Source organism: Nonomuraea sp. NPDC050790, from assembly GCF_044456745.1.
Taxonomy (GTDB): domain Bacteria; phylum Actinomycetota; class Actinomycetes; order Streptosporangiales; family Streptosporangiaceae; genus Nonomuraea.
In genome coordinates this window covers 167128-282470 of the sequence record NZ_JBITGF010000010.1, presented here as the reverse complement: position 1 = coordinate 282470, position 115343 = coordinate 167128, and the positions used below count along the sequence as shown (strand labels likewise).

Sequence of the window (115343 nt, the reverse complement as noted above, 5' to 3'; positions counted from 1 at the left end):
GGACCCACGGGCGATGCGCTGGTGGAAGGTCAGGTCGTTGTCGACCAGCTCCTCGATCGTGGGCTCCTTGGGCAGCGAACGCAGTACCTCGCCCAGCTCCACGATGTCGGCGTCGCTCATCTGGACCGCGGCCATGGCTGTGGCGGCGGGTTCCAGGATGCGGCGAACCTCGAAGAACTGGATGACGGTGTCGTCGCGGTGCAGGTCGAGTACGAACGACATCGTGTCCAGCAGGAGCCGGGGCTCCAGGCTGGTGACGTAGGTGCCGTCGCCCTGCCGTACGTCCAGGACGTTGATGAGCGCCAGCGCGCGTACGGCCTCGCGCAGCGAGTTGCGGGACAGGCCCAGTCGTTCGGCGAGATCGGCCTCCTTGGGGAGCCGGTCGCCGGGGGCGAGCTCGCCCGAGAGGATCATCTGCTTGATCTTGTCGATCGCAGCGTCGGTGACCGCCACGCTTCTCTCCCTAGACATCGGATGTCTACGAGTCTAGGGCCTGGAAGCGTACGGGATCGACCCCGGACACGCGGCGGATCTCGCCGCGCGCCTCCAGGGTGCGAAGGTGGGCGGCGGCTTCTCCGGCCGCCAGTCCTCGGAGCATAGGGGACAGGTCATCCCATGCTCGGTTCCACGTCATCATCGCGGCGATCTCCCAGATGGTCAGCGGCTCGCCGATGCTGGTCAGCAGTGTGGCGAGCGTGTGGAGTCTCTCCTCGTGATGGTGGCGGATCTCGGCGGCGCGTGCCGCCACATCCGGAAATATCCACTCATGCGCGGGCAGGCCGGAGAGGTGTCCATATCCGGCCACTTTCTCCAGGGACTCCAGGAAGTCGCGCAGGGGATCCACGTCGTCGCGGTCATACGGATATATACCGACATGTGGAGTTATGCCCGGCAGGACGTGATCGCCGGTGAACAGCCGGTCGTCGAGCCGGAGGCATAGATGTCCGGGTGTGTGCCCGGGGGTGTGGATCGCCCGCAACTCGCGCCCCGGCAGATCGACCAGTTCGCCGTCCCGCAACGTCCGATCCGGCTGCGCGGGCGGAACCGGCCGCTCCGCCGCCGTCGTGCTGACGTCGAGCCCCTCGGCCCCCGCCCGCCGCAACATCTCGGCCTGGAAATCCCGATGCTCGTCGTCGGCCAGGCCGCGCATGAGCGTGACGATGGCCGCGTCCGCCTCATGCATGGCGATCCAGGCCCCGGACACCTCCCGCACCTGCCCGGCCAGCCCCGCATGATCCGGATGAAAGTGGGTCACAACGACGCCATAGACCTCCGCGACATCGATCCCCAACACCCCGAACCCGCCCCGGAGCGCCTCCCACGCGTCCGGATGGTTCCACCCCGCATCCACCAGCACCGGCCCACGCGGCGACTCGATCGCGTAGACCAGCGTGTAGCCGAGCGGATTGCCGGGAATCGGCACCGGCACGCTCCACACCCCGCCGCCCAGATCCTGCGGCTTCTGACTGCTGTACGACCGGCGTCCCGCCTTCACCCGACGCCACCCCGAAGCCTCGTCACCACGCGGTGGCGGCTGCCCCGACACGCGTCAACGCACCGAGCCAACGAACTCCCTCTCGCCACCCAGGACCTCTGCCCCCCACCTCGCGCCTCCGCCACCCTCTCGCCCCGGCCTCGCGCCTCCGTCACCCTCTCGCCCCGGCCTCGCGCCTCCGCCACACGGCCGCGGCGTCGGGTTCCCCTGGTCCGGTCCTCGCGTTGCCGGCGCGCCGTCTGGCCATCTCGTCGGTAGCCCGGGGCCCGGGCACTGCGTTGGCTGCCCGGAGCTTGTTCGTCCAGCCATGCCATCAGCGGTTGGACGGATGAGGGCTGGTTGTCGTGGTTGTGCCTTGGAGGCTGTGCTGTCACGTGAGGCGCTCTAGGACGGTGGCTGTGGCCAGGGCGCCTCCGGCGCACATGCTGACCAGGGCGGTGGTGGAGTCGGAGCGTTCGAGTTCGTGCAGGGCGGTGGTGATGAGGCGGGCGCCGGTCGCGCCCACGGGGTGGCCCAGGGCGATGGCGCCGCCGTTGACGTTGACGCGGTCGAAGTCGGGTTCGTGCACGCTTGCCCAGGACAGGACGACCGAGGCGAAGGCCTCGTTGACCTCGAAACGGCCGATGTCGTTCATCGTCATCCCCGTGCTGGCCAGCACCTTGGCCGTGGCGTCCACCGGCCCGTCCAGGTGATAGTACGGCTCCGCCCCGACCAGCGTCTGGGCCAGGATCCTGGCGCGGGGACGCAGGCCGTACCTCTGAGCGGCCTTTTCGCTCATCAGCAGGACGGCGGCGGCGCCGTCGGAGATCTGGGACGACGTGCCCGCGGTGTGGAGCGCGCCGGGCACGACCGGCTTGAGCGTGGCCAGGCCGTCGGCGGTGGTCTCGCGTAAGCCCTGGTCCTTGGTGACGCCCTGGACCGGGACGATCTCCCTGTCGAACCGGCCGTCGGCCCACGCCTTGGCCGCGAGTTGCTGGGAACGGGCGCCGAACCAGTCGAGGCGCTCGCGGGTGAGGTTGCGGCGGGCGGCGATGCGTTCGGCCGCGGTGAACTGGTCCGGCAGGTCGATCGACCAGTCGTCGGGACGCGGCCGCGCGGGCTGGACGTTGCTGCCCAGCGGCGCCCGGCTCATCACCTCGACCCCGCACGCCACGCCCACCTCGATGACGCCCGCCTGGATCAACGCCGCGACCAGGTGTACCGCCTGCTGCGACGAACCGCACTGCGCGTCGATCGTGGTCACGCCGGTTCGGTGCGGCAGCCCCGCGTAGAGCCAGGAGTAGCGGCCTACGTGACCGCCCTGTTCGCCCGCCTGGGTGACGCAACCGGCGAAGACCTGCTCGACGCTTGCCGGGTCGATGTCCGCCTTCTTAATGAGGCCGGTGAGGGCTGCGGCTAGAACTTGTTGCGGCTTGAGCTCGGAGAGCCAGCCGTTGCGCTTGCCGATGGGAGTCCTTACGGCTTCTACGATCACGGGTGTGCCCACAGCGCCTCCAGAACGATGCTCTGGAGGCGAATGTAACGCGTTCTAGTTTCTGCCCGCAATGCGCTCGGCTCGCCGCTTCTCTTCTCCCTTCCGGTCGACGCCTTCTCTGGCTCGCCATCAAGGTCTTCGCTCAGCCTCGGCCCGCAGGCAGTGGCTGAGCCCTCACGGGCAAGCGCTCCTGGTAGGGATCCTCGGCACCGGCTGGCCCTGGACCCGGGTTGATTCCGAGTTGGTCGGAGGGTCAGGCGGGCAGGGTGGCGGGGAGGCCGAAGGTGTCGAAGAGTTTGAGGTCGAAGAACTGGCACACGTGGGTGACTCCGGCCCGAGAGAGGGTGAGGACCGGGAGGCCGAAGGCGTGGTAGAGCCCGTCCTCGCCCAGCAGGTACATGCCGAACGCCGGTTGCCCGTTGGCGCGGCAGGGCACCAGCTTGAGGTCGCCGGGACGCTTGGCCGGGCAGTGGGTGGCGATGAGCTGGCCGATGTTCTCCGCGCCCTGGAACCACCCGGGGAACGGCGGCATCTCGAAGACCGCGTCCTGCGTGAACAGCTTGACGATCGCGTCCACGTCATAGCTCTCGAACGCCTGCATGTACCGGTCGAGCAACTCCCGCTGCTCCCGCTCGTCAGGCTCGCCCAGTTGGTCCTCAGCCGGTGAGACCTCGGCCAACTGCGCCCGTGCGCGCTGCAGGATGCTGTTGACCGCCGCGGTGGACGTGTCGAGCAGATCGGCCACCTCGGCCGCCCGCCACTGGAGCACGTCACGCAGGATGAGCACCGCACGCTGGCGGGCGGGCAGGTACTGCAGGGCCGCCACCAGGGCCAGCCGGATGCTCTCCCGCGAGGTCACCACGGTCGCCGGGTCCCGCCCGTCGGCCCCGACCGCCTCGTCGGGCACGGGCTCCAGCCACTCCAGCTCCATCGTCTCGCTCAGCGGCGCGTCACCTCTTGCGCTCGGCGCCCCGAGCCCGGTCGGCATCGGCCGTCTGCCCTGTTTGTCGAGCGCGGTCAGGCAGCGGGTGGTGGCGATCTTGTAGAGCCAGGTGCGTACGGACGAGCGGCCCTCGAACTTGTCGTAGGCCCGCCAGGCACGCACGTAGGTCTCCTGGACCGTGTCCTCGGCGTCGTGAACCGAGCCGAGCATGCGATAGCAGTGCGCCAGCAGTTCCCGCCGGAATGGGTCGGCCTGCTGAACGAAGTCATCGCTGACTGTCATGTTCCCTGTTTAGCCGATGCCTGTGACAAAAACGTGTCCGTGGAGCGATGAGCCGCGAACGTGGCCGGGGTCAACCTCTGTGCCGACGCTTCCGATCGGCCCAGGACGGGGCGGGTCCGGGCTCGGACTCGCCCTTCTGGCGCGTGCAGAGGCAGGAACGAGGGGCCCTGCCCTGCACGCGCCCTATGAAGGGAAGAGCGCCGGCCGGGCCTAAGGCGTGAGGACGATTTTGCCGGTGGTGCGGCCGGTTTCGCCGAGTTCGTGGGCTTTGGTGGCTTCTTCGAGGGGGAGGACGGCGGCGATCTTGGCGCGTAGGCGACCTGCCGCGGCCAGGGCGGCGATGGACTTCATGGCGGCGTGGTCCGGTTCGACCAGCATCGCGGCGGACCGGATGCCGCGTGCTGACGCCTCCTCGGCCAGATCCGGGTCGAGTTCGGACAGGACCAGGGACACGATCGTGCCGCCCTCGCGCAGGGTGCGCAGGGAGCGGGAGCCGTACTCGCCGCCCATGGTGTCGAGGACCATGTCCACGTCCCTGACCACCTCGGCGAAGTCGGTGGTGCGGTAGTCGATCAGTTCGTCGGCGCCCAGGGTGCGGAGGAAGTCGTGCTTGGCGGCGCTGGCCGTACCGATGACGTGGGCGCCGCGCGCCTTGGCGATCTGCACGGCGAGATGTCCCACGCCGCCCGCGGCGGCGTGCACGAGCACCCGCTGGCCGCCCCTGACGCCCGCGGTGTCCACCAGCGCCTGCCACGCGGTGAGCGCCGCGAGTGGCAGCGCGCCTGCCTGGATGTGGTCGATCTCGCTGGGTTTGCGGGCAAAGGTACGGGCTGGCGCGGAAACGTACTCGGCATAGGCGCCGTGTGCCTGCGGATACCGGAGCATGCCGAACACCTCGTCGCCCGGCCGGTACAACGTCGTCCCCGGCCCGATCGCCTCGACGACGCCCGAGACGTCCCAGCCGAGGGTGAAGGGAGGGACGCCGATGAGCCCGCCGTTGGCGCGATGCTTCCAGTCGGTGGGGTTGACCCCGGCCGCCCGTACCCGCACCAGCACCTCGGTCGGCCCCGGCTCCGGCCTGGCGACCTCGGCCAACCTGAGCACGTCCGGCCCGCCAAGCACGTCCTGCGTGATCGCCCGCATCATCATCCGGCCAGTCTCGCAGCTCCGACGGCGATGGTCCTGCTGTTGGCCGGCAGGCGCGCGGGAAGCTGGGGGTTGGACGGTGTCTGACGGGCGCCCTTCGCCGGTGGCCCGATGGGGCAGTGGCGCACCGGTGGCCCGATGGGGCGGGGGCGCACCGGTGGTCCGGTGGGGTGGCGACCCGGTGGGTTAGTGGCGAGTGGTGCCGGTAGCCCGGCGGGGCAGTGGCGTGTTGGGCCGGTGGAGCGGTGGCCTGTTCTGCTGGTGGGGGTGTCTCGGTGGGCTGGTGGACCGTGGGTCGGGTCCTGGAGGTCCTGGGGCTTCGGGGGCCGTGGGTTGGGGCGGAGTTGGAGTCCCGGGGGTTAGTCGGTGTCGGTTAGGAGGAGTTGGGCGCCGCGCAGGAGTTCGGAGCGGAGTTCGGGGTCCGGGACGGGCATGGACAGGACCATCGGGTCGGCTACGGCGGCCAGGGCCTGGGCTGCGCGGATGCTGCGGCGGCGGGTCGGGGTGGGGCCCGCCAGGAGGGCGTTCGCCCGGTCCATCCAGGTGACCACGCGGGTGGCCAGGTGTTCTTCCTCGGCGTAGACGGTGGTGTCGCGCAGGAGCAACGTGAGTACGCGGCGGTGCCCGACCATCGTGTCGACGCAGCGTTCCAGGAAGGTGTCCGGGTGTTCGAGGGCGGCGTCGAGGTTGTCGAGGAGGGGAGCCAGGAGTTGCTGGATGATCTCCGACTTGGAACGGAAATAGTGGTACAGGGTGGGCTTTGTTAGGCCGACCTGTTCGGCGACCTCGCGCATGGAGGTGGTCCGGTAGCCGCGTGTGGTGAACAGTTCCAGGGCTGCGGCCAGGATCCGTTCCTTGGTGTCACTCTGGATCACCACATCACCCTACCGTCCGGTCGGTAGTCTTCCGGGGCCGCTGGTCCACGCTGGGCACGGTGGGTGGTCAAGGTGGGCCGTTGCGGCGGGTAGCACGTCCGACGTGAGAGGCGACCCCCACGATCGGCGGTCACCCACGGCGGCGGGTGGGGGTGGGGCGGCTTGCCGTAACGGATGGGTGGGGTTGAGGGCGCGGTGCGCGCGGGGACGACGCGCGGATGGGTTGAGGGCGCGGGGGACGACGCGCGGGTGGGTTGAGGGCGCGGCGCAACATCGGGGCGCGGCGCAAAGGCGGCAACGAGGGGTAAAGCCTGCGGCGGGGCTACAGGTCGGAGACCAGGCGGGCGGCGGCTATTTCGATGCGGCGTTGGATTTGGTCGTAGGTGCGGCGGCCGCGGAGCATTTCGAGGAGTTCGTGGACCCACACGCTCGACAGTGAGCCCGCCAGCGCCAACTGTTCCTCGCTGGCTTCCTCGCGGGTCAGGCCGCCCGCCGACACCCTCAGGAGCAGGCCGGTCATCCTGTCGCCGAACGGGGTTTCGACCTCGGCCATGATCAGGGAGCGGATCAGGGCGTCGGCCAGTTCCGGCTCGCGCATGAGGCCGCGGGTGGCGCGCATCAGGACGTCGACCGCGCGGCCCGCGGGGGTGCCGGCGCCGGGTGGGCGGCGTTCGATGCTGGTTTCGAGCAGGTCGATCTCCTCGCCCACCACCGCCACCACAAGGTCCATTTTGGAGGGGAAGTACCGGTAGAGGGTGCCGAGGGCCACGCCGGCGCGTTCGGCGACGGTGCGCATCTGCATCGCTTCCACGCCGCCGCGCGACGCCAGTGCGGCGGCTGCCTGGACGATGCGCTTGCGGCGCTGGTGCTGGCTGCGGGTGCGCACGCCGGATCCGCTGGTGCTGGGCTGGCTCCCCGTGGGGGTCTCGGAGTCGGCGACGGTCGCCGGCGGGGTGCGCATAAGAACACGTTATCTGATTTCTCCGTAACTCGGCTTGTTACTCGTGAGTCACAAAGAAGGGGCATAGCCGCATGTCCATCCGGTTATGAGGAAAAGTCGTGTTCTGGGAGCAAGGGTCGTGGCTGGACAGATATTAGAATCTGTTCTAGTTTTGCGGGCAGTTGGTGACCGAGCGCTTGGTGGAGGCCGGATGACCGCGGACACGTTCGCCGCCCTGCTCGCGGCCCGCGCCGACGACGACCGGCCCTCGCTCCACTACGCCGACCGGGTCTGGTCGTGGCGCGAGCACATCGCGCTCTGCCACGCCTATGCGGGGTGGTTACGCGGGAGCGGTCACGTGGGCGTCCTGCTGGACAACGTGCCGGACATGGTGTTCCTGGTGGGCGCCGCGGCGCTGGGCGGGCCGGTGGTGGTCGCGCTCAACCCCACGCGGTCGGCGGCCGAGCTGGTGCGCGACGCGCGCGCCGCCGACGTCGAGCTGATCGTGTACGACGGCGTCCACGCCGAGGCCGCGCGGACGATATCGGAACACCTGGGCATCCGACGCCTCCCCCTCCCCGAACCCCAATCCACCACCGAACTCGCCGCACCTCAACAAGCCGACCCGCCCAGCGCGGGGCCGCATCCAGCCGGACCTGCCGCTGAGCCGGAAACCGCCGGACCCCTCACCGCGGGGCTTCAGACGGCGGGAGTTCAAGCAGCGGGGGTTCACGCAGCGGAGTCTCAAGTAGCGGGGTCTCAAGTAGCGGGGTCTCAAGCGGCGGGGCTTCAGGTGGTGGATTCTCAAGCAGCGGGACCTCAGGTGGCGGGGCTTCAGGCGGCGGGGTCTCAAGCGGCGGGGTCTCAAACCGCTGAGCTCCCGGCCGCGACCGATTTCCCGGCGAACCCGGGCGATCTGGTGATGCTCGTCTTCACCTCCGGAACCTCCTCGGGACGCCCCAGAGCCGTCCGTATCACCCAGCGCAAGCTCGCCGTCCCCGGCCTCTCCCTGGCCCGCATGCTCACCCATGAGGACGTCGTCTACTGCGCGATGCCCCTGTTCCACTCCGGCGCGATCATGGCCGCCTACGCCCCGGCCGTCGCCTCGGGCGCGGCGCTCGTGCTCAGGAAGCGGTTTTCGGCCTCCGGCGTACTCCCGGATGTCCGTAAACATGGCTGCACGTATCTCCACTACGTCGGTAAGGCCCTCTCCTACGTCCTGGCCACCCCGGAGCGCCCCGACGACGCCGACAACCCGCTCAAACTCGCCTTCGGCAACGAGGGCAGCGCCACCGCCACCCGCCGCTTCGGCGAGCGGTTCGGGTGTTTCGTCATCGACGCGTTCGGATCCACCGAGACCGCCGTCTCGATCACGCCGGACCCCTCGGGCCCGCCCGGCTGCCTGGGCCGCCTGCCCGACGGCGTGGAGATCCGCGACCCGGCCACCGGAGACCGCTGCCCGCCGGCGATCGTCGAGCACGGCCGCCTCCTGAACGCCGAGCAGGCGGTCGGGGAACTGGTCAACGTCCAGGGGCTCGGACTGTTCGACGGCTACTACAACGACCCGGAGGCCGACGCCGAGCGGATCAGGAACGGGGCCTTCTGGTCGGGCGACCTGGCATATGCGGACAAAGACGGATACGTCTTCTTCGCCGGGAGGGGCACGGAACGCCTGCGCGTGGACGGTGAGAACCTGGCCGTCGCCCCCATCGAGGCGGTCGTCCGCGAGGCGCCGGGGATCGTGGAGGCGGCCGTGTATCCGGTTCCCGACGCGGCCGCCGGCGACCAGGTGATGCTGGCCCTGGTGCCGGACGAAGGCTTCGAGGTGGCGGCGTTCGCGGAGTTCCTGGCCGCGCGGGCTGATCTTGGGGCGAAGGCCGTACCCCGATATATCCGTGTTTGTCGGGAACTGCCGCAGACCCCCTCCCACAAGGTCATCAAACGCGTCCTCGCGCGCGAGGCGTGGCACGGCACCACCGACCCCGTCCACGTCAGAACGGCGGCCGGATACCGCCCGCTGACCGGCGACGACATCGTGGAGATCGAGACCGAGTTCGCCCGGCACGGGCGGCAGCACCTCTTGGAGAGCTAGTGGATTTCGCATTGGACGAAACGCAGCAGGAGCTGCGCAAACTTGCCGCGGACCTGCTGGCCAGGCAGGCCGGTGAGGAACAACTCAGGGAGGCCGGCCTGCTCGGCGTCTGCCTGCCGGAGGACACGGGCGGGGCGGGCCTCGGCGGCGTCGAGATGGCCGTCGTGCTGCGCGAGGTGGGTGCGCGCGAGCTGCCGGCCCTGCCCGTCCTGACCAGCTCGCTGGCCGTCAGCCGGTACGGCACGCGCGAGCAGCAGGCACGCGTAGGCCAGGCCAGGGTGAGCACGCTGGCGCTGAAGGAGGCGGGCAGGGCGCTGGCCGACCCGCCGCAGACCCGGGCCCACTACTCCGGCGGCTGGACGCTGACCGGCCGCAAGTGCGCGGTGCCGTACGGGGCGGTGGCGGACGTGGCGCTGGTCTCGGCGGCGGAGGGGCTGTTCCTGGCCCGGCCCGGGCAGGTGGTGCCGGAGTTCGCCTCGACCGGTGAGCCGCTGGCCACGATGGTGTTCGACGGGACGCCGGCGGAGAAGGTCTGCGACCACGCCGAGGGCGCCCGCCTGATCTACATGGCCGCGGTCGCCGCGCAGGCGAGCGGCGTCCTGGCGGGGGCGCTGGAGCTGACCACCGAGTACATCAAGACCAGGAAGCAGTTCGGCCGGGCGCTGGCCGAGTTCCAGGCGGTGACGATGCAGATCGCCGACGTCTACGTGGCCTCCCGGGCGCTGGACGTGGCGATGTGGTCGGCCGTCTGGGGGCTGGAGCCCCGGGACGTGGCCGTGGCCGCGTACCACGTGAGCGAGGCGTTCAAGGCGCTGTTCACCTGCCAGCACCTGCACGGCGGGCTCGGCCTCGACGTGACCTACCCCCTGCACAAGAGCTTCGCGCACGCCAAGCACCTGTCCCACCTGCTCGGCGGCGCCGACGCCCAGCTCGACCTGATCGGAGCGCTCGCCTGATGCTGATCGACCTCACCACCGAGCAGAAGCGGCTGCGGGAGGAACTGCGCGAGTACTTCCGCGCCTGCCTCACCGGCGAGGACCGCAAGAAGATCGCCGAGGACCCGTTCGGCGAGGCGTACATGGACCACTGCCGGCGTCTCGGGCGTGACGGAAAGCTCGGGCTGGGCTGGCCCAAGGAGTACGGCGGCGCCGGCTACGGACCACTCGAACAGCAGATCTTCGCCAACGAGATCGCGCGGGCCGGCGTGCCGTACCCGATCATCACGGTGCAGACGGTCGGGCCGACGCTGATGCAGTACGGCACGCCCGCGCAGAAGGAGCTCTTCCTGCCGCGCATCCTCGCGGGGGAGTGCCACTTCGCGATCGGCTACAGCGAGCCGGAGGCGGGCACGGACCTCGCCTCGCTGCGCACGACCGCGGTGCTCGACGGCGACCACTATGTCGTGAACGGGCAGAAGGTCTTCACCTCCGGCGCCCACTACGCGCAGTACGTCTGGCTCGCGGCGCGGACGAACCCCGAGGCCAAGAAGCACAAAGGCATCACCATGATGATCGCCGGAACGGACGACCCCGGCTTCTCCTGGACGCCGATCGTGACCATGGACGGCCGCCACCACACGAACGCGACCTACTACCAGGACGTGCGCGTGCCGGTGGACATGGTCGTCGGCGAGGTGGACAAGGGCTGGGACCTCATCGTCAACCAGCTCAACCACGAGCGGGTCACGCTCGGACCGGCGGGCAACCTCGCCCAGACCTACGACCGCTTCCTGGCGTGGGCGCGCAGGACGGGCAACGACGAGCATCCCGACGTACGGCGCGCGCTCGGCCGCGTCTATGCCTACTTCCGCACCAACGAGCTGCTGAACTGGCAGGTCGCGGCGAACATGGACCTCGGCTGGCTGGGTGCGCCGGACGCGTCGGCCACCAAGATCTACGGGTCGGAGCGCATGCAGGAGATCGGCCGGATCGTGGGCGACATCCTGGCGCGGTTCGGGGATCCGGCTGACCCGGAAACGGCCGAGCTGCTCAACCGGGTGGACCACGGCGTGAAGGGGGCCGTGGTGCTGACGTTCGGCGGCGGGGTGAACGAGGTGCAGCGGGAGCTGATCGCCATGCTCGGGCTGAGCCTGCCGAGGCCGCCGCGATGACCGATCTGCACGAGCTGGCACGCAGGCAGGTGGCCATGGGCGAGATGCGCGGTCTGCCCGCGGCCGATCCGGTCAACGAACCCATGATCCGGCACTGGCTCGACGCCATGGGCGACCAGAACCCGCTTTATCTCGACAAAGGGGTGGCGCCTCCGGCCATGGCGCAGGTGTGGACCATGGGCGGGGTCCGGCGCGACGCCCGGGACCGCTCGCCGGTCGACGACATGCTGGCCGAACTGGACGCCCAGGGATACACCGGGGTGGTGGCCACCAACTGCGAGCAGACCTACCACCGGTACGCGCGGCTGGGCGACGTGCTGACTCCGGCCACACGTTTTTCCGGGCTTACCGGGCCGAAGAAAACGGCGCTCGGGGAGGGATATTTCGCCACCTGGAATGTCATCTGGTACGACCAGTTCGACGAGCCGGTGGCGGAGATGTTGTTCCGGGTGCTGAAATTCCGGCCAAAGGTCAAGGAGGTGCGGGAGCCGTACCCGCTGAAACCCGCCGTGAACCGGGACACGCGCTTCTTCTGGGACGGTGTGAAACTCGGCGAACTGCGCATCCAGAGCTGCGCCGACTGCGGGGAACTACGGCATCCACCTGGGCCGATCTGCCCCGCCTGCCGGTCGGCGAACCGGGGGCACGTCGTCGCGCGGGGGGAGGGGATCGTCTACAGCTACGTCGTTCATCACAACCCGCCCGTTCCCGGACGCGAGACCCCGTTTGTGGTTGCGGTGGTGGAACTTCCGGAGGGCGTGAGGATTGTGGGGAACATAGTGGACTGTCCGGTGGACGCCGTGGGTATCGGTATGACGGTGCGGGCAACGTTTCGCGCAATGGATGACGAACTGATCCTTCCGATGTGGACGCCACAGGAGTCATGATGCGGACGCTGACCGGAGAGCAGATCGAAATCGGCATGGTCCTGCCGGAACTGTCCATCAGCGTCACGCCCACGCTCGTGGTCTCGACGGCGATCGCCACGATGGACTTCACGCCGGTCCACCACGATGTGGAGATCGCCCGCGCGCAGGGGTCGAAGGACATCTTCCTCAACATTCTGACCACCATGGGGCTGGTCGAACGGTATGTCACCGACTGGGCGGGTCCTGAGGCGGTGATCCGGCGGATCAACGTGAAGCTCGGGGTTCCGGCTTACGCGGGGGACCTGCTGGCGTTCACCGGGTCGGTGATCGCGCGGTCGGGGGAGGAGTTCACGGTGGAGGTCCGCGGCAAGGTGTCCCTCGGCGATCATGCCAGCGGCTCGGTGGTGCTCTCGCTCCCGTCGTGACGCTTCTCACCGTTCTCTGGGTGAAGGCCCCGCCCACTGCCTGACCGGCCTCCCCGGCCGCTGGCGTGGGGTGAAATGTTGTGTATCTGAAGGGTTTCCGGATGAAAGCCGCTATTGCCGGGATCGGGGCCACCGAGTTCAGCAAGGACTCGGGGCGCTCGGAGTTGCAACTGGCCGCCGAGGCCGTGTTCGCCGCGCTCGACGACGCCGGGCTCTCGCCCGGGGACGTCGACGGCCTGGTGACCTACACCCAGGACACCAACCAGGAGATCGCCGTCGCGCGGGAGGTCGGGATAGGGGATCTGACGTTCTTCTCGCGGGTCCACTACGGCGGGGGCGCCGCTTGTGGCACGGTGGCGCATTCCGCCATGGCCGTGCGGACCGGCATGGCTCGTACCGTCGTGTGTTACCGGGCCTTCAACGAGCGGTCCGGGCGCAGGTTCGGTCAGCCCGACGCCCGGCTTGGCGGGGAGCCTTCCTCGCAGGGGCTGGAGATGAGCTGGCACGTGCCGTACGGGCTGATGACGCCCGCTGCCTGGGTGGCCATGTTCGCCCGGCGGTACATGCACGTCTACGGTGCGACCTCGGCGGACTTCGGCCGCGTCGCCGTCGCGATGCGGCGGCACGCGGCCACGAACCCGGCGGCCTGGTTCCACGGGCGGCCGATCACGCTGGCCGACCACCAGGCGTCGAAGTGGATCGTGGAGCCGTTGCACCTGCTGGACTGCTGCCAGGAGAGCGACGGCGCGGTGGCGCTGGTCGTGACGTCTGAGGAGCGGGCCAGGGACCTGAGGCGGTCACCGGCGGTGATCACGGCCGCGGCGCAGGGGGCCGGGTCCGGGCAGATGATGATGACCAGCTACTACCGCGATGACATGACCGGCCTTCCCGAGATGTCCGTCGTCGGCCGCAAACTCTGGGAAATTTCCGGCATGGGGCCCGCTGACATGCAGACCGCCATCCTCTACGACCACTTCACGCCGTTCGTGCTGACCCAGCTTGAGGAGCTGGGGTTCTGCGGCAAGGGCGAGGCGGCCGGATACGTGGCCGACGGGGGGATCGAACTGGACGGGCGGCTGCCGGTGAACCCGCATGGTGGGCAACTTGGGGAGGCGTACATCCACGGGATGAACGGCATCGCCGAAGCCGTCCGCCAGATCCGGGGCACCTCGGTCAACCAGGTCAAGGACGTGACGAACGTCCTGGTCACCGCCGGAACCGGCGTCCCCACCAGCGGCCTCATCCTCTCCACCCTCTGACTACCCGCCCAGAGCACGTGATCGGGCGGGTCAGGGGGAGCCGATCACCGGGACCGCGAAGAACACCAGCATGGCGATCAGCACGCAGATCACGAAGCCCGCCAGCTCCCACGCCCAGTCGCGGTGCCTGCGCTGCTTGCGCTTTCTCGCCTGCTTCCTGGCCGCCGGGCTGGAGGCGCGGGTGGGCTTCCGCCGGCCGGTGCTCCGCTTGCCGCCCACGCCCTGCCGGGAGGCCGCGAGCCGGGGCCTGCCCTGGACACGCCCGTCCCCGCCCGGCGCCTTACGCCCGTCCAACGGATCACGGCCGCCCAGCGAAGAGCGGCCGCCCAGCGAGGAGCGTCCGTCCAGGGACGAGCGTCCGTCCAGCGGATCACGGTCGGGGCGTGTCGGGTGGTCGTCCCGGGCCCAGAAATTCTCGGCCGGCTCGGTGAGCCGGTGGTCGGCGGGAGTCTCGGGGTCCCATGGGTCCTCCGGCTCGTCCGCACGGGCGGGGTCGCCGGCGGCCAGGATGTCGGAGGGCATCGGGAGCCGGTAGACGGGCTCGTTGGCCGGGCGGCGGGTTCTGGTGAACGGGCGGAACGCCGAGAACGCGTCCTCGTCGCCCTGGCCGGTGCCGGGCGTGCGGCCGGTCGGCGGGGGCGGGGAGGGGGTGTCGGTTCGGGAGCTGTGGACCAGTACGTCGCCGGGTGAGGGAAGGTCCAAAGGCGGCATGACGTCGGTCGGCGGGTCGTCGAGCACGTCCGCGGGCACCGGGGCCGACAGCAGGAACCCGGTCCTGGGCGGCAGCCCGTCCCGTACCCGGGGCCGGGGCGGCAGGCCCTCGCGCCAACCCGGTTCCTCCTCGGACGGCTCGTCCTGGACGGGGAAGGGCGCGAAGGGGTCACGAGCGGAATCGGGGGAGGTTCCGGCCGCCGGACCGCGGGTCGGCGCCGCGGTGAACGGCCCGCGCACGGACGCGTCGCCCTGCGCCTCCGGCCCGACCCGCCCGGCCAAGGGATCCGCCGAGGGCGTCCGGGTGAACGGGTCCTCCGAGGGGGTCCGGGTGAACGGGTCCGCCGAGGGGGTTCGTGACAGCGGGTCGCTGGGGGAGAACGCCGTGAAGGGACGCGCCGGTGAACCGGTGCGGCCGCCGGACGAAGGGTCGAGGGGGTCGCGCAGGCGGGGCATCGGGGCGGTGGTCGCCTCGTGGTCGGCGTGGCCCGACGGCGGGGTCAGGAGCTCCGTGGGGAAGATGCCGGTCGCGGTTCTCGGGTCCGACTCCGACAGGGGCTGCGGCCAGCGGGGCGGCGCGGGCCACAGGGGCTTGACGAAGAGGGGGGCGGCGGCAGCCGTACGGGATCCGGCGACGTGCACGCGCAGGACGGACGGCGGCGCGGGCCACGGCAGGCGGCACAGGATGTCGCGCAACGGCGCGACCGACAGGGCGCCGTAGACGTCGGCCACGTCGGCGGGGACGCGCGCGCCCGTGGAGGCCAGTGCGGTGGCGAGGGTCTGGCGGTAGCGGTGCGCGGCGCTGATGGCCAGCTCTTCCGCGGTGTCGGGCGCGACGTCGAGCACCCAGGCGAGTTCGGTCGTGGTCAGGCCGCACACCTCGCACAGCAGCAGGACTTCGCGCTGGTGGGGGCGGAGTTCGCGCAGGGTCCGCTCGACCAGGGCGGAGGCGGGGTCGTCGAGCGGGTCGACGGCGGGGGGCGCGTAGACGATGTCGCGCCGGTGGATCTCGCGGCGGGCCAGGGCGTAGAGGGCGGCGCGCGGCGGCGCTTGTGCGGGCACGCTGGAGAGCACGGCGACCAGCGCGTACCCGGCGGAGGCTGGGTCGCCGAGCTGGTCCGCGCAGTACGCGAACAGCCCGGTGGCGTGACGGTCGTAGAGCTCGGCGATCAGGTCGTTGCGGGAGCGCTGATCGGTGAGCGGTTGAGTCACTGGGCCGGATCCTCTGGTGGAAAACGGACGCTGAGGGGTGAGGGGTGCGGCGTCGGAGTTTGTGCTGGCAATCATGCCAACTCCTACCGGTGTTGCGCACTATGAGAACGGCATTTGATATGAATCATCCCAGGTCGGTGAAGCGTTTAAGGACGGGCCGATGGGACAGATGGGGTCTCATCGCCGTAGTCTGAGTGTTCGCAAGAGATCATGCGGCGGACGTGGCAGGGGGGCTACGGTCCCGCCACGAACGGAAGGTCACGCGTGATCACGTTCGACTCTGTCACCAAACGCTATCCGGACGGCACCGTCGCCGTGGACGACCTCAGCCTTGAGGCGCCCACGGGCCAGATCACCGTGTTCGTCGGGCCGTCGGGGTGCGGCAAGACCACCTCACTTCGGATGATCAACCGCATGATCGACGCGTCGGACGGTCAGATCCTGCTGGACGGCACCGCCGTGCAGACGATCGACCCGCCCACGCTGCGCAGGGGGATCGGTTACGTCATCCAGCAGGCCGGGCTGTTCCCGCACCGGAAGATCGTCGACAACGTCGCCACGGTGCCGTTCCTGCTCGGCTGGGACAAGAAGAAGGCCCGTGACCGGGCGATGGAGCTGCTGGAGGTCGTCGGGCTGGACCCGGCGATGGCGCAGCGGTACCCGTTCCAGTTGTCGGGCGGCCAGCAGCAGCGCGTCGGGGTGGCCAGGGCGCTGGCCGCCGACCCGCCGGTGCTGCTCATGGACGAGCCGTTCAGCGCGGTCGACCCGATCGTGCGCACGAGCCTTCAGGAAGAGCTGCTCAAGCTGCAGTCCGAGCTGAACAAGACCATCGTCTTCGTCACGCACGACATCGACGAGGCCATCAAGCTCGGCGACCGTGTGGCCGTGCTGCGCGTGGGCGGGCGGCTGGCGCAACTGGCCGACCCCAAGACGCTGCTGTCGGAGCCCGCCGACGACTTCGTCCGCGAGTTCCTGGGGCACGACAGGGGGATCCGGCGCCTGCAGTTCATCTCGGCGGCCGGGCTGCGGCTGCGCAACGACCTGACCGTCGCCGAGGGGTCGCTGCCCGCGAACTCGGAGGAGCCCTGGCTGCTGATCGTCGGTTCCGACCAGCGGCCGGTGGCGTGGGTGTCGCCCCGGCGGCCGGAGGAGCGGGAGCCGTACGGGACCTTCCTGCACGGCAAGGACAACATGCGTTCGGCGCTCGACGCGGCGCTGCTGTCGCCGTCGGGCTGCGCGGTGGCCGTGGACGAGGACGGGAAGGTGGTCGGCGTGGCCACCCGTGAGGCCCTCGACGAGGCGCTCGCGGAGGCCGCCGATGTCTGACGGGCCGCCGACACTCTGGGAGTGGTTCGCCCGCAACTGGGACACCGGACGGGCCGGCAGCATCAACAGCCTGCTCAGCGACCATCTGGTGATGTCGCTGGTGCCGATCGTGGTCGGGCTCGCGCTGTCGCTGCCGCTGGGGCTGGCGTGCGTGCGCTTCCGGTGGTTGTACCAGCCCACGTCCGGGCTGATGAACGTCCTCTACGCGCTGCCGTCGCTGCCGATCTTCATGCTGCTGATCTCGGTCACCGGACTGTCGCAGACCACCGTGATCATCCCGCTGACCTTCTACGCCATGGCGGTGCTGATCCCGTCGGTGGTCGACGGGCTGGGCGCGGTGCCCGACCACGTCCGCCAGTCGGCCGTGGCCATGGGCTTCACCCCGATCCGCCGGCTGGTGAAGGTGGAGCTGCCGATCGCCGCCCCGGTCGTGCTGGCGGGCCTGCGGGTCGTCGCGGTCTCCAGCATCTCGCTGGTCAGCGTCGGCGCGGTGATCGGTGAGGGCGGGCTCGGGATGTTGTTCACCCGGGCCTACCAGAATCCGTTCCTGCCGCCGGTCGTCGTGGGCATCGTGGGCATCGTGCTGCTGGCGCTGGTCGCCGACGGACTGCTGGTGCTGGCGCAGCGGCTGCTGACGCCGTGGGTGCGGGCGAGGAGGGCGTCGTGAACTGGCTGACGGACTTCTTCGGCGACCCGGCCAACTGGACCGGCCCCAGCGGCATCCCCATGCGGCTGCTGGAGCACCTGGAGTACTCGGTGCTGGCGCTGCTGCTCGCGGTGCTGATCGCGATCCCGCTCGGCCTGCTGATCGGGCACACCGGCAAGGGCGGCGTGCTCGTGGTGGTCACCGCCAACCTGGCTCGGGCGCTGCCCACGCTGGGTCTGCTCGTGCTGTTCGTGCTGTTGCTGGGCACCGGGTCGATCCTGCCGGTGATCATTCCGCTGGTGCTGCTGTCGATCCCGCCGATCCTGGTCAACACGTTCGAGGGAATCAGGGGTGTGGATCCCGAGCTGCGCGACGCCGCGTACGGGATGGGTCTGCGTGGCGGGCAGGTGCTCGGACGGGTGCTGGTCCCGGTGGCGCTGCCGCTGATCCTGCTGGGTCTGCGGCTGTCGGCCATCCAGGTGGTGGCCACCACGACCGTCGCCGCGTACACCGGTCTGGGCGGGCTCGGGCGGTTCGTCATCGACGGTTTCGCCACGAAGGACTATGCGAGCGTGGTTGGCGGTTCTGTACTGATTGTGCTGTTCGCCCTGGTGGTGCAGCTGGCGTTCACCCTCGTCCAGCGGGTGAGCGTCTCTCCGGGGGTTAGTCAGAGAGTTCGCTAGTCTCCTACTCAACCCCCCGCTAAGAAGGGAAATATTGATGAAACGCATGTTCAGCACCGCGGCGGTGCTGCTGTCGGCCGGCCTCGTGCTGGCCGCTTGCGGATCCTCCGGCTCCGGAGGCAACCCGCTCGACACCACCAGCGCCCAGCCCAGCGGCGCCGCCAGCAGTGCGGCCGGTGGCAAGGCCGTCATCGGCTCCTTCGACTTCGACGAGAGCGTCCTGCTCGGCTCCATCTACGCCCAGGCGCTGGAGGCCAAGGGCGTCCAGGTCGAGGAGAAGCCCCGCATCGGCAGCCGCGAGGTCGTCTACGACCAGGTCAAGAGCGGCGGCCTGACCATCGTGCCCGAGTACAACGGCAACCTGCTGGCCTTCATCGACCCGAAGACCACGGCCGGCACCACCGCCGACGTGGACGCGGCGCTGAAGGAGAAGCTGCCCGACACGCTGGAGATCCTCACCTCCTCGCCCGCCGAGGACAAGGACAGCCTGTCGGTCACCGAGGCGTCGGCGACCAAGGACTCCCTGAAGTCGATGGAAGACCTGGCCAAGGTGTCGAAGAACATGATCGTCGGCGGCCCGCCGGAGTTCAAGAAGCGCTGGGAGGCCCGCTTCAAGGAGGTCTACGGCCTGGAGTTCAAGGAGTGGAAGCCCACCGGCCCCACCACCGCGGATGCCATCAAGGACGGCACGATCCAGGCCGGCAACGTCTTCACGACCGACCCGAAGATCATCGCCAACAAGCTGGTTCCCCTTGAGGACCCGAAGAACATCTTCCCCGCCCAGAACGTCACCCCGCTGATCTTCAAGGCCGGCGCGAACGACACGATCAGGACCACCCTCGACGCGGTCTCCGCCAAGCTCACCACGCAGTCGCTGGTCGAGATGATGACGAAGATCTCCGTCAACAAGGACGAGCCGGCCACCGTGGCCAAGGAGTGGCTGTCGGCCAACGGGCTCGGCTGAGCTTGAGCGAGTTCACCGAGGCGATGGCCCAACTGGCCGCCGGCGTCGCGGTCGTCACGGTTCGTGACGACCGCGACGACCTCGGGGTCACGGTGTCCGCCCTGATGTCGGTCTCCGCCGACCCGCCGCTGGTGCTGGTCTCGCTGACCAGCCGCGGCTACCTGGCAGAGGTACTGCTGCGCCAGGACCTGTGGGCCGCGTCCCTGCTGTCGGCGGGGCAGGCGGCCGTGGCCAGCCGGTTCGCCACCGCGGGACGGCCTTCGGCGCGGCATCTGGTGGCCGGTGTCCCGCACCACCGCGGCCCGCGCACCTCCGCGCTGATCGTCGGGGGCGGGGTGGCCGCGCTGGAGCTGGAGACCGCCCGCGTGGTCCCGGCGGGCGACCACACGCTGTTCCTGGCGAGCGTGCTCGCCGTCGACTACGTCACCCCCTCTCTCGACCCTCTGGTACGGCTGCGCGGCCGCTACCGCCCGGTCTGACCCTGATTCCGTGATCCCGGTCCTGGCGGCCGCATGCCGTTCACCGAAAGAATTTTTATTCTTGACAGTTTTCTTTGTCCGTAGAACACTGGAGGCAAGCGACCCCCAGACAGGGAGAAGACCATGAGCAGCGTTCGTTCCCAGGACGGCACCACGATCGCCTACGACCGGGTGGGCGAGGGCCCCGCGCTGGTCATCGTGGGTGGCGGCGGCGCCACCGACCGTTCCGTCAACGCGCCGCTGGCCGAGCTGCTGGCCGACTCGTTCACGGTGTACAACTACGACCGGCGCGGCTCCGGCGAGAGCGGCGACACCGAGCCGTTCAGCGTCGAGCGCGTCTACCAGGACCTCGACGCCGTCATCCGGGAGGCGGGCGGCCAGGCGTACGTCTTCGGCTCCTCCGGCGGCGGCATCATCGGGCTGGAGGCGGTCCTGAACGGGCTGCCCATCACCAAGCTGGCCGTCTGGGAGGCCCCGTACATCGTCGACGACTCCCGCCCGCCGGTTCCCGCCGACTACCTCGACCGGCTCGTCGAGCTGCGCGCGCAGGACCGCAGGGGCGACATGGTGGAGCTCTTCCTGACCGCCGCCGTCGGGCTGCCCGTCGAGTTCGTCACCCCGATGCGCGGCATGCCGATGTGGCCGGGCATGGAGAAGGCCGCCCACACCCTGATCTACGACGCCATGGTCGTCGGCGACTTCTCCCTGGACGCCGGCCGTATGGCGGGGGTGGGGATCCCGGCCCTGATCCTCGACGGCGGCACCCTGCCGTGGGCCACCAACTCCGCCGAGGCGCTGGCCGCCGCCCTTCCCGACGGCCGTCGCGAGACGCTGGCCGGGCAGCCGCACAACGTCGACCCGGCCGCCCTCGCCCCGGCGCTGCGCGCCTTCTTCGCCTCCTGACTCAGAGTTTTTACCTGTTGTCGGAAGCAGCGGGCAGCGCGGCGAATCTGGAGGATTGCGGGCCCCCTGACCTGGGCAAATACTGATATATCCGGAAGCTTTACTCGCCGGTAGGCGTTCTCACAAAACGCACAAAGGGGGGTAACGCGTGAGCCTTCGCGCGCGCAGCTGCGTCATCGCCGGGCTGGTTTCCACGGTCCTCGGTCTGGTTCTGTGTACCGGACTGGCCGTCCAGGGGTATCGCGCCCAGGTCGACAGCGTTACGGAACAACTGGCCACCGCGGCCCGCCGGCTGGCCGTACTGGCCAGTGAGGACGCTCTGCCGAACCCGATTCCGGTGGTGAGCGGCCAGAGCGTCCAGGTGGTCGCCGACGACGGCAAGGTGCTGGCGAGCACCCCCGACCTGGCCGGGCAGCCGCCGCTGACCACCCAGCGCCCGCCCCAGGACGACTTCCGCTGGGACGGCCTCGTCCAGCACGACGGCCGCGAGCTCATCACGGTCGGCGTCACCGTCGCCCACACCGGCGACGAGGGCGTGACGGTCTACGTCGCCGCTCCGAAGCCCGGCTACCTCTACGACTGGGGCGCCCTGCTCGGACTGCTCGTCGCCGAGCTCGTGGGCACCGCCGTCGTGGTGGTGCTGACGTGGGTGCTGGTCTCGCGGGCGCTCAAGCCCGTCAAGGCGATCACCGCCGAGCTGGAGGAGATCACCGGCAGCGACCCCCACCGCCGGGTGCCGGAGACCGGCCGCCACGACGAGATCGCCGCGCTCGCCGTCACCGTGAACCAGACGCTCGACCGGCTCGACGGCGCGCTCAGCCAGCAGCGCAGCTTCGTCGCCGACGCCTCACACGAGCTGCGCAGCCCCATCACCGGGCTGCGCGCCGAGGTGGACCTGGCGCTCATGGAGACCCGCGGCGACGGCCCCGAGCACGCCGCGCTCGAAGCCGTGGACCGGGCCGCCGACCGGCTGCAGCTCCTCGTCGAGGACCTCCTGGCCGTCGCCAGGCTGGACGCCGGCATGGAACCTCGGCCCGAGCCCCTCGACCTGGCCGAACTGGCCCGCGACGAGCTGGCCAGGCGGCATCCGGCCAAGAAGCTGGTGACGGAGCTGGAGAGCGGCGTCGTCGTCGAGGGCGACCGGCTGCAGCTCGCCCGCGTGCTGGTCAACCTCCTGGACAACGCGATCAGGCACGCCGACTCCACGGTCCGGATCACGGTGCGCTCGGACACCTGCGCCGAGCAGGCCGTGCTGGAGGTCGGCGACGACGGCGCCGGGCTCGCGCCCGAGGATCGCGAGCGGGTGTTCCAGCGCTTCACCCGGCTGGCCGAGGGGCGCACCCGGGATCCGGGCGGCAGCGGGCTCGGGCTGCCAATCGCGCGGGAGATCGCGACCCGGCACGGTGGGACGCTGCGGGTCGAGGATCGCTCCACGTTCGTGCTGCGGCTGCCGCTTCTGACCCGCTCGGGGGTCTCCGCGGGCCGTCACGGCGAGCAACCCCGTCAGACTGCCTGACGACACCTCCCGACCTGCCCGCCGACGTCGGCGGGGGGTGGTGGGGCGGCTTGCCGTACATCCTCGGGAAGATGCGGATGTACGGCGGCGCGCATCCGATACGGCGCCCCGTTTGTCCGGCGCGTCTCGGACGCTGCGGCCCTCAGACGCGGCGCCCGGTTCAGGGGCTTTGACGCCTGGGTTGTGCGGTGTTCAGCGGATTTCGTACCAGGTGGGGAGGGCGAGGGGGCCCTGGGGTGGGAGGCCGAGTTCGGCCGACAGGCGGGCGAGCGGGCCCCATGCCTCCAGGCGCATGCGGGTCAGCGCCGCGGCGCGGTCCTCGCTGGAGTCGGGGCCGCGCAGGCGCTCCAGCGGGTTCAGTCGCGGGTAGGTGCGCACGGGCGCGTCGTCGGCCAGCCCGGCGCGCTTGCGGGCCAGCCCCAGCGCGTCCTCCAGCCCGCCGAGCTCGTCGACCAGACCGCCCTCGCGGGCGTCGGCGCCGGTCCAGACCCGGCCGCGGGCGAGTTCGTGGGCCCGTTCGCGGGTCAGCTTGCGCCCGTCGGCCACCTTGCCCACGAAGTCATCGTAAATCCGGTCCAGCCAGGCGTTGACCCGATCCCACTGCTCCGGGGAGAAGGCCCGGGACGTGGAGAACATCCCCGCGTTGGCCCCCTGGGAGATCAGCTCGGAGTTGACCCCGACCTTCTCCAGCAGTTCGGAAAGGACGGGCTTGCCGCCGAACACCCCGATCGACCCGGTCAGCGTCCCCGGCTGCGCGACGATGACGTCCGCCGCCATCGCGACGAAGTACCCGCCCGACGCCGCCACGTCGCCCATCGAGACGATCACCGGCTTGGTCTTGCGGGTCAGCACGACCTCCCGCCAGACCGTGTCAGAGGCCACATAAGACCCGCCGGGGCTGTCGACCCGGAACACCACGGCCTTGACGTGCTCGTCCCTGCGCGCCGCCCGCAGCGCCGCCGCGATCGTGTCCGACCCCATCGCGCCACCGCCGCCGCCGAGCGGGCTGCGACCGCTGCGGCCCATCCTGATCGGCCCGCTGCCGTGGACGAGCGCGACCGTGTCCGCCCCGGGATGAGGAAGCTTCCGTACGGCGGGCGTCTTCGCATACCGCGACACGAACAGCAGCATCGAGTCCGCGCCCGCGGCCTTCTTGACCTCCTCGTAGACCTCGTCGCGGTAGGCCAGCCGGTCGACCAGCCCGGCCTCGACCGCCTCGGCCCCGATGAACGGGCCCCGGTCGACGAGTTCGCGCACCTTCTCGACGTCCAGGCGGCGGCCGTCGGCGATCCCGGCCGCGACCTGCTCGGTCACCGACTCGGTGATTCTGGTCAGCGACTCGCGGTGCGGCTCGGTCATGTGGTCCTGGGTGAACATGTTGGCCGCGGTCTTGTACTCGTGCCGCTGCCCGCCTTCGTAGGCGATGCCCAGCTTGCCCAGGGCGTTCTTGATGAAGCGCTGCTCGATCGCGACGCCGGTGAGACCCACGTCGCCGCTGGGCTGGAGGTAGACCCGCTCGAAGGCGGAGGCGAGGTAGTAGGGGACGGTGCCGTTGCCGAACTCGCCGAACGTCTCGGAGAAGGCGACGGTCAGCTTCCCCGAGGCGCGGAAGTGGATGACGGCCTGCCGCAGCTCCTGAACCATGGCCAGGCCCAGCGGCTGCCCGCCGATCTTCACGATCAGCGCCTTGACCCGCGAGTCGTGCCTGGCCCGCTTGAGCCCGCCGAGCACGTCGGCCAGGCGCGGCTTGCGCATGGACAGCAACGCCGAGAGCGGATCCGCCGGAGGCCCTTCGGTGAGCCCCTCGGTGAGATCGAGCTCCAGCACGAGCGGGGCGGTGCGCCGCTGGCGAAGCTTGTCAACGGTTTCGAAGATCGCCTTGCCTGGGTCCATATTTCACACCCTAAGCGACATGTCCCTCTCCGGGGCGGCACCCCGGAGAGGGACGGCGATCAGGCGTTCGTTACTTGTTGACGTGCCGGTAGAGGAAGACGGCCGACTTCTTCAGCTGCGCCGTCGTCGCCTTGCCGGTCCGGTGCTTCTCGGCGACGGTGATCGCCGTCTTCAGCGTGGTCTTGCCGTGCACCTTGGCCGAGGAGTTGTAGACGCCGTGCGCGTAGTTCAGCCACGCGGCCAGCAGCTCCCGGTCGAGCAGCGCCTTGGCCGCCTTCGACTTCGGCTTCAGCACCTTGTACGCACGAGCCAGCGTGTCGGCCTTGGACACCTCGGGGAAGACCTTGCTGCCGTTCTGCGCGATCGACAGGTAGCAGATCAGCGTCTTGTCCGACAGCGAGCCCTTGTTCTTCAGCATCTCGGTGGCCCACGCCTTCGAGCTGAGCGGCTTGGTGCCCTTGCCGCGCACGCAGGTGTCGGGGACCGGCTCCGGGTTCGGGTCGATCGCGATCGGGTCCGGATCCGGCTGCGAAGGCTGGGTCTTGGTGGGCGTCGGGGTGGGGGTCGGCGTGACGGTGGCCGTGGGGGTCGGCGTGGGCGTCACGGTCGGCGTCACCGTGGGGGTGGGCGTCGGGGTCGGGGTGGGCGACTGGGTCGGCTTCGGCGGGGTGGCCTTGGCCAGGTCGATCCGCCGCGTGGTGACCCGGCTGTTCCCGGCCTGGTAGGTGATCTGCTTGCCGGTGGCGCGGAGCTTGGCCAGGATCTGGGCCGGGCCGTACGCGGGATGGGCCTGCTTCACGACCGCGAAGGCGCCCGCGACGTGCGGCGCGGCCATCGAGGTGCCGCTCATGTTGCCGTAGACGTTGTTCGGGACCGAGGAGTTGATGCCGACGCCCGGCGCGAACAGGTCCAGCAGCCTGCCGCGGTTGCTGAACCCGGCGACGGCGTCGCCGTCGTCGGTGGCGCCCACGGTGACGGCGGTGGAGATGCAGGCGGGGCTGCTGACGCCGTCCTGGAACGCGGAGTTGCCCGAGGCGATGACCGTGGCCACGCCGAGCCCCGCGAGCGCGTCGATGTTCGCCTTGATGGTGTTGGCCTGCGGGTCGGCGTCACACGCCTTGGTGTACTTCTGGTTGCCGCCCAGGCTCATGTTGACCGCGACGACGTTGTTGGCCGTGGCGACCGTCGCCAGGTACTCCAGCGCCAGCTTCTGGTCGGAGTCGAAGCTCAGGTAGCAGGGTGCGGGGATGCCGAAGCCCTCGCAGACGCTCTTGGTGACGATGCGGCTGAAGACCTGGATCGGCATGATCCTGGCCTCGGGGGCCACGCCGCTGGCCGGGGCGCCCTCGGTCTTCTTGCCCGCCGCGATGCCGGCCACGTGGCTGCCGTGGTCGCACTCGTTGACGCCATTGGCGATGCACCGCTCGGTCTCGGCGTTGGCCGCGCCGGGGCCGACCTGCTTCTCTTCCTTGTTCGGGCAGAGCGACTCGGCCTTGTACTGCGTGTTCTCGAAGTTCGTGGAGAAGCACGCGTCGCCGACCAGCCGGCCCGCGAGGAAGGGGTGGTCGCTGTCGACGCCGGTGTCGAGGACGGCGACGGTGTAGCCCTTGCCGGTCCAGCCGGCCTCGTTCGCCTTGTCCGAGCCGATCAGCTTGGTGCTGGCGTCGAGCGTGGCCGCGCGGAGCTCGTCCTTCTGGATGGACTTGATGCGCTTGTCGTCCTGCAGCGCCTTGAGCGTCGCCGCGTCCACCTCCGCGACGAAGAACTTCGACGAGGCGTCGTCCTCGATCACGTCCGTCTTCTTGGAGGCGTCCTCGGTGTCGCCCGCGACGTCCTTGACGGTGGCGCCGGGCACCAGCTCGATGATCGCGCGGACGGTCTTCGTCTTCGCTTCCTGCTTCAACTCCGCGCTGACGACCGGGTCAGCGGTGGCCGCCTGGGCAGCCGGGGCCGCCACGAGAGCGACCGAGGTCGCCGCCAGCGCGACCGCGCCGGCAAGCAGAGACCGTAGTCTCACCGTTCCTCCGAGGGGTAGGCGCCGGCCCGGACACACGGGCAGGCGTGAGGCAGTGGGACGCCGTCAACGGCGTGGCGCGCCGAAGCAGAGCTGTGGTACGAGAAAGCCCCCCAGTAGCTCATGCGCCGATTTGGCTTACGAAAGCCGGAAAAATCCCCACGTGTGATGGTCGTGAGGCATGAGCTTACTGAGGGGCTTGCGCCACGTGGGGTATCGAGACGGCTCCGTTATGCGGATATCTCGGGTTCCGGATGGTTAGCTGGCCTTTAGGGCTTTCGTGACTTTTGTAAGTTTGGCTGTCGTGGATTTGGCGCTCAGGCGGGCCTTTTCCGCGGACTGGAGCGCCTGGAGGCTGCCGGTGCCGTTCGACCAGTTCAGCCAGCCCTTCAGCAGCGCCGCGTCCAGCTTGGCCCGCGCGCCCGACGTGCCCTTCAGCACCCGGTACGCCGTTCCCAGCGTCGAGGCCCTGGTCACCTCCGGGAACACCTTGCTGGCCTTGCCCACCAGCCGCAGGTAGCAGGTGAGGGTGGCGTCCGGCATCGTGCCGCTGCTGCGGTGGATCTCCACGGCCCACTGCTTGCCGGTCAGCTTCTTGCCGGCCGTACCCCTCTTGCAGATCGTCGCGGGCGGGGTGGCCTTCACCGTCACGGTCACCGTCACGGTGGGCAGCGGGACGGGGGTGGGCTGCGGGTCGTCCGGCGCGGGATCGGGGTTGGGCTCGGGGGAGGGGCCGCTGGGGCCGGGGTCCGGGTTGCCCGGGTCTTCCGGGTTCCCCGGGTTTCCGGGGTCTCCGGGGTTCTCGGGGGTCGTGGGGGTCTGCTCGATCGGAGGGCCGGGCGTGGCGCCGGACAGCGCCGCCTGCAGGTCCAGGCGCGGCGTCGTGACGCCGTCGTAGGTGTAGGGGCGGCCGGTGGTCCTCAGCTTCTCGATCAGCTCCGGCATCGGCGCCTGCGGGTTCTGCGCCTTCAGTACGGCCAGCGCCCCCGCGACATGCGGCGCGGCCATCGAGGTGCCGCTGTAGGTGGTCATCTGGTCGTCGGGGACCGACGAGTCGATGTCCACGCCCGGCGCGAACAGGTCGAGCAGCCCACCCCGGTTGGAGAAGTCGGCGATCCTGTCGCCGTCGTCGTTGGCGCCGACGGCCACGGCCGAGGACACACAGGCCGGGTAGGACGCGCCGCCGAACGACTCGTTGCCCGCCGCGACCACCGTCGCCACGCCCTTCGCCAGCAGGTCGTCGACCTTGGGCTTGAACGCGGCGCCCTCCTCGCTGGTGTCGCAGGAGGCGGGCGTCGGCCAGCCGCCCAGGCTGAGGTTGACCGCCGCGATCGGACGGGAGGCGGCCAGGGCGCCGATGTGGTCCATGGCCAGGCGCAGCGACGACTCGTACGCCGCCAGGCAGGTCGGCTCGCCGCACACCTCAGGGTCGTTGATGCGGCTGAACACCTGGACCGCGATGATGCTCGCCCCGGGTGCCACGCCGCCGCTGCCCGCCGCGATGCCGGCCACGTGGGTGCCGTGGTCGCAGAGGTTCACGCCGCCGGCCATGCACCTGTCGATCTCGACGTCGGCCGCGCCCGCTCCGACCTGCGTCGTCGACCCGTTCGGGCACAGCGACTCCACGCCCTGGTCGACGGCGGAGAAGCAGGCTTCGTCGACGATGCGTCCCTGGAAGAACGGGTGGTCGCGGTCGATGCCGGTGTCCAGGACGGCGATCGTCTGGCCGGCGCCGGTGTGTCCCTGCGCGTGGGCCTGGTCGGCGCCGATCTGCTTGAGGCTGGAGGACAGCGTGGGCGGGTAGGCGCGGTCGCGGCGTACCGAGGTGACCCTCGGGTCCTCGGCCAACCTCGCCAGCTCTTCGGCGGTGCCGTTCACGACCACGAATGGTTGTGTCGCCGGCTGGAGCAGGACCTCCACGTCGCTCTGGGCGGCGGCGCCGGCGATCGGGGCGTTCTGGGCCGGATCGGTCAGCTCGACGATGGCGCGTACCGGGCCGGAGTCAACAGCCAGGCTCTCCTCAAGCTTGTCGGAGGCCGGCTTGTCGGGGACCGGGTCGTTGGAGACCGGTGTGTCAGAGGCCGGTTTGTCAGAGACCGGGTTGTTGGAGACCGGGGGCGGGTCGTCGGCGAAGGCGGGGGTGGCCGGGAGTACGGCGAGCAGGGCCGCTGCCGCGATCAGGCGTCGAAGTCGCACACGTCCTCCGATGGGGGATGATCTCGGAGTTTAGGGGGAATTGCCGCCCAAGCCCAGAGGCGGCCCGGAGACGGTGCGCGCAACCTGAGGCCCCCTCGCCTGGCAGGGGGCTGAGGGGGCCTCAGATTGCTGGAGGAAGCGTAGAGATGACCGGCTTGTCAGGGCAATGGGTGAAGATCCCTTTTAAGCCACCCTTGAGCTTCCGTTAAGCCACCCCACCACCGGCCCCACCCGCGTACCACTGTCACCCATCCGTCCACCCTCAACGCCCTCGACGACCCGGAACCGCCCGGGACCTGAGAAGCGGGCGGCTCCGGAGGTGGCTCGTCAGGCCTTGTCGGTCTCTGCCGCTTCGGCGGTTGGGGCCACGGGTTCGGCGGTTGGGGTCACGGTTTCGGCGGTTGGGTCTTCGGGTTCGGTGAGTGATACCCCCGCCCCTGCGGCTCCGATGGTTGAGGCTCGGGTTTCCATGGGTGCTGCCTCAACCGCTGCGGGTTCGGTGGCCGGCAGGTCGGGGCGGGCCGTGGCCGGGCCGTTGCTGTGGAGCCATACCGCGCCCAGCGGCGGGACCCGGAGCACCGTCGAGTACGGCAGGCCGTGCCGCGACTCCTCGATCGCCTCCACCGCGCCGAGGTTGCCGACCCCGCTGCCCGCGTACTCGTAGGCATCGGTGTTGACGACCTCCTCCCACCGCCCGCCGTACGGCAGGCCAAGGCGGTAGTCCTCGTGCGGCGCCCCGCTGAAGTTGACCACGCACGCCACCGCGCCCCCGTCGGCCGCGAAGCGGACGAAGGAGAACGTGTTGCCCGAGGCGTCGTCGGCGTCGATCCAGCGGAACCCCTCGGGCGAGCAGTCCTGCTCCCACAGCGGCGGCATGCGCCGGTAGACCTCGTTGAGGTCGCGCACCAGCTTCTGCACGCCCTTGTGCACGTCGAACTCCAGCACCCACCAGTCGAGCCCGCGCTCCTCCGACCACTCCGAGCCCTGGCCGAACTCGCCGCCCATGAACAGGAGCTGCTTGCCGGGATGCGCCCACATGAACGCCAGCAGCGCCCGCAACTGGGCGAAGCGCTGCCACTCGTCGCCGGGCATCTTGCCCAGCAGCGAACCCTTGCCGTGCACGACCTCGTCGTGGGAGAGGGGGAGGACGAAGTTCTCGCTGTAGGCGTACATGAGCGAGAAGGTCATCTGGTGGTGGTGGTACTGGCGGAAGACCGGCTCGTGCCTGAGGTAGGCGAGCGTGTCGTGCATCCAGCCCATGTTCCACTTGAAGCCGAAGCCGAGGCCGCCCAGGTGGACCGGCCGGGAGACTCCCGGCCAGGCGGTCGACTCCTCGGCCACGGTCGAGATGCCCGGAGCCTCCCGGTAGACGACGGCGTTCATCTCCTTCAGGAACTCCACCGCGTCGAGGTTCTCCCGGCCGCCGAACACGTTGGGCGTCCACTCGCCCTCGCGCCGCGAGTAGTCCAGGTAGAGCATCGAGGCCACCGCGTCCACGCGCAGCCCGTCGATGTGGAACTCCTGCAGCCAGTAGACCGCGTTGGCCACCAGGAAGTTGCGGACCTCGGTGCGGCCGTAGTCGAAGACGTAGGTGCCCCAGTCGGGGTGTTCGCCGCGGGCGGGGTCGGCGTGCTCGTACAGCGGGGTGCCGTCGAAGCGGGCCAGCGCCCAGTCGTCCATGGGGAAGTGCGCGGGCACCCAGTCGAGCAGGACGCCGATGCCGGCCTGGTGCAGCCGGTCCACGAGGTGCCGGAACTCGTCGGGGGTACCGAAGCGGGCGGTCGGCGCGTAGTAGGAGGTGACCTGGTACCCCCAGGAGCCGCCGAAGGGATGTTCGGCCACGGGCATGAACTCGACATGCGTGAAGCCCATCTCGCTGACATAATCCGTCAGCTGTTCGGCCAACTCGCGATAACCAAGTCCGGGTTTCCACGACCCGAGATGCACCTCGTACACGCTCATCGGCCGCTGCTGCGCCGGCTCGGCGGCGCGCTCCGCCATCCACCGGGTGTCGTCCCAGGTGTAGTGCGACTGCTCGACCACCGAGGCGGTCTGCGGCGGCGTCTCGGTCCGCCTGGCCATCGGGTCGGCCTTGTCGCGCCACACGCCGTCCGCGCCGAGGATCTGGAACTTGTAGCGCTGCCCCGGCCCCACCCCTGGCACGAACAGCTCCCACACCCCCGAGCGCCCCAGCGAGCGCATCGGGTGCCCGACGCCGTCCCAGTGGTTGAAGTCGCCGACGACCCTGACGCCGCGCGCGTTGGGAGCCCAGACGGAGAAGGCGGTGCCGTCGGTCTCGTCGTGGGTCATCACCCGCGCGCCGAGCGCCTCCCAGAGCCGCTCGTGGCGGCCCTCGCCGATCAGATGCAGGTCGATCTCGCCCAGCGTGGGCCAGTAGCGGTAGGGGTCCTTCGTCTCGTACGGCTCGCCGCCCCCATAGCGGATCCGCAAGGTGTATCCGGGCACTTTGTCCAGGCCGGGCACCATGACCTCGAACACCCCGTGCGCCACGTGCTCCATGACATGCGAGCTGCCGTCGTCGAGCACCACCTCCACCCGCTCGGCCAGCGGGCGCAGCGCGCGGAAGGTGACCCCGCCACCACCGGGGTGGGCGCCGAGGATCGAATGCGGATCATGATGTGCCCCGCCCGCGAGGCGGTCGAGCTCTGTCCTCATCGGCATGCTCCCCACAGTGCCCTAAGACGGTCGTATGGCTCAGCCCCTGCCCGTTTTCACGACGCGAATCACCGAAAGTGCGAAATCACAGCTTCACAAACCAGATGACCTGGAGCCCCCGCACTCGACATACTGGCGCACCCCCCACCCCATATGCACGAGGACCCGCCATGCTCCCGTTAGAGCCGTCCAATCCCATGAGTCCGGTCCGCGGACCGGCCACGCTCGCCGTCACCCTGCTCGCCGTCAACTCCGCGGTCGGCCTGGCCGCGGCGGGCGTCGACCTGTGGGTCGCCTCGCTCATGGAACGGGCGATCACCGATCCCGCCTCCATCACCGAGGCGGAGCTGAACAGCGCGGACGTGATCTACGCCGGGTCGGGCCTGGTGGAGTTGACCGCCTACCTGGCCGCCGTCGCCGGCTTCCTGTTCTGGCTCTTCCGCGCGCGCGACAACGCCGAGGCGCTCAGCCCCGAGCCGCACCGGCACTCGCGCAAGTGGCTGACGCTCGGCTGGGTGGTGCCGGTCGTCAACCTCTGGTTCCCCAAGCAGATCGTGGACGACATCTGGGTGGCCTCCACACCCGGCAGGGTCACGGGCGTCGGGCTGGGCCACGCCCGCCGTCCCGGCCTGGTGTGGGCCTGGTGGCTGACGTGGCTCTGCGCCTGGCTGGTCTCGAACGTGGCGCTACGGCTGCTGCTCGCCGGTGAGGAGCCGGCGGACCTCGCCCGCGCCGCCCGGTTCGACGTGTTCGGCATCGCGCTGTACTGGGTCGCCGCCGCGCTGGCCGCCGCGATCATCCTGAAGATCACGGCCATGCAGGAGGCGGGCCGTACCTCGGTCAGTGCGGGTTCTTCGCCGTCACATCCCGTGGCGTGATGCGGAAGCCCTGCCAGTGGACCGGCATCGGGTCGGCGTCCTCGTCCCTGGCGACGTGGTGGTAGCCGACGTTGACCCAGATGACCGGGTCCTTGACGCGCTCGCGGCCGGCGTACCTGTCTACTGACTTGCCGCATTTCGGGGCCACGTTGTAGGTGGCCAGGCGTTCGCAGGCGCGGTACTGGGTCACGTAGAGATCGGCTCGGGTGAACGCCTCGTCCGACGGGCCCCGGTACTGCGCGCTGTCGGAGTTGTTGATCTCCCAGCTCACCGGGTGGAGGTCGGTGTTGCGCACCTTGGGATCGACCACGCGCCACCAGCGCATCCGCTGGTTGACCGCCTTGGTCTCGCGGCGGAGCACGGTGCGCTTCAGCGCCCGCTTCTTCGTCCGGTCACCCGCGAAGTCGTACTGTTCCACGACATCGCGGGAGGCGCCCTGGATGTCGAAGTCCATCCGCCAGAACACGTTGTGGCTGTGCGACTCCTCGAAGTGCCTGCTGCCCACGCCGATCGGCCAGCCGTGCTTGGGCGCGGTCGTGGTGCCCGCCAGCGATCCCGTCGCGCCCGCGCGCGGCGTGATCGAGCCGTCGTCGCCGAAGACGAACTCGGAGATGTAGGTGTACCAGCCCACCTGGTAGGCCGACAGCACCACGAGCTCGCGCCCCTGCTTCGACCTGCGCAGCGCCGGATCGCCGAACCCGTCCTTCAGGTACGCGTGGCCGCGCGGCCTGGTCGTCACGCACACGACCTGCCTGCGCCGCTCACCACCGGGGCAGTCGGCGTCGGTGAGCGGGATCGCCGCCGAGCCCAGCGACCCGATGTCGTGGTAGCGCGGCTCGCCCGAGTCGTACGGCACGTGGATCTGCGCCAGCGCCGCGCTCCGCAGCACGCTCACCGCGGGCGAGCCCTTGGGCACGTACGTGACCCGGTTGAGCGTCAGACCCTCGATCGTACGCATCTCCCAGCACAACTGCCAGCGCGCGCCGCCGGGAAGCTCCCTGTCGATCAGGTACGGCGAGCTACACGGCCGCTCCGCGGCAGCCGTACCGGAGGCGAGGGGTGTGGCGGAGCCGGCGGCGGCAACGAAGACCGCCAGAGCGAGTTGCAGGAACAAGTCACCACTCCAGGGTGTGAATCTTCTTGGCGGACAGGTCGATGACGATGCGGCTGGTGTCGAGGTGCTTGCCGTCGGGCAGCCGGACGAACAGCCGCACGCACCGGTGGGTGGCGCACGGCCCGCCCGGCTGGGAGTAGATGAGCCCGCGCAGCCCGAGGTCGGCGGCGGAGCGCAGTTCGCGGCCGGCGGCCTTGGCGTAGGCGCGCCGTACGCCCTGGCCGAGCTTGGGGTGGGCGAGCACCAGTTCGGCGGCGCGCGTCTCCTCCTGGCGCGAGGGCGGCGGCTGCACGCCCTTGCCCCGCGTCTCCTCGACGATCTTGTTGTCGCCGAGGTCGATCGTGCGCACGATGAGCGAGTCGTCGGCGTAGTCGTAGAGGTAGGCCTCCGCGCGCCGGTCGTCCTCGGCCTTGTCGTCGTCGCGCTCGACGTAGAGCAGCTCGACGCGGCCGGCCTTCATGTGCTCCTGCGAGGGCCTGGTCGCGATCGCGCCCGCGCGGCCGATCTCGCCGGGGGTCAGCGGATCGCCGGGCGAGGGCTCCGTCCGCGCGCTCCGCGCGGCTTCCGGGGCGTTCCGCCCGTCCACCAGTACGGCCGCGCCCGCCAGCAGTGAGACACCGGTGGCCGCGGCCGCCACCACGACAACGCGCCGCATGCCGCCTCCTTTACCCTTCGTTAGTCAATGCCTACGAAGAGTAGTGGTTGGGCAGGTTGTCGCGGCCCGCAATCGCCGATATCGGATTGACCTCAAGTCGAGTTGAGCTTTTATCGTTCCTTGGCATGAACATGAAACGTGCTGGTCGTCGCGAGTGGACCGGTCTGGCGGTCCTGATCCTGCCGACACTGCTGATCTCCATTGACGTCTCCGTCCTGCACCTCGCCGTGCCCGCGTTGACCGAGGACCTGCGGCCAAGCGCCGCCCAGCTCCTGTGGATCAACGACATCTACGGCTTCCTCATCGCCGGATTCCTGATCACGATGGGGAACATCGGCGACCGGATCGGCCGCCGCAAGTTGCTGCTGATCGGTGGGGCCGCCTTCGCCGCCGCCTCCGTGCTGGCCGCCTACGCGCCCAGCGCCGAGTTGCTCATCGCCGCGCGCGCCCTGCTGGGCGTCGCCGGAGCCACCTTGATGCCCTCGACGTTGTCGCTGATCAGGAACATGTTCCACGATCCCGCCCAGCGCACCACGGCCATCAGCCTGTGGATGACCGGTTTCACCGCGGGCATGGTGTTCGGGCCGGTCGTGGGCGGGGCGTTGCTGGAGAACTTCTGGTGGGGCTCGGCGTTCCTGCTGGGCGTGCCGGTCATGGTGATCCTGCTGGTGGCGGGGCCGCTGCTGCTGCCCGAGTACCGCGCGCCGAGCAGCGGCCCCGTGGACGCCGCCAGCGTGGTGCTCTCCGTCGCCGCCGCGCTGCTGGCCATCTACGGCGTCAAGGAGATCGCCACGTACGGCCCCGCCTGGCCGGCCATCGCCGCGCTGCTGGCGGGCCTGGCCCTGGCTGCGGTCTTCATCCGCAGGCAGCGCAGGCTCGCCGATCCGCTCCTGGACATGAAGCTGTTCGCCGAGCGCAGGTTCAGCGCCGCGCTCGGGACGCTGATGCTCGTCATCCTGATCGGGCCGCCGCTGGGCCTGCTGGCCGGGCAGTACCTGCAGCTCGTCGGCGGCCTGTCCCCGCTGCAGGCCGGACTCTGGGCGCTGCCCCCCAGCGTCGCGGTGATCGTCGGCTTCCTGGTGGCGCCGGCGCTGACCAAGAAGATCCGTCCCGGGTACGTGGCCGGCGCCGGGCTGGTCGTCGGCGCCGTGGGCGTCGCCCTGCTGACCCAGGTGGACGCGGGCGGCGGCGTGGCGCTCCTGGTCGGCGGCCAGGTGCTGTTCTTCCTGGGCGCCTCGCCGCTGCTGGTCGTGGGCACGGACCTGGTCGTGGGCGCGGCGCCGCCCGAGCGCTCCGGCTCCGCGGCTGCGCTGTCGGAGACGGGCCAGGAGTTCGGTGGCGCGCTGGGGCTGGCGATCTTCGGCAGCATCGCCGCGGCCGTCTACCGGGCCAGCCTGGAGCTGCCCGGCGGCGTCTCACCCCAGGGCTCCCTGGACACGCTGGGCGGAGCGCTGTCGGCGGCCCAGGACCTGCGCGGCGAGGCGGGGGCCGCGCTGGCGAGCGCCGCCCGCGAGGCGTTCACCACCGGCCTCAACGTGGCCGCCGCGGCCGGAGCCGTGGTCCTCGTGGCCGCCGCCGTCCTCTCGGCCGTCGGCCTGCGCACGGTCCCCCCAACCGCCGCCCAGACCCCGGACCCCATCCCCACCCCCGAACCAGCCCACAACCCGGACCCCGTCCACTAGCCCAATCCCACCCACAAGCCCAGGACCCGCCCGCAAGCCGGGGACCCGCCCACAGGCGGGGACCCGCCCACAAGCCCGACCCCGCCCACAGGCGGGGGGCTCGCGCAGGAGCCCGAGCCCGTCCACGAGCCGGGGATCCACCCACAGGCCGGGGACCGTCCAGGACCCCGAGCTCGTTCACGAGATCGGGGTCAGGTGGTGCGGTAGGCCAGGTTGAGGGCTTCGGGCAGGGGGAGGGCGGCGCCGCGGGCGCGGGCCGACATGTACGGCTGCTCGCCCAGCCCAGCCAGCGCATGGGCGGCGATCCGGTCCACGTCGCCCCGCTCGCCCGGCGGCAGCGGCGCCCCGGACCCCTCGCGCAGCGCGGTCGCCTGGCCCAGCAGCACCGCCGCCTCCTCGTGGCGTCCCTGCAGGGTTCTGGCCCCGGCCACCCCCTCCAGGGACAGCGCGATGGCCCGCGGATCGCCCACGGCCCTGGCCGCCGCCAGCCCGTCCAGATGCGAGGCGACCGCGACGTCCGCGTGGACCAGCACCGCGGCGGGAGGCTCCCCGCCGAATCCCGCCCCGCCCTGGCCGGCCGCCGCGTGCCCGCGGAGTTCGGCGATGAAGCCGAGCTCGGCCAGGATCAGCGCCGCCCCTGGCTCGCCCGCCACCTCGCGCACCCAGCCGAGCCAGCGCCGCAGGTGGCGCTCGGCGTCGTCCAGCCGCCCCTGCCGCCTGGCCGACATCGCCAGCCCGATCTCCGCGTCCTCCTCCGCCGGCCGGTTGGCCTGCTCGGCCGCCCGCCGCCTGGCCCGCTCGTGGTAGTCGTCGGCCAGCGCGTAGTCGCCCTCCAGCAGCGCGAGCCGTCCGAGCCTGGAGATGATCGAGGTGACGTCGCTGCCCAGCCCGAGCTCCTCGGCCACCCGCAGCCCCTCGCGCCGCAGCTCGGCGGCCCGGGGGTAGTCGCCGACGATCTCGGCCAGCGAGCTGAGCACCTCGGTGGCCCGCGTCTGCCCCCACCGGTCCCCGGCGCGCTGGAACAGCTCCAGGCTCCGCTCGGCGTCGGCCCGCAGGTCGTCCAGGTCGCCGCGGAGCATCGCCCGCTTGGCCCGCACGCTGAGCGCCGCGGCCTCGCCCCACGTGTCGCCGATCTCCAGGAACGTCTCCAGCGCCGGCCCGATCAGCGAGTCGCTGCACACCGGGTTCTCGAACCCGAACAGCGCCATCCCCAGGAACCACCCCAGGAAGGCCCGCCGTTCAGGGTCGTCGATCTTGCCCAGCTCGGCGATGTCGACGCTGACCGGATCGCCCGCCAGCATCGCCACCCCCGCCCACCACATGCGCGTCTGCGGCTCCTCGGCCAGCGACAGCGCCGTCTCCAGCGACCTGCGCGCCTCGCCCAGCCTGCCGCGCAGCACCCAGTACCAGGCCAGCGCCCGCACCAGCCGGTGCGCCTGGTCGGCCAGCCCCATCGCGGAAGCGGTGTCGAGCGCCGCGCGCAGGTTGGCGGCCTCCGCGTCGAGCGTGTCGAGCCAGCGCTGCTGGTCACGCCCCCGCAGGTACGGCTCGGCCCGCTCGGCCAGCGCCACGTGGTGGTCGAGGTGGCGCAGCCGTACCCGATCGGACTCGCCCGCCTCCGCCAGCCGCTCGGCGGCGTAGGCGGCGACGGACTCCAGCAGCCGGAAGCGCGCCCCGCCCACCACGAGCGAGCGGTCGACCAGCCTGGCCAGCAGGTCGAGCACGTCGTGTCCTGGCTCCGCGCACACCTGCTCCGCCGCCTCCAGCGTGCACCCGTCGGCGTGTACGGCCAGCCGCCGCAGCACCAGCCGCTCCGGCTCGCTCAGCAGCTCCCAGCTCCAGTCGATCATCGCCCGGAGCGTCCGCTGCCGCGCGGGCGCGTCCCGCATGCCGGTGTTGAGCAGCCGGAACCGGTCGTCCAGCCGGTCGGCGAGCTGCCGCGGCGTGAGCGCGCGCGCCCGTGCCGCGGCCAGCTCGACGGCCAGCGGGATCCCGTCGAGGCGGGCGCAGATCTCGGCCACGGCCGCGTCGCCGGCCAGCCCGCCGCCCGCGCGCACGCTGAACAGCTCGATCGCGGCCCGGGGCCCGAGCGGCGGCACGCTCCAGGCGCTCTCGCCGCTGACCCGCAGCGTCTCCTGGCTGGTGGCCAGCACCCGCAGCTCGGGCGCTGCCTGCAGCAGCGCGCGCGTCAGCGGCGCGACCTGCTCGACCACGTGCTCGCAGTTGTCCAGGACGAGCAGGGCGCGCTTGCCGGACAGGGCGGCCGCGACCCGGTCGCCCGCGGGCTTCTCCCCGTGGTCGGGCAGCCCGAGCACCTCGCCCACGATCGCCGCCACGCAGGGGTCGTCGCGTCGCGGGCGCAGCGGGGCCAGCTCGACCAGCCAGGTGCCGTCGGGGAACGACCCGGCCGAGGCGGCGGCCGCGGCCAGCGCCAGCCGGGTCTTGCCGACGCCGCCGGGGCCGGTGAGCGTGACCAGCCGGTTGTCGGCCAGCAGCGTGCGTACCTCCGCCACCGCGTCGTCGCGGCCGATCAGGTCGGTGAGCGGCGCGGGCAGGTTGCTCTGGGCGCGCGCGGGCGCCTGGAGGGCGGGGTCCTGGCGCAGGATCCTGGCGTGGAGGTCGGCCAGCTCGGGCGAGGGGTCGAGGCCCAGGTCCTCCGCCAGGCGTTCGCGCAGGTCGGAATAGGCGGCAAGCGCCTCGCTCTGGCGGCCCTGGCGGTAGAGGGCGCGCATGTGCACCGCCCGCAGGCGCTCGCGCAGCGGGTGCTCGGACACCAGGTCGGCGACCTCGACCGGCTCGCCCAGGGACAGGCGCACCTCGGCCAGCTCCTCAAGGGCGGACAGGCGCTGCTCCTCCAGCTTGGCCGCCGCCGGGCGCACCACGTCGTGGTCGGACTGCCCGGCGAAGGCGGGGCCGCGCCAGAGGCCGAGCGCCTGGACCAGCGCGTCGGCGCGCTCCCTGGCGTCGGCGGCGGGGGCGGCCAGCAGCGCCTGGAAGCGCTCGGCGTCGACCGCCTCGGCCGGGACGTCCAGGACGTATCCGGCGGCGCGGAACTTGATCGCGTCGCGGTCGGCCAGTGTCCCGCGCAACTGGGAGACCTTCACCCGCAGCGCCGCGAGGGCGTCACGCGGGGGCCGGTCGCCCCACAGCTCCTCGACCAGCCTGTCGGCCGAGACCGGCCGCCCCCGGTGCACCAGCAACCCCGCCAGCAGCAGCCGGACCTTCGCCTCCCGCACGGTGAGCGGCTCCCCGGAGGCCGCGTACACCTCAAGGGGCCCCAGCACCCCGAACCGCATAATCCCCCCATAACTCGCCCAGAAGCCGACCATAACCCCACGCCAGCACGCTGGAGCCATGACAGAGATTTCGATCGTCGGCCTGGGCCTCATGGGCACCGCGCTCGCCGAGACCCTGATCAAGGCCGGGCATGAGGTCACCGTATGGAACCGCACCGACAAGAAAGCGGAACCCCTGGTCGCGATGGGTGCCAGACGGGCCGCGAGCCTCGCCGGGGCGGTGCGGCCCGGAGCGCTGGTGATCGTGTGCGTGCTCGACTACGACACCGTCCACGGGCTGCTCGGGCAGATGGAGCTGGCGGGCGTGACGCTGGTCAACCTGACCAGCGGGCGGCCGGAGGAGGCCCGCCGTACCGCGGAATGGGCACGCAGGCGCGGCGCGGACTACCTCGACGGCGGCGTGATGGCGGTGCCCCAGATGATCGGCGCGCCCGGCGCGCTGATCCTCTACAGCGGCTCCAGGGAGGTGTTCGAGCGCCACGCCGGGCCGCTGGGCGACCTGGCCGAGGCCCGGTTCGTGGACACCGACCCGGGGCTCGCGCCGCTGCTGGACATGGCCATGCTGACCGGCATGTACGGACAGATCGCCGGGATCATGCAGGGGTTCGCGCTGGTGCGCTCGGCCGGGCTGCCGGTGGGCGACTTCGCCTCGACGCTGCTGGTGCCGTGGCTGGGCGCGATGAGCGAACTGGCGCACCGCTGGGCGGAGGAGGTCGACGCCGGTCAGTGGGGCACCGACGTGGCGAACCTCGGTGTGAACAAGGTCGGGCTGGAGAGCATCTCGCTGGCCATGCGCGAGCAGGGCATCGAGGGCAACCTGCTGGCCCCGCTGAAGCACCTCGTGGACAAGCGCGTCGCCGACGGGCACCCCGACCACGGGCTCCAGAGCCTGGTCGAGGAGCTCCACCCGGGACGCTAGCCGAACGCGGCCAGCGGGATGGAGATCCAGGAGGGGCGGTTGCGGGCCTCGTAGACCACCTCGTAGACGGCCTTGCCCAGCTCGAAGGCGCGCAGCAGCGGCTCCTGGGCCGCGTCCAGCAGGCCGCCGCCGTTCCTGTACCCGGTCAGGAACGCCTCCCGGTTGCGCGCCGACCAGTCGGCTGCCCGGGGCTCCAGGCGTTCGGCCTCCGGGTGCCCGGCCAGCAGGTGGCGGGCGGCGTAGTCGAAGGAGCGCAGCATCCCGGCCACGTCGCGCAGCGGCGAGGACAGCGCCGTGCGCTCGCCGAGCGGCTGGCCGGGCTCGCCCTCGAAGTCCAGGATGATCCACTCGGTGGTGGTCCGCATGACCTGGCCGAGGTGGTAGTCGCCGTGCACCCGCTGGATGGGCACCTCGACGGCCACCTCGTCCAGGTCCTGAAAGGCGGCCTCGATCGGCGCCGAGTGCTCGCGCAGCACCGGAACCTCGGCCACGGCCCTGCCCAGGCGGCGGCGGAAGTCTTCAGCCATGCGCTTGATCTCGTGCGGCTCGACGGTCGAGGTCGGGAAGGCGGCGGCCAGCTCCCCGTGGATCCTGGCGGTGGCCGCCCCCAGCCGCTCGGCCTCGGCGGCGAAGTTCCCGCCCGCCTCTCCGGCCCGTACGCGCTCGCCCGACTCCGCGACCGGCTCGGGCATCGCGTACAGGTCGCGGACGCTGGCGAGGGCCAGGTCCCAGCCGTCGTTGGCGGTGGAGAGGAACTCCTGCATGATCGCGAGCGTGGTCGCGGTCCCGTCGAGCTCACCCTCGATCCACCCGTACGGCTGCGCGATGTGCGGCGCGTTCCTGGCCGCCAGGGCCTGGACGATCTCCAGTTCCGGGTTCACCCCGGGGATGAGCCGCCGGAAAAGCTTGCAGATGTACGCGTCGCCGTACACCAGAGAGGTGTTGGACTGTTCGGCACCCAGCACGATGCTGCGCAAGGAGGTGTCGACGGCGGCGCCGGGGACGTGGCGCAGGCGCAGGCCGCCGGTGGTGGCGTCGCGCGCCATGCCGTCGAGCAGCCAGCCGGTGCGGTCGGAGTCGTGGGCGGCGTCGTAGTGGTAGGCGCCGTCGATGACGCCGATCAGGGCGTGCGAGAGGCGTTCTGGGAGCTCGTCCCGGATGCCGAGCAGGAGCTGGTAGCGCTCGCGCGAGCCGTCCTGCCAGACCGCGAAGATCACGTGCTGGAGTCCCGGCTCCAGCTCGACGTCCGAGTCGACCGACACGGAGTCGATCGGGCGCCCCTTGCCGCCGAACCAGCGCTGCTGTGGTAGCCATGCGGCAAGGAGCTGCTCCAGCACGTCTTACTCCTCCTGGGCTCTGGCCGGTGGGAGAGTGAACCAGTAGAAACCATGCCCAGGAAGCGTCAAAAGATACGGAAGTTCGCCAATCGGTGGGAAAGGTACCCCGCCCATGGTCTCGACCGGTGAGACGCCGGTGAATCTGCGCAGGTCAAGCTCGACCGGCTGAGGGAAGCGCGAGAGGTTGTTGACGCACAACATGCGGTCGTCGCCCAGCTCGCGGACGAAGGCCAGCACGCTCGGGTTGGAGGAGTTCAGCTCGATGAACTCGCCCAGCCCGAAGACCGGGTGGCGCTTGCGGATCTCGATCATGCGCTTGGTCCAGTGCAGCAGCGAGCCGCCGTTCTTCTGCTGGGCCTCGACGTTGATGGCCTGGTAGCCGTAGATCGGGTCCATGATGACCGGCAGGTAGAGCCGCCCCGGGTCGCAGTCGGAGAAGCCCGCGTTGCGGTCGGGGTCCCACTGCATCGGGGTGCGCACGCCGTCGCGGTCGCCGAGCCAGATGTTGTCCCCCATGCCGATCTCGTCGCCGTAGTACAACACGGGCGAGCCGGGCAAGGACAGCAGCAACGCCGTGAACAGCTCGATCTGGTTGCGATCGTTCTCCAGCAGCGGTGCCAGGCGCCGCCGGATGCCGACGTTGGCGCGCATGCGCGGGTCCTTGGCGTACTCGGAGTACATGTAGTCGCGCTCCTCGTCCGTGACCATCTCGAGCGTCAGCTCGTCGTGGTTGCGGAGGAAGATGCCCCACTGGCAGTTCTCCGGGATCTTCGGCGTCTGGGCCAGGATCTCGGAGATCGGGTAGCGCGACTCCCGTCGTACCGCCATGAAGATGCGCGGCATCAGCGGGAAGTGGAAGGCCATGTGGCACTCGTCGCCGCCGCCCACCGGGTCGCCGAAGTACTCCACCACGTCGGAGGGCCACTGGTTGGCCTCGGCCAGCAGGACGCGGTCGGGGTAGAGGCGGTCCACCTCGGCCCGCACCCGCTTGAGGTAGGCGTGGGTCCTGGGCAGGTTCTCGCAGTTGGTGCCGTCCTCCTCGAACAGGTAGGGGATGGCGTCCATGCGGAACCCGTCGATGCCGAGGTCGAGCCAGAACCTCAGCACCTCCAGCATCGCCTCCTGCACCGCCGGGTTCTCGTAGTTGAGGTCCGGCTGGTGGTGGAAGAAGCGGTGCCAGTAGTACTGCCCGCGTACGGGGTCGTAGGTCCAGTTGGACGTCTCGGTGTCGATGAAGATGATCCGGGCGTCCTGGTACTTCTCATCGGAGTCGTTCCAGACGTAGAAGTCGCCGAACGGGCCCTCGGGGTCGTGCCGGGAGGCCTGGAACCAGGGGTGGGCGTCGCTGGTGTGGTTCATCACCAGGTCGGCGATGACGCGCATGCCGCGCTTGTGGGCCTCGTCGACCAGCTTCACGAAGTCTCCCAGGTCCCCGAACTCGGGGAGGATCTTCATGAAGTCGGCGATGTCGTAGCCGCCGTCGCGCAGTGGCGACTCGTACAACGGCAGCAGCCACAGACAGTCCACACCCAGCCACTGGAGGTAGTCCAGTCGCTGGATGAGGCCCTTGATGTCACCGGTCCCGTCTCCGTTGGAGTCGGCGAAACCCCGGATGAGCACCTCGTAGAAGACCGCGCGCTTGTACCAGTGGGGGTCGCGCGGCTTCTCCTCGTCGAAGGTGTTGGGGATTGCAGCGGAGTTCACGGTGTCTGACAAGTTGGACTCCCCGAAAGGCTTCGTTACCTGTGAGCCGCTCGCACGGTGAAGACGTGCGCCGGGTGGATATGGGGGTCGAGGCGCACGTAGTTCTGCTGCCGCCATCGGTACGACTCGCCCGACAGCTCGTCGTCCACGACGAACTCGGCGTTCCAGTCGAGTCCGAGGGCGGGCAGGTCGAGATCGACCGTCGCCTCATGGGTGTTGTGCGGATCCAGGTTGATGACCGCCAGAACGACGTCGCCCATGCCGTGCCGTCGTGTGGCCGTGTCGTAGGCGCCGGGGAGTCGCTTGGAGAAGCAGACCATGTCCGGGTGGTCAACCCTGTGGAACTGTAGATTACGCAATTCCTGAAGTGCCGGGTGAGCTCTTCGGAACAAATTCAGATGGGTGATGAAGGGGGCCAGACTGCGGCCTTCACGCTCTGCTGCCACCCAATCGCGTGGTCTGTACTGATATTTCTCACTATCGAGGTATTCCTCGCTGCCGGGCCGTACCGGGACGTTCTCCGCGAGCTCGTACCCCGAGTAGACCCCCCACGTCGGCGAGCACAGCGCGGCGAGGACCGCGCGGATCTTGAACGCGGGCACGCCCCCCTGCTGCAGGTACTCGTGCAGGATGTCCGGCGTGTTCACGAACAGGTTCGGCCGCAGGAAGTGCGAGGTCTCCGCGGCCAGCTCCGCCAGGTAGCTCTCCACGTCCTGCTTGGAGTTCTTCCAGGTGAAGTAGGTGTAGGACTGGTGATACCCGATCTTCGCCAGCGTCTGCAGCATGGCGGGCCGCGTGAACGCCTCGGCCAGGAAGATCACGTCGGGGTCGGTCGTGTGGATGTCGGCCAGCAGCCGCTCCCAGAACGCCACCGGCTTGGTGTGCGGGTTGTCCACCCGGAAGATCCGCACCCCGTGGTCCATCCAGTGCCGCAGAACCCGCCTGACCTCGGCGTAGATGCCCTCCGGGTCCTTGTCGAAGTTGAGCGGGTAGATGTCCTGGTACTTCTTGGGCGGGTTCTCGGCGTAGGCGATCGTGCCGTCGGCCCGGATCGTGAACCACTCCGGGTGCTCCTTGACCCACGGGTGGTCGGGCGCGCACTGCAGCGCGAAGTCGAGCGCCACCTCCATGCCCAGCTCGCGGGTCCGGCTGACGAATCCGTCGAAGTCCTCGATGGTGCCGAGGTCGGGGTGGATCGCGTCGTGGCCGCCGTCCTCCGAGCCGATCGCCCAGGGGGAGCCGGGGTCGTCGGACTCGGGCGTGAGCGTGTTGTTGCGGCCCTTGCGGAAGGTGTGGCCGATCGGGTGGATCGGGGGCAGGTAGACGACGTCGAAGCCCATGCGGGCGACCGCGGGCAGGCGTTTGGCGGCGGTCTGGAAGTCTCCCGACTTGCTGATGCCCGCGCCGTCCACGATCGCGCCCTCGGACCTGGGGAAGAACTCGTACCACGAGCCGTACAGGGCGCGGCGGCGGTCCACCCTGATCCGCTGCTGCTTGGAACGCGTCACCAGGTCGCGCAGCGGATGCGCGGCCAGGAGGGCGGCGGTCTCGGGCAACTGGGCGATCGACAGCCGGGCCCGGGGGTCGAGGTCCTCGTCGCGCAGGGTGGCCGAGATCGACAGCAGCGCCGCCCGGTGCCCGCAGGCGCTGTCGCCGTTGCCCCCGTTTCCGGTTCCGTTCCCGTTTTGCGTTCGGGGTGGCTTCGGCGTGTCGTCGGCCGCCCGGGCGGGGCGCAGTGGGTGGGGGCAGTCGGCCGGCCGTACGGCGCGGGCGGCGCGCTCGAACAGGCGCGCGCCCTCCTCGCACATCAGGTCGCTGTCCATCCCGCGCGGGATCTTGATCCCCGCGTCGTGCAGCCACGTGGCGATCGGGTCGCTCCACGCCTCCACGCGGAACTGCCAGTCGCCCTCGTCGGCCAGGGTGACCGGCACCGCCCAGCGATCGGTCCCCTTGCCCTGTTCCGCCATGGGTTTCAGTCGCCCGCGTTCGCCGCCGGGCGAGGTGAGCACGACCCCGGCGGCCACGGCGTCGTGTCCCTCCCGGAACACCGTGGCGGAGATCTCGAAGGTCTCACCAGCGACCGACTTCGCGGGCCACTGCCCGCATCCGACGACAGGCTGGATGTCCGTGATGGGAATTCGTCCGATCATCGCTTCCGTTCTCATGACTCGGATCCGCGTTGAGGCTGATACGTGGCAGGAACGATCCTTGCATCTCGATGCGGGAGGCGGCGGAAGCCACCCGAGTGTGTCCCCGGGACGGCCATATGGGGGAGTTGCCCCAATAGTCCCGCTTCATGCTTCTGGTCGGTAGGGGGTTTGACGCGTATGCGCATGGTGAAGGACCCAGACGTCCAGATCACCTCGTGCCCGCCCCTTCGACGCCCTAGGGTTCCCAACGTGAGAGCTATCCGCAGGTTCACCGTCCGCACCGTCCTGCCCGCGGAGCTGGCCGCACTCGGCGAGCTCGTCCACAATCTCCGCTGGTCATGGCACCCGGAGACGACGGACCTGTTCGCCGAGGTCGACCCGCAACTGTGGCGTCAGGTCGGGCACGATCCCGTCGCCCTGCTGGGCGCCGTCGACCCCGCCAGACTCCGCGAGCTGGCCGCCGACCGCCGCTTCCTGCGCCGTCTGGCCGACGCCGCCGACGATCTGCGCGAGTACATGACCGCGCCCCGGTGGTACCAGACTCTCGCCGACGCGCCGCGCGCCGTCGCCTACTTCTCTCCCGAGTACGGCATAGCCGCCGCCCTGCCCCAGTACTCCGGCGGCCTCGGCATCCTGGCCGGCGACCACCTGAAGGCCGCCAGCGACCTGGGCGTGCCCATCCTGGCCGTCGGCCTGCTCTACCGCCACGGCTACTTCACCCAGTCGCTGTCCCCCGAGGGCTGGCAACTGGAGCACTACCCCTCCCTCGACCCGGGCGGCCTGCCGCTGACCCTGCTCAAGGACGTCCGCGTCCGTGTCGGCCTGCCCGGCGGGCGTACCCTGCACGCTCAGGTCTGGGCGGCCCAGGTGGGCCGGGTGCCGCTGCTGCTGCTCGACTCCGACGTGGCCGAGAACGACACCGCCGCCCGCGACGTCACCGACCGCCTCTACGGCGGCGGCACCGACCACCGGCTCATGCAGGAGCTCCTGCTCGGCATCGGCGGCGTACGGGCCATCCGCGCCTACTGCGAGAGCACCGGCCACCCCGAGCCCGAGGTCTTCCACACCAACGAGGGCCACGCCGGCTTCCTCGGCCTGGAGCGCATCCGCGAGCTGACCGAGGCCAGGCTGAGCTTCGACGAGGCTCTGGAGGCGGTGCGCGCCGGAACCGTCTTCACCACCCACACCCCCGTCCCTGCGGGCATCGACCGCTTCCCCGTCGAGATGATCGAGCGGCAGTTCGGCGGCGACAACTCCTGGCCCACCGTCCCGGTCGACCGCATCCTGGCGCTCGGCGAGGAGGCCGAGCCCGACCGCTTCAACATGGCGATCATGGGCATGCGCCTGGCCCAGCGCGTCAACGGCGTCTCCGAGCTGCACGGCGAGGTCAGCAGGGAGATGTTCCACACCCTCTGGCCGGGCTTCGACCTCGACGAGATCCCGATCGGCTCGATCACCAACGGCGTCCACGCGCCGACCTGGGTGGGCCGCGAGCTCATGGAGCTGGCCGGCCGCGAGCTGCCGACCCTGATCGAGCGCGCGCAGGGCTGGGAGGGCGTACAGAAGATCTCCGACGCCGACATCTGGTCCATCCGCGGCATCCTGCGCCGCCGCCTGGTCGAGGGCGCCCGCGAACGGCTGCGCGCCTCCTGGCGGGCCCGCGGCTCCTCCGACGCCGAACTCGGCTGGATCGACGAGGCGCTCGACCCCGACGTGCTGACGATCGGCTTCGCCCGCCGCGTGCCGTCCTACAAGCGGCTGACACTCATGCTCTCCGACGCCGAGCGGCTCAAGTCGCTGCTGCTCGACCCGGACAAGCCCGTCCAGATCCTGATCGCGGGCAAGGCCCACCCGGCCGACGAGGGCGGCAAGAAGCTCATCCAGCAGATCGTGACCTTCGCCGACGCCGAGGACGTGCGCCACCGCATCGTCTTCCTGCCCGACTACGACATGGCGCTCGGCCAGTTGCTCGTCCAGGGCTGCGACGTCTGGCTGAACAACCCGCTGCGCCCGCTGGAGGCCAGCGGCACCTCGGGCATGAAGTCGGCGCTCAACGGCGGGCTCAACCTGTCGATCCGCGACGGCTGGTGGGACGAGTGGTACGACGGCACCAACGGCTGGGCCATCCCCACGGCCGACGGCGTCACCGACCCCGACCGCCGCGACGATCTGGAGGCGGCCGGCCTGTACGACCTGATCGAGCACCAGGTCGCCGACCGCTTCTACGACCGCTCGCCCGAGGGCCTGCCCAGGCGCTGGCTGGAGATGGTCAAGCACACCCTCGCCTCGCTGGGCCCGAAGGTGCTGGCCGGCCGCATGCTGCGCGACTACGTGGTCGGCCTGTACGCGCCCGCCGCCGCCTCCGCCCGCGCCCTGTCCGCCGACGGTTACGCCCCCGCCAAGTCGTTCGCCGCCTGGCGGCTGCGGGTGACCAGGGCCTGGCCCGGCGTCAGGGTGGAGCACGTGGAGGCGTCGGGCGTCGGCGACACGCCGGAGGTGGGCGCCGCCCTGGAGCTGCGGGCCACGATCGCGCTGGGCGACCTGGACCCCTCCGACGTCATGGTGGAGGCGGCCTACGGCAGGGTCGGCCCGCACGACGAGCTGATCCACCCCGGCTACCTGGAGCTCACACTCGACGGGCACACCAGCGACGACGGCCGCGCCCACTACACGGGCACGATCCCGCTCGACGACACCGGGGCCTTCGGCTACACGGTCCGGGTGGTGCCCTCGCATCCGCTGGCGGTGGCGCGGGCCGAGCTCGGGCTGATCGCCGTACCCGAGGAACCCGCCGGTATGACGAACGGCACACTGCGCTGACATTGGCCCCATAATCGTTTTTGTGGACGACAGTCGCGACGGCCTGCGGGCCGACACCCTGGTGGCCACGGTCCGCGGTGTGCTGCCGTCCCTGACGCCCGCCGCGCAGACCGTGGCCCGGCTGATCCTGGAGGATCCCGCGACCGTGGCGCGCAGCACGATCACCGAGCTGTCGGCCGCCTCGGGCACCAGCGAGGCCACGATCGTGCGGACCGCCCGGCTGCTCGGCTTCGCCGGGTATCCGCAGCTACGCCTGGCCCTGGCCGCCGCGGCGGCCCAGCCGGACCGGCTGGTGCCCGGCGACCTGGCACCCGACGATCCGCTGTCGGAGGTCATCCACAAGGTCGCCAGGGCCGAGTCCGAGGCGATCAACGACACCGTGGCCCAGCTCACCTCCGAACGGCTGGGCCTGGTCGTCGACGCGATCGTCGGCGCCCGCCGCGTGGACGCCTACGGGGTCGGCGCCTCCGGCCTGGTGGCCATGGACATGGCGCAGAAGCTGCTGCGCATCGGCATGTCCAGCCACGCCTTCCAGGACGCCCACCTCGCGCTGACCAGCGCCGTGCTGCTCAAGGCGGGCGACGTGGCGATCGGCATCAGCACCTCGGGGGAGACGCCCGACGTGCTGGAGCCGCTGGGCCGGGCCGGCGAGGCCGGGGCCACGACGGTCGCGATCACCAACAACCCGCGCTCGTCCATCGCGGAGCTGGCCGAGCACGTGCTGATCTCGGCCGGGCGCGAGACCGAGTTCCGTCCTGCGGCGATGGCCAGCCGGATCAGCCAGCTCGTCATGGTGGACTGCGTGTTCGTGGGCGTGGCCCAGCGCACGTTCGACTCCTCGCAGGAGGCGCTGCAGAGCACGCGGCAGGCGGTCGCCGACTTCGTCAGGAAGCGCTGACCTCGGCGGGGTTCAGGTCGAGGCGGGCCAGCTCGCGGCGGCTGCCGACGCCCAGCTTCGGATAGGCCTTGTACAGGTGGTGCTCCACCGTGCGTCTGCTCAGGAACAACTGGGCGGCTATCTCCCTGCTGCTGTGGCCTTCCTTGGCGAGCCGTACCACCTGGAGTTCCTGGGCGGTGAGGCGGTCGCGTGGGGCTGCCACGGTCGCCTCGGCCGTGGGGACGTTGTCGCCGCTGGCTCGCAGTTCGGCGCGGGCGCGGTCGGCCCAGGGGGTGGCGCGGAGGCGTTCGAAGATCTCCAAGGCTGAGCGGAGGGGGGTTCGGGCGTCGCTGCGCCTGCGGGCTCGGCGCAGCCACTCGCCGTAGAGCAGCTCGGTCCGCGCCCGCTCGAACGGCCGCCCCGGCCCTTCCCCATGCAGCCGTACGGCCCGCCGAAACAACTCCTCAACCCTCAAGGCGGTCATCCCGGAGTCGGTCACCCCTGGGGTGGTCATGCCGGAGTCGGTCAGCCCGGAGTCGGTCAGCCCTGAGTCGGTCAGCCCGGAGTCGGTCAGCCCTGAGTCGGTCAGCCCTGAGTCGGTCAGCCCTGAGTCGGTCAGCCCAGGGGTGGTCGTCCCCTGGTCCGTCGTCCCCTGGTCCGTCATCCTGGGGTCTGTCATCCCGGAGTCTGTCGTCCTGGGGTCTGTCATTCCTGGGTCGGTCGGTCTGGGGGTGGACAGGGTTGAGGGGGTTGGTCCGGCGTCGGTCAGGAGGGCTTGGCTTCTGGCGGCCACTGCCAGGGCCCAGGGTTGGCCGGTGGCCTCGGCCCAGGCGGTGTAGCGGCGCAGCGGGGTGAGGGCGCGGTCGGGGTGGCCGAGCCGTACCGCGGCCTCTACCTGGTCGGCGGCGGCGGTGACGAGGTCGAGGCCGTTCGCGCCCGGCCCGCGCCATGCGGCCTCCAGACGGGAGAGGGCGGGTTCGTAGTCGCCGAGGGCGAGGTCCAGCAGGCTCAGGGTGATGGCGGCTCCGGCCGCCTCCTCGGCGGGGGCCTGGGCGGCGAGGGCGCGGGACCGGTCGGCGTCGCCCTCGATGGCGGCGATCCGGGCGGGGACCGCCTTCAGCCAGGGGAGGTCCTGTGGCAGGCCGGTGTCCCTGACGATCTCCGCCGCCTCCGCCACGGCCATCTCGGCCTCCCGGTGCAGCCCGGCGCGTACCTGGGTCTGGGCGAGCACCCGCAGGGCCTCGGGGAGCGCGCCCACGAGCCCGCGCTCGCGGCAGCGGGCCACCTCGGCGGCGGCCAGCGCCAGGGTGGCGGCGTCGTCGCCGACGATCACGCTGGTGTACATGGCCTCGGCGGTCCTGTCCGACGGCTCGGCGAGGAACTCGGCCAGCTTGGGCAGCCCGGCCGCGTAGTCGCCGTCCATGAGCCGGGCCAGGCCGTACACCATGGGGTCGGGGCGGCCCAGCTCGCGCAGGCCCTCGGCGGCGGTGCGCACCGCGGCGGGCTCGCACGAGAACCACGCGTAGGTCGCGCCCGCGCGCAGCATCTCGGCCGCGCGGTCCGTGTCGGCCTGCCCCGCCCGTTCCATCAGCAGACGTACGGCCCGCTCCCGCTCACCCAGCTCGAACAGCGCCGCCGCGCGCACCTGAGCCAGCTCCGCCAACCCCGTCCCGTTCACGGCGAGTGCGGCCACGCCGGCGTCGTCCGGAGTCCTGGCCGGTTCTGTCGGGCCGCTCCCGTGCGTGGTCATGGCCAGGGTTTCGGCCTGTTCGGACAGTTCCGCTGCCTGGAGGGGGTGCCCGGCGCTGAGGGAGGCATCGGCGGCGCGCCCAAGGAGCGTGATCTGGTCGTCGTCGCCAGGGGACAGGCGGGCGGCCTGGCGGTAGAGGCGGGCGGCGGCCGAGTACGCGCCTCGCCCGCGGGCCCGCTCCGCGGCGGAGGCCAGCTCACCGGCGACGCCCTCGTCCGGCGCGGTGGTGGCGGCCGACAGGTGGTGGGCCCGGCAGTCGGCCGTGGGGCTGGCCTGGGCCAGCGCCCGGTGGACCTCGACCCGGCGGGCCATCGGCGCGCCCTGGTAGGCGGCGGTGGCGATCAGCGGGTGCCGGAAGGCGAGCGTGTCGTCGATCACCTGTACCAGCCCGGCCCGCTCGGCCGCCTCCAGGTCCTCCAGGCCGACGTCCAGGACCTTCCCGGCGTTGACCAGCAGCGGCAGGTCGCCCCGGCCCTCGGCGGCGGCGATGAGCATCATCCGCCGCGTACGCTCGGGCAGGTTGACGATCTGGGCGCGGAAGGAGCCGAGCACCCGGTCGGCCACGTGCAGGTGAACCGATCCCGGCGGCCTGCCCCGCTGGGCGGCGGCGAACTCGATCAGGGCCAGCGGGTTGCCCGCGGACTCGCCGATCACGTGCTCGCGCATGGCGGCGGCCAGGCCGTGCTCGGTGAGCAGCGCCGCCGCGCTGACCGGGTCGAGCCGGGAGGGCCGGACCTCGGGCAGACCGGCGGCGGCGAAGCCGTCCTCGCGGGTGGCGAACACCAGGGCCACGCCCTCGGCGGCCAGCCGTCTGGCCGCGAACAGCAGCGCCTCGGCGCTGGCCTGGTCGAGCCACTGGGCGTCGTCGACCAGGCAGAGCAGCGGCTCGTCCTCGGCCAGGTCGGCCAGCAGGCTGAGCGTCGCCAGCCCGGTCAGGAACCGGTCGGGTGCCCGCTCGCCCGGCGCGGCCCCGCCCAGCACCGCGCGCAGCACCCCGGCCTGGGGATCGGGCAGCCGTTCGAGCCGGTCGCGCAGCGGCCACACCAGCCGGGCCAGGGCGGCGGGTTCGAGGTCGGCCTCCTGCTCGATGCCGGTCACGCGCAGCACGCGTACGCCGTCGGCCTGCCGTTCGGCCCAGTCGAGGAGCGCGGTCTTGCCGATGCCGGGCTCGCCGCGCACGACCAGCGCGCCGCTGCGCCCGTCGCGGGCCCGCGCGATCAGTTCCGCGAGCCCGGACTGCTCGGTGGTCCTGCCGTAGAGCACGCGTCCTCCTAAGTACACCAGACCGGTAAACGGTACGGATTCGCCGGTGATTCCGCCGCTCGTACGTTCGTGACCTGCCTGTTGATGTATGAGGAGGTTCTGGTGAACGAGTTGTTCGAGCCGGTGACCGTGGGGAAGCTGGATCTTCCCAACCGGCTCTTCATGTCCCCGATGACCCGCAGCCGCGCCGGTGAGGGGGCGGTGCCCGGCGATCTGGCCGTGGAGTACTACGCGCAGCGCGCCGGAGCCGGGCTGATCATCACGGAGGGCACGCAGCCGTCGGTGATCGGCCAGGGCTACATGGGCACGCCGGGGCTGCACTCGAAGGAGCAGGTCGAGGGCTGGCGCCGGGTCACCGACGCCGTGCACGCCCGGGGCGGCCGGATCTTCGCCCAGTTGATGCACGCGGGCCGGGTCGGCCACCCGTGGCTGTACCCGGACGGCGCGCTGCCGCTCGGGCCGTCGGCCATCCCGTCGGGCGAACTGCTCTACACGCCGGACGGCATGCTGGAGCACCCGGCGCCCAAGGAGATGACGCTCGCCGACATCGGCGCCGTCGTGGACGACTTCGTCTCGGCCGCCCAGAACGCCATGGCCGCCGGGTTCGACGGGGTCGAGGTCCACGGGGCCAACGGCTACCTCATCCACCAGTTCCTGTGCGGCAGCGCCAACGTCCGCACCGACGCCTACGGCGGCACGCTGGCCAACCGCATCCGCCTGGCCACCGAGGTCGCCCAGGCGGTCGGCGACGCCGTCGGGCCCGAGCGGGTCGGCTTCCGCGTCTCCCCGCGCAACCCCAACAACGGCATCAGGGAGAAGGACCCCGCCGAGCTCTACCCGGCGCTGGTGCGCGCCCTTTCCGGGTACGGCCTGGCGTACCTGCACATCATGGAGTGGGACAGGGAGCTGACCAGGGTCATCAGGGCCGCGTGGCCGGGGACGCTGATCCTGAACCCGAAGGCCGAGCCCGGCACGCCGTCCGGGACCCCCGAGCAGGCGGCCGCGGCGCTGCGCGAGGGGCTGGCCGACGCCGTGACGTTGGGGGCGTACTGGCTGGCCAACCCCGATCTGCCGGACCGGGTGAGGGCGGGCGGGCCGTACAACGTGGCCGATCCCGCCACGTTCTACGGCGGGGACCACCGCGGCTACACGGACTATCCCGCCCTCACCGGATGATCAGGCCCAGGACAGCGTCACGTCACCGGCCTTGACGAACATCACGCGGTGGCCGAACTGGATCTGGTAGTAGAGGGTCTTGCCGCGGACCACCTTGTGGGTGGACGGGTCGATGGTGACCGCCCGGTAGTACTCGCCGAACTGGGCTCCGCCGAAGCTGTACTTCTCGCCCGCGGAGAAGGTGTACTGCAGCGGCGTGATCGGCTGGTACGGGATGTCGGCCGGGTAGGCCTCCTGCTCCGGGTAGGCCCTGCCGTACACGGGGACGGTCGCGAGGCCCTTCTTGGGCGTCACGACGAGACCCATGGACGGGATCGCGGTCGGGTTGGACGCCGGGTTGTGGAACCAGGCCTTCTGCCCGAGGTACCAGATGGCGGTCCATTCGCCCTGGCGGTCGGCCACGGCGTAGCGCTGGCCGGTGACGGCGCGGGCGCTGTGGTCGTAGACGCTGTAGATGGACCTTCCGGCGCCGCGCTTGCCGATGTCGTCGACAAGCGGCCCGTCGGGGCGCGGCTCCTTGCGCAGCCAGACGGTGGCGGCGCTGGTGGGCGGGCAGTCGAGCTCGGGCTGCTTGCGGTCGCAGCCGTAGAAGTACGGCTTGTTGGTCGCGAAGTCCGGCTTGATCATGACGGTGCCGGAGTTCGGGCCGCCGAAGGGGTGGAACGGCGCGCCGAGCAGCTTGAAGTAGCGGTCCCAGTCCCAGAAGGGGCCGGGGTCCTCGTGCATGCCGCGCACGGTCGTCGGCAGGGTGCCGGGCACGTTGTCGTGGCCGAGGATGTGCGCGCGGTCGAGCGGCACGCCGTGCCTGAGGGCGAGGTACCGGACCAGCTTGGCGGAGGTGCGGTACATGGCCTCGGTGTACCAGGAGCCGCGCTCGGCGAGGAAGCCCTCGTGCTCCAGGCCGATGGACTTGGCGTTGACGTACCAGTTGCCCGCCTGCCAGCCGACGTCCTTGGTCTTGATGTGCTGGGCGATGTGGCCGTCGTTGGAGCGCAGCGAGTAGTGCCAGCTCGCCGCGCGGGCCGGGTTCAGCAGCAGGTCGATGGAGGGCCGCCAGTACCCCTCCATGTCGTGGATGATGATGTAGTCGACCTTCTGGTTGAAGGGCCGGTTCGAGGTGTCGAAGTTGCCGTAGTTGCCGTTGGGTAGTTCGGCCTGCTTGGCCGGGATCCACTCGCAGGAGATCGTGGGCGGGCACTCGACGCCGTCACGGCGCGGGGGCTTGAGCCCGAGCTTGTCCAGCCACTCCTTGATCGCGCCGAGGCCCGGGATGCCGGTCAGCCTGACCTGCTGGCCGTCGTCGGTGGTGCGCTGAGCGCCCTGCTTGATCGTGGTGTAGACCTCGTCGGCGAAGAACTGGGCGGCTTCCTTCTCGGGCGCGCCGGAGTACCTGGCGACCGCGCCGTACCACTGGGCGGGGTCGTCGCTGAGCGGGGCGCCGAGCGCCTTCTGGTAGGAGGCCAGCAGCGCCGCGCCGCCGCGGATGTTGGCGGCGGCGTCGGTGCGCAGCTTCTCGTGGCTCTCGCCGGTCAGCTCGGCGGCCTTCTCCATGGTCCGCAGCGACTCGGGGATCTCGGCCGGTGCGGGCGGAGCCTCCTCGCGCGGGGGGAGGGGCCTGCTGTCGTCGCCGCGCGGGTCCTCCTCGCCCTCTTCATGGTGGTTCGAGCCGGTGTACGCGGCGGCGTCGGTCAGGTGCATGGGGCCGAATCCGGCGTCGCTGCTCGGGCGGCCGGAGTTGGCGTCCCAGCGTGACTCCAGGTATGAGACGCCGAGCAGCACGCTCTCCGGCACCTGGAACTCCTTGGCCGCCGCGGCGAACGCCTCCTGGCGGCCGGAGGGTTCGTCGGCGTGGGCCGCCGGAATGTTGAGTAACGGGAGCAAGGCGACGATCGCCAAGGCTCTGCGCATTCACTGCTCCTTGGACTGGGGGGCTTCAGGTGCAGTCAGCGTCTCAACATTTTCCTTCTCGGGCGAGAGTTTTGCGAAGGAATTTTTCACCCGTTAACGTCCCATGGGCGGACACGCGGCCCGCCCATGAGGGGAGTCGTCAGCCTTCGACCGCCGCTTCCAGGCCCTTGACGTCGATCTTGCGCATCGTGAACATGGCCTTCATCGCGCGCTCGGCCCTGACCGGGTCGGGGTCGCTGAGCAGGCGCGGCAGCGCGTTCGGGATGATCTGCCAGGACACCCCGAACTTGTCCTTGAGCCAGCCGCACTCGCCCTCCTGCCCGCCGCCCTCCAGGAGCCTGCCCCAGAGCTCGTCGACCTCCTCCTGCGTCTCGCAGTCGACGTAGAGCGACATCGCCTCGTTGAACGTGAACTGCGGGCCGCCGTTGAGCGCGAGGAAACGCTGGCCTTCGAGCTCGAACGTCACGATCATCGGCGTGACCTCGGTGATCCGGGAGTTCTTGAAGATCGAGACGTAGTGGTTCGCGGCTTCTTCCGCCTGGTTGTTGAACCAGAGGTAAGGGGTGATCTTCTGCATGACGTGCTCCTCTCGTGTGTCTGTATAGTCGCCAATCGGAAGTAGCTCCAGGTAGTGCCGCATTCACCGGTCCCGTGTGAAGGATTCACAGTGATCCGCGTGCTGATCGCAGAGGACGTCCGTATCCTCAGGGAGACCCTCACCGCCGTCCTCTCCCTGGAGGACGACCTCGAGGTGGTGGCCGCCGTGGAGCGCGGCGACCAGGTCGTCCCCGCCGCCCTGGACTCCGCCCCCGACGTGGCGGTCATCGACATCGACCTGCCCGAGCTCGACGGCCTCACCGCCGCCGCCGAGCTGAAGGAGAAGCTGCCGGCCTGCGCCACGCTGGTCCTGACCGGGCTGGCCAAGCCCGGCTACCTGCGCCGCGCGATGGCCTCGGGCGTCAGCGGATTCCTGCTCAAACACTCGCCCACCGGCGACCTCATCGACGCCATCCGCAGGGTGACCGCGGGCGAGCAGGTGGTCGACCCGCAGCTCGCCGTCGCCGCGCTGCGCAAGGTGGAAAACCCGCTGGCCGCGCGGGAGGCCGACGTGCTGCGCCTGGCCGCCACCGGGGCCGAGCCCGACGAGATCGCGGTACGGCTCTCGCTCAGCCGCGGCACGGTCCGCAACTACCTGTCGTCAGCCGTCATGAAGCTCAACGCGCGTAACCGGGTGGACGCGATCAGGATCGCCGCCGACGAGGGCTGGCTCTAGCGGCAGCACCACGGCCAGCGCGAACGTGCCGGGCGCTGACTCGATCGACAGCTCGCCGCCCAGCGCCTCGACGCGTTCGCGCAGGTTGCCGAGTCCCGAGCCTGGCTCGTGAACGACGGCGCGTACCCCGTCGTTGGCCAGGCGCAGCCCCGCCGTCTCGCCGTCCACGGCGAGCACGAGCGTGCCGTGGCGCGCGTCGCTGTGGCGCAGGACGTTCGTGACCGCCTCGCGCAGAACGGTCGCCAGCACGGCGTCCTGCGGGTCCGGCAGGCGGCGCGCGCTCACGTCCGCGCTCAGCTCGACGCCCGCGGCGGCCAGCACCGAACGGGCGGAGGCGACCTCGTCGGCGAGCGCGATCGTGCTGTAGCCGGAGGCGACCGAATCGATGTCGGACAGAACCTGGCGGGCGGCCGCCAGCCCGTCCGCCAGCTCCCGCCTGGCCGCGGCGGGATCGCGGCCCAGCAGCCGGACGGCCAGCTCCGCCTTGAGCACCACCACCGACAGGCCGTAGCCGAGCAGGTCGTGCAGGTCCCGGGCGAAGCGCAGCCGCTCGCGCGCCACCTCCACCCTGGCCAGCTCGATCCTGGCCGCCTGGATCCGGTCGGCCAGCCGCGCCATGCGCCACAGCGCGTAGACGATCAGCGCCCGCTCCACGACGTAGACCAGGCCGTAGGCGACGTCGAGCGCGTTGTCGGCCCAGCCGGTGACCGTCGCGTGGAAGTAGAGGTCGCCCAGGATCGCCGCCGCCGCGATCGGCCAGCGCACCCGCCCAGGCACCAGCGCCAGCACCGCGCCGGGCAGGTACGCCGCCACGTACCAGAGCTTCGGCCCCAGCGCCAGGCTCGGCAGGTAGGTGACCAGCACCAGCGCCGCCAGCACCCACGGCCAGTACCGGTCAGTACGCAGGCACGCGCGCAGGTGCAGCCCGACCACCAGCGCCAGCGACGCCCCGAACAACGCCAGCAGGTGCGGCGACGGCGGCGCCAGCGCCACCTGCCGCAGCTCCCTCGGCACGATCATGAGCAGGATCGTCACCACGACCAGCACCGACGCCACCCGGGTGGTCAGGTCCGCGGCCACCGGGCGGCTGCGCGCCTCCTGGCGGGTGGTGTGCGAGACCGACCTGACCTCCGTCAGGGCCAGCCGTGCCGTGTTCAGGCCCGTGTCGAGCTCGTGCCGGGCGCGCTCCTGGTCCGCTGCCTCCAGTACGGCTTCGCCGTGCCGTACCACCTGCTCCAGGCCCGCGCCGACCCGCTCGTTCAGCTCCTCGGCGAAGGTCAGCCGCTCCCTGGCCACCACCGCCGCGGCCAATCCCGCCTGGGTGCCCCGCAGGTCGGCGATCAGGTCCGTCAGGCGGACCACGCCGTACAGGGCGATGCCCACGAACGCGGTCTGGCCGAGCGCGACATACAGCGCCTCGCTCACCGCCGGCCGCACCGTCATCGTGGAGGCGAACTGGGCCGCCAGCACCAGCGCGAACCCGCCCCACTTCGGCCACGGCCGCCGGAACAGCAGGAGGACCGCGGCGGCCAGGAAACCCGTGTTGCCGTACCAGGTGGCGGGGAACAGCAGCAGGCCCGCCCCGGTCAGCGCCACCTGGACGGCCAGCGTCCACGGCCAGCCGGTGGGCCTGCGGCCGTCGGCCCGCCGTACACAATTGCGAAGGTGCAGGGCGAACAGGACGGTCAGCAGCGCGAAGGCCAGCGCCTTCATCGGCGCGGGATCCTCGGAGTAGACGACGCCGATGACCCCGCCGAAGGCGAAGCCCGCGCTGACCACGACCGCGACCAACCGGGCCAGGCGTAACGCCGGTGCGTTCATGGGGCCGCAGGGTACTCGCGGGGGCGGGCCGGTGAAAGCGCCCCTCCTCCGGTAGCGTGCCTGGCATGGGAGAGTTCGTGCGTGTCGAGGTGGCAGACCAGATCGCGACGATCAGACTCGATCGTCCCAAGATGAACGCCCTCAACGGGCAGGTGCAACAGGAGATCGGCGAGGCCGCCCGCCTGGTCGACGCCGACCCCGTGGTGCAGGCCGTGATCCTCTACGGCGGCGAGCGCGTCTTCGCCGCCGGAGCCGACATCAAAGAGATGGCCGACATGTCCTACGCCGACATGTCCGCCCACTCCCGCACCCTCCAGGACTGCTTCACCGCCGTGGCCAGGATCGGCAAGCCGGTGATCGCCGCGATCACCGGGTACGCGCTGGGCGGCGGCTGCGAGCTGGCCCTGTGCGCCGACTTCCGGGTGGCGGGGGAGAGCGCGAAGCTCGGCCAGCCCGAGATCCTGCTCGGCATCATCCCCGGGGCGGGAGGCACCCAGCGTCTGCCCAGGCTGGTGGGTCCGTCGAAGGCCAAGGACCTGATCTTCAGCGGCCGCCACGTGAGCGCGGCGGAGGCGCTGTCGATCGGGCTGGTGGACAAGGTGGTGGCCGACGACCAGGTGTACACGGCCGCACTGGAGTGGGCGTCGACGTTCGCCGCCGGCCCGACGATCGCGCTGCGCGCGGCGAAGCAGGCGGTGGACCAGGGCCTGGAGGTAGACCTGGACACGGGCCTGGAGATCGAACGCCTGCAGTTCTCCGGCCTGTTCGCCACGGAGGACGCGAAGGTGGGCATGCGAGCCTTCACGGAAAAGACCAAGCCCAAGTTCACCGGCCACTGACAAGGTCCTCCGCTGATCCGCACAGGAGCGCGCTTCGCGCGTGGGGGCGGGCTCCGGGCCGCGTCCAAGTGGGGGGCTCGGCGCCCCCCACACCCCCACAAAGGCAAGGTCCTCGCTCCGCTCGGGCAGCCTTGACGGGGGAGCCAAGCTCCCCCGCACCCCCTCGCCGGTGCCTCCCGGCCCCGGTCCCCGAGCCTTGGCCGGCGGTTCCCATCTAGAGGAACACCCGAAAAGCTGTGGGGGATTCCGCAGTCCATGTAGCGCCAAAGAAGACGTGGGTGGCCAAGATTTGAGCGGCCATGTAGTTCCCACACCGGACCGGTTCGGCAACACCGTCGGTCCGTCCGGCCAGCACGCCTGGATCGACGTCCCCGGGCGGATCGTCGGAACCTGATCACGAACAACGGCCGGTCGGCTTGAGAAGAAGTCGTTCTTGGCCATGCCGCAGTGCCGGGTCGGCTCTGGTTCTTCGCCGCGCAGCAGAGCGAGCCGCGTCCGCTGGGGGTCGCGCTTCTCGTAGTAGCGGGCGAAGTCCCCGATTCCGGCCGAGCAGCCGCCGTAACGCATGAAGTGCATCCACTCCGGCCGGTCCAGTTTCTGGATCCGGTGCGAGACATCGCGGTCCTGTCCAGGCCCGCGAGTCGTTCTGGCGTGGCCCTAACAGTCCGCGCCGGAGAATCCGCCACTCATGTGATCACCGTAGCGGATGTCTAGGATGTGCCGATGTCCCGGACGTACTGGAACACCAACGTCGCCCGCCACCCCGGCATCCTCCACAAGATGCCCGAAGCCTGCCGAGACGCGCTGGACGTCGGCTGCGGGGACGGTCTGCTGGTGGTGAAGCTGGCGGAGAAGGCCAAGCGGGTCACCGGCATCGACGTCTCACCGGAGATGATCGCCCTGGCGAGGGAGCGGGTCACACCGGGCGGGGACATCGTGCTGGTGGAGGGGGACTTCCTGGCCGCGGACCTGCCGAGGGAGGCGTACGACTTCATCTGCTCGGTGTCCACGATCCACCACATGGACTTCGAGGCCGGGCTGGTCAAGATGCGCGAGTTGCTCCGGCCAGGCGGGACGCTGGTCGTGGTCGGGCTGGCGAAGGACGTCAGCCTCGCGGACTGGCTGTTCAGGGTCCCCGGCCTCCCGGTCGTGTGGCTGGTCAAGAAGCTCCGGCGGGCGCACGGGCCGGAGGGGATGCCGGGGGCGGACGCACGGATGGGGTATCAGCAGGTCCGGAGCAGGGCGCGGGAAATTCTGCCGGGGATGCGGTACCGGCGCCATCTGCTGCGCCGCTACTCGGTGATCTGGCGGAAGCCTGCCGAATATGGGGGCTGATGCCGGTATGGTGACGGTTCATGATGCGCGTCCTGGTTCCTGTACGGCTGCGTAGGGCGGTACGTGGCTGGTTCGACTCCCGGTACATCTCGGTCGCGGATCATCGCCAGGACATCAAGGACGCCCTCTGGGAGGTCCAGACGCTCCGGCGCGAGGTCGTCACTCTCCAGGAGGAGGTCAGGCAGCTCACCTCCAGGACCGGCGACGCGCAGCGGCTGTCCAAGGAGACCGCGGACGCGCTCGACCACGTCCTGCAGAACGAGGTCCTGGTCTGGCAGGCGATCGACGGGCTCAAGGAGCGCTCGTGAGGGTCCTCTGGGACGGCGCCGCCCTGGACTTCCGCCTCGACCCCGAGGACGAGATCACCGGCCGGGCGGCCGACGATCACCCGGTCAAGCTCAGGACCACCTCGTGCGCGTTCGGCGGCGTGCCGGGCGACGCGCATCCCGACCTGTTCGCCGTGGCCGCCTGGACGGTCGTCGCCCCCTGGACGCGGCGGCGGATCATCTTCGACCGGCCCATCTCCGCCGAGGTGGCGGCGGCGCTGCACGACGGGTGGGGGATCGAGGCGGGGCCGATCGGCGGGGCCCCCAGGCGCCAGGGCCGGACCCTGGCGATCTCCTACAGCGGCGGCGCCGACTCCGTGGCAGCCGCGGCGATCTTTCCCGACGCGCCGTTCGTGCACTTCCGGAGGGTGCCCCACCCCAGGGTGCCCAACCGGTGGACCCACTACCGCTCCGACGTGCTGGCCGAGCTGGCCAGGAAGACCGGCCGCGAGCTGACCACGGTCACCTCGGACCTGGAGTTCACGCTCGCCGAGCCGCGCCCCGGCTACCCCGAGCACCACGCCGTCGCGGCGGGCGCGCTGCTGCTGGCCGACCGGATGGACCTCGGCGGGCTCGCGTTCGGCTACGAGCTCGGCTCCCGGTGGCTGGGCGGTGACCGGTATTTGCTGCGGTTCACGCCGGACAATCCCATGTGGGCGCCGCACGGGGCTTGGGGACGGTTGTTCGCCGCCGCGGGCGTGCCGATCGTGCTGCCGGTCGGCGGGGTCAGCGAGGCCGTGACGATGCGGCTGGCGCTCGGCTCCGAGCTCAGGGCCCAGGTCCGGTGGTGCCTGCGGGGGGCGGACGGGCCGTGCCGTACCTGCGGGAAGTGCCTCTACAAGGAGATCATCCAGGCCGCCGTGGAACGGCGGCCCCTCGACACGCCGCTCACGGCCGACCGCGCCGTCGTGCGCAAGTGGCTGCGCAAGCCGCCTTACGGCGGCATGGAGATGATCGAGTACGGCCTGGCCCGCATCCCCGGCGTGGAAAGTTCCATACTGGCCGGAGCGCTCGACTACTTCGACGCCACGGAAGAGTCCACGAGCTGGCTGGAGCGCTGCTACCCGCCCGCCCTGGCGGAGATCCCCGAGCCGTGGCGCGAGCCGGCGAGTGCATTCATGGCGGAGAACGTCGGGCTGATGACCCCCGGCGAGGCACGGCGCGTGGAGGAATGGGGATCGTGAAGGTCTACCTGTCGGTCGACATGGAGGGCGTGACCGGGTTGACCGACCCGGAGGAGATGCACGCGGGCAAGCGCGGGTACGAGCGCGGCTGCGAGCTCATGACCGCGGACGCCAACGCGGCGATCGAGGGCGCCTTCGCCGCCGGGGCGACGGAAGTCCTGGTCAACGACGCGCACGGCTCCACGAAGAATCTGCGGATCGACCTGCTCGACCCGCGCGCCACGCTCATCAGGGGGCCGGGCAAGTCGCAGCGGATGGCGCAGGGGCTGGACGGCTCGTTCCAGGCCGCCGCCTTCGTCGGCTACCACGCGATGGCCGGGGTGCCGCACGGCGTGCTCAACCACACCTGGATGGGCAAGGAGATCCAGAACGTCTACCTCAACGGCGAGGTCTGCGGCGAGACCAGGATCGTGGCCGCGTGCGCCGGGTTCCACGGGGTGCCGGTGGTGCTGGTCGCCGGGGACGAGGCGGTCGGCGAGGAGGCGCGCGAACTGCTCGGCGACGTCGAGACGGTCGCGGTCAAGAAGGGCATCGACAAGTTCTCCGCCGAACTGCTGCCGCCGAGCGTGGCCCAGGCCAGGATCCGCGAGGCCACGGAGCGGGCCCTGAACCGGCTGGCCGGCTTCCGGCCCTATGCGGTGGCGGCGCCGTACACGCTGGGGGTGGAGTGGAACTCCACCGCGATCGCGGCGGCCGTCGCGCTGATCCCGGGGGTGAAGGCGGCGGGGACGCGCCACACCGAGTTCACGACGGACGACTTCACGCAGATCATGGCGCTGTTCGGGCTGTTCGCGACCATCGGGGGTCAGGTGGCCTGCGGCAGCGGGCCCTACGGTTGACTTCCATCCCACGGCTGAAGCCGGGGGATTCCAGCCCTCACGGGGTGGGCTTCCTGCTTCACCGCCGGCCGCCCGCCCGGCTTGTGCCGGTGGGGTCTTACGCCAGCTCCACAGGCGTTTCATCTCTCCGCCAGCCCGGCGGCGAGAACGTTCTTGGCCGCGTTCACGTCCCGGTCATGGATCACGCCGCAGGCGCACTCCCACTCCCGGATGTTGAGCGGCAACTTGTCGTGAAGAACTCCGCAGGCCGAACACAGCTTCGAGGAAGGGAACCAGCGGTTCGCCGCCACGAAGGTGCGCCCGTACCAGGCGGCCTTGTATTCCAGCATGATCCGGAACTCCCGCCAAGTGGCGTCGGAGATGGTGCGGGCCAGGCTGTGGTTCTTGAGCAGGTTTCGGACGGCCAGGTCTTCCACGGCGATCACTTGGTTCTCGCGGACAAGCCGTGTCGTCACCTTGTGCAGGTAGTCCCTTCTGCGGTCGACAATCCGGGCGTACACGCCGGCCACCCTCAGGCGGGCTCTGGCCCGGTTCGCCGAGCCCTTCTCCTTGCGAGCGAGGGCCCTCTGCGCTTTGGCCAGCCTGCGACGGTCCCGCCACTCATGGCGCGGATTGACGATCTTCTCGCCGGTGGAGAGCGTGGCCAGAGCGATGATGCCCGCGTCCACACCTACCGACGCGTCAACCGGTGGCAGCGGTGCGATCCCCACTTCGACCAGCAGCGAGACGAACCAGCGTCCGGTCGCGTCCTTCGATACCGTCACGGTGGACGGCTCCGCACCCGCGGGAAGCGGGCGCGACCAGACGATCGCGAGCGGGGTGTCCATCTTGGCCAGTGTCAGCGTGCCGTCGCGCCAGCGGAACGCGCTGCGCGTGTACTCCGCGGACTGCCTCGACTTCTTCTTGCTCTTGAAGGTGGGGTACTTCGCGCGCTTGGCGAAGAAGTTCGTGAATGCCGTCTGGAGATGGCGGAGAGCCTGCTGGAGGGGGACGGACGACACCTCGTAGAGGAAGTCGTAGTCGCCACTTCGTTTCCACTCGGTCAGTTTGGCGGACGACTCCGCGTAGGAGGCATGACGCCCTTCGAGGGTGTAGACGCGGGTGCGCTCACGGAGGGCCATGTTGTAGACGAGGCGGACGCAGCCGAACGTCCGAGTGAGTTCGTCGACCTGTTCGGGGGTCGGGTAGAAGCGATACTTGTATGCCCGCTTCACGATCCGCGCCACGCCTCCCATTCTATCGCTCTGGCATCTGAAATTCGAGCATGTGTTCGATTTATGGTGCCGTGTCGCGTATGTTCCCCACGCCTGAGGGCGGGGGTCTCCACGCTTAGGAGATTCAGATGAACACGGTCACGCGGCGGGGGTTGCTGGTCGGGATCGGGGCGGCCGGGGGGGCGGGCGCCATGTACGCGGCGATGGGGGCGCTGGGGCTGGCGCCCGAGGAGCAGGAGAAGGCGTTCACGCCGCCCTCGCCCGGGGACTTCACGCTGCGGGGCCGGGCCGCGGCCAAGGTGGTGATCATCGGGGCGGGGGTCGCGGGGCTGACCGCCGCCTACGAGCTGGGCAAGGCGGGGTACGACTGCACGTTGCTGGAGGCGCGGCAGCAGGCCGGCGGGCGGAATCTGACGCTTCGTGGCGGTGACCGGGTGACCGAGATGAGCGGGCCCGCGCAGGATGTGCGGTTCGGGGAGGGCGTGTACTTCAACGCCGGGCCCGGCCGGATCGCGCCGTGGATGGTCACCATGGACTACTGCCGCGAGCTGGGCATCCCGATCGAGGCGTTCATCAACAACAACGCCAACGCGTTCGTCCACACGAACGGGCGGACGGTACGGGCCAAGGCCGCCCGCGCCGATATGTACGGATATATCGCGGAACTTCTCGCCAAAGCCACCAACCTCGGCCGGCTCAACCGCCAGCTCACCAAGGACGACAGGGAACGGCTCCTGGAGTTCCTGCGTCGTTTCGGCGACCTCGGCCCCACGTATGACTACAACGGCTCCGCCCGCCGCGGTTTCGTGAAATATCCGGCGGCCGAGAACGGCATCCCTCTCGACCCGCCCGGCACCGTCCACCAGGTCCTCGCCGCCGCCACCGGCCGCGCCATCACCAACGACTTCGGCTACGAGCAGGCCACGCCCATGTTCCAGCCGGTCGGCGGCATGGACGCCATCGTCAGGGCCCTGACCGCCGCCGTCGGCCCCGGCCGCATCAGGACCGGCGTCCAGGTCACCGGCATCACCACCCGCGAGAAGGACGTCCAGGTCACCTGGTCAGGCGGCGCCCTGACCGCCGACTACTGCCTCGCCACCCTCCCGCCGCACATCCTCGCCAGGATTACGCACAACCTCGGCGCCGACGTCACGGCCGCGCTGAAGCGGCCCGTCCCGGTCGCGGCGGGCAAGATCGGTCTCGAGTACGGCCGGCGCTGGTGGGAGATCGACGACCGGATCTACGGCGGCATCACCGAGACCGACCTCGACATCACCCACATCTGGTACCCCTCCCACGGCTACCACTCCCAGCGCGGCCTCGTCGTCGGCTACTACGCCAGCGACGAGCAGGCCGAGCTGTACGGCGCCCTCACCCCCGAGGACCGCCGCCGCCGCGCCCTCACCCAGGGCAAGAAGATCCACGGCGAGAAGTACCGGTCCGAGCTGCTGTCGGACGTCTCCGTCGCCTGGGAGCGCATGCCCCACATCCAGGGCGGCTGGGTGCGCTGGCCCGCCTTTGATTCGTCCTTCACTCTTCTGCAACGCCCCAGCGGAAGGGTTTACTTCGCGGGTGACTGGCTCACCCACCTGATCGCCTGGCAGGCGGGGGCCATGGAGTCCGCGCGTAACGCCGTCACGCACCTGCATCAACGAGTGCTGCAGTCTCCGTAGTGACGGCGGGCGTAAGGTCCTGAGGATGGAACAGACTTTGCACTGGCAGCCCGCGGCTACGCACACCGAGCTCCTCGCCGGCCCGGTGGCCGAGGCGGTGCGCGCGTTCGCCGACGATGACGTCCACGTGGCCGCGATCGACCCCGACCTGGCCGACACCGCCGAGTTCTGCGAGAGGTACGGCGTGGCCCTCGACGCGTCGGCCAACTGCGTGATCGTGGCCGGAAAGAGGGGCGGCGAGGTGCGGTACGCGGCGTGCATGGTGCTGGCGACCATGCGGGCCGACGTCAACGGCGTCATCCGCAGGCACCTCGACGTCCGCAAGTCCAGTTTCGCGCCGATGGCGGAGGCGGTCGAGCTGACCGGAATGGAGTACGGCGGCATCACCCCGCTCGGCCTCCCGGCGGACTGGCCTATCCTGGTTGATTCGAACGTGGCATCGCATAACAGGGTGGTCATCGGCAGTGGCGTGCGCAGGTCGAAGCTCGCCGTCTCCGGTGCCCTTCTGGCCGGGTTGAAGGGCGCGGAGGTGCTCGACCTGGCCACCGGAGCGTAGGGGCTCTGACCGTAGGGAGCGAGGAACGATGCCGGCGAAGGTCGGAGCGGACGCGACCATCAGACACTGAGACGTATTCGAGACCGTTGGATGGGAAACCGATGGGGCTGATCCGGACGTTGTATGAGTGGGAATGTGGCCCCATGGTTCATCTCGTGGGCGGGGATTAAGCCGGTATGGTGCTTCATGCCATGAACGATGACCGACTTGGCCCTTACCGGCTGCTCAGGCGGCTCGGTGAAGGCGGAATGGGTGTTGTCCACCTCGCTGTCGATCAGCATGGTCGGCAGGTGGCGGTCAAGGTCCTGCGTGCCGAGGTCGCCGGCGACGAGGTCGCCAGGCGGCGGCTCTCGCGCGAGGTCGAGACGATGCGGCGGGTGCGCAGCAAGTACATCGCCGAGGTGCTCGACGCCGACGTCACGGGTCATCGGCCCTACATCGTCACCCGGTACGTCGCCGGGCGCGCCCTCGACGAGATCGTCAGGGACGACGGCCCGATGGAACTACCGGCGCTGCTCGCGGTCGCGCACGGCGTGGCCTCGGCGCTGTCCGCGGTCCACTCCGTGGGCGTGATCCACCGCGACCTCAAGCCGGGCAACGTGCTCATCCTCGACGGCCAGCCGGTGCTGATCGACTTCGGCATCGCCCAGGCCGTGGACGCCACCAGGCTGACCCAGACCGGCATGTTCATCGGCACGCCCGGCTACCTCGCGCCCGAGATCATCGAGGGCCAGGAGGCGGGACCCGAGGTGGACGTGCACGCCTGGGCGGGCACCCTGCTCTACGCGGGCACCGGCCAGCCGCCCTTCGGCAAGGGCACGCTGGAGATGATCTTCTACAACATCACCGCGGGCAAGGCGGACGTGAGCGCGGCCCCGTCGGTGCTGCAGCCGCTGCTGAAGGCGGCCTTCCAGCGCAACCCGGCCAAGCGGCCCAAGGCGGCCGAGCTGGCGGAGCAGACCGCTCGGCTGCTGCCCAAGTCGGCCAGGACCATCCCGGACGAGATCTCGACCGTGCCCCGCACGGACCGTTCCGCGGACTCGCACGCGCCGGCCCAGCCACCGGACTTCGTCTCCCTGCTCCCCGGCGGCCCCGGGAACGGCGAGCAGAACCCGCCGAACTCCGGCCCCCAGCACCCCCCGGCCGCCAACCCGTTCCGGGGCCAGGCGCCGCACGTGTCCTCGGCCCCGCAGCACGGCCAGCCCCCGCACGCGGCCCCGTCCGGCCCGCAGCCGCTGTCGCAGCACGGCGGCTCGCCGCACAACACCCCCACGGGCCCGCCGCACAACATCCCCACGGGCCCACCCCACAACGCGCCGTCGAACCCGCAGCACAACGCGCCCCAGAACCCGCCGCACAACGCGCCGCCCAACCCGCAGCACCACCTGCCCCAGAACCAGCCGCAGAGCGGGCCGTCGAACCTGCCGCACAACCCGCCCCAGCACTCCGACCAGCACGGCAGGCCGCCCGCCTACCCGCAGAACCCCGCCCAGGGCGACCCGTGGCCCACCCGCAGGGTCACCCCGGAAGAGCTGCGTCAGATGCAGGACGGCGGCGGCGTCCCCAGCGTCCCCTGGCCCGGCCAGCAGGGCTGGAACAACAGCCACGGCTACCAGCAGCCGCGCGAGGGCGACGTGCCGACCAAGCGGGTGCGCTCCGAGGCGCCGCCGCCCTACGTCCCGGTGCAGGCGCCGCCGCAGAACCCGTACCCGCAGGATCCGGCCACGCGCCGCGAGCCGTACATCCCGGGCGTGCGTCCTGGGCAGCTCCTGCAGCGATCGCGCGCGTACGGCGTGGCCGGCGCCATGCTCCTGATCATCATGATCGTCCTGGCCGCGCTCGCCCCGGTCATGGTGGCCCTGGTGGCGCTGCCCGTGGCCCTGCTCCTGCGCGCCGCCGACCTGGCCCAGCCCGAACTGAGCGCCCGCCGCTCCACCGGCGCCGCCGCGCTCGACGTGCTGCGCGTCTTCGGCCATCCGAAGGCGCTGGTCAAGTCGGCGGGGATCACGCTGGCGCTGGTCCTGTACGCGGCGATCCTCGGCCTGCCGGTCACGCTGCTGCTCACGGTGCTGGGCCGGAGCGTGCCGGAGAACGCCCTGGCCTGGGGCGCCGCCGTCGCCATCTGGACCATCTGCGCCGGTCCCGGCGTCGAGGGACCTGGTCGTCAGATGCGCAGGACCCTCTCATCCCTCGTACCCTCGAGGACAGCGGCCATGGTGATGGCCGGGGTGTTCGCGGCGGGCGCCGCGCTGTCATTGGTGCTCGCCATCGGTACGTTCGGCACGTCGCCGAGTTTGCGCGCAGTATGGACACCAGTGAACGTCTCCGAGCTGGAAGATCAGCTGGAGAAACTGTCGAAGTCGGGGGGATGATGCAGGGAGCCAGGCGATGAACACGCAGGTTCCAGAGCGGCTCGGGCCGTACCGGCTGGTCAGGAAGATCGGCGAGGGCGGCATGGGCGTGGTCCACCTGGGCATGGACGCCGACGGCGGCCAGGTGGCCATCAAGGTGCTGCACCCGCATGTCGCCGCCGACCTCAAGGCGCGCGACCGGCTCACCCGCGAGGTCGAGACCATGCGGCGCGTGCGCAGTTCGCACGTGGCCGAGGTGCTCGACGCCGAACTCGTGGGGGGCCAGCCGTACGTCGTGACGAGGTTCGCGCCGGGCCGTACCCTGGAGGACACCGTCCTCGCCGACGGGCCGCTGCGCGACTACGAACTGGTCCGCCTGGCGCGCGGGCTCTGCCAGGCGCTCGTGGCCATCCACGCGGCCGACGTGATCCACCGCGACTTCAAGCCCTCCAACGTCATGCTCGTGGGCGGGGAGCCGCTGGTCATCGACTTCGGCATCGCGCACCTGGTCAACGCCACGCGGCTGACCCAGACCGGGATGTTCGTCGGCACGCCGGGCTACCTGGCGCCCGAGATCATCCGTGACTCCGAGATCACCCAGGCGGCCGACGTCCACGCGCTGGCCTCCACGGTCTTCTTCGCCGCCACGGGCGCGCCGCCGTTCGGCACGGGCACGTTCGAGGCCGTCTGCTTCAACATCATGGAAGGCCGCGCGCAGCTCGACAAGGCGCCGATCTGGCTGCGCGGCTGGCTGAGCCGCGCCCTCCAGGTGGACGCCCGCTCGCGGCCCGGCGCGCAGGAGCTCCTGCGGATGGCCAGGCAGCTCGACCCGACCAGGACCGCCTTCCACGAGGTGCCCACCGCGCCGCCGCCCTCGTCGGGCACGCGGGTGCTGCCCGCCGGCGACAACTACTCCGACCTGCTGCCGCCGGTCGAGTACTCCAGGCCGCAGCGGGTGGAGAAGCCGCCGCCCGCGCCGCGCAACCCCAAGCCGCCGCCGTACGTGCCCGCGCCGCTGCCGCGGACCGACCAGCGGGTGGCCGGGTACCCGGCGCCTGCCCAGGTGCGTCCCTACACGCCGCCGCCCGCGCCGCAGACGCAGCCCAGGCCGTACACGCCGCCGGGGGAGCGCAAGCGCTTCGTCGTCGGCAGCCAGTTCGTGGGCCTGCTGCTGCTCGTCGGACTGACCGCGCTGACGGTGATGGTCCCGGTCACGGTCGGCGCCGCCGCCATCGCGATCGCGGTGGTGCTGCGCGTCGGCGAGTACCTGTTCGGCGAGATGGTCAACCGGCGTAAGGCGCGCGGGGGCGGCAGCTCCGCCGACGCTTTGCTGGCGATCGTCGGCACCCCGTGGGCGCTGGTGAAGGCCGCCCTGATCACGCTCGTCCACGTGCCGCTCGCCCTGGCCTTCGGCGCCATCGTCTGGGGCATCCTGCGCTGGGGTGGCGGCATGAGCGTCGACGAGTCGGCCGCCTACGCCGCGGGGGCGTTCACGCTGGGGCTGTTCGTGCTGCCCGGCGGTGGCGCGCCGCGCAAGGCCGTGACCCGCAGCCTGACGAGCGTGCTGCGCACTCCGGGGGCCGCGCTGGTCGCCACCGTGGCCGTCGGCACCCTGACCCTGCTGGCGGTGCTGTTCGCCTTCAGCCAGAAGACCGTCTGGACTCCCTGGGAGGCGCCCTCCGAGGTCATCGACCGCCTGACGGCCCAGGCGCAGGACGGCGCCGTCAGCCTTCTCACCGGCCTGGCCGACGACCTGCTCAAGAAGACCGGACTGGGGTTCCTGTCGCCCTGGTCCTGAGTGTCCCGTCCCTGCCACCGGGGGAAAAGGATGGGTATGAGCGAGCAGCTTGGGCCGTACCGGCTGCTGTCCCGGCTCGGCGCGGGCGGCTTCGGCGAGGTACACCTCGCGCTCGACGGCGAGGGCAGGACGGTGGCGGTCAAGATCCTCCATCCGCACGTGGCCGCCGACGAGGCGGCGCTGACCAGGCTGGCGCGCGAGGTCGAGACGATGCGGCGGGTACGCGGGCGAAGGGTGGCCGAGGTCCTGGACGCCTCTTTAGACGGCGAACGGCCCTACCTGGTCACCCGGTACGTGCAGGGCAAGCCGCTGTCGGCCGTCCCGGTGCCGGTGGCCGACCTGCGGCTGCTGGCGACGGGGCTGGCGGAGGCGCTGTCGGCCATGCACGAGGCGGGCGTGACCCATCGCGACCTCAAGCCGGCCAACGTGATGATGGCCGACGGCGAGCCGGTCGTGATCGACTTCGGCATCGCCCTCGCGCTGGACTCCCTGTCGGTGACCGCCTCGGGCGCGGTGATCGGCACGCCCGGCTATCTGGCGCCTGAGCTGCTGGAGGGCCGCGAGGCGGGGATGGAGGCCGACGTGTTCTCCTTCGGCGCCACGCTGGCCTACGCCGCGACGGGGCGGCAGCCGTACGGGAAGGGTCCTGCCTCCGCGGTCGCCTACCGGGTGGTCCATCACGAGCCCGACCTCGACGGCGTGCCGGAGTGGCTGGCGCCGCTCCTGCGCGAGTGTCTCGCGCGCGAGCCCGCCGCGCGGCCGACGGCCGCGCGGATCTGCGAGGTGCTGGGCGCCGCCCCCGCCCCGCGCGTCCTGCGCAGACCTTCCTCCGGTACGGCCCAGCCGCCCGTCCTGGTCGCCGATCCGCACGCCGAGCCCACCCGCGAATGGCAGCCGGGCGGAAAGCGGAACGTGGAACTGGAACGGGCGCTGCACCGCGAGAAGGTGCGCAGGCGGTGGGTGATCGGGTCGGGGCTGTTCGTGTCGCTGCTGGCCGCGGCGGCGCGGGAGCCGCTGCCCGAGGTCTCGCTGTTCCTGCTGTCGGCGTTCGCGCTGGCGATCGTGGCCGACGCCGGGGTGGCGCTGGTCTCGCGGCGGCCGTTCAAGAACCGCAGGATGGTGGCCGACCTGGCGACGATCGCGGGGACCGGCGCGTTGTGGTTCGGGCTGAGCACGTTCTTCAGCCCGTTCACGCTGGCGTTGTTCGCCGGGACCGCGCTGGTGGCGGGTGTGGTCTTCCTCATGTCGGCCTGATCACCGGCCGACTCTGGAACAAAGTTCGGTAGGCTGGGGCCACCTGCGAGTTTGCCCTAAAGCTACTCATGGGTAACATAACGACTCAGGGGCCAGGGGTACCCGCCCACGCGGTCCGCCCCCGGTACCTGGCACTCTGGACACCGCACGAGCTTTTTACCGAGCTATCCGGCGAAAACGGGAGGTCGGCCACCGGCCATGAACATCGTCGTCTGCGTGAAGCAGGTTCCCGACACGGCGACCGAGCGCAAGCTTCGGTCCGATGACAAGACGCTCGACCGTGACGCCGTCGACGGCGTGGTGAACGAGCTTGACGAGTATGCGGTCGAGGAGGCGCTGAAACTCAAGGAGGCCCATGGCGGTGAGGTCACCGTCCTCACCATGGGCCCCGGCAAGGCCACCGAGACCATCCGCAAGGCCCTGGCCATGGGCGCCGACAAGGCGGTCCACCTGACCGACGACGCCCTGCACGGCTCGGACGCGCTCTCGACCTCCTACGCGATGGCCCAGGCGCTGAAGAAGATCGGGTTCGACCTGGTCATCCTCGGCTCCGAGTCGACGGACGCGCGTACCGGCGTGTTGCCGGCGATGCTGGCGGAGCGCCTGGGCGCGCCGCAGCTCACGCTGGCCAACAAGGTCGACGTCGAGGGCTCCTCGATCACGATCCAGCGCCTGACCGACTACGGCTACGACAAGGTCGAGGCGTCGCTGCCCGCCGTCGTCTCCGTGGTCGAGAAGATCAACGAGCCGCGTTACCCGTCCTTCAAGGGCATCATGGCGGCCAAGAAGAAGCCGGTCGAGACGCTCGGCGTGGCCGACGTCTCCGCCGACGCGGCCCAGGTCGGCCTCGGCGCCGCCTGGTCGGAGGTCGTGGACTTCGCCGCGGCCCCGCCCCGCGCGGCCGGCACGATCGTCAAGGACGAGGGCGACGGTGGCGCGAAGGCCGCCGACTTCCTCGCGTCCAAGAAGTTCATCTAAGAACGGGGGTTTTGCTGATATGTCGGAAATTCTCGTTCTGGTCGAGCACGTCGACGGCGAGGTCAAGAAGGTCACGCTCGAACTGCTGACCCTGGCCAAGTCGCTCGGCTCCCCGTCGGCCGTCTGGGCGGGCCCCGGCCTGAGCGACGCCGCCACGGCCAAGCTCGCCGAGTACGGCGCCGACAAGGTCTACAACGCCTCCGCCCAGGAGATCGTGGACTACGTCGTGGCGCCCAAGGCCGAACTGCTCGCGCAGCTCGTCGGCTCCGCGGCCCCCGCGGCCGTCCTGGTCGCCGCCACGGCCGAGGGCAAGGAGGTCGCCGGCCGGCTCGCGGTCAAGACCGATTCCGGCGTCATCACCGACGCCGTCGGCCTCGGCGACGGCTTCGTGGCCGACCAGTCGATCTTCGGCGGTGGCGTCAACGTCAAGTCGAAGGTGGCCAAGGGCACCCCGATCGTCGCCGTACGCCCCAACTCCACGGCCCCCGTGGCCGCGGCGGGCGCCGGGGCCGTCGAGGAGGTCGCGGTGGCGCTGTCCGACGGCGCCCGCGCGGCCAAGGTCGTCGACCGGGTCAAGCAGGAGAAGGGCGCGCGGCCCGAGCTGACCGAGGCCGCCATCGTGGTCTCCGGCGGGCGCGGCGTGGGCTCGGCCGACAACTTCTCGGTCATCGAGGGCCTGGCCGACGCGCTGGGCGCCGCCGTGGGCGCCTCCCGCGCCGCGACGGACGCCGGGTGGTACCCGCACCAGTTCCAGGTGGGTCAGACGGGCAAGACGGTCTCGCCGCAGCTCTACGTGGCGGCCGGCATCTCCGGTGCGATCCAGCACCGGGCGGGCATGCAGACCGCGAAGACCATCGTCGCCATCAACAAGGACCCCGAGGCGCCGATCTTCGAGCTCGCGGACTACGGCGTGGTGGGCGACCTCCACCAGGTCGTGCCGCAGCTCACCGAAGAGGTCAACAAGCGCAAGTAGGCACACGGACGGCGCCGGATCCCTGCCCGGGGTCCGGCGCCTTTCACGTGAGTGCCTGCCTCAGCCGCGTGGCCAGAAGCTCACCCTCCTCGGGACTCCACTCCAGGACGCCGTTCTCCGCCATCAGCGCGTGGTACCGCTGCCGCTCGTAGGGCACACCCGGCGGCAGCGCCGCCACGTGCCAGTGCAGGTGGGCGTTGCCCTGCCGGCTGCCGAGGAAGGCCAGGTGGTGCTCGTCCTCGTAGAAGACCTTCTCCATGTCGTAGGCGGGGTCGCCGGCCACGATCGCGCAGATGAAGCACGGGCCGCTGCGGACGCGTTCGTGGTAGGCGCCGACGTCGAAGGGGACCTTCACGAAAGGCCCGCCCGGCGGGCGCGTTCGACGGCGGCGGGCAGGACGTCGACCAGGCGGTCCACGTCCTCCAGGGTCGAGGTGTGGCCGAGGCTGAAGCGCAGCGAGCCGCGTGCGGCGGCCGCGTCGGCGCCCATGGCCAGCAGGACGTGGGAGGGCTGGGCGACCCCGGCCGAGCAGGCGGAGCCGGTCGAGCACTCCACGCCCTTGGCGTCGAGGAGCATGAGCAGCGCGTCGCCCTCGCAGCCGGGGAAGGAGAAGTGGGCGTTGCCGGGCAGCCGGTCGACGGGGTCGCCGTTGAGGACGACGTCGGGGACGGCCTGCCGTACGCGATCGATGAGGGTGTCGCGCAGGGCGGTCAGGCGGGCGTGCTCGTGCTCCTGCCCGCGTACGGCCACGCGCACCGCGGCGGCCAGCCCGGCGATGGCGGGGGCGTCGAGGGTGCCGGAGCGCACGTCGCGTTCCTGACCGCCGCCGTGGAGGACGGAGACCGGCGTCAGCCCCCTGGCCAGCAGCAGGACGCCGACGCCCATCGGGCCGCCGATCTTGTGCCCGGTCAGCGTGAGCGCGTCGGCGGTGGAGTCGGCGAAGGAGACCGGCAACTGGCCGATGGCCTGCACCGCGTCGGTGTGGAACGGGATGCCGTGCTCGTGGGCGAGCGCGGCCAGTTCCCGCACGGGCTGGACGGTGCCGACCTCGTTGTTGGCCCACATGACGCTGACCACGGCCACCCCGGACGGGTCGTCGGCGATGGCCGCGCGCAGCGCCGAGGGGTGGACGCGGCCGGCCTCGTCGACGGGCAGGAGGGTGACGCGGGCGCCCTGGCTGCGTTCGAGCCACTGGGCGGGGTCGAGCGCGGCGTGGTGCTCGACGGAGCTGAGGAGGATGCGGTCGGCGGGCCGGCGCGACCAGTAGAGGCCCTTGATGGCGAGGTTGTCGGCTTCCGTGCCGCCGGAGGTGAAGACGACCTCGCTGGGACGGGCACCGAGTGCTTCGGCGATGGTCTCGCGTGACTCCTCGACGATCCGGCGCGTCTGGCGGCCGGCGGCGTGCAGGGAGGAGGCGTTGCCCACGCGGCCGAGTTGCTCCGTCATGGCCTCGATCGCCTCGGGGAGCATGGGTGTGGTCGCCGCGTGATCAAGGTAGGCCGACGGTCTGGTCACCCGTCCAGGGTATCCCGCTTGCCACTGTACCGTCCGGACGGTACAGTAGAGGCATGCGTAGAGACGAGCTTTTGGATGCGGCGGAGGGACTCCTCTGTGACCAGGGCTCCGACGCGCTCACACTGGCCGCCGTGGCCGACCGTGCGGGAGTGAGCAAGGGCGGGCTGCTCTATCACTTCAGCACCAAGGAAGCGCTGATCAAAGCGATGGCGGAGCGCCTCATCGGCGACTTCGACGAGTTGTTGGCGGCGCAGCCGTACGACACCTATACCAAACGCTACCTGGGCGCCACGATGGCGGCGATCCGCTCCGGCCGGCTCCGACGATGGGCCGTGGTGACCGGGGCCTCCGGGAACATGTTCCTGCTCACGCCGCTGCGTGAGGCCATGAGCCGCTGGCATTCCGAGGGCATCAGGGATGAGCCCGACCCGGTCGCCGCCCAGATCGTCCGCCTGGCCTGTGAGGGCCTGTGGGACGTAGCCAGCCACGACCCGAGCCTGCATTCGGAGGAGGAGCTCGCCGCGCTTGAGCGGCGCCTGCTCGCGCTCCTCTGAGCGAAGCCCTTCCTGACAGGGGTACGGCCCGGCGGCCGTGCCCCTCTTCTTTGTGCGTGTGAAAGGAACCTGTGATGACCCGCGACCTGAGGACTGCCCGTTTCGGGGCAATCCTCACCTTTGTCCTTGCCGGCTTGATGGTGGGCACCATGACCGTGCGCATCCCCGCGCTGACCGACAAACTCGGTCTGACCGCGGGCGAGGTGGGCGGCGTACTGCTCGCCTGGGGTGTCGGCGCGCTCGTCAGCATGCAGGCGATGCGCGGCGTCATGAGCCGCGCGGGCAGCAGGGCGGTCCTGCGGGTCGGCGGTCCCCTGACCGCGCTCTCCCTGCTCGGGCTGGCCTTCGCGCCCAGCCTGCCGGTGCTGCTGGTGACCGCGGTGCTGTTCGGCATGGCGTTCGGCGCGGTCGACATCGCCATGAACGCCCAGGGCTCCGCGGTCGAGCAGGCATACGGCCGGCCGCTCATGAACAGCATGCACGCGGGATGGTGCGTCGGCGCCATCGGCGCGGGCGTGATCGGCTCCGTGTCGATCGCCTCAGGGTTGTCGCTGACCGCCAACCTGGCGCTCATCGCCCTCGTCTCGCTGCCCGTCATGGTGTTCGTGAGCCGTTCGTACCTGCCGGACGCGCCCGTCGCGGGAACGGCCGCCGAGACCGGCAAGAAGCGCCTGCCCCCGGTCGTCTACCTGCTCGGCGCCATCATGTTCTTCGCGTTCATGGTCGAGGGCACCGTCGCCGACTGGAACGGCCTGTTCATGCGCGACTCGCTCGGCGCCCCCGAGGCGCTGGCCGCGCTCGGCTACCCGATCTTCGAGGCGGGCATGCTGCTGGCCAGGCTCACCGGCGACCGCCTGCGCTCCCGCTTCGGCGTGAAGGGCCTCATGACCGCCTCCGGGCTGGCCACGGCGGGCTTCTTCGCGATCGTGCTGACCGCGGGAACGCCGGTCATGGCCCTGGCCGCGATGTTCTTCGTCGGCCTCGGCGTCGCCACGATCGCGCCGGTGACCATGTCCCTGGCGGGCACCGCCACGGACACACCCGGACCGGCGATCGCCCAGGCGGGCGCGATGGGGTACGCCGGCCTGCTGCTCGGTCCCGTGGTGATCGGGTTCCTGTCCGACGTGAGCTCGCTGCGCACCGCGCTGGGGATCGCCGTGGTGCTCGGCCTGCTGATCGCGCTGGCCGCCCGCTTCCTGCCGCGCCCGCGCCTGCTCGCTCCCGCGAGGATGCCGGAGCGGGGCGAGGAGCGCGAGCTGGCCAGGGCGAGCTAGAAGAAGCCCCGGTGCGTCAGGACAGGAACGGCGCCACCGACGCCCATGCGGGATCGGAGTCCACGTCCACCACGGGGTCGCCCTCCTGCCAGCTCACGATGAGCTCCTTGGCGTGGATGGCGGCCTCGCCGGTCGGGTCCGCGTACAGGTGGATGACCCGGTGGCCCTCGGCGCTCAGGTGGGCCGCCAGGATCGCGTCGGCGTGGAGCTTGGTCAGGCGGGCGGCCAGCCGTTCCTCGAAGTCGCGCAGCGCGGTGAGGGAGTCGCCGACCGGCAGGCCGTTCTCGTCGCGGTGGGAGTAGGGGAGCGTGATCTGGATGTGCTGGTCGAACAGCGGATGGTCGACCGGCCGCAGCGGGTACCGGGTCGTCGCCACCAGCGGCGCGCCACCCGCCGTCTGGCCCTCCAGCAGCGCCCACTGCTCCTCGTCGTAGCCGGAGGCCACGTCGTCGACCACGGCCCGCAGGTGGGCGGCGGAGACGGCGTCGATGGGCTGGGCGGTGGCCGCGGTGATCTCGCCCAGCCAGCGGGCCACGTCGTCCTCGCCGAGCAGCCAGTCGAGCGCCAGCAGCGCCGACTCCATGCGGGTCTCGTCGTCGAGCTCGCCGAAGACCGGGTGGTAGGCGGCCACGTCGATCCGCGCAGAACCGCGCGGCACGCGCAGCCCGAGCATCAGCTCCTCCAGCGCGAACTCCTTGCCGCCCACGTCCAGCGTCAGCTCCAGCGCGAGCGGATTGGCCTGCCGCGACGGATGGAACTCCCACAGCAGGTCCGCCGGGGGCGCCGCCTTGGCCCACCGGTGCGCCAGCGACCGCAGCTCGGCGTCACCGGCGGCGGTCACGACCAGCGCGTGGGCCGCGCCTCTGCCCGGCGCGATCTCGTACACGAGCCCGGGATGCACCGCCGCGACGGCCGGCTCCAGCGTCTCGGCCAGCCGCTCGGCCTCCTCGGCCGCCACCATGGCATCGAGCCGCGGCCGCGTCCGCTCCCACCACAGCCAGAAGTCCGCAATGAGATCACCGGGCATGACCGGCTCCCGCTCCTCGTCGTCCTTGCGCCCGAACAGTCGCATAGCCCGTCATTGTCGCAGAGTATTTCCCAGCCCCCGTTGCCCTGCTTTCTGTCCCGCCGCGCCTGTCACGTCGCTTTTCCGTTACGGCAAGCCACCCGCCCGCCACCCGCCGTCGCGGGTTGCCGCCGATCGTGGGGGTCGCTTCTCACGTCGGACGTGGAACTCGCCGCAACGGCCCACCTTGACCACCTCCCCGCTGCCTCGATCCCTGGGCCGGAGGGTGGGGTGGGGTGGGGTGAGCGGGTAGGCTGGGTGGGTCATGGGACTTCGTGTGCTTGCCGCCATGTCGGGCGGCGTCGACTCCGCCGTGGCCGCAGCTCGGATCGCCGAGGCCGGTCACGATGTCACCGGTGTGCATCTGGCTCTGTCGGCCAACCCGCAATCCTTCCGGACCGGCGCCAGGGGCTGTTGCACGATCGAGGACTCCCGCGACGCCCGCAGGGCCGCCGACGTGATCGGGATCCCGTTCTACATCTGGGACATGGCCGAGCGCTTCCAGCGTGACGTGGTCGAGGACTTCGTGGCCGAGTACGCCGCGGGCCGTACGCCCAACCCGTGCCTGCGCTGCAACGAGAAGATCAAGTTCGAGGCGGTGCTGGACCGGGCACTGGCGCTGGGGTTCGACGCAGTGGCCACCGGGCACCACGCGAAGCTGGCCGACGGGGTGCTGTCCAGGAGCCCTGACCTGGCCAAGGACCAGTCGTACGTGCTCGGCGTGCTCACCCGCGAGCAGCTCAGCCACGCGATCTTCCCGCTGGGCGACTCCACCAAGGCCCAGGTACGCGAGGAGGCCGCCCGCCGCGGCCTGACCGTGGCCGACAAGCCCGACAGCCACGACATCTGCTTCATCGCCGACGGGGACACCCGCGGTTTCCTGGCCAAGCGCCTCGGCTCCGAGCCCGGCCGCATCCTCGACCAGGACGGCGAGGTGGTCGGCGCCCACCAGGGCGCGCACGGCTTCACGGTGGGCCAGCGCAAGGGCCTCCACATCGACCGCCCCGCCCCCGACGGCCGCCCCCGCTACGTGCTGTCGATCGAGCCCGTCTCGAACACGGTGACGGTGGGCCCCCGAACGGCCCTGGAAGTCACCAAGATCCACTGCGTGCGCCCCGTCTGGAACGGCCCCGCCGCCACCGGCCCCATCACCGTCCAGCTCCGCGCCCACGGCGAGGTCTACGCCTGCCACTACGAGCAGACCGGCGACGACCTCCACATCACCCTGTCCCGCCCCGCCACGGGCGTAGCCGCAGGCCAGGCCGCCGTCCTCTACTCAGCCGACACCGTCCTAGGCTCCGCCACCATCGCTTCCTCCGCATAACCCACCCCTCAGCCGTTGGCAACCGAAGCCCCCAGGCGCGAAGGGGAACCGGTGTGGTGAAGGGCACCGCGGCCCCCCACACTTGCGGCACCACCGCGCATGCGGCCAGCCGGTGCTTGTGGCCAGTCCGTGCTGGCGGCCAGCCGGTGCTTGCGGCGTCAACCCGTGCTTGTGGCGCCGCGACGGCGGGATGTTGTGTGGTGGGGCCCGGCGCCCTGGCAGGTGGCCAGGGCGGGGCACGGTGGCTGGTCAACGTGGGCCGTTGCGGTGGGGACCACGTCCGACGTGAGAAGCGATCCCCACGATCGGCGGCAACCCGCGACGGCGGGTGGCGGGGGTGTGGCTTGCCGTAACGGAAAAGCGACGTGACGGGCGCGGGCAGGACAGGAAGCAGAGCAAAGTGGGCGCGGCGGGATAGAAGGGGGACGCGGTCAGGTGAGGGCGACGGGGGTGGCTAGGGGGAGGCGGCGCATGTCGGCGTTTTGCTGGTCGGATTCGAGTTTGAGCCAGTTGTCGACCAAGCTCAGACCGACCTCGCTGTACAGGGCGTCGTGCGTCGAGTACGCCCTGGCCGGGCGGATCGTGCGCAAATACTCCACCATTTCCGACAGCTTCAGCCACGGCGCCCCCGTAGGCACCAGCAACGTCCCCACCCGCACGTCGGGCACCGTCAGCGCGTCGCCCGGGTAGAACACCTCCTCCTCCACCAGGAACCCGACGTTGTTCGCGATCGGCATGTCCGGGTGGTTGGCGGCGTGCCACTCGCCATACGTACTCACCGTGAACCCGGCCGTCGTGAACGTGTCGCCGTGCTTCACCGTGTGCACCCTCATCGGCGCATCCGTCAGCTCGGCCGCGACCTCCGCGCAGGTCCAGACCTCGATGTCCGGGGAGGCGGCCTTCAGGCGCTCGGTGTCCAGGTGGTCGAAGTGGGCGTGGGTGATGAGCACGGCGTCGGCGCCGTCCAGGACCGGGTCCTTGGTGAAGACGCCGGGATCGATGATCAGGACCTTTCCGTCCTTCTCCAGTCGCACGCAGGCGTGTCCGTACTTGGTGAGCTTCATGGTCCCCACGATAACTAGGCTTGGGGCCATGACTGCGTGGGAGGCTACCGGGGTTGGTTCGCATCCGGGTGAAGATCATCTGGAGGCGCTGCGTGTGGTGTTCGGTGAGGTGCCCGGCTTGCCTTATCTGCCCGAGCTGCCGGCGCGGGGCGTGGGGGCGGACATGGTCGGGCGGACGGCCTCGCTGCTCGTCGATCTCGCCGTCGAGGTGCAGCCGTCGGGGTGGCGGCTGACCGACCGGCCAGGGCGTGATCACCAGCGGGCGGCCGACCACCTGCGCCGTGATCTCGACGGGCTGGAGGAGATCGGCCAGGGCTACCAGGGGCCGTTCAAGGTGCAGGTCTGCGGGCCCTGGACGCTGGCCGCCGCGATCGAGCTGCGCCACGGCAACCGGATGCTCTCCGACGCCGGGGCGGTGCGGGATCTGACCGACTCGCTGGCCCAGGGCGTGCGGGACCACCTTGCCGAGATCGCGAAGCGGCTGCCCGGGGTGAGCGAGGTCGTGCTGCAGCTCGACGAGCCGGCGCTGCCGGGCGTGCTGGCCGGCACGGTGCCGACCGCCTCGGGGTTCGGGCGGCTGGCGGCGGTCGAGGAGTGGCGGGTGGAGGAGTCGCTGAAGGGGTTCGACAGACCGCTGGTGCACTGCTGCGCGCCCGGCGTCCCCTTCGCCCTGCTGCGGCGGGCCGGGGTGCGCGGCGTCTCCGTGGACGCCTCGCTGCTGCGGCGGCGCGACGAGGACACGATCGGCGAGGCCGTGGAGGCCGGGCTGGCGTTCCTGCTGGGCGTGGTGCCGGGCACCGACGCGCGGCTGCCGGACATCGGGGCCGTGGCCAAGCCCGCGGTGGAGCTGTGGCGGCGGCTCGGGTTCGCGCCGGGTGAGCTGGCCGAGCGCGTCACGCTCACCCCCGCGTGCGGGCTGGCGGGCGCCTCTCCCCGGTACGCGCGGGCGGCGCTGCGCGCCTGTCACCAGGCGGCCGAGGTGCTTCGGGAGGATCCTGCAAGCGGGATGCAAGGCGCCTGACTAGCCTGAGGATCATGATTTTTCGCACCATAGCCGTGGGCGCGACCCTCCTCTTCGCGTCCGCGACGCTGGCGGCCCCGGCCATGGCGTCGGCCAACCCCGAGACCTGGAGCTGGGGCTCCATCTACTCCGCCGACCGGGCGGGCAAGGCCAAGGGCAAGGTCGTCCTCGACCGTCCCGGCTTCACCGTCTCCGGCAAGCTCTACGACCTCCCCGGCAAGAAGGGATGTTCCTGGCTGAAGTTCCGCTGGACCAAGGAGAACGGCGGCCAGGGCAGGAAGACCTACAAGAACTGCTCGGGCGCCAAGCCGCTGGCCTTCTCCCTCGGCACCGGCTACATGCTCTCCATCGAGGGCAAGGTCTGCCGCGGCACCACCACCAAGATCACCGGAAGGTGCTCCGGATGGGACGGCGTGTGGGCCCAGGGCGGCTGAGGCCCAAGCGGCTGAGGCCCGTGAGGCCCAGGGTGGCTGAGTAGGGCCCTACCCATGGCGCGATCGCGAGATTGTGCTGAACTCGATGCGTGAGAGCCGGTGACTTCGCGGGCGCCAGCGCGCTGCTGCTCGGCACGGGCACGCATCGTCCAGAATCCGACCTGCCGGACCTCCCCGCGGTCGCGCGCACACTCCAGGACCTGCGTGAGGTGTTGCTGGAGACGTGCGGGCTGGCCGACGTCCGGGTCGGGCTCGATCTGGCGAGTCCGCTGGAGCTGGGCGCCGCCGTCTCCCAGGCGGCGGCCGCCGCGGGCGGCCCGCTGATCGTGTATTACGTGGGCCACGGCCTTGTCAGCCGTCGTGGCTCGCTCCATCTGGCCGCCGGTGTCACCCGTTCCGGGCCGCTCCACCTGGAACACACGGCTCTGCCGTATGACACCGTGCGGCGCTACCTTCTCGACAACGTGGACGCGCCGGTCGCGGTCGTGCTCGACTGCTGCTTCTCCGGCCGGGCCATCGAGGGCATGTCCGCCCTCGACGAGGTGGCCGGGCTCACCGAGATCACCGGCGCGTACGTGCTGACCTCGGCGGGGCGCAGCGAGCCCTCCTTCGCCCCGGAAGGGGCCACGTACACGGCCTTCTCCGGGGCGCTGCTGCGCCTCCTGCGGGAGGGTGATCCGGGCGGCCCGCCGTACCTGACGCTGCAGCACGTCCACCGGCATCTGAGCCGCACGCTGCCCGCGGCCGGGTTCCCGCGCCCGCGCGCCCGCTCCACCGGCCGCGTGGGCGAGCTCGCGCTCGCCCGCAACCCCGCCCACGGCCTTTCCCCCGAGGGTGTACGGCTGTCGCCCGCCACCCTCCCCGAAGGCGCCCCCTACAAGGGTTTGGCCGCGTTCGGCGAGAAGGACGCGGCGTTGTTCTTCGGCCGGGACCGGCTGGTGTCCGAGCTGGTCAGGCGGCTGGCCGAGCGTGAGGCCGACCCGGCGCCGCTGATCGTCACCGGGCCTTCAGGCTCGGGCAAGTCCTCGCTGCTGCGGGCGGGACTGGTGCCGGCGCTGCGCCAGGGCGCGCTCGGCGGCCCGCGCACCGTCGCCGTGGTCAGGCCGGGCGAGGCGCTGCCCGACGACGTGGACGTGCTGGTCGTGGACCAGTTCGAGGAGGACATGGACGTCGCCGAGCGCCTGCGCGAGCGACCCGGGCTGACCGTGCTGGCGGTCCGCGCCGACTTCCTGGGTCGCTGCGCCGAGCACCCGGCCCTGCGCACCGCGCTCGAACGCGGCCAGGTCGTGGTCGGCGCGATGACCGAGGGCGAGTTACGCGCCGCCATCGAACGTCCCGCCGCGGCGGCCGGGCTGACGCTGGAACCCGGCCTGGTCGAGCTGCTCCTGCGCGACCTCGGCCAGGAGCCGGGACGGCTGCCGCTGCTGTCCCACGCGCTGCTGGCCACCTGGCAGCAGCGCCGCAGAACCGTCCTGACCGTGGCCGGATACCGCCAGACCGGCGGCATCCACGGCGCGCTCGCCGCCACCGCCGACGACGTGCTGGCCTCGCTGCCCGACCCCGGCGGCGTGAAGGCGCTGTTCCTGCGGCTGGTCCATGTGGGCGACGGCACCGACGACACCCGCCGCCGCGTCACCCGCGACCAGCTCGCCCTGGAACTGCCCGCCGCCGACACGCCTGCCGAAGAGGTGATCGCCGCCTTCGCCGCCGACGACGCCCGCCTGCTCACGCTGGACGGCGAGCACGTCACGATCACCCACGAGGCGCTGCTGACCGCCTGGCCCGCGCTGCGCGGCTGGATCGAGAACGACAGGAACGCGCTCCTGGTCGAGCAGCGCCTGGTCGAGGCGGCCCGCGCGTGGGAGGGCGACCCGGCGGGGCTGTATCAGGGGTCGCGGCTGGACCTGGCCCGCGAATGGGCGGCGGGGCGGCGGCCGGGGCCGCTGGTGGCCAGGTTCCTGGCCGCCTCGCAGGCGCTGGCCACGCGGCGGGCCAGGCTGCGGGTGGCGCTGGTGTCCGTGCTGAGCGGGCTGCTCGTGGTGTCGTTGATCGCTTCGGCGGTGGCCGTACTGAAATATCAGGACGCCGAGCGCGAGCGCCGCACCGCGGCCGCGCGGGCGAAGGTCTTCCAGGCCGACGTCGTACGGCAGGCCGACCCGCCCGCCGCCCTGAGGCTCGGCATCGAGGCGGTCAGAACAGATCCGGGAACCGTGACCGAGTCCGCCCTCGCCGCGGACGCGCTGAGCATGGCCTACCGCGCCCGCCTGACCGGCTTCACCGCCTCGGTAAACGCCGTCGCCGTCAGCCCGGACGGCGCCCGCGCGCTGACCGGCGACTTCCAGGGCGCCCTGCACCTCTGGGACCTGGACCGGCGCACCAGACTCGCCACGCTGCCCGCCACGGGCAAGGGCGCGGTCTACTCGGCCCGCTTCGGCCGGGACGGGCGGGCCGTGGTCTCCTGGCGCGAGACGCCGCCGGAGATCTGGGACCTGACGGGCGGCACGCCCCGGCTGGTGGCGGTTCTGGGTGATCCCGGCCAGTACGCGGAGTTCTACGCGGGCGGCGACCGGGTGGCCGTCGCCTCCGACCGCGGCGTGGAGCTGTGGGACGTGCGCGGCACCCCGGAGAGGCTCACCCGCTTCGGCCCCCCGGTCACCGAGCTGGCCGTCGCGGGAGAGGTGCTGGTCACGGCCGACGCGGCGGGCGCGGGGCGGGTGTGGCGCCTGGACACCGGGACCTCGCAGCCCCTGCCGGTGCCCGAGACGGAGACCAACCCCAGCCTCGGCGTCGCCTTGCGCGCCGACGGGCAGGTGGCCGTGGTGGGCGAGCGCGTCTGGGACGTCAGCGCCGAGCCCGAGCTGGTCGGCTACCTGACCGGCCACGAGGGCTTCGTCGGCGACGTGGCCTTCGCGCCGGACGGCGTCACGCTGGCCACGGCGGGCGACGACTACTCGGTCATCGTCTGGGACCTGGCCGACCCGCGCCTGCCCCAGCTCAGGACCCGGCTGGCCGGGCACACGGCGGAGGTCACCGCGGTCCAGTTCGGCCCCGGCGGCAGGCTGCTCACCGGCAGCGGCGACACCAGCGCCATCCTCTGGCGCTACGCCGACCCGCCCGGGAGGAAGGTCCTGCCCGGCTCGGCCGCCCAGATCGCGGTGGGCGGGGCGATGAGGCTGACTCACGACCGGGACGGCGCCACCCTCTGGGGCCCGTCAGGGGAGGTGGCCGCCTTCCCGGAGGCGACCGCGGTGGCACTGAGCGCGGACGGGACCACCGCCCTGGCCGGGAGCGAGTCCGGGGCGGTGCTGCGCGGACCGGGCGGCTCGCGGAACCTGGCCGAGGGCCTGCGGCTGCGCTCGGTCGCGCTCAGTCCCGACGGCCGCCTGGCCCTGATGAGCGGGCCCGGCGGGGTCGTGCTGTGGTCGGCGGCGACCGGGCGGGAGAGCCGCCTGCCGGGCAAGGACGCCTCCGTGGTCGCGCTGGGCGCCGGGTTCGGCGTCGTGGGCGGGGCCGACGGCCGCCTCGCGCTGTGGGATCTGCGCGATCCGGGACGGCCCCGCCGTACGGACACCGGTGACGGGCACTCCGGTGACGTGCGGGCGCTGGCCGTACGCGGGGAGCTGGTGGTGAGCGGCGGTGAGGACAGGAAGGCGGTGCTGTGGGAGGTGGTCGGCGGCACGCGGCTGCGCGTCGCGGGCTCGATGGGCGGGCACGGCGGCCCGGTCCACGAGGTGGCGCTCAGCCCCGACGGCCGCCTGGCCGCCACCGCCGCCCTGGACGAGACCGTCGCCGTCTGGCTCGTGCGCGACCGGCACGGACCCCGCCGCGTGCACACGTTGTCCAGGGCGGGGGAGGGGGTCGCGTTTGGGCCTGGCACGTACGCGATGCTCGCAAGTAACGTCCAAGGCGGGGTCGTTGAATGGGATTTCCGCTATTTGGCCGACGTGATCGACCAGCCGTTGATCGCGGCGTGCGCACTGACCACGTGTTAGGAAAGGGCGGGAAATGGCAGACAGCGTCACGGTGGGGCTGCCGTCGCCTTCTCACAAGGCCGACGCGTCACTGAAGATCAGCCCCAGGAGGAAAGGGCACAAGAGGTATGTCATCCGCTACACCCTGGAGGACGGCGGCCGGGGCTACGACACCCGGCTGACCATCTACTACAAGACCCAGGGCGGTGGGCGGGGCAGCCGCGAGATCTTCAATCCCGGGCCGGGCACCGACCGCGGCACGATCGTCATCAACGCCAGCAAGAAGATCACCGAGATGGGCGCCAAGGTCGAGCGGATCAATTCCCACGACACCGGGTTGCGCGGCAGCGATCCGAATGTTTTTTCCTGACCGCCTCCCTTGGATAGCGTTCTCTCTGAACGTGGAACGAGGGGAGTACGGGGATGACCGCCGAAGCGCTGGACGAGGGTCGTAAACGGCACGCGGAGCTGAGCGAACTGGTCGAGGAAGCTCGCTGGCGGTATTACGTGCTCGACGATCCGACGGTGAGCGACGCCCAGTTCGACCAGTGGTTCCGCGAGCTGCTCGACCTGGAGGAGAAGGACCCGTCGCTGCGCACGCCCGACTCGCCCACCCAGAAGGTGGGGGCGCCGCCGTCGGGCGACTTCGCCAAGGTGCAGCACGTGGCCCGGATGGAGAGCCTGGACAACGCCTTCAACGAGGCCGACATGGCCGCGTGGATCGCGCGGGCGGAGCGGCTGGCCGAGGGGGACGCGGGGCCGTACCTGTGTGAGCTGAAGATCGACGGGCTGGCGATCGCGCTGGTCTACCGGGACGGGAAGCTGGAGCGCGGCGCGACCCGCGGCGACGGCCGCACGGGCGACGACGTGACGCCCAACGTGCGCACGATCACGGGGGTGCCGCACCGGCTGCGGGGCGAGGACGTGCCGTCGCTGGTGGAGGTGCGCGGCGAGGTGTACATCCCGGTGGCCGACTTCGCCAAGCTCAACGAGCAGCTCGGCGCGGAGGGCAAGCCATTGTTCGCCAACCCGCGCAACGCGGCGGCGGGCACGCTGCGGCAGAAGGACCCGCGCATCACCGCCCAGCGCCCGCTGCGCATGATCGTGCACGGGATCGGCGTCTGGGAGGGCGCCGAGGAGCCGAAGGCGCAGTCGGACGTCTACGACCGGCTGCGCGCGTTCGGGCTGCCCGTCTCCGACCTTTACCGGGTGGTGGCGGGGTCGGCCGAGGTCAACGCCTTCATCGAGAACTACCGGGTGCACCGGCACGACCCGGCGTACGAGATCGACGGCGTCGTGGTGAAGGTCGACAACTTCCGCACCCAGCGTGAGCTGGGCTCGACCTCGCGGGCGCCGCGCTGGGCGATCGCCTACAAGTACCCGCCGGAGGAGGTCAACACCAAGCTGCTCGACATCCACGTGGGTGTCGGCAGGACCGGGCGCGTCACGCCGTTCGCGGTGATGGAGCCGATCGTGGTGGCCGGCTCGACGGTGGAGCGCGCCACCCTGCACAACGCGGCCGTGGTGAAGGCCAAGGGCGTGCTCATCGGTGACACCGTGGTGCTGCGCAAGGCCGGAGACGTCATCCCGGAGGTCGTCGGGCCGGTGCTCGCGCTGCGCGACGGCAGCGAGCGCGAGTTCGTGATGCCGACCCACTGCCCGGCCTGCGGGACCGCGCTGGCCTACGAGAAGGAGGGCGACGCGGACCTGCGCTGCCCGAACGCCAAGCACTGCCCGGCGCAGTTGCGCGAGCGGGTCTTCTTCGCCGCCCGCCGCAACGCCCTCGACATCGGCGGCCTGGGGTACGTGGCGGCGACCGCGCTCACCCAGCCGGTGGCGGAGCAGGAGCCGGTGCTGCGTACCGAGGCCGACCTGTTCGACCTCACGCTGGACAAGCTGATCCCGATCCGCTCGATCGTCCGCGACCAGGACACCGGCCTGCCCAAGATCGACGAGAAGACGGGTGAGCCCAAGGTCGTTTCGCTGTTCTCCAACGCCAACGGCGAGCCGTCGATGGCCGCGCTCAGCCTGCGCGAGCAGTTGGAGGCGGCCAAGGACAAGGAGCTGTGGCGGGTGCTGGTGGCGCTGTCGATCCGGCACGTGGGCCCGCCGACGGCGCGCGCGCTGGCCTCGGCGATGCGCTCGGTCGACGCCATCATGAACGCCTCGGTGGAGGAACTGGCGGCGGTCAGGGACATCGGGCCGAACATGGCCGCCACGATCAAGGAGTGGTTCGAGGTCGACTGGCACCGCGAGATCGTCGAGCGGTGGCGGGCGGCGGGCGTGCGCATGGAGGACGACGAGCCCGAGGTGGCGAGCGGCCCCAAGACCCTTGAGGGGCTGACGCTCGTGGTCACCGGCACGCTGGAGGGCCACACCCGCGACTCCGCCGCCCAGGAGATCGAGTCGCGCGGCGGGAAGGTGGCCGGGTCCGTCTCCAAGAAGACGGCCTTCGTGGTGGTGGGGGAGAACGCCGGGTCGAAGTACGACAAGGCGGTCTCGCTCGGCGTGCCGATCCTGGACGAGGCGGGGTTCGGTGTACTGCTGGCCGACGGGCCCGAGGCGGCGGCCGCCGTGGCGGTCCAGCCCGAGCCCTGAAAGATCCTGGAGCCCTTGGTCGCGGCGGGCATCACGCGAGGTCGGGGGCCGTATCGGGTTCTAGAAACGGGTTCTGGGTCGGTCAGAATGTGAGGTATTGTCGGAAAGGCGAAGTGACGGAACGTACGCGCTTGGTTTCGCGAAGTGGGGTTAAGGTCGTACCCTCCCATAGTGACCTAATGGGGGTTCTGTTACTCATGACTGACCCAACCGACACCCGCGACACCGGCCCGCGCATGGGCACTCCCCTGTGGGCCTTCCTCGCGGCCATCTCCGCGATCGGCGGCACCGCGCTGGTCGCGGCCATACTCAGGCTCGACCCTGTCGGCCTGGCGGAGCTCGCCCGCACCCCGCTGTTCTGGGTGCTCGCGGTGCTGGTCGTGCTGGGCGAGCTCAGGCCCGTCATGGTCTCGTCCGCGGCCTCCGTGGGCGGCACCTACCCCTCGACCATGTTCACCTTCGCGGTGCTGCTGCACTTCGGGCTGCCCGTCGCGGTGCTCATGCAGGTCGTCGGCGTGGTCATGAACGGGGTCGTCACCCGCAAGGCGTGGCACCGGGTGCTGTTCAACGTGGGTCAGTCGACGCTCGCGCTCACCGCCGCCGCCGTCGTGCTCGGCGTCTTCGGGATCGTGCCCACGCCCGAGGTGCCGTGGGTGCCGGGCGGCGCCGACCTCGTGCCGATCGCGCTGTCCGGCGTGGCGTACTTCGTCACCAGGGCCACGCTCGTCTGCGGCGCCGTCGCCCTGCACGAGCGCCGCTCGGTCGTCCGGGTCATGCGCGCCACCGCCGGGCCGCAGAGCCTCGTCTACACCGCGCTGCTCGGCCTGGCCCCCCTGGTCGTGGTCGTCATGAGCCACTCGCCCGGCCTCGTGCCCCTGTTCGTCGCCCCCCTCGCCGCCGTCTACTTCACCGCCACACTCTCCATGCGCCGCGACCACCAGGCGCTGCACGACGAGCTCACCGGCCTGCCCAACCGCAAGATGCTCATCGTCAGCACCGAGGAGGCCCTGGCCGAGGCGCGCGAAGGCGAGCGCGTGGGCCTGTTCCTCCTCGACCTCGACCGGTTCAAAGAGGTCAACGACACCATGGGCCACCCGGTCGGCGACCGGCTGCTGCAGATGGTGGCCCACCGCCTCCTCCACTCGGTACGGCCCGGCGACGTCGTGGCCAGGCTCGGCGGCGACGAGTTCGCCGTGCTGCTGCCGTCCATCCGCGACGCCCACGCCGCCCGCGAGGTGGCGGCCAGGCTGCGCGCCGCCCTCACCGAGCCGGTGCGCCTCGAAGGCATGACCTTCGACCTCGACGGATCGGTCGGCATCGCGCTCTTCCCCGACCACGCGCCCGACTTCGAGCTCCTCATGCAGCGGGCCGACGTCGCCATGTACATGGCCAAGGAGGGGCGTACCGGTGTCGAGCTCTACCAGCCCGACAAGGACCGCAACTCGCCCGAGCGTCTCCACCTGCTCGGCGACCTGCGCCGCGCCGTGGACAACCGTGAGCTGCGCCTGCACTACCAGCCCAAGGTCGGCCTCACCACCGGCGCCGTCCACGGGGTCGAGGCGCTGGTGCGCTGGCGGCACCCGGTGCACGGGACCATCCCTCCGGCCGACTTCATCCCGCTGGCCGAGCAGTCGTACCTGATGCGCCAGCTCACCGAGTTCGTCATCGAGGCGGCGCTGGAGCAGGCCGCCCGGTGGTGGCACATGGGACTCAAGGTGCAGATCTCGGTCAACGTCTCGGCCCGCGACCTGCTCGACTCGGCGCTGCCCGAGCAACTGGAGGTCGGCCTGGCCCGCTACAGCCTGCCGCCCGACGCCATCCAGTTGGAGGTCACCGAGCGCATCCTCATGGGCGACCAGGCGTACACGCACGAGACGATCAAGGCGCTGGCGGCGCTCGGCATCCCGCTCGCCCTGGACGACTTCGGCACCGGCTACTCCTCGCTCATCCGCCTCCAGCGCCTCGCCGTCGCCGAGGTCAAGATCGACTCGTCGTTCGTGCGGCGGATCACCGAGTCCGAGGACGACGAGCGGATCGTCCGCTCCATCGTCGACCTCGTCCGCTCGCTCGGGCTGCGCTCGGTGGCCGAGGGCGTCGAGTCCGACGCCGCGGCGCTGCGGCTGGCCGAGATGGGCTGCGACATGGGGCAGGGCTGGCTGTTCTGCGAGCCGATGGTGGCCGCCGACGCCACGCTCTGGCTGCGCGACCACCTCGACCCCGAACCCGCGCTCGGCTACGGCTACCGCGCCGCCGAGGTCACCAGGACCGCCTGAGCGCGGCACGCAGGTGAGAGGCCACGTTAACCGTTCGGTCCCGCTTGCCCGAGCCCCCTAGGATGACAGTGTCCAAACTCCATCCAGAAACGGGTTCAACGACTCATGTCCGCCATAACCCGCGACGAGGTCGCGCACCTGGCCCGGCTGTCCAGGATGGCGCTGTCCGACGACGAGCTCGACCACTACGCCACGCAGCTCGATGCGATCATCGAGGCTGTCGCGAAGGTCGCCGAGGTCGCCGCCGAGGACGTGCCGCCTTCGTCGCACGCGCTCCCGCTGACCAACGTCTTCCGCGCCGACGAGGTGCGACAGTCCCTGACGCCTGAGCAAGCCCTGGCCGGGGCGCCGGCCGTCGAGGACGACCGCTTCCGGGTTCCGCGCATCCTGGGGGAGGAAGCATGAGTCTCATCCACAAGACGGCCGCCGAGCTCGGCGCGCTCATCGCCTCAGGCGAGACCTCCTCCGCCGAGGTCACCGAGGCGCACCTCGACCGCATGGCCGAGGTCGAGCCCAAGGTCAAGGCGTTCCTCCACGTCGACCGCGAGGTCACGCTGGCCCAGGCACGGGCGGTCGACGCCCGGCTGGCCGCGGGGGAGAAGCTCGGGCCGCTGGCCGGGGTGCCGATCGCGCACAAGGACATCTTCTCCACCCACGACATGCCGACGACCGCCGCGTCCAAGATCCTGGAGGGGTGGCGGCCGCCGTACGACGCGACCGTGACCGCGCGGCTGCGCGCCGCCGGACTGGTCATCCTCGGCAAGACCAACCTCGACGAGTTCGCGATGGGCTCCTCCACCGAGAACTCCGCCTACGGCGACTCCCACAACCCGTGGGACCTCACCCGCACCCCCGGCGGCTCCTCCGGCGGCTCGTCGGCGGCGGTCGCGGCCTACGAGGCGCCGCTGTCCACCGGCACCGACACCGGCGGCTCCATCCGCCAGCCCGCCGCCGTCACCGGCATCGTCGGCATGAAGCCCACTTACGGCGGCTCCTCCCGCTACGGCGTCATCGCCTTCGCCAGCTCCCTCGACACGCCGGGCCCCTTCGCCCGCAACGTGCTCGACACCGCGCTGCTGCACGAGGTCTTCTCCGGCCACGACCCGATGGACTCCACCTCCATCGACGCGCCCGTACCCGCCGTCGTCGAGGCCGCCCGCCACGGCGACGTCCAGGGCATGCGCATCGGCGTGGTCAAGGAGTTCGGCGGCGAGGGCTACCAGCAGGGCGTGCTCAACCGCTTCCACGACGCCGTCGAGCTGCTGGAGTCGCTCGGCGCCAAGGTCGTCGAGGTCTCCTGCCCGACGTTCACCACCGCGCTGCCCGCCTACTACCTCATCGCGCCGTCGGAGTGCTCGTCCAACCTGGCGCGCTTCGACGCCATGCGGTACGGCCTGCGCGTAGGCGACGACGGCACCCGGAGCGCCGAGGAGGTCATGGCGCTGACCAGGGCCGCCGGCTTCGGCCCCGAGGTCAAGCGGCGCATCATGCTCGGCACCTACGCCCTGTCGAGCGGCTACTACGACGCCTACTACGGCCAGGCCCAGAAGGTCCGCACGCTCATCAGCCGCGACTTCGAGGCCGCCTACCAGCAGGTGGACGTGCTGATCTCGCCGACCACGCCGACCACCGCGTTCAAGCTCGGCGAGCGCACCGGCGACCCGATGGCGATGTACCTGGCCGACCTGTGCACGATCCCGTCCAACCTGACGGGCAACGCGGCCATCTCGGTCCCGTGCGGCCTGGCCGACGAGGACAACCTGCCGGTCGGCCTGCAGATCATGGCTCCGGTGCTGGGCGACGACCGCTGCTACCGCGTCGCCGCCGCGGTGGAGCAGGCCCTGGAAAGCCGCTGGGGCGGCCCGCTGCTGAAGGAGGCGCCCGCGCTATGAGCGTGATGGCTTTTGACGAGGCGTTGAGCCGGTTCGAGCCGGTTCTCGGTCTTGAGACCCATGTCGAGCTCGGCACCGCCTCGAAGATGTTCTGTGGCTGCAAGACCACGTTCGGCGCCGCGCCCAACACGCAGGTCTGCCCGACCTGCCTGGCCTTTCCCGGCGCGCTGCCGGTGGCCAACGCGGCGGCGATCGAGTCCACGATCCGCATCGGCCTGGCGCTCAACTGCTCCATCGCCGAGTGGTGCCGCTTCGCCCGGAAGAACTACTTCTATCCGGACATGCCGAAGAACTACCAGATCTCGCAGTACGACGAGCCGCTCTGCTTCGACGGCTACCTCGACGTCGAGGTCGACGGCGAGACCGTGCGGATCGAGATCGAGCGGGTCCACCTGGAGGAGGACACCGGCAAGTCCACCCACGTGGGCGGCGCCACCGGCCGCATCCAGGGCGCCGACTACTCGATCGTCGACTACAACCGCGCCGGCATCCCGCTGGTCGAGATCGTCACCAAGCCGATCCCGGGCACCGACCGCATGGCGCCCGAGGTGGCCAGGGCCTACGCGACCGAGCTGCGGGAGATCATGCGCTCGCTGGGCGTCTCCGACGTACGCATGGAGGAAGGGTCCATGCGCTGCGACGTGAACGTCTCGCTGATGCCGCGCGGCGCTGCCGAGTGGGGGACCCGCACCGAGACGAAGAACGTCAACTCGCTGCGCAGCGTCGAGCGGGCGGTGCGTTCCGAGATCGAGCGGCAGGCCCACATCCTGGCCGAGGGTGGCAAGATCCTCCAGGAGACCAGGCACTTCCACGAGGACACCGGCACCACCACGCCCGGCCGTTCCAAGGAAGAGGCGCAGGACTACCGCTACTTCCCCGAGCCCGACCTGGTGCCGATCGCGCCGGACGTGGCGTGGGTGGCGACGCTGAAGGCGGAGCTGCCCGAGCTGCCGCGGGTCAAGCGCAGGCGGCTGCAGGCCGAGTGGGGCGTGTCCGACCTCGACATGCAGGCCATGCACAACGCCGACGCGATCGACCTGGTCGAGGCGACGGTCGCGGCGGGCGCTCCGGCGGCCGACGCGCGCAAGTGGTGGATGGGCGAGCTGGCCCGCCGCGCGAACGAGAGCGGCACCGCCCTGGCCGACCTGTCCATCACGCCGGCCGACATCGCCCGGGTGACCGAGCTGGTGGCCTCGGGCTCGCTCAACGACAAGCTGGCCCGCCAGGTGCTGGAGGGCGTCCTGGCCGGGGAGGGCTCGCCCGACGCGGTCGTGGCCGCGCGCGGCCTGGAGATCGTCAACGACGAGGGCGAGCTGTCGGCGATCGTCGACGAGGTCCTGGCCGGCAACGCCGACGTGGCCGACAAGGTCCGCTCCGGCAAGATCGCCGCGGTGGGCGCGCTGGTCGGCGGCGTCATGAAGGCCAGCCGCGGCAAGGCCGACGCCGGCCGTGCCCGGGAGCTGATCCTGGAGAAGCTGGGCGTCTCCGAGTAGCCCGCGAGGGCCCCGTCCGTGTGGCGGGGCCCTTCTCCACCGCGGTATTCGGGTTATTCTGGATATAGAAGGTCTAGGACTATTGGCCCAGGGGGACCTAGGACCACGGCACGATGTGGCCGGCGCGGCGCCGACGTACTTTCAACGGCATGACGCGTAAAGCATTGACCATTGGGCTGGTGGCGATGGTGTCGCTCGTCGCCTTCGAGTACATGGCGGTCGCGGTCGCCATGCCCGTCGTCGCCCGGGAACTGGGCGGACTTGAGCTGTACGGCCTGGCCTTCAGCGGAGCCATGGCCGCAGGTGTGATCGGGACGGTCCTGGGCGGCCGATGGGCAGACCTTCGCGGGCCGCTGGCTCCGCTCTGGGTGGGCGCGGTGGCGTTCGCGGGCGGGCTCGGCCTGGCCGGGTTCGCGCAGAGCATGGAGATGCTGATCGCCGGACGCCTCGTGCAGGGGTTCGGTGGGGCGCTGGTCCAGGTGGCCCTGTACGTGGTGGTGGCCAGGGCCTACCCCGAGCACCTCCACCCGAAGATCTTCTCGTTGTTCGCGACGGCATGGGTGGTGCCGTCCATGGTGGGCCCGGCCATCGTCGGGGTCGTCGTGGAGACGGCCGGATGGCGCTGGGTCTTCCTGGGCGTGCCGATCCTGACCGCGGTGGCGGCGCTGGTGCTGTTCCGCGGCCTGGCGGGGCAGCCGGTCTCGGGCGGGCAGGCCGACTCCGCGCCCGGCATGCTCGGCAAGCTCGGCTGGGCCGCGGTGACCGCGGTCGGCGCCGGCCTCATGCAGTACGGCAGCAAGGGCGAGGTGCTCCTCCTCGTCGCCGGCCTGGTCGTGCTGGCCCTGGCCCTGCCGAGGCTGCTGCCCGCCGGCACGCTGCGGGCCGCCAGGGGGCTGCCGTCGGTCGTGGCCCTTCGCGGCCTGGCCACCGGCGCCTTCTTCGCCGCCGAGGTGATCATCCCGCTGATGCTGATCAGCCAGCGCGGGCTGTCGACGTTCGTGGCCGGCATCGCGCTGACCGGCGGCGCCCTGACCTGGTCGCTCGCCTCGTGGCTGCAGGGCCGGGAGGTCTTCAGCCGGATGACGAACCTGCGCGGCGGCACCGCCATGATCGCGCTGGGCATCCTGCTGATGGGCGCCGTCACCTTCGAGCCGGTGCCGATCTGGCTGGCGTACCCGTCGTGGATCATCGCCGGGTTCGGGATGGGGCTGGTGTACCCGACGCTGTCCGTGCTCACGCTCGAACTGTCGGCGCCCGGCGAGCAGGGGGCCAACTCCTCGTCGCTGCAGGTGGGCGAGGCGGTCTTCTCGGTGGTGGCGGTCGCGGTGACCAGCGCCCTGTTCACGGCGGCGGCCTCGGGCTACTGGGCGGTGTTCGCGGCGGCGCTGGCGATGGTGCTGGCCGGCCTGTGGGTGGCTCCCCGCTTCGGCGTCACCACCCCGTCCGGCCGGAGGACCGCGGTGGCGAGCGCCGCCTGACCCGCGAACCAAAAGGCCCCGCCGGTGGACAAGGCCGGCGGGGCCACGGACGTCTGTCCCCAGGAACCACACAGATGATTCCCCGTGAGGGCGCGCCTACTCGGCGGGTGACCCTGATGTGACCCTTCCGTCGCGCCGCCGTGCCAGCAGCTTCCTGAAGACCGGGGTCAGCAGGGCCAGCGCCGACAGCAGGAGCAGCACCACCGCGATCGGGCTCTTGACCAGGACGCTCACGTCGCCCGCCCCGATGGCCAGCGCGCGGCGGAGCTGGATCTCGGCCATCGGGCCCAGGATCATGCCGATGACCGCGGGCGCCACCGGCAGCCCGAAGCGGCGCATCGCCCAGCCCAGCAGGCCGAGGACGAAGAGCACGATCAGATCCACGGCCGAGGCGTTCAGGGCGTAGACGCCCAGCGCGGCGAACATCACGATCCCGGCATAAAGGTACGGCCGCGGCACATGCAGCACCTTGGCCCACAGGGGAGCCAGCGGCAGGTTGAGCACCAGCAACATCGCGTTGCCCACGAACAGGGATGCGATCATGCCCCAGACCAGGGCCGGGTTGTGGTCGAAGAGCTGGGGGCCGGGCTGCAGGCCGTACTGCTGGAAGGCGGCCAGGAGGATCGCGGCGGTCGCGGACGTGGGCAGGCCCAGGCTGAGCAGGGGGACCAGGGTGCCGGCGGCCGAGGCGTTGTTGGCCGCCTCCGGTCCCGCGACGCCCTCGATGGCGCCCTTGCCGTACTCCTCGCGGGCCACGCCGCGGGCCAGCTTCTTCTCGGCCGCGTACGACAGGAAGGTGGGGATCTCGGCGCCGCCGCCCGGCAGCGCGCCGAACGGGAAGCCCAGCGCGGTGCCGCGCAGCCACGGCTTCCAGGAGCGCGCCCAGTCGGCGCGGCCCAGGTACGCCCGGCCGACCGGGATGACCTCGGGCGGCACGTGCCGCAGCCGGGAGGCCACGTACAGGGCCTCACCCAGCGCGAACAGGCCGACCGCGACGATCACCACGTCGATGCCGTCGAACAGTTGCGGGATGCCCAGCGTGAGCCTGGCCTGCCCGGTCTGCTGGTCGATGCCGACCAGTCCGATCGCCAGGCCGAAGCCGAGCGAGGCCAGGCCGCGCACGACCGAGCGCGACAGCACCGAGGAGACCGCGGTGAAGGCCAGGATGGCCAGGGCGAAGTAGTCCTCGGGGCCGAAGGCGATCGCGAAGGCGACCACGGCCGGGGCGGCGACGACGAGCAGGCCGGTGGCCAGCGTGCCCGCGACGAACGAGCCGATGGCCGCGGTCGCCAGCGCCTGGGCGGCGCGGCCCCGCTTGGCCATCTTGTTGCCCTCCAGCGCGGTGATCATCGAGGAGGACTCGCCGGGGGTGTTGAGCAGGATGGAGGTGGTGGAGCCGCCGTACATGCCGCCGTAGTAGATGCCGGCGAACATGATGAACGCGCTGGCGGGCGGCACGGTGAAGGTGACCGGCAGCAGGAGGGCGACGGTCATGGCCGGGCCGATGCCGGGCAGGACGCCGACGAGCGTGCCCAGCGTGACGCCGACGAGCGCGTACAGCAGGTTGATCGGCGTCAGCGCGGAGGCGAAGCCGTCGAGCAGGAGCTGGAAGGAGTCCATGGCTCAGATCACGCCTTCCAGGATGCCCGCGGGCAGGTTCACGCCGAGGCCCTTGACGAAGGCGAGGTAGGTGCCGAGGCCCAGGACCACGCCGACGATCGCCGCGCGCACGCGGTGCTCGGCGCCCAGGGCCAGCGACAGGCCGAAGAACAGCAGGCTGCCCGCGATGATCCAGCCGAGCGTGTCGAGCAGCGCGGTGAAGGCGAGGAAGACGCCGCCGACCAGCCCGACCTGCTTGAGGTCGGCGGGTGCGTCGGCGTCGATGTCCTCGCTCTCCTCGGGGTCGCCGCGGCCGCCGCGCAGGACGTCGATCACGTAGAACGCGCCCACGACGGTGATGGCGCCGCCGACCAGCATGGGGAAGAACCGCGGCCCCAGGCCGACGACGGAGGTCGCCGCCTCGACGTTCAGCGTGCCGACGATCACGTAGACGCCGACGGCCAGCAGGGCCAGCGCCAACCCGAGCTCGGGTCGCCACCAGCCCCGCTTCTTGCTCTGCGTGGGCTCCATCAGGAGACGAGCCCCATCTCGGCGATGATGGACTTGACCCGGGTCTGCTCGGCGTTCAGGTACGAGGCGAACTGCTCGCCAGTCTGGAAGGAGTCGATCCAGCCGTTCTTGGCGACCGCGTCCTTCCACGCCTGCGAGGCGTGCATCTTGGTGACCAGGTCGGTGAGGGCCTTCTTGTCGGCGTCGTTCAGGCCGCCGGGGGCGACCATGCCGCGCCAGTTGGCGATCTCGACGTCGAGGCCGCCCTCCTTGATCGTGGGCGCGTCGAGGTCGGGCAGGCGCTGCGGGGAGCTGACGGCCAGGGCGCGCAGCTTGCCCGCCTTCACCTGCTCGGCGAACTCGCCGACGCCCGAGATGCCGATCGTGGCCTTGTTGCCCAGGAGCAGGTTGAGCGCCTCGCCGCCGCCGGAGTTGGCGACGTAGTTGATCTGCTTGGGGTCCACGCCCGCGGCCTTGGCCATGAGCCCGGCCAGGATGTGGTCGGTGCCGCCGGCCGAGCCGCCCGCGATCGAGACGGTCTTCGGGTCGGCCTTCCACGCCGCGACCAGGTCGGCGACGGTCTTGAGCTTGGACTCGGCGGGCACGACGATGATCTCGTACTCCTCAGTCAGCTTGGCGATCGGCGTGGTGTCCGACAGCGTGACCTTGGACTTGTTCTGCTCGATGGCGCCGACCATGACCAGGCCCATCGTCATGAGCAGGTTGCCATTGCCCTTCTCCCCGGCGAGCTGGGCCAGGCCGATGGTGCCGCCGGCGCCGGGCACGTTGTAGACCTCGACCTTGCGTGAGGGGTCGGCCTGCTTGATCGCCTGCTCGGCGGTGCGCGAGGTCTGGTCCCAGCCACCGCCGGCGTTGGCGGGCGCCATGATCTTCAGCGTGCCGCTGCCGGAGGCGCTCGTGCCGCCGCTGTTGCCGCAGGCCGACAGGGCGGCCACGGAGAGGGCCGCGAGCGCGGCGAATATGCGCAGGCGCATGATCACTCCAAGGGGGGTTCTCACGTTCGGTGAACTGCGATGGTGAGCTGTCAACCCGTCCTGGTCGAGCCTTTTCGCACTTGCCGTCTTTTTGTTCGTATTGGTCGCTACCCGGCCGTGACCTGGGCCTGTTTCCATGAGGCAGGTGAGGAGGGTCACAAACGCCTCGCTCGGCACCCAGTTGTTCGTGCTCCAGATGGTGATCGTCTTGCTCGCCGTGGGGGGTACGGCGGCCGTGTGGGCCGGGCACACGCGTACCCAGCTGAACTCGCGCTACCAGCAGCGCGCCCTGGCCATCGCCCAGTCGGTGGCGGGCATGCCGCAGGTCCGCGAGGCCTTTAACACGAAAAATCCGGAAAAGGTGTTGCAGCCGCTCGCGGTCAGCGTCCAGCAGGCCACCGGCGCCGACTACGTCGTGATCGCCAACCGCGAGCAGACCCGCTACGCGCACCCCAACGCCGCCCTGATCGGCCAGAAGCTGTCCACCGACGGCAGCGGCGTCATCGAGACCGGCCGCACCTGGGTCGGCACCGAGACCGGCACCATCGGCACCACGGTCAGGGGCAAGGCGCCCATCTTCGACGAGTACGGCACCGTGATCGGCCTGGCCTCGGTCGGCGTGCTGGAGGCCACGGTCAGCGAGCAGTTGTTCGACACGCTGCCGCCGCTGGTGTGGACGGCGCTGGCCGTGCTGTTCGCCGGGTCGGCCGCCGCCGCCCTGATCACCGCCCGCGTGCGCAGGCAGACCTTCGGCCTGGAGCCCCGCGAGATCGCCGCGCTGCTGGAGCAACGCGAGGGCGTGCTGCACGGCGTGAAGGAGGGCGTGCTCGCCCTCGACCTCACCGGCCGCGTCACGCTCGTCAACGACGCCGCCCGCGACCTGCTCGGCGAGGTGGGCGAGGACCTCACCGCGATGCCGGTCTCCGACCGCATGCGCGACGTGCTGAGCGGCGCCGACCCCGGCGAGGACCGCATCGTCCTGCACGGCGAGCGCGTGCTGGTGCTCAACCGCACCCCCGTCTCGGTGCGCGGCCAGCACCGCGGCTGGGTGGTCACCCTGCGCGACAGGACCGAGCTGGTACGGCTGGCCCGCGACCTCGACGACGCCAGCAGCGCCACCGACGCCCTCCGGGCGCAGGCACACGAGTTCGCCAACCGCATGCACACCGTGGTCGGCCTGCTCGAACTGGGCGAGCAGGAGGCGGCGGTCTCCTTCATCACCAGATCCACCCGCAGCACCTACGCCATCGGCATCCGCGAACGCGTCCAGGACCCCACCCTGGCCGCGCTCCTGCTGGCCAAGTCGGCGGAGGCGGCCGAGCGCGGGGCGACGCTGGAGCTGGCCGACGACTCAGAGGTCCCCGACGGCGCGCTCGGCGACCCGCAGGACGCCGTCCTGGTCGTGGGCAACCTGGTCGCCAACGCCATCGACGCGCTCGACGGCGCCCCCGGCACGATCGAGGTGTCGGTGCGGACCGCCGCCGACGGCCTGCACGTGCGCGTCGGCGACTCCGGCCCCGGCATCACCCCCGGCCTGGTCGAGGAGGTCTTCAGGGAGGGCTTCACCACCAAGGCCGCCCGCTCCGGCCAGCGCGGCCTCGGCCTGGCCCTGACCAGGCAGGCGTGTTTGCGCAGGGGCGGCTGGGTGAACGTACGCAACGAGGGAGGAGCGGTCTTCACCGCGCTGCTGCCATGATCAAGGTGCTGGTCGTCGACGACGACTTCATGGTCGCCAGGATCCACAGCGGCTACGTCGCGCGGATGCCGGGCTTCGAGGTCGTGGCCGCGGTCCACACCGGCAACGACGCGCTGGAGGCGGTCCGCCGCTTCCGTCCCGACCTGGTGCTGCTCGACATCTACCTGCCGGATCTGTCCGGTCTCGACGTGCTCAAGGCGCTCAACGACGTGGACGTGCTGATGATCAGCGCCGCCCGCGACCTGCCCACCGTCAGGGAGGCGATGCGCAGCGGCGCGGTCAACTACCTGATCAAGCCGTTCACCGCCGCCGCGCTGACCGAGCGCCTGGAGCAGTACGCCACGAGCAGGAGGCGGCTGACCTCGCTCGGCCCCGAGGTCGGCCAGGACGAGGTGGACCGGCTGTTCGGCGCGCTGAAGACGCCGCTGCCGAAGGGCCTGTCGTCGGCGACCTGCGAGCTGGTCGCCGAGACGCTGCGCGCCGCGGGCGGCGACCTGTCGGCCGCCGAGGCGGCCGCGCTGGCGGGCCTGTCGCGGGTGTCGGCCCGCAGGTACCTGGAGCACCTGTGCGCGGTGGGCAAGGCGGAGCTCCGCCCCCGGTACGGCACCGCCGGCCGTCCAGAACACCGCTATCGCTGGATTGGTTGACCACAGATCGCTCATTTCCCGTGACATATCGGGATACCCGTGCCTTACTGTTGCCTGAGAAGAGGCTGCGGAGCAGGAGGAGACAGAGGCGTGCGGCGCGCCGGACCGATCGATTCACCGACCGACCCGTTCGCCTCGGTGCCCTTGCCCATGCCCGGCAAGAAGCCACCGAAGGTCGAGGGTCTGCCGCCTGGCGTCTCCAGGGACATCTTCGGCCCCACCGGCCAGCCGGAGCCCAAGCCGGAACCCGCGAACGGCGGCGCGCTGCCGCCCGTGGCACCGCCCCCGCAGCCCTGGCCGATGCAGGAGCCCCAGCCGCCCGCCTCGTTCCGGCCCGCGGAACCGCCGCCCCGGCCGCCCAGCTACGACCAGGAGCAGCCACGCCGGCGCCTCCTGCCCACGCTGCTGCTCGTCGCCGTCGTGCTCGGCCTGCTGGCCTACCTCGTGCCCGCGGTCGTCATGTCCGGCTCGGTGCTGCGCGGCACCCGCGTCGCCGGCATCGACATCGGCGGGCTGACCGTCACACAGGCCGCCGACAAGCTCCGCGCCGAACTGGCCGCCAGGCTCGACCGTCCCGTCACCGTCAGCATGGCCGGGCGCGAGGAGACCATCCAGCCCGACGAGGCCGGGCTCGAACTCGACGTGGTCGCCACCATCGGCGAGGCCCCCAGCGGCTTCCCCACCCCCGCCGAGGTCTGGCGGGCCATGACCGGCACCACCGAGCTCCAGCCGAAGATCTCCATCGACGCCGCCCAGCTCGCCAGGACCGTCGAGGGCCTCGCGGAGTCGGTCGACAAGGCGCCCAAGGAGGGCCGCGTCGTCTTCTCCGGCCTGCGCCCGCGTGCCGTACCGCCGCAGGAGGGTCTGCTCCTCGACCGCGACGCCGCCGTGCGCGCCATCAGCGCCGCGTTCCTGCGCTCCCAGGGCGACGTGGCGCTCAACATGGTCCCGGCCAAGCCGGAAACCACCGAGCAGGCGGTACGGCAGGCCGCCGCCCGAGCCAAGCGGGCCGTCGCCGCGCCGATCACCCTGACCCTGGACGGCAAGCAGGCCGAGCTCACCCCCGCCGCCATCGCCGCCCACCTCACCTACGTCCCCGACGGCAAGGGCGAGCTGAAGCCGCAGTTCGACGCCGAGAAGGCGCTGGAGCCCATCGAGGGCAGGCTGGTCGACCTGGCCCAGCGGCCGGCCGACGCCACCTACCAGATCGTCGACAACCGGCCCGTGCTCGTCCCGGCCCGCCAGGGCAGGGGAGTGGACGCGGGCAAGCTGGCCGAGGAGCTGTCCCGCGTGCTGACCCAGAGCGCCGGCCGTACGTTGCCGGTCTCGCTCGCGGCGGTCAAACCGGAGCTCGGCACCGCGGAGGCGAGCACGCTCGGGATCAAGGAGAGCATCGCGACCTACACCTCCCAGTTCGACTGCTGCCAGCCGCGCGCCACCAACATCCAGACGATGGCCAAGCAGCTCGACGGCACGATCGTCGAGCCGCGCAAGACCTTCTCCTTCAACGAGGTCATGGGCCAGCCCACCGCCGAGGGCGGGTACCTGGAGGCGCCGCAGGTCGTCGGCGGCCGGATGGTCAACGTCGTGGGCGGCGGCGGCTCGCAGTTCGCCACCGCGCTCTACAACGCGGTCTTCCACGGCGGCTTCGAAGTCGGCGAGCACACGCCCATGGACTACCACGCCCCCCGCTACCCCGAGGGTCGCGACGTGGCCGTCCTCTACCCCCGCCGCGACTTCACCTGGGTCAACAACTCCCAGTACGGCGTGCTGATCAAGACCGCCTACTCCGCCAACTCGGTCACCGTCACGCTGTGGAGCACGCGGCGCTACGACAAGGTCGAGGCCATCGTCTCCGAGCGCCGCGAGGTCACCCCGTTCCGCCACCAGAGCAGCAGCGAGGCGGGCTGCCTGCCGACCGTCGGCCAGCAGGGCTTCACCGTGGACGTCACCCGCGTCTTCTACGACAACGGCAAGGAAGTCAAGCGGGACAAGAAGCAGACCACCACCTACCGCCCGCAGGCCCAGGTCACCTGCGCCGCTAGGGGCGACGTGGAGTGACGGCGAGGATCCTGTCGTCGTCCTGGGCGGGCGAGCCCCTGCCGTCCTTGTTGCTCGTGCCCACCCACAGCGTGCCGTCGGGGGCGACGGCGACCGCGCGGAGCCTGCCGTAGGTCTCCTCGAAGTGCGCGACCGGCTTGCCGGGACGGCCCTGCGCGTCCAGCGGCACCTGCCACAGCCGGGCCCCGCGCAGCGCGCCCACCCACAACGAGCCCGCCGCGTACGCCATGCCGGAGGGTGAGGCCTCGCCGGTGTCCCAGGTGAGGATCGGGTTGGTGAAGGCGGAGTCCCGGCCCTGGCCCTCCTCCTGCGGCCAGCCGTAGTTGCGGCCCTCGACGATCTGGTTGACCTCGTCGAAGGTGCTGGCGCCGAACTCGGAGGCGTACATGCGGCCTGACTCGTCCCAGGCCATGCCCTGGACGTTGCGGTGGCCGAGCGTGTGGACGCGGGCGTCGCCGTCGGTGCTCATGCGCAGGATCTTGCCGCCGAGGGAGTCGGGGTCCTGGGCCAGCGGGCGCTCGCCGGCCTCGCCGGTCGAGGCGTACAGGAAGCCGTCGGGGCCGAACGCGATCCGGCCGCCGTTGTGGATGCCGGCCTTGGGGATGCCGTCGACCAGGACCTTCGGCTCGGCGATCGTGTCACCGCTCAGGCGGTAGCGGACGATCCTGTTGTCCTCGGCGGCGGTGTAGTAGAGGAAGACGAAGTCGTCCTTGACCGCGACGCCCATCAGCCCGCCCTCGCCGTCGGGCCTGGCCTCGGAGATCTTCGCCAGCTCCGTGACCTTGCCCTGCGGCGTCACGCGCAGCAGCCGCGCGGTGTCGCGCTCGGTCACCAGGGCGTCCCCGCCGGGCAGGAAGGCGATGCCCCACGGGACGCTCAGGCCGGAGGCCACCACCCGTGGCGCGTCGGGCGGAGGGGCGGCGGAGACGTCGGCCGCGGGCGTCACCGCGCCGCCGGTGGAGCACCCGGCGAGCGCGATCAGGACGATCAACCAGAGCTTCCTCATGCCTTCCATACTGACGCCCGAGTCGTAAGGTTCTCGACATGAAGATCTGGGTGCCCACTGAAGCCATGGTTGACGTCCTTTCCGACCTTCCTCGTGTCCGATGCGTGGTCTATGACGGCAAGGGGGAGATGCCGGACGGGATCGAGGACGTCGAGGTCTGGGTGCCGCCGCTGATCACGCCGCGCGACGTCAAGGGGACGCTGGCCGCGATGTCCTCGCTGCGCCTCGTGCAGACGGTCACCGCGGGGGTGGAACCGTACCGGCCGAACATGCCCGAGGGCACGGTCCTGTGCAACGCGCGCGGCGTCCACGACGCGGGCACCGCCGAGTGGGCGGTCGGCGCGATGATCGCGGTGCTGCGCGAGTTCCCCGAGTTCCGTGACGCGCAGCGCAGGGGCGACTGGACCTACCGCCACACCGGGGTGCTCGCCGACTCCACCGTGCTGATCGTCGGCTACGGGTCGATCGGCGGGGCGCTGGAGCGGCGGCTCGACGGGTTCGAGGTGGACGTGGTCCGCGTGGCGCGCACCGCCCGCGACGGCGTGCACGGCATGGACGAACTGCCCGCGCTGCTGCCGGAGGCGGACGTGGTCGTGCTGCTCGTGCCGGCCACCGCCGACACCGCGGGCATGGTCGACGCCGCCTTCCTGGCCCGGATGAAGGACGGCGCGCTGCTCGTCAACGCGGCCAGGGGCGGCGTGGTCGACACCGACGCGCTGGTGGCGGAGCTCAAGTCCGGCAGGCTGAAGGCGGCTGTGGACGTCACCGCCCCCGAGCCGCTGCCGGAGGGCCACCCGCTCTGGTCGGCCCCGGGACTGCTGATCACCCCGCACGTCGCGGGCAGCACCCCCGCCTCGGGCCGGCGCATGTTGCGGCTGGTGCGCTCGCAGCTCCTGCGCTACCTGGCCGGCGAGCCGCTGAACAACGTCATTTCCGACACGTATTGAGAGGAATCCGGAACGTGGCTGGTCCGTGACCTTCGGTGCGTACGGTTGTCGTCTACTGGGCCTTCTTGACTCCCAGTCAAGGAGAACTCAGACCATTTCGGTCTGTGTGGTTATCAGATCGGTGACGACATCGGCGTTGTCACCACCCGCGTACCCGGCACCGCACACACTGTCGATGTGAGGGCAAGGACTGTGATCCGCTGGCGTGACCCACGGGCGCCGATTACGGCCGCCGCCGCCATAGGCGCGGCCGGCTTCGCCATTGCGCTGGCGGTGGGCGGACCCGCCAGGGTGACCGGGGCGATCGCGGGACTGACGGCGGCGCTGCTGGCGGCGCTGTCGCTGCTGGTGAGCGCGTTCAGGTCGGACGAGCCGCGGCACGCGGCGGGCGCCCGCTGGCTGGGCGCGGGCGCGCTGGTGTGGTCGGCGGGCGTCGGCGTGCGCCCGATGGCCACCGCCTCCAGCTTCATCCTCAGCTTCGCCGACCTGCTCGTGCTGGTCGGCGCCGTCCTCATGGCGGGCGGCGCGATCATCGCCGCCGGCCGGGGCACCACCGCCAAGGCCGCGCTGCGCTACCTCACCGACGCCTACCTGTGCACGGCCGCGCTCTTCCTCATCGGATGGGTCGCCGCGCTGCGCCAGGTCTACGCGGAGAGCTCGACCGGCTTCGCCTTCATGCTGCTGCCGGCCATGGTCTGCCTGCTGGTGACCTGCGCGACCATCCCCGTCGTGGTCAAGGGCACGCTGTCGGGCCTGCCGCTCGGCCTGGCCGGAATCGGCGTCCTGGCCACGACCACGGTCGCCGAGACCGCCTCCGCCGTGGCCAGGCTCGGCGAGGGCGCGCCGCCCACGTGGAGCCTCGTGCTGGCGCCGGTGGCGTTCCTGCTGCTGGCGGCGGTGCCGTGGGGCGCGCGCCGCGGCGGCGACGAGCGGCCCGCGAGCGGCCCGGCGGTGGCCGACCTGCTCGCGCTGGTCCCGCTCGCCCTGGTGGCCGTCGCGACGGTCGTGCTCGCCGCCCACCTCGCGGGCGCCCGCGACCGCCCGGTCACGGGCGTCGTGGTGATCGCCGCGTCGGTGGTGCTGATCCTCGTGCTGCGCCTGTTCGTGCTGGCGACCTCGCACGCCCGCCTGCGCGGGCTGGTCGCGCTGGGCGACCGGCAGTTGCGCGAGCTGGCCGAGAGCTCGGGCGACGTGGTGCTGCTGTGCGACTACGACGGCACCGTGCGCGAGATCGGCGCGGGCGTCGAGGTCACGTACGGCTACCGCCCCGACGAGATCGTCGGCGGCTCGATCTTCGACTACATCCACCCCGAGGACCTGCCCGGCATCCAGATCGCGCTGCGCGCCATGGGCCTCGACGAGGACACCGCCGAGCCGGGCGCCTGCCTGATCGCCTGCCGGGTACGCGCTGCGGACGGCACCTGGCGACCCACCGAGTCGGTGGCCACCCGCCACGTGGGCGGCGAGGACGTACTGCTCGTCACCACCCGCGACATCAGCGACGAGGAGGCCCTGCGCAACCAGGTCGCCCACCTGACCTTCCACGACGGCGTCACCGGCCTGCCCAACCGCTCCTACTTTGAGGAGCGCACCCGCGAGGTGGTGGCCGGGCGGGTCTCGGGCCAGGCGGCGATCTTCCTCGACCTCGACGGCTTCACCTCGGTCAACGACTCCGTGGGGCACGCCAGCGGCGACACCCTGCTCGGCCAGGCGGCCAGGCGGCTGCGCGGCGTCGTCCGCCCCGAGGACACGCTCGCCCGCTGGGGCGGCGACGAGTTCGCGGTGCTGGTGGAGACCGGCGGCGAGGCCCAGCTCGCGGTGGACGTGGCCGAGCGGCTGCTGCGCGCGGTCTCCCAGGAGCCCTTCCGCGTCGCCGACCGCGACGTGGCGCTGACCGCGTCCGTGGGCGTGGCCTTCGCCGAGGAGGGGATGCCCGCGGGCGACCTGCTGCGCAACGCCGACGTGGCGATGGCCAGGGCGAAGGACCTGGGCGGCCGGCGGGTGGAGGTGTTCGCCGCGCAGATGCACGCCGACGCCGTGCGCCGCCTCGAACTCGCCGCCGACCTGCAGCGGGCCCTGATCGAGAACCAGTTCGCGATCGAGTACCAGCCCGTGGTGGACCTCGCGACCTCGCGGGTGACCGCGGTGGAGGCGCTGGTGCGCTGGTGGCGCGGCTCGACGTTCGTGCCGCCCGAGCAGTTCCTCGGCCCGGCCGAGGACACCGGGCTGATCGTGCCGCTCAGCGAGTGGATCCTGCGCGAGGCGTGCCGCGAGGTGGCCGCGTGGCGGGCCTCCTCCTGGGACATCGGCCTGTCGCTCAACCTCTCCGCCCGGCAGATCACCGCGCCGCGCTTCGTCGAGACGGTCGCGCAGGCCCTGGAGGAGAGCGGGCTGCCGGCCTCCGCGCTGACCCTTGAGGTGATCGAGGAGATGCTGGTGGAGGACGCCGAGGAGACGATCTCCCGGCTGTCGGAGCTGCGCGCCCTCGGCGTACGGCTGGCCATCGACGACTTCGGCACCGGCTACGCCTCCCTGGCGTTCCTGCGCCAACTCCCCGTCGACATGATCAAGATAGACCCGAGCTTCGTCTCGGGCCTGGGCCGCGACGAGACGCTCACCCTGCTCACCAGGACGATCGTGCGCCTCGGGCACGACCTGGGGCTGATCGTGGTGGCCGAGGGCATCGAGCGGCCCGAGCAACTGGAGAAGCTGCGGGAGATGGGCTGCACGCGTGGCCAGGGCTTCCTGGTGGCGCGGCCGATGGCGGCGCGGGGGGTCGACTCGCTGATGCGCACCAGTCTGCAGTCGGCCCTCTAGCGGGCGCACGCGCCGCCGTTACGGCGGCGCGTGTGTCCGGCTTGAGAAGCGATCCCCCCGATCGGCGCTCGCGCGGGTCGGCGGGTGGCGTGGGGGTGGCGGGGCCGTACATCTCAGAAAGTGAGATGACTGTCCACCAAGTTGACACCAGACGCTAGAAAGCGGCTAAGGTGGCAGCATGCTTCGCAGTGAGATTCTCGTAGTACTTCGCCGGCGCGCGGGCCGATAGCGAAGCACTTCGACCTGCGCGCCGCCCCAGTCCCACCCCCCGGTGGGGAGGGGCCTTTTTTATGTCCTTAAGTGTCTGCCCTTTAAGGAACGAGCCGATGACCGAACGGATGACAGGTGCACAGGCCCTGGTCAGGGCGCTGGAGCACGTGGGAGTCGACACCGTGTTCGGGATTCCCGGCGGTGCGATCCTCCCCGCCTACGATCCCCTCTACGACTCGGTCAAGGTCCGGCACGTGCTCGTACGCCACGAGCAGGGCGCCGGCCACGCGGCCGAGGGCTACGCGCAGGCGACCGGCAAGGTCGGCGTGTGCATGGCCACCAGCGGTCCCGGCGCGACCAACCTGGTGACCCCGATCGCCGACGCCTACATGGACTCGGTGCCGATCGTGGCCATCACCGGCCAGGTCGCGAGCGCGGCCATCGGCACGGACGCCTTCCAGGAAGCCGACATCTCCGGCATCACCATGCCGATCACCAAGCACAACTTCCTGGTGACCGATCCCGCGGACATCCCGCGCACGATCATGGAGGCGTTCCACATCGCCTCCACCGGCCGTCCCGGCCCGGTCCTGGTGGACATCTCCAAGGACGCGCTGCAGGCCCAGACCGAGTTCCAGTGGCCGCCCACGATGCAGTTGCCCGGCTACCGCCCGGTGACGCGGCCGCACTCCAAGCAGATCCGCGAGGCCGCCAAGCTCATCGCCGAGGCCCGGCGGCCCGTCCTTTACGTGGGAGGCGGCGTCCACAAGGCGGGCGCCTCCGCCGAACTGCTCCAACTGGCCGAGCTGACCGGCATCCCGGTCATCACCACGCTGATGGCGCGCGGCACCTTCCCCGACGGGCACCCCCAGCACATGGGCATGCCCGGCATGCACGGCAGCGTGTCCGCGGTCGGCGCGCTGCAGAAGGCCGACCTGATCGTCGGGCTCGGGGTCCGCTTCGACGACCGGGTGACCGGGCAACTGTCCACGTTCGCGCCGTACGCCAAGATCGTGCACGCGGACATCGACCCGGCCGAGATCTCCAAGAACCGCCACGCGGACGTCCCGATCGTGGGCGACTGCAAGGAGGTCATCACCGACCTCGTCGCCGCCGTGGGCGTCGTGGGCAAGGGCGACTACACCGAATGGTGGACGCTGCTCAACGGCTACAAGCAGACCTACCCGCTCGGCTACGACGAGTTCGAGGACGGTTCGCTGGCCCCGCAGTACGTGATGCAGCGGCTCAGCGCCATCGCCGGTCCTGAGACGTACTACGTGGCCGGGGTCGGGCAGCACCAGATGTGGGCGGCCCAGTTCATCGACTACGAGAACCCGGGCACGTTCATCAACTCCGGCGGGCTCGGCACGATGGGCTTCGCCGTCCCGGCCGCGATGGGCGCCAAGATGGGACGGCCCGAGGCGACCGTGTGGGCCATCGACGGCGACGGCTGCTTCCAGATGACCAACCAGGAGCTGGCCACCTGCACGCTCGAAGGCGTGCCGATCAAGATCGCGGTCATCAACAACGGTAACCTCGGCATGGTCCGCCAGTGGCAGACCCTCTTCTACGACCAGCGTTACTCCAACACCGACCTGCAGACGACCCGCCGCATTCCCGACTTCGTCAAGCTCGCCGAGGCCTATGGTTGTGTCGGCCTGCGGTGCGAGCGCCCCGAGGACGTGGACGCCACCATCAAAAAGGCCATGGAGATCAACGACGTGCCCGTGGTGGTCGACTTCGTCGTCCACCAGGACGCGATGGTCTGGCCGATGGTCGCGGCGGGCACCAGCAACGACGACATCAAGATCGCCCGGGACATGGCCCCGGTCTGGGACAGCGAGGACTGATGAGCAGACACACGCTCTCCGTGCTGGTGGAGAACAAGCCCGGCGTACTCGCACGAGTCTCCTCGCTGTTCAGCAGGCGGGGCTTCAACATCGACTCTCTTGCCGTCGGGCCCACCGAGCACGACGACATCTCCCGCATGACGATCGTGGTCAGCGTGGAAGAACTCCCGCTGGAGCAGGTCACCAAGCAGCTCAACAAGCTCGTGAACGTCCTGAAGATCGTCGAGCTGGACACCTCGCTGTCCGTGCAGCGCGAGCTCATGCTCATCAAGGTCAAGGCCGACGCCGACAGCCGCTCGCACGTGCTCGAACTCGTCCAGCTCTTCCGCGCCCGCTGCGTCGACGTGGCGGCCGACGCGGTGACCATCGAGGTCACCGGCACGCCGGACAAGCTCGAAGCCTTCGTCAAGGTGCTCGAACCGTTCGGCATCAAGGAGCTCGTCCAGTCGGGCATGGTGGCCATCGGCCGCGGCGCCCGTTCCATCACCGACCGGTCCCTCAGGGCACTGGACCGTACCGCCTGAAAGGTTTTTAGCAAGTGACCGAGATCTTCTACGATGACCAGGCCGATCTGTCCATCATCCAGGGCAGGGTCGTGGCCGTCATCGGGTACGGCTCCCAGGGCCACGCGCACGCCCTGTCCCTGCGCGACTCCGGCGTGGACGTGCGGGTCGGACTGCCCGAGACCTCCAAGAGCCGCGAGCTGGCCCAGGCCGAGGGCCTGCGGGTCGTCACCCCGGCCGAGGCCGCGGCCGAGGCCGACCTCATCATGATCCTCGCGCCGGACCACCTGCAGCGCGGCATCTACGAGAACGACATCCAGCCGAACCTCCAGGAGGGCGACGCGCTCTTCTTCGGTCACGGGCTCAACATCCGCTACGACCTCATCCAGGCCCCCGAGGGCGTCGACGTCGCCATGGTCGCCCCCAAGGGCCCCGGCCACCTCGTGCGCCGCCAGTACCAGGCGGGGCGCGGCGTGCCGTGTCTGGTCGCGGTCGAGAAGGACGCCTCGGGCAAGGCGTTCGACCTCGCCCTGTCGTACGCCAAGGGCATCGGCGGCACGCGCGCGGGCGCGCTGAAGACCACCTTCACCGAGGAGACCGAGACCGACCTGTTCGGCGAGCAGGCCGTGCTGTGCGGCGGCGTCTCCGAGCTGATCAAGGCGGGCTTCGAGACGCTCATCGAGGCCGGCTACCAGCCTGAGGTCGCCTACTTCGAGTGCCTGCACGAGATGAAGCTGATCGTCGACCTCATGTACGAGGGCGGCATCTCCAAGATGTACTGGTCGGTCTCCGACACCGCCGAGTACGGCGGCTACACCCGGGGGCCCCGCGTGGTGACCGAGGAGACGAAGAAGGAGATGAAGCGCATCCTGGAGGAGGTCCAGAACGGCACCTTCGCGCGGCAGCTCGTCGAGGAGTTCGACGGCGGCCAGAAGGAGTTCACGCGTTACCGCGAGGAGCTGGCCGAGCACCCGATCGAGAAGACGGGCGCTCAGCTCCGGCCGATGATGAGCTGGCTGAAGGGCTGATCACGCCTTCCTGAGGGGCGGCCGTCGCCGGACGGCCGCCCCTTTGGCGTTTCGGCGTGGTCCTCTCGGTTGTCTACGCGTGGTCCTCGACTGTTTACGCGTGGTCCTCGACCAGGACCGGGGTTCTGGACAGGCCGGGCAGGCGCAGCGCGGCCAGGACGCCGAGCAGCGAACCCGCGGCGGCGACGTAGGCGGCCACCGCCAGGCCGTCGGCGGTGGCCGCGCGCAGCGCCTCGCCGGACAGCCCGCCCAGTCCCGCGTTGGCCACGGCCACCAGCACGGCCAGCCCGGCGCCCGAGCCCACCTGAAGGGCGGTGTTGGCGATGCCGGAGGCGGTGCCCTGCTCCGAGCCGTCCACGCCGCTGCCCGCCGCGTTGAACATCGCCGGGTAGATCAGGCCCATCCCCAGGCCGACGACCACGATCCCGGCCAGCACGCTCAGGTACGACCCGTCCGCCGTCATCCCCGGCCCGAGCAGCGCGCTGCCCGCGGCGCCCGCGACCAGACCGGCGATCAGCGTGGTCCTGGTGCCGAGGCGGCCGATGAGCCGCTCGCTGATCGTGTTGCCGAACGTGATCGACAGGGTCGGGCCGAGGAAGGCCACGCCCGTCTGCAACGCGGTGAAACCGAGCACCCCCTGGAAGTACAGCGTCAGGAAGTACGGGATCGCCTGCAGGGTGAGCCCGAACACCAGGATGACCACGGCGGCGGCGCTGAGGCTCCGGTTGCCGAACAGACGCAGCGGCATCAGGGGGCTGGCGCTGCGCTTCTCCACCGCCAGGAACGCCGCCAGCAGGGCCACGGCCAGCAGTGCCGACACGATCACCGGGGCCGAGGTCCAGCCCGCCTCGGGGCCCTGGGCTATGGCGAACACCAGGAGCGTGACGCCGGCCGTACCGGTGAGGGCGCCGGGCAGGTCGAACGTGCGCCCGCGCTCGCGCGCGCCGTCGGCGACCAGCAGGCCGGGCGCGAGGGCGAGGCCGATGACGGCCAGCGGCACGTTGACGAAGAAGACCCACTGCCAGCCGAGCCAGTTGGTGAGCGCGCCGCCGAGCAGCGAGCCGAGGCTCAGCCCCGCCGCGCCGCCGGTGGCCCACACGGTCAAGGCTCTGGTACGCGCCCTGCCTGCCGGGAACATGGTGTTGACCAGGGAAAGCGTGGCCGGTGCGAGGATGGCTCCGCCGAGTCCCTGGAGCATCCTGGCCACGATCAGCAGGGCGGGGGAGGGGGCCAGGCCGCCGAGCAGCGAGCCCACGCCGTACAGGCTGAGGCCGGCGGCGAACATCCTGCGCCGGCCCACCAGATCCGCCAACCGGCCGCCGAGCAGCAGGAACCCGCCGAACAGCACCGCGTACGCGCTCACCACCCACTGCAGCGAGTGCGGCGTGAACCCGACCTCCCGCGCGATGTCCGGCAAGGCGACGTAGACGATGGTGAAATCCAGGGATGTGATCAGGTTGGCGAACGCCAGGAGAGCCAGGCTCATCCCACGTTTCTCGTTCACGGTTCAATCTCCTTAAAACGGCTGGTCACCACCCTAGGAAAGGGCTACGTACCGCGAATCAGTAGGATTTCTGGGTTGGGTTACGGATTTCGGGGGGTGTGCTGTGGGCCACGTGCTGCACGGCAGGCACGCCGAGCAGGCCGCGCTCGGGGCGCTGGTCACCGATGCCCAATCGGGACGCAGCGGGGCGCTGGTGCTGCGCGGCGAGGCGGGGATCGGCAAGTCGGCGTTGCTCGGCTGGGCCGCCTCGCTGGCGGAAACCGCCGGGCTGCGGGTGATCCGAGTGACCGGCATCGAGGCCGAGGCCGACCTCGCCTTCGCGGGGCTGGTCGGGTTGCTGTGGCCGTTGCAGTCCCGGCTGGACGACCTGCCCGAGGCCCAGGCCCGCGCGCTGGCCTCCGTGCTGGGCGGGCCCACGGGTGACGGGGTGCCGAGTGACCGGTTCAGGATCGGGCTGGCCGTGCTCACGTTGCTGGCGGAGCTGGCCGTCGAGCGGCCGGTGTTGTGCCTGGTGGACGACGCGCAGTGGCTGGACCGGGCCAGCACCGACGCCCTGACCTTCGCCGCCCGGCGGCTCGGCGCGGACGGGGTGGCCATGGTGTTCGCCGCCCGGCAGGAGGGCTTCGACGCGCCCGGGCTGGCCGAACTGCGTCCTGGTCGGCTGGGGGACGAGGACGCGGCTCGGGTGCTGGGTGAGTACGAGCTGGCGCCTGGGCTGCGTGAGCGCGTCCTGGCGGAGGCGGGTGGGAACCCGCTGGCGCTGCGCGAGTTCGCCGAGGCGGCGCCCGAGGGTGGGCGGGGTGAGCCGCTGCCGGTGGCCGACCGGGTGCTGGCGGCGTTCCGGGCGCAGATCGCGGTGCTGCCGGAACGCACCCAACTCATGCTCCTCCTCACCGCCGCCGCCGGCCCACCCCACCGCCCCACCTCCCCCAACTCCCCGGGCTCGCCCGGCTTCCCAGGCTCGTCCGGCCCCCCAGGTCCTTCCGGCTTGTCCGGCTCCTCCGGCCAGCCAGGCGTTTCGGGTCTCCCCGGCTCTCCCGCCGCGCCTGACATTTCCGACTTCTCCGGTCCTTCGGGCTCTTCGGGTTCTCAGGGGTCTGTCGGCACCGCGGGTTCTGGCGCCGAGGGTTCCTCGGGCTCCACGGGCATTGCGGGTTCGTCGGGCTCTGGAGGCTTCTCCGGCTCGTGGGGCTCCGCAAGCCGTTCCGGGGCTTCTGGTTTTGAGGCGCGGGATCTGCGGGCGGTGCTGGCGGCGGGGGAGGTGTTGGGGGCCGGGCTCGACGACCTGCAGCCGGCCGAGCGCGCGGCCCTGGTCCGGGTGACCGGTGCCGGGATCGCCTTCCGGCACCCGCTGATCGCCACCGCCGCCTACCGTGGCATGCCCATGGCACGCCGGATGGCCGCGCACCGGGCGCTGGCGGACGCCGCCACCGACCCCGACACCCGCGCCCTCCACCTGTCCCTGGTCACGATCGCCCCCGACGAGGAGACCGCCGCCGAACTGGTGGCCGCCGCCGAGCGCGCCAGGCTCCGCACCGCCTGCGCCTCCGCCGCCCACCTCTACCGTCAGGCCGCCCACCTCACCCCCGATCCCGGCCGCCGCGCCACCCGCCTGGCCGAGGCCGCCGCGCTGGCCCTGTCCGGCGGCGACGTCAACGCGGCCGCCGACCTCGCCGCACAGGTCCCGCCACACACCCCAGAGTGCCAGCCACCACCCGAGGGAGTGGACGCACCGGCCGAGGGGGCGGACGCGCGGGCCGGGGGAGTGGAGGCGCGGGGGCGGGTTGAGGGTGTGGGGGCTTGGGCTGGGGCGGCGCGGGTGCGGGCGGCCGTGGAGCTTGAGCGGGGTGATGCCGGTGATGCTGCCACCATTCTCGTGGCGGCGGCCACCTCCGAGGTTCCCGTGGACGTGGCGGCCGGGATGTTGCGGACCGCGGCCGACTACGCGTGGTTCGCCGGGGTGCCGGATGTGGTGGAGGTGGCCGCCGCGAGGCTGGAGGCGCTGGGACGGCCGGACCTCGCGGCCCGGGGCATGGCCGCCCTGATCCGGGGCGACCACTCACAAGGGGTCCGGCTGCTCATGGCCGCCGCGCGGGAGGTGGGTGGGACGCGGGCCGTACACCTGGGGTGGATCGTGGGCGAGGACGACGCCACCCTGGCCAGGGCGGCCGAGGAGGTGGCCCGCTGCCGGCGGTACGGGCTGGTCGGGGCGCTGCCCGACGTGCTGCAGAGCCTGGCCCAGGTACAGGTCGTGGCCGGGCTGCATCGCGACGCCGAGGCTTCGGTGGCCGAGGCGGCGGCCATCGCCCGTGCCACCGGGCTGCGGCAACGGGCCGGGCAGCTCGACACCGTCCTGGCCAGGATCGCCGCGATCGAGGGCGACGAGGAACGCTGCCTGGACCTCACCCGCCACTCCACCGCCACCGGCCGGGTCGCCGCCGACACGATGGTGAGCCTGCTCGACCTGGGCCTCGGACGTCCGGAGCGGGCGCTCGACCGCCTGCTCGCCGCCCGGCAGGGTCCCGGCGGCCACGCGGGGGTGCTGATGGGGGCGACCGGGGACCTCGTGGAGGCCGCCGTCAGGGCGGGCCGGCCGGAGGCGGCGCGGGAGCCGTTGCGGGTGCTGCGCGAGTGGTCGGCCGCGGGCGGGCAGCCCTGGGCGTTGTCGATGGCCGAGCGCTGCCTGGCTCTGCTGACCGAGGACGAGGCCCACTTCGCGCGGGCCGTACGACTGCATGAGGGGGCGAGCCGGCCCTTCGAGCGCGCGCGGACGGAGCTTCTCTACGGCGAGTGGCTGCGGCGCGAGCGGCGGCGCGCGGACGCGAGGGGCCTGCTGGGGTCGGCCTTGGAGACGTTCGAACGACTGCGCGCGCGGCCGTGGGCCGAGCGGGCGCGCGCCGAGCTGCGGATCGCGGGCGGCGCGGCGGCCACCCCCGCCGCC

At 71.2% G+C, this 115343-nt stretch carries 85 protein-coding genes and 1 pseudogene (2 of these 86 only partly in view); 54 read left to right on the top strand and 32 right to left on the bottom strand.

Going from position 1 to position 115343, the window contains the following annotated elements; all coding sequences use genetic code 11:
• The 7 genes from ACIBEJ_RS41985 to ACIBEJ_RS41955 form a co-directional block, all read right to left on the bottom strand.
• Window positions 1–453 carry the 5' portion of a FadR/GntR family transcriptional regulator gene (locus tag ACIBEJ_RS41985; RefSeq protein WP_397188536.1) on the bottom strand. 222 nt of this gene lie to the left of the window's left edge, so 453 of the gene's 675 nt are visible here — the first part of the coding sequence; its start codon is at window positions 451–453; its stop codon lies off the left edge, out of view.
• 25 nt (window positions 454–478) lie between these two features.
• Complete coding sequence (locus tag ACIBEJ_RS41980; protein WP_397188535.1) at window positions 479–1546, bottom strand: MBL fold metallo-hydrolase; 1068 nt, start codon at window positions 1544–1546, stop codon at window positions 479–481.
• A gap of 319 nt (window positions 1547–1865) precedes the next feature.
• Window positions 1866–2981, bottom strand: coding sequence for a steroid 3-ketoacyl-CoA thiolase (locus tag ACIBEJ_RS41975; RefSeq protein WP_397188534.1), 1116 nt, complete (start codon window positions 2979–2981; stop codon window positions 1866–1868).
• 241 nt (window positions 2982–3222) lie between these two features.
• Window positions 3223–4194 (bottom strand): sigma-70 family RNA polymerase sigma factor, encoded by a 972-nt coding sequence (locus ACIBEJ_RS41970; RefSeq protein WP_397188533.1) that lies wholly within the window; start codon window positions 4192–4194, stop codon window positions 3223–3225.
• A 210-nt stretch (window positions 4195–4404) separates the two neighbouring features.
• A complete protein-coding gene (locus ACIBEJ_RS41965) occupies window positions 4405–5337 on the bottom strand; it encodes an NADP-dependent oxidoreductase (RefSeq protein WP_397188653.1) in 933 nt (310 codons plus the stop codon).
• Window positions 5338–5699: 362 nt separating this feature from the next.
• Window positions 5700–6215 carry a TetR/AcrR family transcriptional regulator gene (locus ACIBEJ_RS41960; protein ID WP_397188532.1) on the bottom strand — a complete coding sequence of 172 codons (516 nt, stop codon included), beginning with the start codon at window positions 6213–6215 and terminating at the stop codon, window positions 5700–5702.
• A 322-nt stretch (window positions 6216–6537) separates the two neighbouring features.
• Complete coding sequence (locus ACIBEJ_RS41955; protein ID WP_397188531.1) at window positions 6538–7176, bottom strand: TetR family transcriptional regulator; 639 nt, start codon at window positions 7174–7176, stop codon at window positions 6538–6540.
• 190 nt (window positions 7177–7366) lie between these two features.
• Here ACIBEJ_RS41955 and ACIBEJ_RS41950 point away from each other — a divergent pair, with 190 nt between their 5' ends.
• The 6 genes from ACIBEJ_RS41950 (at window position 7367) to ACIBEJ_RS41925 (ending at window position 13910) form a co-directional block, all read left to right on the top strand.
• The gene (locus ACIBEJ_RS41950; protein ID WP_397188530.1) at window positions 7367–9247 is read left to right on the top strand and encodes an AMP-binding protein; all 1881 of its coding nucleotides are present in this window, start codon (window positions 7367–7369) and stop codon (window positions 9245–9247) included.
• An 11-nt stretch (window positions 9248–9258) separates the two neighbouring features.
• Entirely contained in the window at window positions 9259–10203 is a 945-nt protein-coding gene (locus ACIBEJ_RS41945; RefSeq protein WP_397188529.1) for an acyl-CoA dehydrogenase family protein, read from the top strand.
• Window positions 10203–11357, top strand: a complete 1155-nt coding sequence (locus ACIBEJ_RS41940) for an acyl-CoA dehydrogenase family protein (protein ID WP_397188528.1) — start codon at window positions 10203–10205, stop codon at window positions 11355–11357. Before ACIBEJ_RS41945 ends, ACIBEJ_RS41940 begins: the two co-directional genes overlap by 1 nt.
• Complete coding sequence (locus ACIBEJ_RS41935) at window positions 11354–12244, top strand: bifunctional MaoC family dehydratase N-terminal/OB-fold nucleic acid binding domain-containing protein (RefSeq protein WP_397188527.1); 891 nt, start codon at window positions 11354–11356, stop codon at window positions 12242–12244. Before ACIBEJ_RS41940 ends, ACIBEJ_RS41935 begins: the two co-directional genes overlap by 4 nt.
• The gene (locus ACIBEJ_RS41930) at window positions 12223–12651 is read left to right on the top strand and encodes a MaoC/PaaZ C-terminal domain-containing protein (protein WP_397188526.1); all 429 of its coding nucleotides are present in this window, start codon (window positions 12223–12225) and stop codon (window positions 12649–12651) included. Before ACIBEJ_RS41935 ends, ACIBEJ_RS41930 begins: the two co-directional genes overlap by 22 nt.
• Before the next feature lie 101 nt (window positions 12652–12752).
• A complete protein-coding gene (locus ACIBEJ_RS41925) occupies window positions 12753–13910 on the top strand; it encodes a lipid-transfer protein (RefSeq protein ID WP_397188525.1) in 1158 nt (385 codons plus the stop codon).
• 30 nt (window positions 13911–13940) lie between these two features.
• Here the strand turns inward: ACIBEJ_RS41925 and ACIBEJ_RS41920 are convergent, their stop codons facing one another.
• Window positions 13941–15833: a hypothetical protein gene (locus ACIBEJ_RS41920; RefSeq protein WP_397188524.1), complete on the bottom strand. Its 1893-nt coding sequence runs from the start codon at window positions 15831–15833 to the stop codon at window positions 13941–13943.
• Window positions 15834–16097: 264 nt separating this feature from the next.
• Here ACIBEJ_RS41920 and ACIBEJ_RS41915 point away from each other — a divergent pair, with 264 nt between their 5' ends.
• The 7 genes from ACIBEJ_RS41915 to ACIBEJ_RS41885 all read left to right on the top strand — a co-directional run bounded on the left by ACIBEJ_RS41915 (window position 16098) and on the right by ACIBEJ_RS41885 (window position 22350).
• A complete protein-coding gene (locus ACIBEJ_RS41915; RefSeq protein WP_397188523.1) occupies window positions 16098–17159 on the top strand; it encodes an ABC transporter ATP-binding protein in 1062 nt (353 codons plus the stop codon).
• Window positions 17152–17826 (top strand): ABC transporter permease, encoded by a 675-nt coding sequence (locus tag ACIBEJ_RS41910; protein WP_397188522.1) that lies wholly within the window; start codon window positions 17152–17154, stop codon window positions 17824–17826. Before ACIBEJ_RS41915 ends, ACIBEJ_RS41910 begins: the two co-directional genes overlap by 8 nt.
• Entirely contained in the window at window positions 17823–18488 is a 666-nt protein-coding gene (locus ACIBEJ_RS41905; protein ID WP_397188521.1) for an ABC transporter permease, read from the top strand. The genes ACIBEJ_RS41910 and ACIBEJ_RS41905 overlap by 4 nt, the downstream gene beginning before the upstream one ends.
• 37 nt (window positions 18489–18525) lie before the next feature.
• The gene (locus ACIBEJ_RS41900; protein ID WP_397188520.1) at window positions 18526–19452 is read left to right on the top strand and encodes an ABC transporter substrate-binding protein; all 927 of its coding nucleotides are present in this window, start codon (window positions 18526–18528) and stop codon (window positions 19450–19452) included.
• 2 nt (window positions 19453–19454) lie between these two features.
• Window positions 19455–19931 carry a flavin reductase family protein gene (locus tag ACIBEJ_RS41895; protein WP_397188519.1) on the top strand — a complete coding sequence of 159 codons (477 nt, stop codon included), beginning with the start codon at window positions 19455–19457 and terminating at the stop codon, window positions 19929–19931.
• 123 nt (window positions 19932–20054) lie between these two features.
• A complete protein-coding gene (locus tag ACIBEJ_RS41890; protein WP_397188518.1) occupies window positions 20055–20834 on the top strand; it encodes an alpha/beta fold hydrolase in 780 nt (259 codons plus the stop codon).
• A 148-nt stretch (window positions 20835–20982) separates the two neighbouring features.
• Complete coding sequence (locus ACIBEJ_RS41885) at window positions 20983–22350, top strand: sensor histidine kinase (protein ID WP_397188517.1); 1368 nt, start codon at window positions 20983–20985, stop codon at window positions 22348–22350.
• 192 nt (window positions 22351–22542) lie between these two features.
• On the opposite strand, the gene sppA is transcribed toward ACIBEJ_RS41885, so the two are convergent.
• The 4 genes from sppA to glgB all read right to left on the bottom strand — a co-directional run bounded on the left by sppA (window position 22543) and on the right by glgB (window position 31129).
• Window positions 22543–24243: a signal peptide peptidase SppA gene (gene sppA, locus ACIBEJ_RS41880; RefSeq protein ID WP_397188516.1), complete on the bottom strand. Its 1701-nt coding sequence runs from the start codon at window positions 24241–24243 to the stop codon at window positions 22543–22545.
• Between the two features lie 70 nt (window positions 24244–24313).
• Entirely contained in the window at window positions 24314–26260 is a 1947-nt protein-coding gene (locus ACIBEJ_RS41875) for a S8 family peptidase (RefSeq protein ID WP_397188515.1), read from the bottom strand.
• A 255-nt stretch (window positions 26261–26515) separates the two neighbouring features.
• Entirely contained in the window at window positions 26516–28453 is a 1938-nt protein-coding gene (locus ACIBEJ_RS41870; RefSeq protein WP_397188514.1) for a S8 family peptidase, read from the bottom strand.
• A 327-nt stretch (window positions 28454–28780) separates the two neighbouring features.
• Entirely contained in the window at window positions 28781–31129 is a 2349-nt protein-coding gene (gene glgB, locus ACIBEJ_RS41865) for a 1,4-alpha-glucan branching protein GlgB (protein ID WP_397188513.1), read from the bottom strand.
• Between the two features lie 170 nt (window positions 31130–31299).
• Here glgB and ACIBEJ_RS41860 point away from each other — a divergent pair, with 170 nt between their 5' ends.
• Window positions 31300–32007, top strand: coding sequence for a DUF4328 domain-containing protein (locus ACIBEJ_RS41860; protein WP_397188512.1), 708 nt, complete (start codon window positions 31300–31302; stop codon window positions 32005–32007).
• Here ACIBEJ_RS41860 and ACIBEJ_RS41855 read toward each other — a convergent pair.
• Together ACIBEJ_RS41855 and ACIBEJ_RS41850 are read right to left on the bottom strand one after the other, a co-directional pair.
• Entirely contained in the window at window positions 31970–33121 is a 1152-nt protein-coding gene (locus ACIBEJ_RS41855) for a copper amine oxidase (RefSeq protein ID WP_397188511.1), read from the bottom strand. The two genes, ACIBEJ_RS41860 and ACIBEJ_RS41855, sit on opposite strands and share 38 nt — an antisense overlap.
• A gap of 1 nt (window position 33122) precedes the next feature.
• Entirely contained in the window at window positions 33123–33776 is a 654-nt protein-coding gene (locus ACIBEJ_RS41850; RefSeq protein ID WP_397188510.1) for a hypothetical protein, read from the bottom strand.
• A 125-nt stretch (window positions 33777–33901) separates the two neighbouring features.
• On the opposite strand from ACIBEJ_RS41850, the gene ACIBEJ_RS41845 reads away from it, so the two are divergent.
• Complete coding sequence (locus tag ACIBEJ_RS41845) at window positions 33902–35458, top strand: MFS transporter (protein WP_397188509.1); 1557 nt, start codon at window positions 33902–33904, stop codon at window positions 35456–35458.
• 191 nt (window positions 35459–35649) lie between these two features.
• Here the strand turns inward: ACIBEJ_RS41845 and ACIBEJ_RS41840 are convergent, their stop codons facing one another.
• A complete protein-coding gene (locus ACIBEJ_RS41840; protein WP_397188508.1) occupies window positions 35650–38754 on the bottom strand; it encodes an AfsR/SARP family transcriptional regulator in 3105 nt (1034 codons plus the stop codon).
• Window positions 38755–38812: 58 nt separating this feature from the next.
• Here ACIBEJ_RS41840 and ACIBEJ_RS41835 point away from each other — a divergent pair, with 58 nt between their 5' ends.
• Window positions 38813–39673, top strand: a complete 861-nt coding sequence (locus ACIBEJ_RS41835; protein WP_397188507.1) for an NAD(P)-dependent oxidoreductase — start codon at window positions 38813–38815, stop codon at window positions 39671–39673.
• On the opposite strand, the gene ACIBEJ_RS41830 is transcribed toward ACIBEJ_RS41835, so the two are convergent.
• The 3 genes from ACIBEJ_RS41830 to ACIBEJ_RS41820 are packed head-to-tail and all read right to left on the bottom strand — an operon-like array spanning window position 39670 to window position 44864.
• A complete protein-coding gene (locus ACIBEJ_RS41830; RefSeq protein WP_397188506.1) occupies window positions 39670–41010 on the bottom strand; it encodes a phosphotransferase in 1341 nt (446 codons plus the stop codon). The genes ACIBEJ_RS41835 and ACIBEJ_RS41830 overlap by 4 nt on opposite strands.
• Window positions 41011–41013: 3 nt before the next feature.
• Window positions 41014–42714 carry a maltose alpha-D-glucosyltransferase gene (treS, locus tag ACIBEJ_RS41825; protein ID WP_397188505.1) on the bottom strand — a complete coding sequence of 567 codons (1701 nt, stop codon included), beginning with the start codon at window positions 42712–42714 and terminating at the stop codon, window positions 41014–41016.
• A gap of 35 nt (window positions 42715–42749) precedes the next feature.
• The gene (locus ACIBEJ_RS41820) at window positions 42750–44864 is read right to left on the bottom strand and encodes an alpha-1,4-glucan--maltose-1-phosphate maltosyltransferase (RefSeq protein ID WP_397188504.1); all 2115 of its coding nucleotides are present in this window, start codon (window positions 44862–44864) and stop codon (window positions 42750–42752) included.
• A 249-nt stretch (window positions 44865–45113) separates the two neighbouring features.
• On the opposite strand from ACIBEJ_RS41820, the gene glgP reads away from it, so the two are divergent.
• Together glgP and ACIBEJ_RS41810 are read left to right on the top strand one after the other, a co-directional pair.
• Complete coding sequence (gene glgP / locus ACIBEJ_RS41815; RefSeq protein WP_397188503.1) at window positions 45114–47684, top strand: alpha-glucan family phosphorylase; 2571 nt, start codon at window positions 45114–45116, stop codon at window positions 47682–47684.
• Window positions 47685–47706: 22 nt separating this feature from the next.
• Entirely contained in the window at window positions 47707–48582 is an 876-nt protein-coding gene (locus tag ACIBEJ_RS41810) for a MurR/RpiR family transcriptional regulator (protein ID WP_397188502.1), read from the top strand.
• Here the strand turns inward: ACIBEJ_RS41810 and ACIBEJ_RS41805 are convergent.
• Window positions 48569–51574, bottom strand: coding sequence for an AAA family ATPase (locus ACIBEJ_RS41805; RefSeq protein WP_397188501.1), 3006 nt, complete (start codon window positions 51572–51574; stop codon window positions 48569–48571). The two genes, ACIBEJ_RS41810 and ACIBEJ_RS41805, sit on opposite strands and share 14 nt — an antisense overlap.
• A gap of 102 nt (window positions 51575–51676) precedes the next feature.
• On the opposite strand from ACIBEJ_RS41805, the gene ACIBEJ_RS41800 reads away from it, so the two are divergent.
• On the top strand, window positions 51677–52750 hold the full coding sequence (locus tag ACIBEJ_RS41800; RefSeq protein ID WP_397188500.1) for an alkene reductase: 1074 nt from the start codon (window positions 51677–51679) through the stop codon (window positions 52748–52750).
• Here ACIBEJ_RS41800 and ACIBEJ_RS41795 read toward each other — a convergent pair whose 3' ends face one another.
• Both ACIBEJ_RS41795 and ACIBEJ_RS41790 read right to left on the bottom strand, forming a co-directional pair.
• On the bottom strand, window positions 52751–54658 hold the full coding sequence (locus tag ACIBEJ_RS41795; RefSeq protein ID WP_397188499.1) for an N-acetylmuramoyl-L-alanine amidase: 1908 nt from the start codon (window positions 54656–54658) through the stop codon (window positions 52751–52753).
• A 139-nt stretch (window positions 54659–54797) separates the two neighbouring features.
• A complete protein-coding gene (locus ACIBEJ_RS41790; protein WP_397188498.1) occupies window positions 54798–55235 on the bottom strand; it encodes a VOC family protein in 438 nt (145 codons plus the stop codon).
• Window positions 55236–55325: 90 nt separating this feature from the next.
• Here ACIBEJ_RS41790 and ACIBEJ_RS41785 point away from each other — a divergent pair, with 90 nt between their 5' ends.
• The gene (locus ACIBEJ_RS41785) at window positions 55326–55931 is read left to right on the top strand and encodes a DNA-binding response regulator (RefSeq protein WP_397188497.1); all 606 of its coding nucleotides are present in this window, start codon (window positions 55326–55328) and stop codon (window positions 55929–55931) included.
• On the opposite strand, the gene ACIBEJ_RS41780 is transcribed toward ACIBEJ_RS41785, so the two are convergent.
• Complete coding sequence (locus ACIBEJ_RS41780; protein ID WP_397188496.1) at window positions 55857–57752, bottom strand: sensor histidine kinase; 1896 nt, start codon at window positions 57750–57752, stop codon at window positions 55857–55859. The two genes, ACIBEJ_RS41785 and ACIBEJ_RS41780, sit on opposite strands and share 75 nt — an antisense overlap.
• Before the next feature lie 65 nt (window positions 57753–57817).
• On the opposite strand from ACIBEJ_RS41780, the gene ACIBEJ_RS41775 reads away from it, so the two are divergent.
• The 5 genes from ACIBEJ_RS41775 (at window position 57818) to ACIBEJ_RS41755 (ending at window position 62275) form a co-directional block, all read left to right on the top strand.
• Complete coding sequence (locus ACIBEJ_RS41775) at window positions 57818–58591, top strand: enoyl-CoA hydratase/isomerase family protein (protein WP_397188495.1); 774 nt, start codon at window positions 57818–57820, stop codon at window positions 58589–58591.
• A gap of 723 nt (window positions 58592–59314) precedes the next feature.
• Window positions 59315–59926, top strand: a complete 612-nt coding sequence (locus ACIBEJ_RS41770; protein WP_397188494.1) for a class I SAM-dependent methyltransferase — start codon at window positions 59315–59317, stop codon at window positions 59924–59926.
• A gap of 20 nt (window positions 59927–59946) precedes the next feature.
• Complete coding sequence (locus ACIBEJ_RS41765; RefSeq protein WP_379638331.1) at window positions 59947–60234, top strand: hypothetical protein; 288 nt, start codon at window positions 59947–59949, stop codon at window positions 60232–60234.
• Window positions 60231–61436 carry a DUF6395 domain-containing protein gene (locus ACIBEJ_RS41760; protein ID WP_397188493.1) on the top strand — a complete coding sequence of 402 codons (1206 nt, stop codon included), beginning with the start codon at window positions 60231–60233 and terminating at the stop codon, window positions 61434–61436. The genes ACIBEJ_RS41765 and ACIBEJ_RS41760 overlap by 4 nt, the downstream gene beginning before the upstream one ends.
• The gene (locus ACIBEJ_RS41755) at window positions 61424–62275 is read left to right on the top strand and encodes a M55 family metallopeptidase (protein ID WP_397188492.1); all 852 of its coding nucleotides are present in this window, start codon (window positions 61424–61426) and stop codon (window positions 62273–62275) included. The genes ACIBEJ_RS41760 and ACIBEJ_RS41755 overlap by 13 nt, the downstream gene beginning before the upstream one ends.
• Here the strand turns inward: ACIBEJ_RS41755 and ACIBEJ_RS41750 are convergent.
• Window positions 62266–63510: pseudogene (locus tag ACIBEJ_RS41750) on the bottom strand (RNA-guided endonuclease InsQ/TnpB family protein). The gene ACIBEJ_RS41755 and the pseudogene ACIBEJ_RS41750 overlap by 10 nt on opposite strands.
• A 107-nt stretch (window positions 63511–63617) precedes the next feature.
• Here ACIBEJ_RS41750 and ACIBEJ_RS41745 point away from each other — a divergent pair.
• From ACIBEJ_RS41745 to ACIBEJ_RS41715, 7 genes are all read left to right on the top strand, one after another.
• Complete coding sequence (locus tag ACIBEJ_RS41745; RefSeq protein ID WP_397188491.1) at window positions 63618–65162, top strand: flavin monoamine oxidase family protein; 1545 nt, start codon at window positions 63618–63620, stop codon at window positions 65160–65162.
• Window positions 65163–65187: 25 nt separating this feature from the next.
• The gene (locus tag ACIBEJ_RS41740; RefSeq protein WP_397188490.1) at window positions 65188–65718 is read left to right on the top strand and encodes a YbaK/EbsC family protein; all 531 of its coding nucleotides are present in this window, start codon (window positions 65188–65190) and stop codon (window positions 65716–65718) included.
• A 176-nt stretch (window positions 65719–65894) separates the two neighbouring features.
• Window positions 65895–68090, top strand: a complete 2196-nt coding sequence (locus ACIBEJ_RS41735; RefSeq protein WP_397188489.1) for a protein kinase — start codon at window positions 65895–65897, stop codon at window positions 68088–68090.
• A gap of 16 nt (window positions 68091–68106) precedes the next feature.
• Entirely contained in the window at window positions 68107–69867 is a 1761-nt protein-coding gene (locus ACIBEJ_RS41730) for a serine/threonine-protein kinase (protein WP_397188488.1), read from the top strand.
• 36 nt (window positions 69868–69903) lie between these two features.
• Window positions 69904–71121: a serine/threonine-protein kinase gene (locus ACIBEJ_RS41725; RefSeq protein WP_397188487.1), complete on the top strand. Its 1218-nt coding sequence runs from the start codon at window positions 69904–69906 to the stop codon at window positions 71119–71121.
• 198 nt (window positions 71122–71319) lie between these two features.
• Complete coding sequence (locus ACIBEJ_RS41720; protein ID WP_397188486.1) at window positions 71320–72099, top strand: electron transfer flavoprotein subunit beta/FixA family protein; 780 nt, start codon at window positions 71320–71322, stop codon at window positions 72097–72099.
• A 19-nt stretch (window positions 72100–72118) separates the two neighbouring features.
• Window positions 72119–73072: an electron transfer flavoprotein subunit alpha/FixB family protein gene (locus ACIBEJ_RS41715; protein WP_397188485.1), complete on the top strand. Its 954-nt coding sequence runs from the start codon at window positions 72119–72121 to the stop codon at window positions 73070–73072.
• A gap of 43 nt (window positions 73073–73115) precedes the next feature.
• On the opposite strand, the gene ACIBEJ_RS41710 is transcribed toward ACIBEJ_RS41715, so the two are convergent.
• Both ACIBEJ_RS41710 and ACIBEJ_RS41705 read right to left on the bottom strand, forming a co-directional pair.
• Window positions 73116–73427 carry a hypothetical protein gene (locus ACIBEJ_RS41710; protein WP_397188484.1) on the bottom strand — a complete coding sequence of 104 codons (312 nt, stop codon included), beginning with the start codon at window positions 73425–73427 and terminating at the stop codon, window positions 73116–73118.
• Window positions 73424–74587 (bottom strand): cysteine desulfurase family protein, encoded by a 1164-nt coding sequence (locus ACIBEJ_RS41705; protein WP_397188483.1) that lies wholly within the window; start codon window positions 74585–74587, stop codon window positions 73424–73426. Before ACIBEJ_RS41705 ends, ACIBEJ_RS41710 begins: the two co-directional genes overlap by 4 nt.
• A gap of 53 nt (window positions 74588–74640) precedes the next feature.
• Between ACIBEJ_RS41705 and ACIBEJ_RS41700 the strand changes: the two genes are divergently transcribed.
• Both ACIBEJ_RS41700 and ACIBEJ_RS41695 read left to right on the top strand, forming a co-directional pair.
• Window positions 74641–75141, top strand: coding sequence for a TetR/AcrR family transcriptional regulator (locus tag ACIBEJ_RS41700; protein ID WP_397188482.1), 501 nt, complete (start codon window positions 74641–74643; stop codon window positions 75139–75141).
• Window positions 75142–75290: 149 nt separating this feature from the next.
• The gene (locus ACIBEJ_RS41695; protein WP_397188481.1) at window positions 75291–76415 is read left to right on the top strand and encodes an MFS transporter; all 1125 of its coding nucleotides are present in this window, start codon (window positions 75291–75293) and stop codon (window positions 76413–76415) included.
• A 16-nt stretch (window positions 76416–76431) separates the two neighbouring features.
• Here ACIBEJ_RS41695 and ACIBEJ_RS41690 read toward each other — a convergent pair whose 3' ends face one another.
• Entirely contained in the window at window positions 76432–77487 is a 1056-nt protein-coding gene (locus ACIBEJ_RS41690; protein ID WP_397188480.1) for a DUF695 domain-containing protein, read from the bottom strand.
• A gap of 259 nt (window positions 77488–77746) precedes the next feature.
• Here ACIBEJ_RS41690 and mnmA point away from each other — a divergent pair, with 259 nt between their 5' ends.
• Window positions 77747–78805, top strand: a complete 1059-nt coding sequence (mnmA, locus tag ACIBEJ_RS41685) for a tRNA 2-thiouridine(34) synthase MnmA (RefSeq protein WP_397188479.1) — start codon at window positions 77747–77749, stop codon at window positions 78803–78805.
• Between the two features lie 431 nt (window positions 78806–79236).
• Here the strand turns inward: mnmA and ACIBEJ_RS41680 are convergent, their stop codons facing one another.
• Complete coding sequence (locus ACIBEJ_RS41680; RefSeq protein WP_397188478.1) at window positions 79237–79869, bottom strand: MBL fold metallo-hydrolase; 633 nt, start codon at window positions 79867–79869, stop codon at window positions 79237–79239.
• Window positions 79870–79897: 28 nt separating this feature from the next.
• Here ACIBEJ_RS41680 and ACIBEJ_RS41675 point away from each other — a divergent pair, with 28 nt between their 5' ends.
• From ACIBEJ_RS41675 to ACIBEJ_RS41630, 10 genes are all read left to right on the top strand, one after another.
• Window positions 79898–80890: a methionine synthase gene (locus ACIBEJ_RS41675; protein WP_397188477.1), complete on the top strand. Its 993-nt coding sequence runs from the start codon at window positions 79898–79900 to the stop codon at window positions 80888–80890.
• Window positions 80891–80904: 14 nt separating this feature from the next.
• Window positions 80905–81324 (top strand): hypothetical protein, encoded by a 420-nt coding sequence (locus tag ACIBEJ_RS41670; protein WP_397188476.1) that lies wholly within the window; start codon window positions 80905–80907, stop codon window positions 81322–81324.
• An 89-nt stretch (window positions 81325–81413) separates the two neighbouring features.
• Window positions 81414–85316 (top strand): hypothetical protein, encoded by a 3903-nt coding sequence (locus tag ACIBEJ_RS41665; RefSeq protein WP_397188475.1) that lies wholly within the window; start codon window positions 81414–81416, stop codon window positions 85314–85316.
• A 13-nt stretch (window positions 85317–85329) separates the two neighbouring features.
• Complete coding sequence (locus ACIBEJ_RS41660) at window positions 85330–85665, top strand: hypothetical protein (protein ID WP_397188474.1); 336 nt, start codon at window positions 85330–85332, stop codon at window positions 85663–85665.
• Window positions 85666–85718: 53 nt separating this feature from the next.
• Window positions 85719–87893, top strand: coding sequence for an NAD-dependent DNA ligase LigA (gene ligA, locus ACIBEJ_RS41655; protein ID WP_397188473.1), 2175 nt, complete (start codon window positions 85719–85721; stop codon window positions 87891–87893).
• 197 nt (window positions 87894–88090) lie between these two features.
• Window positions 88091–90166 (top strand): putative bifunctional diguanylate cyclase/phosphodiesterase, encoded by a 2076-nt coding sequence (locus ACIBEJ_RS41650; protein ID WP_397188472.1) that lies wholly within the window; start codon window positions 88091–88093, stop codon window positions 90164–90166.
• A 105-nt stretch (window positions 90167–90271) separates the two neighbouring features.
• Window positions 90272–90571, top strand: coding sequence for an Asp-tRNA(Asn)/Glu-tRNA(Gln) amidotransferase subunit GatC (gatC, locus tag ACIBEJ_RS41645; protein WP_184960458.1), 300 nt, complete (start codon window positions 90272–90274; stop codon window positions 90569–90571).
• Complete coding sequence (gatA, locus tag ACIBEJ_RS41640; RefSeq protein WP_397188471.1) at window positions 90568–92058, top strand: Asp-tRNA(Asn)/Glu-tRNA(Gln) amidotransferase subunit GatA; 1491 nt, start codon at window positions 90568–90570, stop codon at window positions 92056–92058. The genes gatC and gatA overlap by 4 nt, the downstream gene beginning before the upstream one ends.
• A 5-nt stretch (window positions 92059–92063) precedes the next feature.
• On the top strand, window positions 92064–93551 hold the full coding sequence (gatB, locus tag ACIBEJ_RS41635; RefSeq protein WP_397188652.1) for an Asp-tRNA(Asn)/Glu-tRNA(Gln) amidotransferase subunit GatB: 1488 nt from the start codon (window positions 92064–92066) through the stop codon (window positions 93549–93551).
• A gap of 149 nt (window positions 93552–93700) precedes the next feature.
• A complete protein-coding gene (locus ACIBEJ_RS41630; protein ID WP_397188470.1) occupies window positions 93701–95029 on the top strand; it encodes an MFS transporter in 1329 nt (442 codons plus the stop codon).
• Between the two features lie 96 nt (window positions 95030–95125).
• Here the strand turns inward: ACIBEJ_RS41630 and ACIBEJ_RS41625 are convergent, their stop codons facing one another.
• Genes ACIBEJ_RS41625 through ACIBEJ_RS41615 form a run of 3 tightly spaced genes read right to left on the bottom strand, consistent with a single transcriptional unit; the run spans window position 95126 to window position 98133 of the window.
• Window positions 95126–96649: a tripartite tricarboxylate transporter permease gene (locus ACIBEJ_RS41625; RefSeq protein WP_397188469.1), complete on the bottom strand. Its 1524-nt coding sequence runs from the start codon at window positions 96647–96649 to the stop codon at window positions 95126–95128.
• A 3-nt stretch (window positions 96650–96652) separates the two neighbouring features.
• Window positions 96653–97159: a tripartite tricarboxylate transporter TctB family protein gene (locus ACIBEJ_RS41620; protein ID WP_397188468.1), complete on the bottom strand. Its 507-nt coding sequence runs from the start codon at window positions 97157–97159 to the stop codon at window positions 96653–96655.
• Window positions 97159–98133 (bottom strand): Bug family tripartite tricarboxylate transporter substrate binding protein, encoded by a 975-nt coding sequence (locus ACIBEJ_RS41615; RefSeq protein ID WP_397188467.1) that lies wholly within the window; start codon window positions 98131–98133, stop codon window positions 97159–97161. The genes ACIBEJ_RS41620 and ACIBEJ_RS41615 overlap by 1 nt, the downstream gene beginning before the upstream one ends.
• Window positions 98134–98269: 136 nt before the next feature.
• Here ACIBEJ_RS41615 and ACIBEJ_RS41610 point away from each other — a divergent pair, with 136 nt between their 5' ends.
• The 3 genes from ACIBEJ_RS41610 (at window position 98270) to ACIBEJ_RS41600 (ending at window position 102537) form a co-directional block, all read left to right on the top strand.
• Window positions 98270–99829 carry an ATP-binding protein gene (locus ACIBEJ_RS41610; protein ID WP_397188466.1) on the top strand — a complete coding sequence of 520 codons (1560 nt, stop codon included), beginning with the start codon at window positions 98270–98272 and terminating at the stop codon, window positions 99827–99829.
• On the top strand, window positions 99826–100476 hold the full coding sequence (locus ACIBEJ_RS41605; protein WP_397188465.1) for a response regulator: 651 nt from the start codon (window positions 99826–99828) through the stop codon (window positions 100474–100476). Before ACIBEJ_RS41610 ends, ACIBEJ_RS41605 begins: the two co-directional genes overlap by 4 nt.
• Before the next feature lie 90 nt (window positions 100477–100566).
• Window positions 100567–102537: a VanW family protein gene (locus ACIBEJ_RS41600; RefSeq protein ID WP_397188464.1), complete on the top strand. Its 1971-nt coding sequence runs from the start codon at window positions 100567–100569 to the stop codon at window positions 102535–102537.
• Here ACIBEJ_RS41600 and ACIBEJ_RS41595 read toward each other — a convergent pair.
• Window positions 102518–103543, bottom strand: a complete 1026-nt coding sequence (locus tag ACIBEJ_RS41595; protein WP_397188463.1) for a PQQ-dependent sugar dehydrogenase — start codon at window positions 103541–103543, stop codon at window positions 102518–102520. The two genes, ACIBEJ_RS41600 and ACIBEJ_RS41595, sit on opposite strands and share 20 nt — an antisense overlap.
• Before the next feature lie 38 nt (window positions 103544–103581).
• On the opposite strand from ACIBEJ_RS41595, the gene ACIBEJ_RS41590 reads away from it, so the two are divergent.
• The 5 genes from ACIBEJ_RS41590 to ilvC all read left to right on the top strand — a co-directional run bounded on the left by ACIBEJ_RS41590 (window position 103582) and on the right by ilvC (window position 110898).
• A complete protein-coding gene (locus tag ACIBEJ_RS41590) occupies window positions 103582–104490 on the top strand; it encodes a 2-hydroxyacid dehydrogenase (RefSeq protein ID WP_397188462.1) in 909 nt (302 codons plus the stop codon).
• A 177-nt stretch (window positions 104491–104667) separates the two neighbouring features.
• Window positions 104668–107307, top strand: a complete 2640-nt coding sequence (locus ACIBEJ_RS41585; RefSeq protein ID WP_397188461.1) for a putative bifunctional diguanylate cyclase/phosphodiesterase — start codon at window positions 104668–104670, stop codon at window positions 107305–107307.
• A 326-nt stretch (window positions 107308–107633) separates the two neighbouring features.
• Window positions 107634–109367, top strand: a complete 1734-nt coding sequence (locus ACIBEJ_RS41580; RefSeq protein WP_397188460.1) for an acetolactate synthase large subunit — start codon at window positions 107634–107636, stop codon at window positions 109365–109367.
• Window positions 109367–109891: an acetolactate synthase small subunit gene (gene ilvN / locus ACIBEJ_RS41575; protein ID WP_184960445.1), complete on the top strand. Its 525-nt coding sequence runs from the start codon at window positions 109367–109369 to the stop codon at window positions 109889–109891. Before ACIBEJ_RS41580 ends, ilvN begins: the two co-directional genes overlap by 1 nt.
• A gap of 23 nt (window positions 109892–109914) precedes the next feature.
• Window positions 109915–110898: a ketol-acid reductoisomerase gene (gene ilvC, locus ACIBEJ_RS41570; RefSeq protein WP_397188651.1), complete on the top strand. Its 984-nt coding sequence runs from the start codon at window positions 109915–109917 to the stop codon at window positions 110896–110898.
• A 94-nt stretch (window positions 110899–110992) separates the two neighbouring features.
• Here ilvC and ACIBEJ_RS41565 read toward each other — a convergent pair whose 3' ends face one another.
• On the bottom strand, window positions 110993–112402 hold the full coding sequence (locus ACIBEJ_RS41565) for an MFS transporter (protein ID WP_397188459.1): 1410 nt from the start codon (window positions 112400–112402) through the stop codon (window positions 110993–110995).
• A 103-nt stretch (window positions 112403–112505) separates the two neighbouring features.
• Here ACIBEJ_RS41565 and ACIBEJ_RS41560 point away from each other — a divergent pair, with 103 nt between their 5' ends.
• Window positions 112506–115343, top strand: the 5' portion of a protein-coding gene (locus ACIBEJ_RS41560; protein ID WP_397188458.1) for a LuxR C-terminal-related transcriptional regulator. It continues 192 nt past the right edge of the window; only the first 2838 of its 3030 coding nucleotides appear in the window; it begins with the start codon at window positions 112506–112508; its stop codon lies off the right edge, out of view.

Bases quoted from the DNA above. Each gene is read 5' to 3' on its own strand.
- ACIBEJ_RS41970 (WP_397188533.1), bottom strand. From the start codon at position 4,194: ATGACAGTCAGCGATGACTTCGTTCAGCAGGCCGACCCATTCCGGCGG.
- ACIBEJ_RS41965 (WP_397188653.1), bottom strand. From the start codon at position 5,337: ATGCGGGCGATCACGCAGGACGTGCTTGGCGGGCCGGACGTGCTCAGG.
- ACIBEJ_RS41955 (WP_397188531.1), bottom strand. From the start codon at position 7,176: ATGCGCACCCCGCCGGCGACCGTCGCCGACTCCGAGACCCCCACGGGG.
- ACIBEJ_RS41950 (WP_397188530.1), top strand. From the start codon at position 7,367: ATGACCGCGGACACGTTCGCCGCCCTGCTCGCGGCCCGCGCCGACGAC.
- ACIBEJ_RS41940 (WP_397188528.1), top strand. From the start codon at position 10,203: ATGCTGATCGACCTCACCACCGAGCAGAAGCGGCTGCGGGAGGAACTG.
- ACIBEJ_RS41935 (WP_397188527.1), top strand. From the start codon at position 11,354: ATGACCGATCTGCACGAGCTGGCACGCAGGCAGGTGGCCATGGGCGAG.
- ACIBEJ_RS41925 (WP_397188525.1), top strand. From the start codon at position 12,753: ATGAAAGCCGCTATTGCCGGGATCGGGGCCACCGAGTTCAGCAAGGAC.
- ACIBEJ_RS41910 (WP_397188522.1), top strand. From the start codon at position 17,152: ATGTCTGACGGGCCGCCGACACTCTGGGAGTGGTTCGCCCGCAACTGG.
- ACIBEJ_RS41900 (WP_397188520.1), top strand. From the start codon at position 18,526: ATGAAACGCATGTTCAGCACCGCGGCGGTGCTGCTGTCGGCCGGCCTC.
- ACIBEJ_RS41890 (WP_397188518.1), top strand. From the start codon at position 20,055: ATGAGCAGCGTTCGTTCCCAGGACGGCACCACGATCGCCTACGACCGG.
- sppA (WP_397188516.1), bottom strand. From the start codon at position 24,243: ATGGACCCAGGCAAGGCGATCTTCGAAACCGTTGACAAGCTTCGCCAG.
- glgB (WP_397188513.1), bottom strand. From the start codon at position 31,129: ATGAGGACAGAGCTCGACCGCCTCGCGGGCGGGGCACATCATGATCCG.
- ACIBEJ_RS41860 (WP_397188512.1), top strand. From the start codon at position 31,300: ATGCTCCCGTTAGAGCCGTCCAATCCCATGAGTCCGGTCCGCGGACCG.
- ACIBEJ_RS41850 (WP_397188510.1), bottom strand. From the start codon at position 33,776: ATGCGGCGCGTTGTCGTGGTGGCGGCCGCGGCCACCGGTGTCTCACTG.
- ACIBEJ_RS41845 (WP_397188509.1), top strand. From the start codon at position 33,902: ATGAACATGAAACGTGCTGGTCGTCGCGAGTGGACCGGTCTGGCGGTC.
- ACIBEJ_RS41840 (WP_397188508.1), bottom strand. From the start codon at position 38,754: ATGCGGTTCGGGGTGCTGGGGCCCCTTGAGGTGTACGCGGCCTCCGGG.
- ACIBEJ_RS41835 (WP_397188507.1), top strand. From the start codon at position 38,813: ATGACAGAGATTTCGATCGTCGGCCTGGGCCTCATGGGCACCGCGCTC.
- ACIBEJ_RS41820 (WP_397188504.1), bottom strand. From the start codon at position 44,864: ATGATCGGACGAATTCCCATCACGGACATCCAGCCTGTCGTCGGATGC.
- ACIBEJ_RS41795 (WP_397188499.1), bottom strand. From the start codon at position 54,658: ATGCGCAGAGCCTTGGCGATCGTCGCCTTGCTCCCGTTACTCAACATT.
- ACIBEJ_RS41790 (WP_397188498.1), bottom strand. From the start codon at position 55,235: ATGCAGAAGATCACCCCTTACCTCTGGTTCAACAACCAGGCGGAAGAA.
- ACIBEJ_RS41780 (WP_397188496.1), bottom strand. From the start codon at position 57,752: ATGAACGCACCGGCGTTACGCCTGGCCCGGTTGGTCGCGGTCGTGGTC.
- ACIBEJ_RS41775 (WP_397188495.1), top strand. From the start codon at position 57,818: ATGGGAGAGTTCGTGCGTGTCGAGGTGGCAGACCAGATCGCGACGATC.
- ACIBEJ_RS41770 (WP_397188494.1), top strand. From the start codon at position 59,315: ATGTCCCGGACGTACTGGAACACCAACGTCGCCCGCCACCCCGGCATC.
- ACIBEJ_RS41765 (WP_379638331.1), top strand. From the start codon at position 59,947: ATGATGCGCGTCCTGGTTCCTGTACGGCTGCGTAGGGCGGTACGTGGC.
- ACIBEJ_RS41755 (WP_397188492.1), top strand. From the start codon at position 61,424: ATGGGGATCGTGAAGGTCTACCTGTCGGTCGACATGGAGGGCGTGACC.
- ACIBEJ_RS41745 (WP_397188491.1), top strand. From the start codon at position 63,618: ATGAACACGGTCACGCGGCGGGGGTTGCTGGTCGGGATCGGGGCGGCC.
- ACIBEJ_RS41740 (WP_397188490.1), top strand. From the start codon at position 65,188: ATGGAACAGACTTTGCACTGGCAGCCCGCGGCTACGCACACCGAGCTC.
- ACIBEJ_RS41735 (WP_397188489.1), top strand. From the start codon at position 65,895: ATGGTGCTTCATGCCATGAACGATGACCGACTTGGCCCTTACCGGCTG.
- ACIBEJ_RS41730 (WP_397188488.1), top strand. From the start codon at position 68,107: ATGAACACGCAGGTTCCAGAGCGGCTCGGGCCGTACCGGCTGGTCAGG.
- ACIBEJ_RS41725 (WP_397188487.1), top strand. From the start codon at position 69,904: ATGAGCGAGCAGCTTGGGCCGTACCGGCTGCTGTCCCGGCTCGGCGCG.
- ACIBEJ_RS41720 (WP_397188486.1), top strand. From the start codon at position 71,320: ATGAACATCGTCGTCTGCGTGAAGCAGGTTCCCGACACGGCGACCGAG.
- ACIBEJ_RS41715 (WP_397188485.1), top strand. From the start codon at position 72,119: ATGTCGGAAATTCTCGTTCTGGTCGAGCACGTCGACGGCGAGGTCAAG.
- ACIBEJ_RS41700 (WP_397188482.1), top strand. From the start codon at position 74,641: ATGCGTAGAGACGAGCTTTTGGATGCGGCGGAGGGACTCCTCTGTGAC.
- ACIBEJ_RS41695 (WP_397188481.1), top strand. From the start codon at position 75,291: ATGACCGTGCGCATCCCCGCGCTGACCGACAAACTCGGTCTGACCGCG.
- ACIBEJ_RS41690 (WP_397188480.1), bottom strand. From the start codon at position 77,487: ATGCGACTGTTCGGGCGCAAGGACGACGAGGAGCGGGAGCCGGTCATG.
- mnmA (WP_397188479.1), top strand. From the start codon at position 77,747: ATGGGACTTCGTGTGCTTGCCGCCATGTCGGGCGGCGTCGACTCCGCC.
- ACIBEJ_RS41680 (WP_397188478.1), bottom strand. From the start codon at position 79,869: ATGAAGCTCACCAAGTACGGACACGCCTGCGTGCGACTGGAGAAGGAC.
- ACIBEJ_RS41675 (WP_397188477.1), top strand. From the start codon at position 79,898: ATGACTGCGTGGGAGGCTACCGGGGTTGGTTCGCATCCGGGTGAAGAT.
- ACIBEJ_RS41670 (WP_397188476.1), top strand. From the start codon at position 80,905: ATGATTTTTCGCACCATAGCCGTGGGCGCGACCCTCCTCTTCGCGTCC.
- ACIBEJ_RS41660 (WP_397188474.1), top strand. From the start codon at position 85,330: ATGGCAGACAGCGTCACGGTGGGGCTGCCGTCGCCTTCTCACAAGGCC.
- ligA (WP_397188473.1), top strand. From the start codon at position 85,719: ATGACCGCCGAAGCGCTGGACGAGGGTCGTAAACGGCACGCGGAGCTG.
- ACIBEJ_RS41650 (WP_397188472.1), top strand. From the start codon at position 88,091: ATGACTGACCCAACCGACACCCGCGACACCGGCCCGCGCATGGGCACT.
- gatC (WP_184960458.1), top strand. From the start codon at position 90,272: ATGTCCGCCATAACCCGCGACGAGGTCGCGCACCTGGCCCGGCTGTCC.
- gatA (WP_397188471.1), top strand. From the start codon at position 90,568: ATGAGTCTCATCCACAAGACGGCCGCCGAGCTCGGCGCGCTCATCGCC.
- gatB (WP_397188652.1), top strand. From the start codon at position 92,064: ATGGCTTTTGACGAGGCGTTGAGCCGGTTCGAGCCGGTTCTCGGTCTT.
- ACIBEJ_RS41630 (WP_397188470.1), top strand. From the start codon at position 93,701: ATGACGCGTAAAGCATTGACCATTGGGCTGGTGGCGATGGTGTCGCTC.
- ACIBEJ_RS41625 (WP_397188469.1), bottom strand. From the start codon at position 96,649: ATGGACTCCTTCCAGCTCCTGCTCGACGGCTTCGCCTCCGCGCTGACG.
- ACIBEJ_RS41620 (WP_397188468.1), bottom strand. From the start codon at position 97,159: ATGGAGCCCACGCAGAGCAAGAAGCGGGGCTGGTGGCGACCCGAGCTC.
- ACIBEJ_RS41615 (WP_397188467.1), bottom strand. From the start codon at position 98,133: ATGCGCCTGCGCATATTCGCCGCGCTCGCGGCCCTCTCCGTGGCCGCC.
- ACIBEJ_RS41610 (WP_397188466.1), top strand. From the start codon at position 98,270: ATGAGGCAGGTGAGGAGGGTCACAAACGCCTCGCTCGGCACCCAGTTG.
- ACIBEJ_RS41605 (WP_397188465.1), top strand. From the start codon at position 99,826: ATGATCAAGGTGCTGGTCGTCGACGACGACTTCATGGTCGCCAGGATC.
- ACIBEJ_RS41595 (WP_397188463.1), bottom strand. From the start codon at position 103,543: ATGAGGAAGCTCTGGTTGATCGTCCTGATCGCGCTCGCCGGGTGCTCC.
- ACIBEJ_RS41590 (WP_397188462.1), top strand. From the start codon at position 103,582: ATGAAGATCTGGGTGCCCACTGAAGCCATGGTTGACGTCCTTTCCGAC.
- ACIBEJ_RS41580 (WP_397188460.1), top strand. From the start codon at position 107,634: ATGACCGAACGGATGACAGGTGCACAGGCCCTGGTCAGGGCGCTGGAG.
- ilvN (WP_184960445.1), top strand. From the start codon at position 109,367: ATGAGCAGACACACGCTCTCCGTGCTGGTGGAGAACAAGCCCGGCGTA.